General features: G+C 40.6%; 94 protein-coding genes and 10 tRNA genes (1 of these 104 running past the window's edge). 67 read left to right on the top strand and 37 right to left on the bottom strand.

Going from position 1 to position 115343, the window contains the following annotated elements; translation table 11 throughout:
- The 3 genes in view from ACED20_RS11300 to ACED20_RS11290 are tightly spaced (at most 2 nt apart) and all read right to left on the bottom strand, a layout consistent with a single transcriptional unit that may run on beyond the window.
- Window positions 1–1094, bottom strand: the 5' portion of a protein-coding gene (locus ACED20_RS11300; RefSeq protein WP_294220462.1) for a T9SS type A sorting domain-containing protein. The gene continues 1189 nt to the left of window position 1, outside the view; the window shows 1094 of its 2283 coding nt (coding positions 1–1094); it begins with the start codon at window positions 1092–1094; its stop codon lies beyond the left edge, outside the window.
- 2 nt (window positions 1095–1096) lie between these two features.
- A complete protein-coding gene (locus ACED20_RS11295) occupies window positions 1097–2047 on the bottom strand; it encodes a bifunctional UDP-sugar hydrolase/5'-nucleotidase (RefSeq protein WP_294236558.1) in 951 nt (316 codons plus the stop codon).
- Window positions 2047–2814: a 5'-nucleotidase C-terminal domain-containing protein gene (locus ACED20_RS11290; RefSeq protein ID WP_294226005.1), complete on the bottom strand. Its 768-nt coding sequence runs from the start codon at window positions 2812–2814 to the stop codon at window positions 2047–2049. The genes ACED20_RS11295 and ACED20_RS11290 overlap by 1 nt, the downstream gene beginning before the upstream one ends.
- Before the next feature lie 165 nt (window positions 2815–2979).
- Between ACED20_RS11290 and dapA the strand changes: the two genes are divergently transcribed.
- Together dapA and ACED20_RS11280 are read left to right on the top strand one after the other, a co-directional pair.
- Window positions 2980–3852, top strand: coding sequence for a 4-hydroxy-tetrahydrodipicolinate synthase (gene dapA, locus ACED20_RS11285; RefSeq protein WP_294226007.1), 873 nt, complete (start codon window positions 2980–2982; stop codon window positions 3850–3852).
- Window positions 3853–3980: 128 nt separating this feature from the next.
- Window positions 3981–4493, top strand: coding sequence for a GNAT family N-acetyltransferase (locus ACED20_RS11280; RefSeq protein WP_378104638.1), 513 nt, complete (start codon window positions 3981–3983; stop codon window positions 4491–4493).
- A 1246-nt stretch (window positions 4494–5739) separates the two neighbouring features.
- On the opposite strand, the gene recG is transcribed toward ACED20_RS11280, so the two are convergent.
- The 6 genes from recG to ACED20_RS11250 all read right to left on the bottom strand — a co-directional run bounded on the left by recG (window position 5740) and on the right by ACED20_RS11250 (window position 14116).
- Complete coding sequence (gene recG / locus ACED20_RS11275; RefSeq protein WP_378104636.1) at window positions 5740–7824, bottom strand: ATP-dependent DNA helicase RecG; 2085 nt, start codon at window positions 7822–7824, stop codon at window positions 5740–5742.
- Window positions 7825–7897: 73 nt separating this feature from the next.
- Window positions 7898–8431, bottom strand: coding sequence for a thioredoxin fold domain-containing protein (locus ACED20_RS11270; protein WP_294226013.1), 534 nt, complete (start codon window positions 8429–8431; stop codon window positions 7898–7900).
- A gap of 39 nt (window positions 8432–8470) precedes the next feature.
- Complete coding sequence (locus ACED20_RS11265; protein WP_294226015.1) at window positions 8471–9982, bottom strand: peptide MFS transporter; 1512 nt, start codon at window positions 9980–9982, stop codon at window positions 8471–8473.
- Complete coding sequence (locus tag ACED20_RS11260) at window positions 9979–10512, bottom strand: DUF1016 N-terminal domain-containing protein (RefSeq protein ID WP_294267448.1); 534 nt, start codon at window positions 10510–10512, stop codon at window positions 9979–9981. The genes ACED20_RS11265 and ACED20_RS11260 overlap by 4 nt, the downstream gene beginning before the upstream one ends.
- A 62-nt stretch (window positions 10513–10574) precedes the next feature.
- On the bottom strand, window positions 10575–12329 hold the full coding sequence (locus tag ACED20_RS11255) for a peptide MFS transporter (protein WP_294332344.1): 1755 nt from the start codon (window positions 12327–12329) through the stop codon (window positions 10575–10577).
- A 131-nt stretch (window positions 12330–12460) separates the two neighbouring features.
- Complete coding sequence (locus tag ACED20_RS11250; protein WP_294226023.1) at window positions 12461–14116, bottom strand: peptide MFS transporter; 1656 nt, start codon at window positions 14114–14116, stop codon at window positions 12461–12463.
- Window positions 14117–14198: 82 nt separating this feature from the next.
- Here ACED20_RS11250 and ACED20_RS11245 point away from each other — a divergent pair, with 82 nt between their 5' ends.
- Window positions 14199–14444, top strand: a complete 246-nt coding sequence (locus ACED20_RS11245) for a hypothetical protein (protein WP_294199742.1) — start codon at window positions 14199–14201, stop codon at window positions 14442–14444.
- The gene (locus ACED20_RS11240; protein ID WP_294199741.1) at window positions 14434–14733 is read left to right on the top strand and encodes a type II toxin-antitoxin system RelE/ParE family toxin; all 300 of its coding nucleotides are present in this window, start codon (window positions 14434–14436) and stop codon (window positions 14731–14733) included. The genes ACED20_RS11245 and ACED20_RS11240 overlap by 11 nt, the downstream gene beginning before the upstream one ends.
- Window positions 14734–14788: 55 nt before the next feature.
- Here the strand turns inward: ACED20_RS11240 and ACED20_RS11235 are convergent, their stop codons facing one another.
- Window positions 14789–16918, bottom strand: coding sequence for a S9 family peptidase (locus tag ACED20_RS11235; RefSeq protein ID WP_294236574.1), 2130 nt, complete (start codon window positions 16916–16918; stop codon window positions 14789–14791).
- A gap of 123 nt (window positions 16919–17041) precedes the next feature.
- Between ACED20_RS11235 and ACED20_RS11230 the strand changes: the two genes are divergently transcribed.
- The 8 genes from ACED20_RS11230 (at window position 17042) to ACED20_RS11195 (ending at window position 25874) form a co-directional block, all read left to right on the top strand.
- Complete coding sequence (locus ACED20_RS11230; RefSeq protein WP_294199739.1) at window positions 17042–17515, top strand: hypothetical protein; 474 nt, start codon at window positions 17042–17044, stop codon at window positions 17513–17515.
- A 12-nt stretch (window positions 17516–17527) separates the two neighbouring features.
- Window positions 17528–17719 carry a DUF6496 domain-containing protein gene (locus tag ACED20_RS11225; protein ID WP_294199738.1) on the top strand — a complete coding sequence of 64 codons (192 nt, stop codon included), beginning with the start codon at window positions 17528–17530 and terminating at the stop codon, window positions 17717–17719.
- Between the two features lie 243 nt (window positions 17720–17962).
- Window positions 17963–18451, top strand: coding sequence for an RNA polymerase sigma factor (locus ACED20_RS11220; RefSeq protein WP_378104628.1), 489 nt, complete (start codon window positions 17963–17965; stop codon window positions 18449–18451).
- 94 nt (window positions 18452–18545) lie between these two features.
- Window positions 18546–19364, top strand: a complete 819-nt coding sequence (locus ACED20_RS11215) for a FecR family protein (protein WP_378104626.1) — start codon at window positions 18546–18548, stop codon at window positions 19362–19364.
- A gap of 73 nt (window positions 19365–19437) precedes the next feature.
- Window positions 19438–22656, top strand: coding sequence for a SusC/RagA family TonB-linked outer membrane protein (locus ACED20_RS11210; protein ID WP_294234193.1), 3219 nt, complete (start codon window positions 19438–19440; stop codon window positions 22654–22656).
- A 13-nt stretch (window positions 22657–22669) separates the two neighbouring features.
- Window positions 22670–24073, top strand: coding sequence for a RagB/SusD family nutrient uptake outer membrane protein (locus ACED20_RS11205; protein ID WP_378104623.1), 1404 nt, complete (start codon window positions 22670–22672; stop codon window positions 24071–24073).
- A gap of 12 nt (window positions 24074–24085) precedes the next feature.
- Window positions 24086–25015: a glycerophosphodiester phosphodiesterase family protein gene (locus ACED20_RS11200; protein WP_378104621.1), complete on the top strand. Its 930-nt coding sequence runs from the start codon at window positions 24086–24088 to the stop codon at window positions 25013–25015.
- A complete protein-coding gene (locus ACED20_RS11195; protein ID WP_378104618.1) occupies window positions 25005–25874 on the top strand; it encodes a glycerophosphodiester phosphodiesterase family protein in 870 nt (289 codons plus the stop codon). The genes ACED20_RS11200 and ACED20_RS11195 overlap by 11 nt, the downstream gene beginning before the upstream one ends.
- Window positions 25875–25962: 88 nt before the next feature.
- Here ACED20_RS11195 and glgP read toward each other — a convergent pair whose 3' ends face one another.
- Entirely contained in the window at window positions 25963–27624 is a 1662-nt protein-coding gene (glgP, locus tag ACED20_RS11190) for an alpha-glucan family phosphorylase (protein ID WP_294197721.1), read from the bottom strand.
- Between the two features lie 198 nt (window positions 27625–27822).
- Between glgP and ACED20_RS11185 the strand changes: the two genes are divergently transcribed.
- The 5 genes from ACED20_RS11185 to ACED20_RS11165 all read left to right on the top strand — a co-directional run bounded on the left by ACED20_RS11185 (window position 27823) and on the right by ACED20_RS11165 (window position 34652).
- Complete coding sequence (locus ACED20_RS11185; RefSeq protein ID WP_294197723.1) at window positions 27823–28620, top strand: hypothetical protein; 798 nt, start codon at window positions 27823–27825, stop codon at window positions 28618–28620.
- A gap of 134 nt (window positions 28621–28754) precedes the next feature.
- Window positions 28755–30848, top strand: a complete 2094-nt coding sequence (locus ACED20_RS11180; RefSeq protein WP_294236588.1) for a T9SS type B sorting domain-containing protein — start codon at window positions 28755–28757, stop codon at window positions 30846–30848.
- 82 nt (window positions 30849–30930) lie between these two features.
- Window positions 30931–31497, top strand: coding sequence for a DUF1572 domain-containing protein (locus ACED20_RS11175; RefSeq protein WP_378104614.1), 567 nt, complete (start codon window positions 30931–30933; stop codon window positions 31495–31497).
- A gap of 91 nt (window positions 31498–31588) precedes the next feature.
- Window positions 31589–32935: a tRNA (N(6)-L-threonylcarbamoyladenosine(37)-C(2))-methylthiotransferase MtaB gene (gene mtaB, locus ACED20_RS11170; RefSeq protein WP_294197729.1), complete on the top strand. Its 1347-nt coding sequence runs from the start codon at window positions 31589–31591 to the stop codon at window positions 32933–32935.
- A 199-nt stretch (window positions 32936–33134) separates the two neighbouring features.
- Complete coding sequence (locus ACED20_RS11165) at window positions 33135–34652, top strand: FMN-binding glutamate synthase family protein (protein WP_294236592.1); 1518 nt, start codon at window positions 33135–33137, stop codon at window positions 34650–34652.
- Between the two features lie 44 nt (window positions 34653–34696).
- Here the strand turns inward: ACED20_RS11165 and ACED20_RS11160 are convergent, their stop codons facing one another.
- Complete coding sequence (locus ACED20_RS11160; RefSeq protein WP_294232392.1) at window positions 34697–35446, bottom strand: hypothetical protein; 750 nt, start codon at window positions 35444–35446, stop codon at window positions 34697–34699.
- A gap of 57 nt (window positions 35447–35503) precedes the next feature.
- On the opposite strand from ACED20_RS11160, the gene ACED20_RS11155 reads away from it, so the two are divergent.
- The gene (locus ACED20_RS11155; protein ID WP_294197737.1) at window positions 35504–35941 is read left to right on the top strand and encodes an RNA-binding S4 domain-containing protein; all 438 of its coding nucleotides are present in this window, start codon (window positions 35504–35506) and stop codon (window positions 35939–35941) included.
- Between the two features lie 13 nt (window positions 35942–35954).
- Here the strand turns inward: ACED20_RS11155 and ACED20_RS11150 are convergent, their stop codons facing one another.
- Window positions 35955–36470, bottom strand: a complete 516-nt coding sequence (locus ACED20_RS11150; RefSeq protein WP_294197739.1) for a shikimate kinase — start codon at window positions 36468–36470, stop codon at window positions 35955–35957.
- A 114-nt stretch (window positions 36471–36584) separates the two neighbouring features.
- Here ACED20_RS11150 and ACED20_RS11145 point away from each other — a divergent pair.
- From ACED20_RS11145 to ACED20_RS11105, 9 genes are all read left to right on the top strand, one after another.
- Window positions 36585–36657 (top strand) — tRNA-Lys (locus ACED20_RS11145).
- Window positions 36658–36692: 35 nt separating this feature from the next.
- A tRNA-Leu gene (locus ACED20_RS11140) sits at window positions 36693–36775 on the top strand.
- A 77-nt stretch (window positions 36776–36852) separates the two neighbouring features.
- Window positions 36853–36925, top strand: a tRNA-Lys gene (locus tag ACED20_RS11135).
- 35 nt (window positions 36926–36960) lie between these two features.
- Window positions 36961–37043: transfer RNA gene (locus ACED20_RS11130), tRNA-Leu, on the top strand.
- Window positions 37044–37120: 77 nt separating this feature from the next.
- A tRNA-Lys gene (locus ACED20_RS11125) sits at window positions 37121–37193 on the top strand.
- Between the two features lie 35 nt (window positions 37194–37228).
- Window positions 37229–37311: transfer RNA gene (locus ACED20_RS11120), tRNA-Leu, on the top strand.
- A 77-nt stretch (window positions 37312–37388) separates the two neighbouring features.
- Window positions 37389–37461 (top strand) — tRNA-Lys (locus tag ACED20_RS11115).
- Window positions 37462–37642: 181 nt separating this feature from the next.
- Window positions 37643–37715: transfer RNA gene (locus ACED20_RS11110), tRNA-Lys, on the top strand.
- A 181-nt stretch (window positions 37716–37896) separates the two neighbouring features.
- A tRNA-Lys gene (locus ACED20_RS11105) sits at window positions 37897–37969 on the top strand.
- A gap of 286 nt (window positions 37970–38255) precedes the next feature.
- On the opposite strand, the gene panC is transcribed toward ACED20_RS11105, so the two are convergent.
- Window positions 38256–39104, bottom strand: coding sequence for a pantoate--beta-alanine ligase (gene panC, locus ACED20_RS11100; protein ID WP_288445300.1), 849 nt, complete (start codon window positions 39102–39104; stop codon window positions 38256–38258).
- A gap of 181 nt (window positions 39105–39285) precedes the next feature.
- Here panC and ACED20_RS11095 point away from each other — a divergent pair, with 181 nt between their 5' ends.
- From ACED20_RS11095 to ACED20_RS11055, 9 genes are all read left to right on the top strand, one after another.
- Window positions 39286–40056 (top strand): glycogen/starch synthase, encoded by a 771-nt coding sequence (locus ACED20_RS11095; protein ID WP_294220417.1) that lies wholly within the window; start codon window positions 39286–39288, stop codon window positions 40054–40056.
- Between the two features lie 13 nt (window positions 40057–40069).
- Window positions 40070–41635 carry a DUF4270 family protein gene (locus ACED20_RS11090; RefSeq protein WP_288445305.1) on the top strand — a complete coding sequence of 522 codons (1566 nt, stop codon included), beginning with the start codon at window positions 40070–40072 and terminating at the stop codon, window positions 41633–41635.
- 23 nt (window positions 41636–41658) lie between these two features.
- Complete coding sequence (glmS, locus tag ACED20_RS11085) at window positions 41659–43512, top strand: glutamine--fructose-6-phosphate transaminase (isomerizing) (RefSeq protein ID WP_288445307.1); 1854 nt, start codon at window positions 41659–41661, stop codon at window positions 43510–43512.
- Window positions 43513–43620: 108 nt separating this feature from the next.
- Window positions 43621–45039, top strand: a complete 1419-nt coding sequence (gldK, locus tag ACED20_RS11080; protein WP_294240749.1) for a gliding motility lipoprotein GldK — start codon at window positions 43621–43623, stop codon at window positions 45037–45039.
- A gap of 63 nt (window positions 45040–45102) precedes the next feature.
- Complete coding sequence (gene gldL / locus ACED20_RS11075; protein WP_288445311.1) at window positions 45103–45792, top strand: gliding motility protein GldL; 690 nt, start codon at window positions 45103–45105, stop codon at window positions 45790–45792.
- Window positions 45793–45847: 55 nt separating this feature from the next.
- Window positions 45848–47437, top strand: coding sequence for a GldM family protein (locus ACED20_RS11070; RefSeq protein ID WP_294231897.1), 1590 nt, complete (start codon window positions 45848–45850; stop codon window positions 47435–47437).
- Between the two features lie 21 nt (window positions 47438–47458).
- Window positions 47459–48397 (top strand): gliding motility protein GldN, encoded by a 939-nt coding sequence (gldN, locus tag ACED20_RS11065; protein WP_294231899.1) that lies wholly within the window; start codon window positions 47459–47461, stop codon window positions 48395–48397.
- Between the two features lie 55 nt (window positions 48398–48452).
- A complete protein-coding gene (locus ACED20_RS11060; protein ID WP_378104606.1) occupies window positions 48453–49487 on the top strand; it encodes an NAD(P)/FAD-dependent oxidoreductase in 1035 nt (344 codons plus the stop codon).
- A gap of 76 nt (window positions 49488–49563) precedes the next feature.
- On the top strand, window positions 49564–49827 hold the full coding sequence (locus ACED20_RS11055) for a SemiSWEET transporter (protein WP_294307794.1): 264 nt from the start codon (window positions 49564–49566) through the stop codon (window positions 49825–49827).
- A 62-nt stretch (window positions 49828–49889) separates the two neighbouring features.
- Here ACED20_RS11055 and ACED20_RS11050 read toward each other — a convergent pair whose 3' ends face one another.
- Both ACED20_RS11050 and ACED20_RS11045 read right to left on the bottom strand, forming a co-directional pair.
- The gene (locus tag ACED20_RS11050; RefSeq protein ID WP_294220405.1) at window positions 49890–50342 is read right to left on the bottom strand and encodes an META domain-containing protein; all 453 of its coding nucleotides are present in this window, start codon (window positions 50340–50342) and stop codon (window positions 49890–49892) included.
- A 29-nt stretch (window positions 50343–50371) separates the two neighbouring features.
- Window positions 50372–50776 carry a hypothetical protein gene (locus ACED20_RS11045; RefSeq protein WP_288445323.1) on the bottom strand — a complete coding sequence of 135 codons (405 nt, stop codon included), beginning with the start codon at window positions 50774–50776 and terminating at the stop codon, window positions 50372–50374.
- A 715-nt stretch (window positions 50777–51491) separates the two neighbouring features.
- On the opposite strand from ACED20_RS11045, the gene ACED20_RS11040 reads away from it, so the two are divergent.
- The 9 genes from ACED20_RS11040 (at window position 51492) to ACED20_RS11000 (ending at window position 63866) form a co-directional block, all read left to right on the top strand.
- Window positions 51492–51884 carry a hypothetical protein gene (locus tag ACED20_RS11040; RefSeq protein ID WP_294199792.1) on the top strand — a complete coding sequence of 131 codons (393 nt, stop codon included), beginning with the start codon at window positions 51492–51494 and terminating at the stop codon, window positions 51882–51884.
- A gap of 147 nt (window positions 51885–52031) precedes the next feature.
- The gene (locus ACED20_RS11035) at window positions 52032–53114 is read left to right on the top strand and encodes an efflux RND transporter periplasmic adaptor subunit (RefSeq protein ID WP_378104684.1); all 1083 of its coding nucleotides are present in this window, start codon (window positions 52032–52034) and stop codon (window positions 53112–53114) included.
- A gap of 24 nt (window positions 53115–53138) precedes the next feature.
- Window positions 53139–56333 carry an efflux RND transporter permease subunit gene (locus ACED20_RS11030; protein ID WP_294199786.1) on the top strand — a complete coding sequence of 1065 codons (3195 nt, stop codon included), beginning with the start codon at window positions 53139–53141 and terminating at the stop codon, window positions 56331–56333.
- Window positions 56320–57762 (top strand): TolC family protein, encoded by a 1443-nt coding sequence (locus tag ACED20_RS11025; RefSeq protein WP_345767323.1) that lies wholly within the window; start codon window positions 56320–56322, stop codon window positions 57760–57762. The genes ACED20_RS11030 and ACED20_RS11025 overlap by 14 nt, the downstream gene beginning before the upstream one ends.
- A gap of 632 nt (window positions 57763–58394) precedes the next feature.
- The gene (locus tag ACED20_RS11020) at window positions 58395–60116 is read left to right on the top strand and encodes an AraC family transcriptional regulator (RefSeq protein ID WP_294238075.1); all 1722 of its coding nucleotides are present in this window, start codon (window positions 58395–58397) and stop codon (window positions 60114–60116) included.
- 226 nt (window positions 60117–60342) lie between these two features.
- Entirely contained in the window at window positions 60343–60495 is a 153-nt protein-coding gene (locus ACED20_RS11015) for a hypothetical protein (RefSeq protein WP_378104601.1), read from the top strand.
- A gap of 50 nt (window positions 60496–60545) precedes the next feature.
- On the top strand, window positions 60546–62081 hold the full coding sequence (locus ACED20_RS11010; RefSeq protein ID WP_378104599.1) for a M20/M25/M40 family metallo-hydrolase: 1536 nt from the start codon (window positions 60546–60548) through the stop codon (window positions 62079–62081).
- A 634-nt stretch (window positions 62082–62715) separates the two neighbouring features.
- The gene (locus ACED20_RS11005; RefSeq protein WP_294267821.1) at window positions 62716–63414 is read left to right on the top strand and encodes a hypothetical protein; all 699 of its coding nucleotides are present in this window, start codon (window positions 62716–62718) and stop codon (window positions 63412–63414) included.
- Window positions 63415–63608: 194 nt separating this feature from the next.
- Entirely contained in the window at window positions 63609–63866 is a 258-nt protein-coding gene (locus ACED20_RS11000; RefSeq protein WP_378104597.1) for a hypothetical protein, read from the top strand.
- Between the two features lie 120 nt (window positions 63867–63986).
- On the opposite strand, the gene ACED20_RS10995 is transcribed toward ACED20_RS11000, so the two are convergent.
- Window positions 63987–64073: transfer RNA gene (locus ACED20_RS10995), tRNA-Ser, on the bottom strand.
- A 56-nt stretch (window positions 64074–64129) separates the two neighbouring features.
- The gene (locus ACED20_RS10990; RefSeq protein WP_294238087.1) at window positions 64130–65146 is read right to left on the bottom strand and encodes an asparaginase; all 1017 of its coding nucleotides are present in this window, start codon (window positions 65144–65146) and stop codon (window positions 64130–64132) included.
- An 82-nt stretch (window positions 65147–65228) separates the two neighbouring features.
- On the opposite strand from ACED20_RS10990, the gene ACED20_RS10985 reads away from it, so the two are divergent.
- Genes ACED20_RS10985 through ACED20_RS10975 form a run of 3 tightly spaced genes read left to right on the top strand, consistent with a single transcriptional unit; the run spans window position 65229 to window position 67182 of the window.
- Window positions 65229–65894 (top strand): RNA methyltransferase, encoded by a 666-nt coding sequence (locus ACED20_RS10985; RefSeq protein ID WP_294199769.1) that lies wholly within the window; start codon window positions 65229–65231, stop codon window positions 65892–65894.
- Complete coding sequence (locus ACED20_RS10980) at window positions 65894–66325, top strand: hypothetical protein (protein ID WP_294224117.1); 432 nt, start codon at window positions 65894–65896, stop codon at window positions 66323–66325. Before ACED20_RS10985 ends, ACED20_RS10980 begins: the two co-directional genes overlap by 1 nt.
- Window positions 66322–67182 carry a hypothetical protein gene (locus ACED20_RS10975; protein WP_294238090.1) on the top strand — a complete coding sequence of 287 codons (861 nt, stop codon included), beginning with the start codon at window positions 66322–66324 and terminating at the stop codon, window positions 67180–67182. The genes ACED20_RS10980 and ACED20_RS10975 overlap by 4 nt, the downstream gene beginning before the upstream one ends.
- Here ACED20_RS10975 and ACED20_RS10970 read toward each other — a convergent pair.
- From ACED20_RS10970 to tsaD, 3 genes are read right to left on the bottom strand one after another with little or no spacing between them, the layout of a single operon-like run.
- On the bottom strand, window positions 67171–67881 hold the full coding sequence (locus ACED20_RS10970) for a 16S rRNA (uracil(1498)-N(3))-methyltransferase (RefSeq protein WP_294267830.1): 711 nt from the start codon (window positions 67879–67881) through the stop codon (window positions 67171–67173). The two genes, ACED20_RS10975 and ACED20_RS10970, sit on opposite strands and share 12 nt — an antisense overlap.
- A 17-nt stretch (window positions 67882–67898) precedes the next feature.
- Window positions 67899–68309, bottom strand: a complete 411-nt coding sequence (locus ACED20_RS10965; protein WP_294238093.1) for a hypothetical protein — start codon at window positions 68307–68309, stop codon at window positions 67899–67901.
- Window positions 68306–69322, bottom strand: coding sequence for a tRNA (adenosine(37)-N6)-threonylcarbamoyltransferase complex transferase subunit TsaD (tsaD, locus tag ACED20_RS10960; RefSeq protein ID WP_294231680.1), 1017 nt, complete (start codon window positions 69320–69322; stop codon window positions 68306–68308). Before tsaD ends, ACED20_RS10965 begins: the two co-directional genes overlap by 4 nt.
- Window positions 69323–69326: 4 nt before the next feature.
- Here tsaD and ACED20_RS10955 point away from each other — a divergent pair, with 4 nt between their 5' ends.
- The 3 genes from ACED20_RS10955 (at window position 69327) to ACED20_RS10945 (ending at window position 75172) form a co-directional block, all read left to right on the top strand.
- The gene (locus ACED20_RS10955; RefSeq protein ID WP_378104593.1) at window positions 69327–74123 is read left to right on the top strand and encodes a translocation/assembly module TamB domain-containing protein; all 4797 of its coding nucleotides are present in this window, start codon (window positions 69327–69329) and stop codon (window positions 74121–74123) included.
- A gap of 134 nt (window positions 74124–74257) precedes the next feature.
- On the top strand, window positions 74258–74728 hold the full coding sequence (locus ACED20_RS10950; RefSeq protein ID WP_042723244.1) for an Lrp/AsnC family transcriptional regulator: 471 nt from the start codon (window positions 74258–74260) through the stop codon (window positions 74726–74728).
- Between the two features lie 66 nt (window positions 74729–74794).
- Window positions 74795–75172 carry a hypothetical protein gene (locus ACED20_RS10945; RefSeq protein ID WP_294199751.1) on the top strand — a complete coding sequence of 126 codons (378 nt, stop codon included), beginning with the start codon at window positions 74795–74797 and terminating at the stop codon, window positions 75170–75172.
- Window positions 75173–75214: 42 nt separating this feature from the next.
- Here the strand turns inward: ACED20_RS10945 and ACED20_RS10940 are convergent, their stop codons facing one another.
- From ACED20_RS10940 to ACED20_RS10880, 13 genes are all read right to left on the bottom strand, one after another.
- Window positions 75215–75955, bottom strand: coding sequence for a hypothetical protein (locus ACED20_RS10940; protein ID WP_294199750.1), 741 nt, complete (start codon window positions 75953–75955; stop codon window positions 75215–75217).
- 116 nt (window positions 75956–76071) lie between these two features.
- Complete coding sequence (locus tag ACED20_RS10935; RefSeq protein ID WP_378104589.1) at window positions 76072–77016, bottom strand: transketolase family protein; 945 nt, start codon at window positions 77014–77016, stop codon at window positions 76072–76074.
- Window positions 77017–77070: 54 nt separating this feature from the next.
- The gene (locus ACED20_RS10930) at window positions 77071–77922 is read right to left on the bottom strand and encodes a transketolase (protein WP_345767334.1); all 852 of its coding nucleotides are present in this window, start codon (window positions 77920–77922) and stop codon (window positions 77071–77073) included.
- A 152-nt stretch (window positions 77923–78074) separates the two neighbouring features.
- A complete protein-coding gene (locus ACED20_RS10925) occupies window positions 78075–79634 on the bottom strand; it encodes a sodium:solute symporter (protein WP_378104585.1) in 1560 nt (519 codons plus the stop codon).
- 224 nt (window positions 79635–79858) lie between these two features.
- Complete coding sequence (locus ACED20_RS10920) at window positions 79859–80152, bottom strand: GNAT family N-acetyltransferase (protein ID WP_294317234.1); 294 nt, start codon at window positions 80150–80152, stop codon at window positions 79859–79861.
- Between the two features lies 1 nt (window position 80153).
- Window positions 80154–80552: an OsmC family protein gene (locus ACED20_RS10915; RefSeq protein WP_294238124.1), complete on the bottom strand. Its 399-nt coding sequence runs from the start codon at window positions 80550–80552 to the stop codon at window positions 80154–80156.
- Between the two features lie 39 nt (window positions 80553–80591).
- Window positions 80592–81131, bottom strand: coding sequence for an NADPH-dependent FMN reductase (locus ACED20_RS10910; protein ID WP_294202087.1), 540 nt, complete (start codon window positions 81129–81131; stop codon window positions 80592–80594).
- A 12-nt stretch (window positions 81132–81143) separates the two neighbouring features.
- Window positions 81144–82043, bottom strand: a complete 900-nt coding sequence (locus ACED20_RS10905) for a pirin family protein (RefSeq protein ID WP_294202089.1) — start codon at window positions 82041–82043, stop codon at window positions 81144–81146.
- Window positions 82044–82458: 415 nt separating this feature from the next.
- Complete coding sequence (locus ACED20_RS10900; RefSeq protein WP_294202091.1) at window positions 82459–83865, bottom strand: MFS transporter; 1407 nt, start codon at window positions 83863–83865, stop codon at window positions 82459–82461.
- A gap of 217 nt (window positions 83866–84082) precedes the next feature.
- Entirely contained in the window at window positions 84083–84895 is an 813-nt protein-coding gene (locus ACED20_RS10895) for a hypothetical protein (RefSeq protein WP_294202092.1), read from the bottom strand.
- Window positions 84896–85347: 452 nt separating this feature from the next.
- A complete protein-coding gene (asnB, locus tag ACED20_RS10890; RefSeq protein ID WP_378104579.1) occupies window positions 85348–87024 on the bottom strand; it encodes an asparagine synthase B in 1677 nt (558 codons plus the stop codon).
- A gap of 319 nt (window positions 87025–87343) precedes the next feature.
- Window positions 87344–89008 carry a GLPGLI family protein gene (locus ACED20_RS10885; protein ID WP_378104577.1) on the bottom strand — a complete coding sequence of 555 codons (1665 nt, stop codon included), beginning with the start codon at window positions 89006–89008 and terminating at the stop codon, window positions 87344–87346.
- A 158-nt stretch (window positions 89009–89166) separates the two neighbouring features.
- Window positions 89167–90372 (bottom strand): RsmB/NOP family class I SAM-dependent RNA methyltransferase, encoded by a 1206-nt coding sequence (locus tag ACED20_RS10880; RefSeq protein WP_294202096.1) that lies wholly within the window; start codon window positions 90370–90372, stop codon window positions 89167–89169.
- A 219-nt stretch (window positions 90373–90591) separates the two neighbouring features.
- On the opposite strand from ACED20_RS10880, the gene ACED20_RS10875 reads away from it, so the two are divergent.
- The 5 genes from ACED20_RS10875 to ACED20_RS10855 all read left to right on the top strand — a co-directional run bounded on the left by ACED20_RS10875 (window position 90592) and on the right by ACED20_RS10855 (window position 95821).
- On the top strand, window positions 90592–90936 hold the full coding sequence (locus ACED20_RS10875; RefSeq protein WP_294224655.1) for a zinc ribbon domain-containing protein YjdM: 345 nt from the start codon (window positions 90592–90594) through the stop codon (window positions 90934–90936).
- Between the two features lie 89 nt (window positions 90937–91025).
- Window positions 91026–91703, top strand: coding sequence for a response regulator transcription factor (locus ACED20_RS10870; RefSeq protein WP_378104573.1), 678 nt, complete (start codon window positions 91026–91028; stop codon window positions 91701–91703).
- Window positions 91700–92968 (top strand): sensor histidine kinase, encoded by a 1269-nt coding sequence (locus ACED20_RS10865; RefSeq protein WP_378104570.1) that lies wholly within the window; start codon window positions 91700–91702, stop codon window positions 92966–92968. The genes ACED20_RS10870 and ACED20_RS10865 overlap by 4 nt, the downstream gene beginning before the upstream one ends.
- Before the next feature lie 99 nt (window positions 92969–93067).
- A complete protein-coding gene (locus tag ACED20_RS10860) occupies window positions 93068–94480 on the top strand; it encodes a porin (RefSeq protein WP_345767347.1) in 1413 nt (470 codons plus the stop codon).
- Between the two features lie 18 nt (window positions 94481–94498).
- Window positions 94499–95821: an MFS transporter gene (locus ACED20_RS10855; protein ID WP_294200844.1), complete on the top strand. Its 1323-nt coding sequence runs from the start codon at window positions 94499–94501 to the stop codon at window positions 95819–95821.
- Window positions 95822–96180: 359 nt separating this feature from the next.
- Here the strand turns inward: ACED20_RS10855 and ACED20_RS10850 are convergent, their stop codons facing one another.
- Window positions 96181–97116: a sulfate/molybdate ABC transporter ATP-binding protein gene (locus ACED20_RS10850; RefSeq protein WP_378104567.1), complete on the bottom strand. Its 936-nt coding sequence runs from the start codon at window positions 97114–97116 to the stop codon at window positions 96181–96183.
- Window positions 97117–97201: 85 nt separating this feature from the next.
- Here ACED20_RS10850 and ACED20_RS10845 point away from each other — a divergent pair, with 85 nt between their 5' ends.
- The 4 genes from ACED20_RS10845 to ACED20_RS10830 all read left to right on the top strand — a co-directional run bounded on the left by ACED20_RS10845 (window position 97202) and on the right by ACED20_RS10830 (window position 101448).
- Window positions 97202–97861: a YceI family protein gene (locus ACED20_RS10845; protein WP_294231654.1), complete on the top strand. Its 660-nt coding sequence runs from the start codon at window positions 97202–97204 to the stop codon at window positions 97859–97861.
- Window positions 97862–97991: 130 nt separating this feature from the next.
- Window positions 97992–99002: a phenylalanine--tRNA ligase subunit alpha gene (pheS, locus tag ACED20_RS10840; protein WP_378104563.1), complete on the top strand. Its 1011-nt coding sequence runs from the start codon at window positions 97992–97994 to the stop codon at window positions 99000–99002.
- An 86-nt stretch (window positions 99003–99088) separates the two neighbouring features.
- Window positions 99089–100807, top strand: coding sequence for an ATP-binding protein (locus tag ACED20_RS10835; protein WP_378104560.1), 1719 nt, complete (start codon window positions 99089–99091; stop codon window positions 100805–100807).
- On the top strand, window positions 100804–101448 hold the full coding sequence (locus tag ACED20_RS10830) for a response regulator transcription factor (protein WP_294200837.1): 645 nt from the start codon (window positions 100804–100806) through the stop codon (window positions 101446–101448). Before ACED20_RS10835 ends, ACED20_RS10830 begins: the two co-directional genes overlap by 4 nt.
- Before the next feature lie 641 nt (window positions 101449–102089).
- Here ACED20_RS10830 and ACED20_RS10825 read toward each other — a convergent pair.
- The gene (locus tag ACED20_RS10825; protein ID WP_294200835.1) at window positions 102090–102860 is read right to left on the bottom strand and encodes a DUF3108 domain-containing protein; all 771 of its coding nucleotides are present in this window, start codon (window positions 102858–102860) and stop codon (window positions 102090–102092) included.
- A 153-nt stretch (window positions 102861–103013) separates the two neighbouring features.
- Here ACED20_RS10825 and ACED20_RS10820 point away from each other — a divergent pair, with 153 nt between their 5' ends.
- Window positions 103014–104069, top strand: a complete 1056-nt coding sequence (locus tag ACED20_RS10820; protein ID WP_294237279.1) for an NAD(P)/FAD-dependent oxidoreductase — start codon at window positions 103014–103016, stop codon at window positions 104067–104069.
- A gap of 54 nt (window positions 104070–104123) precedes the next feature.
- Entirely contained in the window at window positions 104124–104453 is a 330-nt protein-coding gene (locus ACED20_RS10815) for a ferredoxin (protein ID WP_294200832.1), read from the top strand.
- 61 nt (window positions 104454–104514) lie between these two features.
- On the opposite strand, the gene ACED20_RS10810 is transcribed toward ACED20_RS10815, so the two are convergent.
- The gene (locus ACED20_RS10810) at window positions 104515–105516 is read right to left on the bottom strand and encodes a GTP pyrophosphokinase family protein (RefSeq protein WP_294200830.1); all 1002 of its coding nucleotides are present in this window, start codon (window positions 105514–105516) and stop codon (window positions 104515–104517) included.
- A 483-nt stretch (window positions 105517–105999) separates the two neighbouring features.
- Here ACED20_RS10810 and ACED20_RS10805 point away from each other — a divergent pair, with 483 nt between their 5' ends.
- The 5 genes from ACED20_RS10805 to ACED20_RS10785 all read left to right on the top strand — a co-directional run.
- A complete protein-coding gene (locus ACED20_RS10805) occupies window positions 106000–107646 on the top strand; it encodes a T9SS type A sorting domain-containing protein (protein WP_378104555.1) in 1647 nt (548 codons plus the stop codon).
- 8 nt (window positions 107647–107654) lie between these two features.
- A complete protein-coding gene (locus ACED20_RS10800; RefSeq protein ID WP_294237285.1) occupies window positions 107655–111059 on the top strand; it encodes a hypothetical protein in 3405 nt (1134 codons plus the stop codon).
- Window positions 111060–111066: 7 nt separating this feature from the next.
- Entirely contained in the window at window positions 111067–114597 is a 3531-nt protein-coding gene (locus ACED20_RS10795; protein WP_378104551.1) for a DUF6443 domain-containing protein, read from the top strand.
- Window positions 114594–115031 carry a hypothetical protein gene (locus tag ACED20_RS10790; RefSeq protein ID WP_378104549.1) on the top strand — a complete coding sequence of 146 codons (438 nt, stop codon included), beginning with the start codon at window positions 114594–114596 and terminating at the stop codon, window positions 115029–115031. The genes ACED20_RS10795 and ACED20_RS10790 overlap by 4 nt, the downstream gene beginning before the upstream one ends.
- A 124-nt stretch (window positions 115032–115155) precedes the next feature.
- A partial coding sequence (locus ACED20_RS10785; protein ID WP_378104548.1) for a hypothetical protein occupies window positions 115156–115343 on the top strand: 188 nt, incomplete at its 3' end.

The following is a 115343-nucleotide window of genomic DNA, read 5'->3' as shown; positions in this document are numbered from 1 at the left end:
GAAGGATGCACCCATTCGTTTCCGGTGAAATAGTAGAACCCCGGATTTTTATAATTGATAACGGCTGTATTAAACCTGCTTTCCCTGGCTCCTGTCGAAACCAGAATCTGGTTGTCTCCGTAAATGCTCAGTTTGTAGGCAAAGTTTAAATACGGCCCGTCCGGTCTGAAAGAAGTTCCGCCTTCATTTTTTATACCCGACATAATGGTTCCTCCATATACGCTGCTTCCGATCCTTGTAGCCGTATTGCATTCCTCCCCAAAAGTAACATTGCTGTTGAATGTTCCGTTGGTATTAAAAGTATAGATCCTGCTGAGATCGGTAACAATAATATTGCCGGAAGTTACCACCACATCATGCACATTGGTAAACGACTGTGCAATCGGAGTCGGTGTTCCGCCATTATAGACATAAGCTGTATTGGCCGATGAAAAGCTTAAAACACCTTCCGAATCGATATGTTTGAAAGCACCGGAAAGCTCTGTCGTCCATGTAGTGAAAACAGGAAATGTCGTATTCATTTCATGGCTTTTTAAGCCCGTATTGGTAACCGAATATACTTTATTTCCGAAAATAGTAGCCTCGTTGCTTGCTTCATATAAGCCACCGGATAGGAAAAACGCAGAATCTTTAAATTCCTTTTTCTTTAAATCGAAAATAGATACTCCGTATCCTACCGAAATTACTGCCAGATCTCCCGTAATGGAAATATGATTTATTTTTTTACTCCCATTATAACCTGTTGCAATCGGGATATCTACAATATAAGTAATACCTTCCGGAGTAATAACATCCAGAGAACCATTCTGATAACCCACCAACCCTATCTTGGTCTGCGGGTTATAGTCGAAGGCTGAAACTTTAACTTCATGCAGTCCGTTCGCTTTGGACAGCTTGGTAATTTCACCTGTGGAAATGGTATAATAAAAAATACCGTTTTCGGCGGCTGCAACTATTTTCCCGTTATCTTCCTTCATGGCCAGGACGTTATTGTAGGAAAATAAGTCGGCCCATTTTTTTGAAGAAATAGTCTGTGCATGTGCAACGTGCAGGGATGCCAGGATACCAAGAGAAATTAAAGAGAGTTTTTTCATGCTTATGCTATTATGCTGCTGTCTATTACCTGATTGTTCCAGGAAATATGTTTTACGTTTTTATCTGAATCGAAAAAGAAATCGAGCCTGCCTAATAAAAGTCCTGCCCATCCTACCTGATTTACCAGCACGTTTTTCCCTGCTCTGTTAGTAAACGTCTGTGGTTCCGGTAAAAAGGTATGGGTGTGCCCTCCCAGAATAAGATCTATATTTTCTGTCTTGGCAGCCAGAATCTTATCATTGAGTTTATCGGGTTCGTCTTCATACTCATAGCCGATGTGCGAAAGGCAGATCACAAGATCACATTTCTGATCATTTTTAAGGAAACCGGAATAATGCTGTGCCACCTCTACAGGATCCGAGTATACGGTTTCACCGTATTGCTTTTTGCCTACCAGCCCGTCCAATTTGATGCCGACACCGAAAATTCCTACTTTGATTCCGTTTTTATTGAAAATTTTATATGGTATCGTTTTGCCATCCAGCACCGTATTTTTAAAATCGTAGTTGGAGCAGATAAAAGGGAACTGTGCATTAGGCAATACCTTTAAAAATCCGTTCAGGCCATTGTCGAAATCATGATTTCCCATGGTGGAAGCATCGTACTTCATCATGGACATCAGTTTAAATTCCAGTTCGCCTCCGAAAAAATTGAAATAGGGGGTTCCTTGGAAAATATCTCCTGAGTCGAGAAGTAAAAGATTCGGTTCCTGACTTCTGATCTGCTGGATCAGGCTTGCTCTTCTGGCAAAACCTCCCTGGTTGGGGTTCCTGGTATAGCTGGCATCGAAAGGTTCGATCCTGCTGTGTTGGTCGTTGGTATGAAGGATAGTCAGTTTATTTGCAGATTTCAGATCAAGGATCTTCAATTCTTCCGCCATCATCATATTCGGAGCCAGAGCCATGGCCAGGGTTCCGCCGCTTATTGCTTTTAAAAAACTTTTTCTGTCCATTATTTCTTACCGGTAAAATTTAAACGTACGTCTGTCGGAGGTACGACTTCAGGATTTTTTTTGAAATAATCAATAAAAAGATCCCTTAATTTAAGTCCTGTCGGAATCATTTCCCCTTTGGAGAAAAATTTCATGTTGTCACCGCCAAGTGCCAGGTAATCGGAGGTTGCAATGTAATAATCCTGATCAGGATTCACTGTTTTTCCGTTGATTAGCGTCCTGGTGAGTTGTCCGTTGGTGGTTTCGATGTATAAATGAGATACCGGATTGTTTACTTGGCGTTCTGCATAATAATTAAACAACCCTTGCAGATCCGTTCCTTTCATTTTTACAATGATAATCTCATTTTCAAAGGGCATTACTTCAAAGACGCTTTTCAGTAAAATATCACCTTTGCCGATCGTCGTGCGGATTCCGCCGATATTGATGAGCGCCGCATCTATATTTCTCTGCAGGTTTTTTTTTGCCCATTCATTCGCTCCGTCGAAGGTGTAGTCTGCCAAAAGATTACCGAGATTGCTGTTGTTGCCCTGTTTGGTAAGATCCACATGGGTGTGCGAGATCTTCTGGCCCATCTCCTTATCCAGCTTCTGCTTATAGGGTGCGATGGTTTTTACAAACTCCTCATCATTTTTCAGCTCATTATTAATAGAAATATTTTTCCGGATCTCCACTTTTCCGAGGTGCATGGAAGAGGCCGGTGGAGCCGTCTTACAACCTGAAAGTGCAGCCAGGGCAATTCCTAATAACAAGAATTTATTTTTCATATACAGCAAATTATCGTTACAGGTTCCGCCGCTGGTATTTTTCGGAGCGGGGTTTATCCTGTCTCTTAGTATATGCAAATATAATTATATGTATAATAAAACATTAGTAATTATTAGAAATTCTTATCGTAAATTATTAAATTTGGCAAAAATATATTCTAACAGATGAGCATTTTAAAAGGAGTAGGTGTTGCATTGGTAACACCCTTTAATGAAGATTTATCCGTTGATTTTGAGAGTCTGACGAAATTGGTGGACTACAACATCGAGAACGGAACCAATTATTTAGTGGTGCTGGGAACTACAGCCGAGGCGGCAACGCTTTCTGCAGAGGAGAAGAAACAGGTAATTGAGCACATCATTAAGGTTAATAATAAACGCGTTCCCCTGGTGTTGGGAATCGGCGGGAATAATACTCTGGAAGTAAAGAAACAGATCGAAGAGGCAGACTTATCTGAGTTCGAAGCGGTATTATCCGTATCTCCGTATTACAATAAACCTAATCAGGAAGGCCTTTATCAGCATTATAAGGCATTGGCTTCCACCGGTAAGAATATCATTATATACAATGTTCCGTCAAGAACGGGGCAGAATATTGAGGCAGAAACGACTTTGCGTCTGGCCAAAGAATTTCCGAATTTATTCCTGATTAAAGAAGCCGCTCCGAATATTCTTCAGTATTTCGATATTTTAAGAAAAAAACCGGAAGGTTTCAATCTCGTTTCTGGTGATGATGAATATACGCTTCCGGTTACACTGGCAGGAGGAAACGGTGTGATTTCCGTAATCGGCCAGGCTTATCCGAAAGAGTTCTCAACTATGGTGCAGCTGGCTTTTGACGGGAAGATGAAGGAAGCTTACGAAATCCACAATAAGCTGGTAGAAATTACAAGACTGATCTTCGCAGAAGGAAACCCGTGTGGAGTCAAGGCAGTTTTAACGGAGAAAGGAATCGTTAAGAATTACCTGAGACTGCCGTTGGTTCCTGCATCAGAAAAACTTTATGCTAAAATAAAAGCCGAGATGGCAAACATTTAAAGTGAATACGCAATTTGCTTTGCCATGAATTGTGAATTTTCAAGTACCTTTTTATAAGGTTACAATAAATAGATTAAGGTGAAAGGTTCAATGCTTTTCACCTTTTTAATTAAACTCATTTGGAAATTATGAAACTGATTAAAGCCACAGAAAAAGACATTCCCTTAATCCAGGACCTTGCGAGAAGATCCTGGGAAAATGCATATGCCGAAATACTTTCCGGCGAACAGATGGAATATATGCTCTCCACCATGTATTCTGCAGAAGAAATTGCAGCACACCTACAACAACCCCACTACCATTATTACTTAATTAAAAATGAAAGCAGTGATTCTTATGACGGCTTTATCGGATACGAGAACGGATATGAAGAAAAAACAACAAAACTTCACCGGATTTACCTGGTTCCGGAAAGTAAAGGAAAAGGAGTAGGGAAGTACGCCATTACATTCTTAAAAGAAAAAGTATCAGCATATGGGGACCGTAGGATTATTCTGAATGTCAATAAATACAATCCGGCCGGAAGCTTCTATAAATCACAGGGCTTCAGTATTTATGATGAGGGGGTTTTTGATATTGGTAACGGTTTTGTAATGGACGATTATCTGATGGAATTTCATATTGAAAAACAGGCAGAATAAAAATTTTTTAAAAATAATTTATAATTCTATTAAAAGTGATTTATAAATTTTATATCTTTGCTAAACCAAATCACGTACAATAATACATTCATATGCTTGGTGCTAAGCTATTTCAGCTTTTTATCAGTATATTTTTTTCATCCTTAGTGTTTAAATTCCTGTATTTTCCAATGCAGGAATTTTTTTAGTAGCTTAAATGGATCAAGCACAAATTTCATACATACCTTTAAAGATCCGAGCGTTTTTTTTAATAAGCACTTAGAGCATGTTTAAATTTTAATTCAGCAAACTTTCCGTCATTTCTCTTAATTTTCTGAATTAAATAAACTTTGTTTATTCTTCACTTTAGTACGATGATTTCAATTGATTTAATTGAATATTACAGGGTAACCGACATATTGATTTTTTAAGCTAAAATGCCTTAAATTCTTAATGTTAAAATATAAAGGTAAATTTAAACAGGCTCTTCAATTCAGTTTTCTGTATTTTCTTTCAATAGCAGACTGTATTTGAAAAGTACGGCTGAATAAGTAGTAGGAACTGAATAATTTAAAGTATCTATTACATAGGATTCAGAAATATCGAAAAGGAATTTTAAAAATCAATTCTGATGTTTGTATTGTAAATAATTGATAACTATTTATATATGATGAAATGAACTCATAGGGTTAACTACTGATAACTGAAAACTCTGATTCGGAAAATGAATATCAATGATTTTATCATTATAGTGTGAAAAAAATAGAATGAATTATTTTGCAGTTAAAATTATTATATTATCTTTGTGCTATACTATTCACTTAATGGTGATAATTGGTCTGAGGACGCCAGGACTATTTATATATTTTGGGGTCCGAAGATCATAAACCGTAAGAAATTTGTTTCGCATGCGAAACTGCTTATAGAAATCACAATGTTAGTTTAAACAAAATGAATTATAAAATTTCCAATTAAAAAGCGCAGAAGATCTTTAAACAAAACGGTACAATCATGAAAACTTAAATGGAGTCGGAAGGCAGATTCGTTTCATTATTACCTTTCGACGAAATATCAGTTAGTTTTTATAATAAAAGTTGGAACGTAATTCATTTTGTTTTTTTTAAAGCTGAAACCATTCGCATAAAAATAAATATTTTCACAGCAAATCACAGAATGTTAAAGTAATTATCATCAAAGTAAAGTAATTTCTTCAAATAACAGTTTTATAAGGGGAACCGCATAGAGATCAGATCTTTGTGCGGTTTTTTTATGAAATTTTACTCCACTTGTTTTTGCCTTTATAGTTTCTCAGGTAATAATTTTTAATGATTTGGTTATCAGGTCTTGCGAGCAGAGGATCGGCTTCCAGGATTTTTTCTACGGTATTTTTAGTTGCCCTGATAATAGCCGAATCGTTGACCAGATCCAGTTTTTTGAAATCAACGATACCGCTCTGCTGGGTTCCCAGGATATCTCCCGGGCCGCGGAGCTGCATATCGACCTCAGAAATTTTAAAGCCGTCGGTGCTTTCCACCATGGTCTTGATGCGGGTTCTGCTGTCTTTGGATAATTTATCGGAAGTCATCAGGATGCAGTAGCTCTGCTCTGCGCCTCGGCCTACGCGCCCCCGCAGCTGATGAAGCTGTGAGAGACCAAATCTTTCCGAACTTTCAATCACCATTACTGAAGCATTCGGGACATTTACCCCGACTTCGATTACGGTAGTTGCCACCATGATCTGGGCGTTGCCGGAAGCGAAATATGTCATCGCCGCATCCTTTTCATCCGGTTTCATTTTCCCGTGAAGCATCGTCACATTGTACTTTGAAAAATTATCCATGATGTTTTCCATTCCCTCCATCAGGTTTCTGTAATCCAGGGTTTCGGATTCCTCAATCAGAGGATATACAAAATAGATCTGCCGACCCTTCTGAATCTCCTCACGGCAGAAATTGTATACACAAGCCCGGTCTTTCTCCCTTCGGTGCGCAGTAATGATCGGCTTTCTCCCTACAGGCAGCTCGTCAATAACGGAAACATCGAGATCGGAGTAAAAGCTCATGGCCAGCGTCCGTGGAATAGGAGTGGCAGTCATCACGAGGATATGGGGCGGAATTTTATTTTTAGCCCAGAGCTTTGCCCGTTGTGCCACTCCGAAACGGTGTTGCTCATCGATAATGGCAAGTCCTAAATTTTTAAATTTGACTTTATCCTCCAAAATGGCATGGGTTCCCACCAGAATCGAAAGTTCCCCGTTTTCCAGTTCTTCATGGATGATATTGCGTTCAGATTTTTTGCTGGAACCTGTTAAAAGCCGGACACTGACTTCCGTATTTTCTAAAAGTTCTTTAATCCCGTTATAATGCTGCTGGGCAAGGATTTCCGTCGGTGCCATAATGCAACTCTGGAAACCGTTGTCTTTGGCGATAAGCATGGTTAGAAGGGCAACCATAGTCTTTCCCGAGCCTACGTCTCCCTGTAACAGCCGGTTCATCTGGATCGGTCGTTTCATATCCATGCGGATTTCCTTCAACACTCTTTTCTGGGCACCGGTCAGTTCAAACGGAAGATGATGTTCATAAAAATCATTGAAATAATCCCCGATCACCGGGAATGGATTTCCTGCGGTGTGCGTTTTATGGTGCAGCTTCTTCAGACCGAATCCCAGCTGGAAAAAGAAAGATTCTTCAAACTTTAACCGGTAATTGGCTTTCTCAAAATGCTCCATGTCCTTCGGAAAATGGATGTTGAGATAGGTGTGCTGCCTCGATAAGAATTTGAATGCCTTCATGAGGTAATCCGGAAAATTCTCATAGATCAGATTCGGAATTTCCCTGCATACATTTTTTATAACCACCTGAAAGAATCTTTGGTTCAGTCCTCTCTTGGTTAATTTTTCAGAGCTTGGATAAATGGGCCTCAATCTTTTTTCAGTATCTTTTTTCTCCTCTATTTCAATCTCCGGATGCGGCATGGAAAACTGATGGTTGAAAACATTGATCTTCCCGAAAATAAAAACTTCTTTATTCACCGGAAGCTGCTCTTTCAGCCATTTTGAGTACTGAAACCACACGAGATCCATAGAACCGGTATCATCATTGAATTTGGCGGAAAGTCTTTTAATTTTTCCGGTCTGTATTTCCTGAATATTGGTAATTCTTCCTTTCAGCTGCACATCGGTTGCCAGGTCTGTGAGTTCGCCGATCTTATGCACCTTGCTTTTATCCAGATACCGGATGGGGAAAAAGTTCAGAAGATCTTCCACGGTGGAAATCCCCAAGACACTTTTGATGAGCTTGGCTTTTTCGGGGCCGATCCCTTTTACGTATTCTATGGAAGTTTCTAACGTCATTTTAAAGAACCACGAATTTCGGGAAAAATTAGAAATTAGAAAAGACTTTCGGGCCTGAAAGTCTTTGTGTGGATTAATCTTTTATTTTCGATTTAAATTTTTTCTGGTAATCTTCCCATTGCTCTCTCGAACGGATTTTCTTGAAAAGATCCTTTGAGATAAATTCCAGGTAAGGTTCTAATTCCTTGGCGGATAATTCTCCCTGCAAAATGGTGATCGGACCTCCTTTCTCATCCAGAAAAACCGTACTCGGAACGGCTCCGACATTCATATACTGGGTAAATTCGTGCATAGAATTCCTCCCTTTTTTGTGTTCCTTATTTTCATTGGAAAACTTTCTGCCGAAGATCTCAACGGTCTTCTTTTCTTCCGCATTGAATTTTACCGCATAATAGTTTTCATTTAAAATATCGGCAATCACCTGATGACCGTAGGTTTTTTTATCCATGATCTTGCATGGGCCGCACCAGTCTGCATAAAAATCGATCAGTATCTTTTTGGGATTTTCTTTCTGTGCTTTAAGAGCCTCTTCTATGGTCATCCACTTTACCTGCGCAAAGCTGAGCGTCATCAAAAACAGGCAGAGTATGCTTATTACCTTTTTCATGATTTGGTATTTTAAGTAAAAGTAAGCATTTACTAAGATCTATTTCACATCCTGCATCAATTTTTTTACAAGAGGGGAAATGATAATTAAAACAACTCCGGCTATCACGGCATATAATCCCAGTTGTTTATATCCATCGGTATAGGTAATCAGAGCATCATAGTTTGTGGAACCTTCTTTTGCTGTGGCAAGTCCTGCACCGATAATTCCCGCTACGTACTGCCCATATGCTGACGCCAGGAACCACATTCCCATCATCATTCCCTGAAGATTTTTGGTGGAAAGCTTCGTCATGATCGATAAGCCGATAGGAGAGAGGCAGAGTTCACCCAAAGTAATTACGAGCAATGCGATTGTGAAGAAGTTCAGCGAAGTAATTCCCTGCAGGTTGGCAAAGAATTTTGTCGCAAATAAAATATAATATCCCAACCCAAGGAAGATAAATCCTAATCCGAATTTGATGATCGTATTCGGTTCGATTTTCTTTTTATTCATCCAGATCCATAACAATCCGATCAGCGGTGCAAGGAAAATAATGAAAAATGCTCCTCCGGAATTATTTACCCCGTTTGGATCTAATCCCAGTAAATCTTTATTTAAATTTTTAGCGGCAAAAATGCTTAACGAACCTCCGCTCTGCTCATAAATTCCCCAAAACAGAATCGAGAACAGGATGAAAACCAATGCTGCCCAAAGCTTTTTGCGTTCTGAAGGCGTCACTTTGGTCATTTCATAAAATAAATAGATCAGCGTCAAAGGCCCAACGGTCCACATGAAATAATCGGTGTACTCCGTTTTTGCTACCATGACCATGATGATGGGTACAAAAATTAATGATAATGCATAAACACCGTATTCAATCCATTTCGGAATTGGAGCCGATTTTGTTTCGTTTTCAGGATGTCCGGGCTGAAGGCCGATCGGTCCCATTCTTTTTTGGGTAAAAACAAAATTGATTAAACTTATTACCATTACAATGGCAGCCAGACCAAAGGCAACATTCCACCGCAAAGATTCAGGAATCAGATGGTCTAAAATTTCACCTTTTCCGATGGCAATACATAAATAGCCTCCCAGTAACGCTCCGAGATTGATTCCGGCATAAAAAAGTGAAAAACCCGCATCTGCCCTTGAGTCATTCGGCTTATAAAGCTGGCCGACCATTGAGGAGATATTCGGCTTGAAGAAACCTGTACCCACGACAGTAAAAGCAATGCCTAAGAAGAAAAATTGGTGGGGATCTGTTGCTAAAATCGCACTTCCTACAATCATGAGAAGCCCGCCCCAGAACAGGGATTTCCTGAATCCTAAAATCTTATCGGCAAACAAGCCGCCGATAAAGGTAAAGGCATACACAAAAGCCTGGGTAGCCCCGTATTGCAGATTGGCTTCGCTTTCGTGGAAATTAAGCTGGGAGATCATAAAGAAAACCAGCATTCCCCTCATGCCGTAGAAACAGAAGCGCTCCCACATTTCAGAAAAGAAAAGGCTCCAGATCTGCTTTGGGTATTTCCCTTTAAAATCCTGTATTTCGTCTAAAGTTAAATTCATAATGGTATGATGGAGTTTTTAATTAAAAGTTGGATGGTCATCCTGATCCGGTTCGAAGCGGATGCGGTCCTGATTGATAAGCGCTTTAAAATTTTATATAGGTTCAATGATTTGCTTACTGAATTAAATTTTCCGAGCTTCAGTGGTTCTGGATGGATTCGTTGATGTAATAATTGACTTTTATCCTGACTGCCTAGTCTAATCAGGAGTCTGTAGTGTGTCCAGCTCAATTCGTGACGCAATGCGTCACCTATCGGAAATACCTGATAAAAGGCCCTCATGTTTCTCAGGTTACTTTCATCAAACCCTTTTCCGAATTCCAGCGTCAGCTTTCTTGATAGGTTTCTCAGGGTATATTTTCCGTATTCCGCACGTTCTTTTACTTTCTGTTCATCCTCAACAATCAGTTTCCCGATCTGCCAATAAGTAAGCAGCAGAGTAGAATTGGCCACACGGAATATCTTTTCGCGCGACTGTATAATAATCTCTTTTACCGACTGAAATAAAAGGTCTTCAGAAATTTCCATCATACGAAAATAAAAAAAACCTCTGACTTGGCAGAGGTTTACAGTATATTTTATTTTAATGCAAATTAGTTGACACCGTGCATCATCTTCTTCAGAATCGGTGAAATTAAAGCCAGAATTACCGCAGCAATACCGCAAAGAACAACGAATACCATAAAGAATTCAAATAAGTTGTGGATTTCAAATCCTACGAAAGTCGGATTTTCCAAAGGCAATTGCGCTTTTTCAAAAGCTGCTACCTGTTCAGGATTCAAGGTTACTTTTTTATCTAGAACATCCTGAAGGTTTACGCCGATTTCCTGTGCTTTAGAGAATTTGTCTCCTGTAGCAGGAATTAATGCTCCTAACGAACCCGCCAAAGCATATCCTGCCGCATTGGAAATAAAGAATACCCCGTATAATAATGAAGCGAATCTTTTCGGAGCCAGTTTACCTACGAGCGATAAACCGATCGGCGAAAGACAAAGTTCACCACAAGTCTGGATGAAGTATAATAACATTAACCATTTGATGGCCAATAAGCCTGAGTTGCCAAGATCTTTTACGTTATGGGCAATGATGAAGTAGCTTAAAGCGATCAGGGCAAGACCCATAGCCTGTTTCATCGGCGAAACCGGTTCTTTTCCTTTGGCTCTCAATTTATCCCAAAGCAAGCTGAAAGGAACAGCCAAAGCAACAACAAAGATCCCGTTGAAGATCTGTACCATGGAAGGCGGCATATTCCAGCCAAGGATATTTCTGTCGGTTTGGTTATCTGCAATAAAGGTTAATGAAGAACCTGCCTGCTCAAAAGCCGCCCAGAAGAAAATAATAAAAAAGGATACGATGTAGATTACCCAGATTCTCTGTCTTTCCACTTTATTTTCAGCAGAACTCATGATCAGGAATGCCAAAGAAATACCGGCTGCATAAATAAAAGGATAGATAATTCCTTTGATCAGCTGTCCCATTTCTACCGCTTTAAATCCGAATTCTCCAACAAGAAGGTATCGGAAAACAAAGAATAAAATCACAAACAGTACTCCGGTGATTCCCAAAGCTGCTCCTGAGAACTTAGCCGTCTGGGTTTCTCCTTCTTCAAAATCTGCGCTGGTATTATTTTTCGGTAATCCTCCGATCGGTCTTCCTTCGGGAGTAACTACATATTTGTTTTTAAGAATAAAGAAGGTAATGGTACCGATAACCATGGCGATCGAAGCGGCCAGGAATCCCCATTTGAAAGCAAAAATATCACGTACTCCGGTAGTCGCATCTTTTACGTCACCTACGTAAGGACAGATGAACTGACCCAGGAACGCCCCGATATTGATTCCCATGTAGAAGATGGTAAATGCAGAATCCAGCTTGGATTTTTCCTGCTTCGGATATAGGCTTCCCACCATCGAAGAAATATTCGGCTTAAAGAATCCGTTACCGAAAATGATGATGAATAAAGCCAGCCACATGAATGTTTTTGCGCTGTCCAGGCTTCCTGAAAATGTTGAAGCACTGATGAAAAGCAGAAACTGACCGATGGCCATTAAAGATCCTCCGATCAGGATAGCATTTCTGTTACCGATATATTTGTCGGCAATGAAACCTCCCAAAAGCGGTGTAAGATAACATAAAGCCAAGAATCCGCCGTAGATGATTGCAGCATCCGCTTCTTTGATTAATAGGGAATTTACCATGAAGAGCGTCAGAAGGGCTCTCATCCCGTAAAAATTGAAACGCTCCCACATTTCGGTTCCGAAAAGCACCCATAATCCTTTTGGATGTTTGGAACCTTTATTCTCTACAAATTCATCCTGTTTCGGACTTAATGCATCAATATTATCCATTTCTATTGTTAATTTTTGTTAAGACTGACAAATATAGTTTTTTTTGTGTTTTCGGCAAGGTTTTAATTTTATAATTCAATAAAAAAGCTGCAGAGGGTTTCTGCAGCTTGATTTGTTATATAGAATTGCGATTAATGCCCTTTTTCTTTCATAATTCGATTCAGCCTTTTCAGCATGGAAAGTCCCAGAAGAGTAGCAAAGATCAATAGAGCGAAATTCACCAGGAAGTAGTTCATTTTATTGTCATAATTATACCAGGTGCTCGCCAGGATTCCGGAAAGCTTGTTTCCAACGGAATTGGCCAGAAAGAATCCGCCCATCATTAGAGCTGTAATTCTCGCAGGAGAAAGCTTAGAAACAAAAGACAGTCCCATCGGCGAAAGGCATAGTTCTCCGACGGTAATCACTCCGTAGCCTGCTACCAGCCACCACGGCGAAACCTTTACGGCGCCGTTGTCACCGGTCCAGACAGCCAATACCATGACCATACATGATAATGCTGAAATAAATAATCCCAACACGATTTTCGTCGGTGTCAGAGGTTCTTTTCCTTTTCTTCTCAACAATGCCCAGAAACCGACAATCATCGGGGTTAAGGCGATTACCCAAAACGGATTGATCGACTGAAACAATTCGGTGTTGTACAGGTATACTTTTTTAGCAGGATTGCTTTCCAGCTCAGCACGCTGCTCAGGTGATATATTTTTGAAATAAACATCCTTGCCTTGTACCTTAACTGCTTTTCCGTCTTTATCTTTTTTGGATTGAAACTGATCGTCATAAACCGGGACTTCCTTGTCTTCATAGCTTTTCCCGTCCACCATATAAATGCTTTCCAACGGTTTTTCCATAGAAGCGGGAACACTGCGGTCGGTGTAATAATTCGCCCATCGCGTTAAAGCGGTTCCGTTCTGCTTAAATACCGCCCAGAAAAACATACTGATCATAAAAACCGATAAGAGTGCTCCAATGGATGATTTTTCCTCCTGCTTTGCTTTGAAATACAATGAAGCGTAAAAGTAGATCACCGGAATACACGCAAAGATAAAAGCATCGGTACTGTCGCTGCCAAAAATGTTCCCCGGAATTAACCAACCGATAACCCCTGCAACAATGGCAGGTACGAAAACTTTAAGCATAATTTCGGAAAGTTTGGTATCGCCTTCCTGTACAGGCTTCATTGTTGCCGCGTGGATATAATGTTTTCTGCCGATGGTAAAAATAACAAGGCCTACCAGCATCCCGACTCCGGCGGTGATAAACGCTTCGCCCCAGCCGAATTTATTCCGCATAAAGGCCGCGATAATATTACAGATAAAGGCTCCGATATTGATTCCCATGTAGAAAATATTATATCCGGAATCTTTATTGGCTTTGTAAGGTTCCTCCGAATACAGATTTCCCAACAGCGTAGAAATGGTAGGCTTGAAGAAACCGTTACCAATGATAATCAGCGCCAGGGAAGAATAAAATAGCGTCAGATCTTTAAATACCCCCATTCCGATATATCCGGCAGCCATCAGGATACCTCCGATGTAAATGGATTTGATATATCCCAGCACCCGGTCCGCAAGAAAACCTCCGATGAAAGGCGTTAAATAAGTAAGGGCAATATAAGTTCCGAAAATATCGTCTGCGGTCTTATCCGGAAGCCCGAGACCGCCTTTTGCGCCGGTAGGTTCAATGACGTACAACACAAAAATTCCGAGAATCAGATAATACCCGAAACGTTCCCACATTTCCGTAAAGAAGAGGAAAGGCAATCCCTTAGGATGTTTAGTCTTCATAGGTTCAAATTTCAAATTTCACAAATATAGAATTTTAAAAAGAATAATTGAATTTTATTAACTTTGGGTAAAAAGATGAAAAATGGAAGTTACAATTAATGAAATAAAAGCAAATCTTGAATCACTGCCTGAAAGTTTTTACAGTGAGGTAAATGATTTTATAGATTTTCTGAAAGACAAACACCGAAGAGCAAATTCAAATGAAATTCCCGAATGGCAAAAAGAAGAGGTGAGAAAAAGAGCAGAATATGCCCGTAATAATCCTCTGAGTTTTGTTTCCGAATCTGAAATGAATGATTATTTAAAAGATTTGGAAAATGAAGGCTAAATTAATTTATAGCCATTTTGTAAAAAGTGATTTAAAAGAAATACACGACTGGTATAAGAATATTGATAAAAAGCTATGGAATAAGTTTAAGCAGGAATTTCAATCAAAAATTAATTTTATTAAAGAAAATCCCCTGATTTTCGAAATTAGATATGACCGTCAAAGAATACTTTTCCTAAAAAAATTTCCTTATGGGATTCATTTCATTTATGATGAAAAACAAAACTGCATTGAAATATATTCAGTCTTTCATACTTCCAGAAATCCTGAACAATGGAGCAGAAAATAAAAACCAGAATTTCTCTGAAATCCTGGTTTTTATTTATGATTAAATTTATCTGAAATTACAGATTCTCCAGAATGAAATCCGTCATTTTCTGATAAAGTTGAGGTCTGGTTTGTCCACCATAGATGCCATGGTTCTTATCCGGGTAGGCCATGAAATCAAACTGCTTTTTATTCTGGATCAAAGCTTCGGAAAACTCCATGGAATTCTGGAAATGGACGTTGTCGTCAGCGGTTCCGTGGATCAGCAGGAATTTCCCTTTCAGTAATTTTGCGTATTCGGTAGGGGAATTTTTATCGTAACCGTCCGGGTTTTCCTGCGGCGTTCTCATGAATCTTTCCGTGTATACCGAGTCGTAATATCTCCAGTTGGTCACCGGTGCTACGGCGATTCCCATTTTAAAGACATCGGCACCTTTTGTCATCGCAAGACTGGTCATATACCCTCCGAAGCTCCATCCGAACATCCCGATCCTGGTTTTATCGATATACGGCTGATTTCCGAACCATTTGGCAGCGGTAATCTGATCTTCAATTTCATACTTCCCTAAATCCATATAAGTCACTTTTTTGAATTTAGCGCCTTTATACCCTGTTCCGCGGCCGTCCACACAGGCTACCACATAGCCTTTTTGGGCCAGCATTTCAAACCAGATCCCGTTTCCGTTGTCCCACGAATTGGAAACCTGCTGGGAACCCGGTCCTGAATACTGGAACATGAACAGCGGATATTTTTTGTTTTTATCAAAATTTTTAGGTTTGATGATCCATGCGTTCATCTGGTCTCCGACAGCGTTTGGAATGGTAATGAATTCTTTTTCCACAAAGCTGTCAGCTTTAAGTTTCTGAAGCTGCGCCTCGTTGTTCTGAAGCTCTTTTACTACTTTTCCGTTTCCGTCTTTCAATACGAAAGTATACGGTTTTGCAGCGGTGGAAGAGGTTTCAATGAAGTAATTATAATTTTTGCTGAAATTGGCGGAGTTGTTTCCTTCTGCATTGGAAATCAGCTGGGATTTTCCGTTTTCAATATTTACTTTGGAAACCACTTTGTTGATGCTTCCTTTTTCAGTGGTCTGAACGTAAATTTCTTTTGATTTCGGATTGAACCCATAGTAATCGGTTACTTCCCAATTACCTTTGGTTACCTGCTTTTTCAGCTTACCATCTTTATCATACCAGTACAAATGGCGGTTCCCGTCTCTTTCGGAAGCCCAAAGGAAAGAATCATCTTCCAGGAATTCCAGTGTAGGACTATCGGTGTCGATCCATTTCTCATCGGTTTCAGTAAATAATTTCTGTACCGCTCCGGTTTTGGTATTTACTTTTAACACGTCCGAAGCATTTTGAATCCTTTCCGAAGTAATCAGGACGATTTCATCAGGCTTGGCAGTCTGAAAAACATTGGCTATGTAATAGTTTTTAAATGACTGGAGACTCAGAGCCGTGGTTTTTCCATTGTCAAGACGGTATAATTGTGCGGAAACCACAGAGTTGTTTTCTCCGGCTTTAGGGTATTTATAACGCATTTCCGTAGGATACAGCGTTTTACCGTAGATCGGAATGTAAATTTCCGGAACCTGGCTTTCATCGGATTTCACGAAAACCAGCGCATCCGAATTTTTGGTCCATTCATATTGTCTGGCGTGTCCGAATTCTTCTTCATATACCCAATCTGCCAGACCGTTCAGAATGGAATTTTTCTTCCCGTCTGTGGTGATCTGCGTAATTTTTCCGGTGTTCAGATCCTGGTAGAATAAATTATTGTCCGAAATAAAAGCAACCTTTGTCGCATCAGGGGAAAATCTCGGCTCCTGTACGGTATTCCCGTTATTCAGGCTCGTTACCTTTCCGGATTTAAGGTCTTTTACTTCAAACTTACCTAAAAAAGAATGTCTGTAAATAGGCTGACTTTCTTTCAGTAGAAGGATTTTGGATTCATCATCTGAAAATTCATAGCTTTCAAACTGCCCATCTACGATATTTCCTTCTTTCTGTGAAGTCTTGTAGGAATATTTGGCGATGCCGCCCTGTTCGATCACCAGGTAGTTTTCTCCATTTTTCATTGAAGTGATCCCGGCGATACCTTTTCCGCGGTAATATCCTGAATATATTTTGTCTAAAGTGATTTCCTGAGCGGACATGCTTTGGAATGCAGCCGCAATGGTAAATGTTATTAAGAATTTTTTCATTTCTAATTTTAAAGAATTCAAATATAATAATTTTATAAGTGTCTTAAAAAAGCATTTTGTGACAAGTTCTTTGGCAGAAAAATTGAATATATTTAAAAACATTAAAATAATCAAATAATAATTATGGAAAAGAATGCATACGATCAGGAACTGAACCGATACGAATTAGAAGATCAGATTATATACACCGGATTTTCCAGCTGTGAGGATGCTGAAGGGTTTGCCGAAAAGAAAGGCGGGAAATTGGTAGAAGTCGGATTCAGAGACGGAAACGATAATCCTGCCATTACCACAGAAGGAGGATTATTAGAAAAAAAGCTACATTATTTTGTAGATGCAGGAGACGAATATAAGTTTATCCATTCGTCGGACCCTGCTTTCAGAGAATATGCTGATGAGCTTCAGAAAATAAAAGCCAAGCAGCTGCAGTCACCGCCGGATGAGCGTTACCTGGCCAATTTTGAGATCGAAAATACGGAAGATCCGATCGTTGTGATTAAAAACGGTCATTTTGAATCGGTAACTTCCAGGGAACGTTCAAAATACCTGAAGCAGGCACACGTTTATGAAATCGGTGTTTCTATGCCCAAATCTTAAAATAATAATATCATGAGCAAGACCAAATATTCAGAAAAAGCTCAGGACAAAGTAGGAAAAGTTATGAAGGAGTTCAAGGAGGGAAAGTTGAAATCTTCTTCCGGAGAAAAAGTAACAAGCAGAAAGCAGGCCGTAGCCATAGGTATTTCTGAGGCGAGAGAAGAGGGCTTAAAAGTGCCTAAAGAAAAAAAGAAGAAAAATTAACAATGATGATCAGGCTGTTTTATTCGTAAAGCAGCTTTTTTATTTAGTACAAGAATTAATTTCCGGCTGGCCATATATTTACAAAAGAAACTTCCAGCATCCGGTTTCCCTCTTTCAGTCTTTTACGTGTCTTCTCCCTTCGGGTTCAATTTAAATTTAATATACATTTAATAGGAAACGCTGCAGTTTTGAATATATTTGCGGAAAAATAGCAAGACTGATTGTTACTTATTTCAGGATTGTATGGGGCATTTTAAAAAGATATATTCAGAATATAAGCACCAGGTGTACTTCTTCGTCAGAAAATATATTTCCGGGCAGGAAGATATTGAAGATGTGGTTCAGGAAATCTTTGTCCACCTTTGGAAGCACAACCGGCAGCTTCAAAACGCTGAATTTCCCGAATCTATTATTTTCCGTACTGCCAAACAGGAAATCGCCAATTTTTACCGGAAGAACAAAATGATTTTTGCTTCGGATCCCGAAATTATTGCCGGACTGGAAGAAAACGGAGAAGAGCCGGACACCATCTGGAAAGACGAAAATCTTACTAAAATCGAACGTCTGCTGGAGGAACTCCCTCCCCAAAATAAAGAATTCCTCCTTCGCAACAAAGTGGAAAACATCAGCTACCTGAAGATCGCGGAAGAAAACAACCTCTCTAAAACTGCCGTTGAAAAACGCATCAATAAAGCCCTGGCATACCTCCGTACCAACCTTCATCTGTTTTAAATATCTGTTAACTTGTATGAACAAATCGTTAAATCCACTTTTCTCAGGTGGACATTTTTTTATTCCTGCGTAATTACTTTCAGAGAGACCGCTTATGAATCAATTTGAGAAAGATTGGAACGAGGTAAAAAAAGCAGACCGCAGGATAGACAATGAAACCGACCGCAGGCTGTGGCACAACATAGAACGGGCAACCCAAGGCCGGGCGAGACGCGGGCAAAATATATACTGGGCCGCAGCTGTTCTTATTCCATTGCTGGGGTTAGCCTTTTTTTATCAAACCACTTTAAGCTATCGTAAAAACAAAGCAGATATGCTGGTGCTGAAAACCGGAAATGAAACAAAAACCTACCGGCTTGCCGACGGAAGTACCGTTACCATGCAGCCGTACAGTAAGCTTGTGATGGACCCGAATCGCTTCGGGAAAAACGAAAGGCCGGTTGAATTTGAAGGAAAAGCTTTTTTCAGCATTGGCAAAGATAAAGCGAGACCTTTCCGCATAGATGCGCATGGATTTAAAGTTCAGGTGTTGGGAACTCAGTTTTTACTGGATCAGCAATCGGCCGATAAAAGCGTAGCCCTGAAAGAAGGGAAGGTAAAGATCGAACAAAAAGGGAAAATCACATATCTGCTTCCGGGCGAAACCTGGGTAAACGATATTTCCGGAATGGAACATCATTATTACAGCCCGTCCAAAGTAAAAACCTTTGCGTTTGACGGTCAGGATTATGAAGAAGTCATCCGCCTTCTTGAAGAGACCTATCATGTACAGATACAATATCCGGATCAATACCGGAAACAGAAGATACAGGGTTCATTTACAGGAAACCTGAAGGAAGTTATTGCCATTGTAAGCTATCCTTTTAATCTGAAAGCAGTGAACAGTAACGATCAACACATTATTTTAAAATAAAAAGGCACCGATAATTGGCGTTATCGATGCAGCAAACTAGTAAGACTCTAACAAACTAATTTTCTACAAATCTATGAAAAAAACGGCAATCAGCATTGCGGTACTGGGCTTTTTATGCCTGTCGGAAACGGCATACGCATCCGCCCCGGCACACCTTCAGCAATCTGTTTATTCCGCGAAAGTACCGCTGACGAAGGTATTTGAAAAACTGGGAAGAACCACCAACATGCATTTCTTTTATTCGGCTTCGGACCTTGGGGATATCCTGGTGGATGATCGTAAACTGAACTACGGTTCTCTGCAGGAAGCGCTCGGCTACCTCAAAAGAAACTATTCCATCGATTTTATGATCCGGAATAATACCGTAACGGTAAAAAAGGTGGCGATGGCTTCTGCTGAAAAAAAAGCTTTAACCAACCCAATTGCCATGAAACGCGATACCATTTCTCCCAAAGAAAAAAATATTGATGAGGTCGTGATGGTGGGCTACGGAAAGCAGAACCGTAAAGATATTTCAGGCTCTATTTCGTCCATCGATGAAAAACAGATGAAAGGTATTGCATCTAGTAATTTCGGGGACATCATCGCAGGTAAAGCGACGGGAATCCAGATTACACAGGCCAATGCCAGTCCGGGATCTTCGCCTTCGATCCGGGTCAGGGGAATCGGTACGCTTACCTCAGGGTCCGACCCTTTAATTGTGGTGGACGGATTTCCACTTTCCGAAGGAAGCAACATCAATTCTATCGATCCTAATGCCATTGCCAAAATAGACATCCTTAAAGATGCCGCTTCGGCAGCCATCTATGGATCCAGAGGGGCAAACGGCGTTATTCTGATCGAAACAAAACAGGGAAGAAACGGGAAAATGGAAGTATCCCTGGATTCTTATTACGGGATACAGACCAGAAGCGATGATCAATTCAAATTTGTAGATGCTTACGATATGGCGACTTACCTGAAAGAAGCCAGGGATAACAATTATATGTCCAAAGGAGCCGGCAGAAGCATATCGGACGATAATGCCACCAGAAAAAGCAAAGGCGCGTCTCTGCGGGAGCTGATCCCGGATTATTTAAAGCCTTATCTGGAAAAACAGCCCGGCCTTACCAATACGGACTGGCTGAATACGGTTCTGAAGCCGGCTCCCATCAGCCAGACTTCCTTAAATGTTTTCGGAGGGACGGACAAAACGAAATATGCCTTTACGGGAACCTACTTCAACCAGCAGGGTCTTGTGATAGGAACCGATTACGAAAAATATTCAAGCAATATCAATCTCAATACCCAGCTTAATAGCAGGCTGAAACTCGGCGTATCCCTTTCACCTTCGTTTTCCCAGGGAAATACACTGGATATGTCGGGAGGAGGATTCAATTATAACCTGATTCAGGCGGCTACCGGGATGTATCCTTTCTTTGCGCCTTATGATGAAAACGGAAACCTCAATATTTCCCAGCAGATCAGGGCAAATACCCCGACGGACGGAGCCTTGGTGGAAAATCCCGTAGCGACAGCCGAAATGACAAAAAGGAAATATACCCTTTTCAGAACTTTCGGTACCGCATATTCGGAAGTTGATATCCTGAAAAGCCTGAAATATAAATTTACAGTAGGAGGAGATTACACCAACTATGAATATAATTTCTTCGACCCTTCCACATTAGGCGCCTACCGTACGGCAGCTCCGGATGTTACCAAAGCCAGCCGTAAAGATTATATCAAGAAAAATTATCTGATCGAGAACCTGTTTACATTCGATAAAAAAATCGGCAGTCACAGCATCAGTGCAATAGCCGGACAGTCTTACCAGCAGGAAGAAAGCAATGGGGTGGTAACAGAAGCTACCGGATTTCCGGATAACAGCATTACCAATATTGCCGGGGGAACTTCATTTAAAAATACGGTCTCACAGTATAAATGGACCCAGATTTCATATTTTACGAGGCTGAATTACACTTATGACAGTCGTTACAACCTGATGGCTTCCTATCGTAAAGACGGTTCTTCACGTTTCGGTATCGGAGGCGGTAAATGGGGCGGATTTTACGCATTGTCTGCAGGATGGACCATCAGCAAAGAAAAATTCTTCCCGGAAAACAGCCTGATTGATCCTGTGAAACTGCGTTACAGTTTAGGGGTTACCGGAAATAACCAGATTCCTAATTTCGGGGCATTGTCTCTGATGTCACCTAATAACTATGTTTTCGGAGGAGAACTGGCACCGGGATACCGTTCTTCCACGGCTCCCAACCCCAATATTTCCTGGGAAAAATCAAAATCCAGCAATTTCGGGATTGATTTCTCACTGTTCAGGCATTTGCTCAATGTTTCCGCAGACTATTACATCCTGGACCGGGACGGCCTTTTGCTTGATGTTCCCGTACCTCAGCAGTCGGGTTACAGCACTTCCCTGCAGAATATCGGGAGGGTAAGAAACAATGGGCTGGAAATTCAGCTTTCTACAAGATCTCTGGCATTAGGAGATGATTTTGATTATTCCGGAAGCCTGAGCTTATCCTCGAATAAAAATAAAGTCCTGGCGCTGGCTAACGGACAGGATCAGATCGTGACAGGCTCTAATAATTATGCAGTAACGAAGGTAGGAGGTTCCATCAGTGAAATGTACGGTTACAACATCATCGGCGTTTACAAGTCGCAGGATCAGATCAATAATACACCTCATATTACAGGAACACTGGTAGGCGATTATATTATGGAGGATCTCAACGGAGACGGAAAGATCGATTCCAATGATAAAAAAAGTTTCGGTTCCGGAATGCCGAAGTATATTTTAGGATTCAACAATCATTTCCGGTATGGTAATTTTGAGTTGGATTTCACGCTGTACAGCGAACTTGGGAAGAAAATTTATAATGGAAATGCCGTAACCTTTACAGAATCCGGAGAAGGATTTGCCATGGCCAGCCAGTATTATTTTGATCACCGGTATAATCCCGATACCAATCCTGACGGTATTTATGCCATGCCGAACATGAACTTTTCTAATAACCGGAAAGAAGCCCGGACTTCAAACATTTTCTATGCAAACGGAGATTATATGAGGCTGAGATCTTTAAAGCTTACCTATAATTTTCCACAAAGCCTTGTTTCGGCATTAAAAATCAAAGCTGCCCAGGTATATTTTATGGGAAATAATCTTCTTACGATAAGCTCATACAGGGGCCAGAACCTTGATGCCACTACGGAAAACCAGCTTACGCAAGGCTATGACTTTGCGTATTATCCTGTAGCGCGCATCTATTCATTCGGAATGAATTTAAAATTTTAATTTAATGATTATCATGAAAAAAATTATTTGTACTCTAAGTATATTATCTTTATTGGGATCATGTTCTTCAGATCTTCTTAATACTTTGCCTGAAGCAGATAAGGTAACGTCAAACTTTTACAAGGATGCTTCACAGATCGAACAGGGCGTTAACGGCGTGTACGGATCGCTTCAGTATACCGGGCAATACAAACAGGGATTGCTTACCATTGGTGAAATTCCTTCCGATAATACATTTGACGAAGTACCGGCCAATGATAACTTCACCTATGGAGAGTTCGATTTCTTTACCATACAGCCCACCAATAGCCTTATAGAAAATGCATGGAAAGATAATTACGTCGGTATTCAGCAGGCGAATATTATTCTCAACCGGATCGGAAGCATTACCGATATGTCCGAAGGTACCAAGAAAACCCGTATCGGGGAAATGAAGCTCCTCAGAGCTTTGATGTACTTTAATCTGGTCAGGATCTTTGGGGATGTCCCGCTGGTCACTCAGGAAACGACGGATGTGAATTCGTATTTCGGGCAAAGCCGTACCCCTGCGAATGAAGTATATAATTTCGTGGAGGGAGAACTTAAAGAAGCCATTACCCTGTTGCCGGCAACGGCTGCCCAGAAAGGAAGGGCAACCAAAGGCGCTGCCTTGGGCATATTGGGAAGGGTACTGATGACCAGGAATAAATTCAGTGAGGCATTACCATACCTTTCGCAAATCGACGGTTTAGGATACAGCCTTCTGTCTGATGTCACCAAGATCTTTGACGTTACCAACAAAAACAACGCTGAAATTATTTTTGATGTTCAGTTCGCTTCCGGTCTCAACGGAAATTCGGAGGGCAGCAATGCCTTCCAGCTATTCAGTCCTTCCGGAACTGTGTCGGGTGCCAAGGGACATAACCTTCCGACAAAAGAGGTCTATAATTTATACAGCTCTGCGGATAAAAGAAGAAATGCCTATATCGGGCTTACCAATAACGGAGTTCCTTATACCAAAAAACTTGTCAAAACTTCTTCAGCGGTGGATGACGGAGGAAGCAACGTTGTCGTGATCCGCCTGGCAGACGTCTACCTGATGATGGCAGAATGTTACGCACAGACCAATGATTTAACGAATGCAAACCTCTATTTAAATAAGATTAAAACGAGGGCAGGCATTACCAATGTGAATCTTACGTCCCAGCAGGCCTTACTTGCCGAGATCGATAAAGAAAGAAGGCTGGAGCTGATAGGAGAGGGCCATCGTTGGTTTGACCTGGTAAGAACCGGAAAAGCCGTTCAGGTAATGACCCAGTATTTTGCCGTAACACCCGGATACAGCACGGCTACGATCGATCAGCACAATCTTCTGATGCCGGTGCCGCAGAACCAGATCAATACCGATCCGGCCATTAAACAGAATCCCGGATATTAATAAAGAAGAAGTATGAAAAATATATTTTCGGCTCAAAAGGCAGTCCTGTTGTTCCTGCTGTTCGCTTCTTCATGGGCATTTTCTCAGATTAATTATTTTAAAAAAAGAATTCCGGAAGGTAAAATCCTGGTTGCCGCACACCGTGGAGACTGGAGGAATTACCCTGAAAATTCGATCAAAGCGATTGAAGGGGCTATTAAAATGGGAGTAGATATCGTGGAAATAGATCTCCATAAAACCAAAGATGGCCAGCTGATTGTAATGCATGATTCCAGACTCGACCGAACGACCAACGGAAAAGGGGAAATCGCTGAAACCAGTCTGGAAGATATCAGGAAGCTCTTCCTTAAAAACGGAGCCAATATGCTGACAAGGGAAAAAGTACCGACGCTGGAAGAAGTACTGCACTTTATCAAAGGAAAAAGAATCATGCTGAACCTCGACAAGTCCTGGAATTTCCTGGATGAGGTGAAAGAAATGACCGATAAAACCGGGACCACCGAACAGATCATTCTGAAAGGAAATAAAAGCGCTCAGGAACTGAAAAAAGAAGTGGGGAATAAACTTGATCAGATGGTCTATATGCCGATGGTCTGGCCGGAAGATTACAGCATTTACAAGCGTGATAAAGTGCTGGATCCGGAGCAGTATGTAAAAGATTTCCATCAGCTTTTTGCACCTGTTGCTTACGAAGTCATTATTAAAGATGATACTGCTAAGGCCGGTCAGCTATTGGCCCTGATCAAAAAAACGAATGCCCTGATCTGGATCAACGCGCTGTGGCCTGAATTATGCGCCGGACACGATGATGATCTTGCCATCGATAAACCGGAAGAAAACTGGGGATGGATTCTTAAAAAAGGAGCCGCCATTATTCAGACTGACCGTCCGGAAGCTCTGATCCGCTATCTTAAATCTAAAAACAGGAAATATGAAGACTAAATTTTTAAGCCTGCTGATTTTCATCTCAGGAATCGTTACAGCACAGAAGACCGTATCGCTTTCCCGTTTCCCGGATGATAAAGTAATGGTGGTCGCCCACAGAGCCGACTGGCGGGAGGCCCCTGAAAATTCTGCCTGGGCGGTAAGAAAAGCCATTGAAAAAGGAATCGATATGGTGGAAGTGGACCTGGCGCTCACAAAAGACAGCGTTCTGGTACTGATGCACGATAAAACCATCGACCGTACCACCACCGGAACAGGAAAACCGGGTGACTATACCCTGGCCGAACTCCGGAAATTCTTTTTGAAAGATGGTCTCGGCAGCACCACACAAATGAAAGTGCCTACCCTGGAAGAAATCCTGGACATTACACAGAACAAAATCCTTATCAATCTGGATAAAGGATTCGATTACATCAGTATTGTTTATCCTTTGCTTAAAAAACGGAAGATGCTGGACCAGGTTTTATTCAAAGGTATTGAAACCTACAAGGAATTCGACCGGAAATACGGAACGATCAAAAATGACATCCACTTCATGCCGATCATCAGGCTGAATGTGAAAGAAGGATGGCAGAAGATCAATGAATACACTGATCATTACAAAGTCTACGGTTTTGAATTTACCGTTGGAAATACTGAGGAAAATATGATCGATTTCAGTAAAGTGCGGGCAAAAGGCTGCAAAGTCTGGGTCAATGCGCTTTGGCCTCATCATAATGCGGGCCATAATGATGACCTCGTCCTTGAAAATCCCGATGCGTATGAATGGTTCCTCAAAAACCATATCAACATCATCCAGACCGACCGTCCCAAAGAATTGATCGGATTCCTGAAAAAAAGGAATCTTTATTACTGATTTTATTATTTTTTCTATACTTTCAAAACTGAATCGGCGGAGCCAAAGGCTCCGCCGATTCTTATATTGCTTATAAATAGGACTTTGTTTACTGTTGGTTGTATAGCAGCTTGTAATACTCATCTGCCATCCGGTCGCTGTTGAACTGATCCTTTACATCGTTCATCGAATGGTACTGGATTTTTCTCCATTCGTCCGGTCGGTCATAATAAATAGGAAGAATTTCGTTTTCCAGGATTTCATAGAGTTTGTTCAGATCATAATTATCCTGTTCATAGACGCTCATATTTTCGTAATCGCATTTGGGAACCACAAAGGAATTTTCCCCGTGCCTGGCGAATTCCGGGATCCAGCCGTCATCCGTTGATAAATTAATCGAACCGTTCATGGCAGCCGTCATTCCCGATGTTCCTGAAGCTTCTCTCGGTACACGTGGGTTGTTAAGCCACAGGTCGGAGCCCTGCTTTAAAGATTTGCTCAGAGAAAGTTCATAACCTGTAAGTACTGCCAGGTGTTTGTTGTTTTTGCTTTCTTCCACCAAGGAATTAAAGGTGGAAATTGCCGAATAATCCATCGGATACGGTTTTCCGGCCCAAATCATCTGGATTGGATATTTCGGGTGGTTCAGCAATTTATAAAACCGTTCTTTGTCATGCAGTAAGAGATCGGCGCGTTTGTACCCGGCAAATCTTCTGGCCCAGACAATGGTAAAAATATTCGGATCGAATAAATTTCCGGTTTGATCCGCTACAATCTTGAACAGTTTCTTTTTCAAATGCTTTTTGCGGTCGTCAAAAGCCGTTTCATCATTTTCGTCTTTGGCCTTATAGAGCGGTTTATCTGCCCAATATTTAAATTCCTGTGCATTCGTAACTGAAGTGATTTCACAAATTCCCGGATATTTGCTCCACATTTTCCTGGAGACGTCGCCGTGAAGCTGGGAAACCCCGTTGGCTTCCCTTGCCATTTTCAGAGCACAAAGAGAATGGTTGAACCGGTCGTCATCCGAGCCTTCAATATGTTTTACATCTTCCATGCTGAGACCTGAAAAATAAGACATATCGTGGCAAAGCCTTAAATTATGCTTTTCGTTTCCGGCTTCTTCCGGAGTATGGGTAGTAAAAACAAGTTTTTCTTTAACCTTATTCAGATTGCCGTTGTACTTTTTCAATAAATGAAATGCAGCAGGAAGCCCATGAGCTTCATTCAGGTGATATACATCCCTTTCGATGTTCAGTTCGTCCAGCAGTTGGGCACCTCCTTTACCCAACAGAATGTATTGTGCCAGTTTCGTAGCTTCATTGGCATCGTATAGTTTATGGCAGATCGTTTTGGAAACGTGATCATTTTCAGGGACGTCCGTAGAAAGGAAAAACATGGGTGCCGTGTGGAAAATTTCAGGATCGAGATACCATACTTTTACCCAAACCGGCGCACTGTGGATTTCGATCTGGAATTTGATGCCGGTGTCTTCCAGAAAGCTATACATTTTTTTTGTCCAGGTCGGCTGTAAGGTCTGGTCATGGTTCCTGGCTTGGTCATAATACCCGAACTTCCAGAGAATCCCGATTCCGATAAGGTCCTGTTTCAGGTTATAAGCACTTCTCATGTGCGAACCTGCCAGAAATCCAAGGCCACCGGAATATATTTTCAATACCTGCTCAATGGCAAATTCCATTGAGAAATAGGCTACTTTCTTAGAATATTTCGGGCTTACCCCAAACGGCATTTTAAAATTTTTAAAATCCATGCATAACAGTTTATAAGTGAGGAAACAAAGGTATTAATTATGAAAATAAACTTTATATTAATTATTTTATAAATTAATCCTGAACGCTGTTTCGAATAATTTTTTTCTCTACCTTTAATAAGTAATTTTTTGATAATCAAAACTTCATACTCTGAAACGGGAGTTTTATGTGTTCCATAACAATAATATTTCAAGCACATGAAAAAGACATTTTCTGATGAAGATTTAATTAAAAATCTGAGCTTATATTATCTGAACCGGCATCTGAAAAAAAAGCCGATCGAGAAATATCACCGTACCATAGATGCTTCCCCGCTTCACGACCGGGAAAAGTACAAAAAGAAAGCCGAAATTTTGCTGCTCAATTCCTTCATGCACCATTTTCCTGAAGTAAAGTTCGAGGATTTAACCTGCGAAAGCCCCGACTTCATCGCGAAATTCAACAATAAAAAAATCGGAATCGAGCTGACCGAGGTAATCAACCATCTTGAAATGAAAAAAGTGGAAAGCAATCTGAACAAGATTTTCCGTCAGGCAGAAATTTTATTGGAACAGGAAGACACTACGAAATATCGTGGTGTTTATTTTTTGGAATTCCACTCCAGCATCCGGCTGGATACACTGGAGAATCACCAGGAAATTATTCATAATATCTATAAAAGCATCAAAAGAGGAAAGCCTGCCGGAAATGTAAAAAGCATCCGGAAATCTTCTCACCGCAGGAATGTTTTTATTACCTATGAATATAATATGGGCCTTTTTGATGAGCTGTGTTCGGAAAAAATCGTTGAGCTTATCGAAAAGAAGAACGAAAAATTCCCTTACTACGATACCTCTGTGGATGAATGCTGGCTGGTGATCGTCTCGGATATGAACTCCATTGCTTCCAGATATACCTTTATCCGGGACAAAGAACATTTGCAACAGGTGAAAAGCCCTTTTCATAAGATTTTTCATATTGAGAATCTTTGCGGAAATATTACAAGCATTAAATAGTTGTTATAATAATCATATCTTTTATTTGTTTTTATTGAATTATCTGTATTAAATTAATATTTTTTAATTTGAAATGTTTATATTTGATCCACAGTAAATTACAGGACATAATAACAATAAAAACTCCGAATGATATGAAGAAATCTATATTCCTTTTCTTTTTTGTCGTTTCCCATATGATCTTCGCACAAGCAGACTGTGCTACGGCACTTTCCGTATGCGGAAATTCAAACATTACCTATTCTCCGAACGGTATCGGTGCCGTTAACGAAAATCTGGGTGGCTGCCTTTCTACCGGCGAACACAACTCAATATGGTATAAATTTACGATAGCAACCGGCGGAACACTCACCTTTGACCTGATTCCTACGGATCCCAATGCAGATTACGACTGGGCGATCTACGGACCCAATGTAAACTGTGGAAATCTCGGTACGCCGATCCGGTGTAATGCGGCAACCGTTATTGGAGTAGGCGCTTCCACAGGAATGAACATGACCAGTACCATTACCAGTGCGGCAGGAGGTTCCCTTACGCCATACTGCCAGTTTCTCAACGTACTGCCAGGACAAACCTATTACCTGTATATTGACAACTGGGTGGATATCACCAATCCTACAATGGCCCCGTTTTCTTTAACTTGGGGCGGAACGGCGACACTGGCTTCTCCGTTTACGGACCCTACGATACAGACGCAGCCCTTTATTCCGCCGGGTACGCCCGCGGCCAATCCTGCGAATCCCAGAGAGATTATTATCTGCCAGAACCCGACGGTTTTCAATTTCAGTACTTTGTCTGCCGGAATTTTAAACGGAAATACAAACTTCCAGATCAGCTATCATAGTTCACAGAACGATGCGCTGTCCGGAGCCAATCCTATTCTGACGCCAATCACGGTGAATACGGCCACAACCTATTATTACAGTGTGCATTATCAGGATCCTTCCAATCCGAACAATCCGATTAATTCATGCCGGCAGGTAGGGGCTTTTAAATTCAAATACGGGAATATTTCAGTGAATAATGTTACTTTATTCAGCTGTAATAATAATAACGCCGGAACGGCAACGTTCGATCTTACTACAGCTGCGGTGTTCAGCGATCCTACGGCGACGAAGCAATATTACCAGTCGATGGCAGATCTTAACGCGGGAACCAACCCTATTGTTCCGGCCAACGCTTTTGTATCCGCTGAAGGAACAGTGTATGTAAAAGTAACTTCCCAGTACGGCTGTACGGCTGTTGCCCAGATCACGCTGAAGTTTTATCCTGCAATTGTGGTTACAGAAGCTACTTTGAGATCCTGCGCTATCGAAGTTACGCCTTCTTTGGCTTTGTTTAACTTATCAACTGCTGCCGTAACCACACAGACGCTGCCGAAAAAATATTATAAGTCGCTGGCCGATGCACAGTCCGGAAGCAATGAAATCGTAGGCTTTCTGAATTATATCGCTCCAAACAGCGTGGTATATGTGAAAGTAACCAATACAAACGGCTGTTATGCCATTGCAAAAGTTAACCTGATCGTTATTCCGTCGGTATATTCTACTGTATTGAAAGATAAAATTATCTGTATTGAAGACAAGACGACCCTGGATGCCGGGCCCGGATTTGCAGCTTATGAATGGAGTACGGGTGCTGCTACGCAGACCATCAGTAACGTAGGAGTAGGTACATACTGGGTTAGGTTGAAAACCGGTGAGTGTACTGCCACACAGACTGTAAAAGTATATGCTTCAGAGGAGCCGGTAATTTCCGATGTGGATATTAAAAACAATACGGTTACCGTAAATGTGAAAGGCGGAACCCCACCATACCGTTATTCTATGGATGGCGTGAAGTGGCAGGATTCCAATATATTTACCAATGTGTTCCGCGGTGATAATCATATCTATGTAAAAGATGCGTATGACTGCGATCCTATTGATATTTCTATCGTTGTTCCGAATCTGGTGAATGTGATCACCCCGAACGGAGACGGCGTGAATGATGTGATCGACTATTCTGCGCTGGGAAATAAACAGAATCTGGTATTCAGTATTTTTGACCGTTACGGAAATAAAATGTTTGAAGCCAACCGGTTTAATGCCTACAAATGGGACGGCACCGCCGGCGGGAAAAAAATTCCGACGGGTACCTACTGGTATTCCGTTTCCTGGAATGAGAACGATAAAAAGAATACCTTATTTAAATATTCCGGCTGGGTTATGGTAAAGAACAGAGAATAATTGATCAATTAAAACGAAACCGTCACACCCTTGGCGGTTTTTGTTTTGTAATTTTCCTACCTTACATCATTAAATCTGAATTATGAAAGAGCTGTTTGTAAAACGTTTTGAATATTATAAAATGCTTGGCGATAAGGCATTTTCACAGCTTTCGGAAGAAGAAGTATTCTGGCAGTTTAATGAAGAAAGCAATTCCATAGCGGTGATCGTTAAGCATGTTGCGGGAAACATGCTGTCGAGGTGGACCGATTTTTTAACGGAAGATGGTGAAAAACCCTGGAGAAACCGCGATGAAGAGTTTGTGAATACTTTTAAAACAAAATCGGAAGCCTTGGAGTATTGGGAGAAGGGCTGGAAATGTCTTTTTGAAGCATTGGATCAGATTAACGATGAAAATTTATACTCGACGGTATACATCAGAAACGAAGCTCATTTAGTTATTGATGCAGTCTTCAGGCAGCTGGCACATTATCCTTATCACGTAGGGCAAATGGTTTACATTGCTAAAATGCTTAAAAACGATGATTGGAAAACTTTGTCCATTGCCAGAAATAAATCCGGGGAATTTAATGAGGAAATGAAAAATCGCTTTTCCGCAAGTGGTTCCGGGGACAAATTCTTCTCCTGTTTGTTACCAGAACAGTCCTGAAGTCCGTGACGAATATAAGCAATAGATTGAATCGATTCGTACTTCATATTAAAAATGATTATCTTTGCACCCACAAAATTCAAAACAATAAATGTCTCAATTTCATAGAACTGCCGCATTTCATACCCTTGGCTGCAAATTAAATTTTGCGGAAACATCTACTATTGCCCGTCAATTGACAGAGGCAGGTTATGAGAAGGTTGGTTTCGATGATAAAGCGAACGTTTATGTAATCAATACCTGTTCGGTTACCGAAAATGCGGATCGCGAATGCAAGCTTCATGTAAAAAGAGCGATGAAAGCCAATCCGGAAGGCCTGGTTGTTATTGTTGGTTGCTATGCCCAGCTGAAACCCGAAGAAATTTCGCAGATCGAAGGAGTGGATCTGGTATTGGGAGCAAAAGAAAAATTCAACATCCTGAGCTATCTCGATGATCTTGAAAAATCCGAAAGCGAAGGAATCGTTCATTCCTGTGAAATTGAAGAAACCGATTTCTTTATCGGCAGTTATTCCATCGGCGACAGAACGAGGGCTTTTTTGAAAGTTCAGGACGGCTGTGACTACAAATGCACCTATTGCACGATTCCTTTGGCAAGAGGAATTTCCCGTTCCGATACCATCGCGAATGTCCTGAAAAATGCGACAGAAATTGCAGCCCGGGACATTAAAGAAATTGTCTTAACAGGAGTAAATATAGGAGATTACGGAAAAGGCGAGTTCGGGAATAAAAGACACGAGCATACATTCCTTGATCTGATTTCGGAGCTTGATAAAGTGGAAGGCATCGAAAGAATCCGTATTTCCTCCATCGAGCCGAATCTCCTGAAAGATGAAAGCATCGATCTGGTTTCCAGAAGCAAAAGCTTTGTCCCGCATTTCCATATTCCGTTGCAATCCGGAAGTGATGACCTGCTTAAAAAAATGAAACGCCGTTATTTAACGAAATTATATACCGACAGGGTGCATAAAATCCGTGAAGTTATGCCGCATGCTGCCATCGGTGTGGATGTCATTGTCGGTTTCCCGGGAGAAACGGAAGAGCTGTTCATGGAGACATATAATTTCCTGAACGAACTGCCGATCACCTATCTTCACGTATTTACTTACTCTGAAAGAGAAAATACGGAAGCGGCCGGAATGGAAGGCATTGTTCCGATGCCGGAAAGAAAAAGGCGTAACAAGATGCTTAGGATTTTGTCGGAAAAGAAAAAAATGGCTTTCTACCAGACCCAGCTCGGAAAAACACTTCCTGTACTTTGGGAACATGAAAACAAGGACGGCAAAATGTTCGGCTTTACCGAAAATTATGTCCGCGTACAAAAGGATTTCGATCAACCTTCCGTTAATCGGATCGAATGGTTAAAGCTCGAAAAAATCGAGGCCGACGGTACGGTTTCGGTGATGAATTCTTTTGAAAGTTTCCTGGAAAAGATTTAATCTCTCATCTTTTTCTGTTTATTTAAATGCAAATATAACCGTTATTCAACAGTGGCTGAATTTCTTTGGAGTTACTTCATATCAAAAGTGATTTAAAAGCATTTACGTTAAATATAAAAGAGTATTGCTGTATTTTTAGTGTTTTCCGTTTCGTTTATTCAAATTAATTTTATTTAACTTTGAGTAAATTCAACTTGATATGAGAAATAAATTTTTGCTGTGGGGAGCCATTATTCTGGCGGTTTCCTGGGCAGTTGCTTTTCTGATTAAAGCCGATTGGTGGATTCCTTTTTTCCTGACTATCATTTATGCCATAGGCGTCTATAATGTTACCCAAAGCAAACACGCTATTTTGCGGAATTTTCCGGTACTTGGCTATTTCAGGTATTTTTTTGAAAGTATTTCCCCGGAGATGCAGCAGTATTTTATTGAAAGGGAAACCGACGGAAAACCTTTTCCGAGAAACCAGCGTTCTGCTGTTTACAGGCGTGCTAAGAATTTGAGCGACACTGTACCTTTCGGAACCCAGCTGGAGGTGAATCATAGAAAATATGAAGGAATTAAGCATTCCATTTATGCCAAATCTCCTATGGAAGAACTTCCAAGAGTCTGGGTAGGCGGAGAGCAGTGTTCGCAGCCGTATCATGCTTCTTTATTTAATATTTCCGCTATGAGTTTCGGAGCTTTGAGCGACCGGGCGCAGATTTCCCTAAACCGCGGAGCCAAAAAAGGAAACTTTTATCACAATACGGGCGAAGGTGGAATCTCTCCCCATCATCTGGAAGGCGGAGACCTCTGTTGGCAGATCGGAACAGGATATTTCGGATGCCGAGATGAGGAAGGAAAATTTAACCCTGAATTATTCAGGAAATATTCAACTCTGCCGACTGTAAAAATGGTAGAGATTAAATTGTCACAGGGTGCCAAACCCGGGCATGGAGGCGTTTTACCGGCTGTTAAGAATACCCCTGAAATTGCAAAGATCCGTCACGTCACTCCGGGAATGACGATTATTTCACCGCCATCGCATACGGCTTTTTCAGATGCGTCAGGTTTGTTAAGATTTGTACAGCATTTACGTGAGCTTTCCGGAGGGAAGCCGGTCGGTTTCAAATTATGCATCGGTGATACCAAAGAATTCGAAGATATTTGCGTACAGATGAACGTGCTGAAAATTTATCCTGATTTTATTACCATCGATGGTGCAGAAGGAGGAACCGGGGCAGCACCGCCAGAATTTTCGGATGGGGTAGGAATGCCGCTGGAACCCGCCCTGATTTTTGTAAACCGCACGCTTAAAAATTATAATCTACGGCATAAGCTGAGGGTAATTGCCAGCGGAAAAGTGCTGACGAGCCTCGATATTCTAAGAGCTATTGCGATGGGTGCCGATATGTGCAACAATGCGAGAGGATTTATGTTTTCTTTAGGCTGTATCCAGGCATTAAGGTGCAACAACAATAAATGCCCTACGGGTGTTGCCACACAAGACAAAATGCTTATCAAAGGACTGGATGTTACCGACAAGGCGGAAAGAGTATACCATTTCCATAAAAATACACTTCATACCTGTAACGAGCTGATTGCGGCAGCGGGGAGAAGTTCTTATGAAGAAGTGGATGCTTCTATGTTTATGAGAGGGGATGAGTTCGATCATCTTTCCGATCTGTATTTCCCGGATATTTTGGGAAATGTGAGACATAAAGCAAGATCTTAGAAAAGAACATAAAAAAAGCACTTCATCAAGAAGTGCTTTTTATTTTATTGATCGCTTGTGGGCCTTACATTGGCTTTATAAATCTGAAAATTGAACACAAAAGAAGTATTTTTCAGCGAATACCCTACATAATTGTAGTGGTCATTTCTGGCGAAGGCCGCTCTCGATGGTACGATAATAACGCCTTGCAAGTTGTAAGCATTCCCGTCTGGCATATTCTGGAAACCCTGGAAGTATTTCAGACCCTCCTGAAGCCCGGGGATTTCATAGTAACTTCTTGACTTCGATGTATCGTTGTTTAATATATATTTCTTAACATAGTAAAACATCGGATCTGTTACTGGGGAAGTGCTACCGTCAATGGTATTCATCAGAACGCCTGAAGTACTAAATGCTACATTCCCATCCGTATTGGTAGCCAGGTAATAATTGGCTCTCATCATCGTTCTGATCTGCGTTGCAGTAGAAGATGTAGGATTGGTGTCCAAAGTAACTCCCGCTGAAGGTTGTGCCCCGTTTCTTACGATATAAATAACACCCGAAGGAAGGGTTACAGGACTAAGCTCCGACAGTTTTTTATAGTTGTCATCGGAAGCATCCGTAGCACTGAAAGCTTTTATATTCCCCTGGGTATCCAGATAATTATCGTTCATGAACTTCTGAATCGCCTGATCATCGTATGAATTTCTTACCGCAACATCACTGGGCTCCACAAACGTTTCCACCTGATCATCCTTCTTACATGCCGTGAAACAAAGACCGCCAGCAAGGATATATAAAAATATTTTTTTCATTTTCAAAAAAAGTTTAATTACTTTACAAAGAATATAACGACAAAAGTATAAAAAATTATGAGAATAGATAAATTTTTATGGAGCATTCGTTTTTATAAAACCAGAACCATTGCTACTGAGGAGATTAAAAAGAACAGGGTTTCCATCGGAGCCTCTGTGGTAAAGTCTTCCAAGGAGGTAAAGGAAGGGGATGTTATCAAGATCCGTAAAAATCAGATCGATTATAAAATTAAAGTGATCCAGATTCCCAAGAGCAGGATTGGCGCCAAGCTGGTGCCGCTTCACATTCAGGACGTCACCGATAAAGAACAGTACGAATTGCTGAAAATGCGGAAAATATCACAGGATTATTACCGGAACAAAGGAGAGGGAAGACCAACCAAGAAAGACCGGAGGGATATGGACGGTTATGTGGAAAACGATATTGCCTCAGATTTTACAGACTGGGATGATTTCTTTGGCGAAACCGGGGATGATCCGGAAGATAAAGATTAATTAACTAAAAGCTCTAGAGATAGAGCTTTTCTGTTATTTCATTTACGATATCTTCAGGATCACGGTGATCGGTATTTACATGATACTGGGCTTTACTGTAAAACGGATTGCGCTCAAATAAATGCTTGGCAATAAATTCGGCCAGGTTTTCATCATCGATATTGGCAATGAGCGGGCGCTTTTCCTTCTGTTTGGAAAGTCTTTCGGCCAGGGTGCTTACGGAAGCTCTCAGGAATACGCTTTTAGAATTATGGTTGACGATCTCCATATTATTATAGTATACGGGAGTACCTCCGCCAAGGCTCAGAACGACCTCTTTTTCTGATGCCAGAATTTCTTCGAGTGTCTCCCTTTCTAGCTTGCGGAAATATATTTCTCCCTTTTTATCGAAGATTTCAGAGATGGTAAGTTTGCTTCTTTTTGAAATCTCTTTATCAAGATCAATCAGTTTAAAACCGAGTTTGTCGCTTAATATTTTGGAAATGTGAGATTTGCCACTTCCCATGTATCCGACGAGTGAAATTATCATGAATTTTTTTTAAACAAATTTGCAAAAAAGTTTTGAGATAAAGAAAAAACTCATATCTTTGCACCACTAAAAACGAAGGACATTATTACAGTGTTAATCGTTGATACAGTGGCCGACTCGGTAGCTCAGCTGGTAGAGCAATACACTTTTAATGTATGGGTCCTGGGTTCGAATCCCAGCCGGGTCACAAGCAGAAAATTACTGTAATTTTGTAGTTTTTACGCCTGCGTGGTGAAATTGGTAGACACGCCATCTTGAGGGGGTGGTTTCCTAAGGATGTGCTGGTTCGAGTCCAGTCGCAGGCACAATGCAGAAAATTAGAAATAATTAATACTGAATATTTTAAAATTTTGTTTTATTTTTATCATTATTAATAGTGGCCGACTCGGTAGCTCAGCTGGTAGAGCAATACACTTTTAATGTATGGGTCCTGGGTTCGAATCCCAGCCGGGTCACAAGCAGAAAATTACTGTAATTTTGTAGTTTTTACGCCTGCGTGGTGAAATTGGTAGACACGCCATCTTGAGGGGGTGGTTTCCTAAGGATGTGCTGGTTCGAGTCCAGTCGCAGGCACAATGCAGAAAATTAGAAATAATTAATACTGAATATTTTAAAATTTTGTTTTATTTTTATCATTATTAATAGTGGCCGACTCGGTAGCTCAGCTGGTAGAGCAATACACTTTTAATGTATGGGTCCTGGGTTCGAATCCCAGCCGGGTCACAAGCAGAAAATTACTGTAATTTTGTAGTTTTTACGCCTGCGTGGTGAAATTGGTAGACACGCCATCTTGAGGGGGTGGTTTCCTAAGGATGTGCTGGTTCGAGTCCAGTCGCAGGCACAATGCAGAAAATTAGAAATAATTAATACTGAATATTTTAAAATTTTGTTTTATTTTTATCATTATTAATTGTGGCCGACTCGGTAGCTCAGCTGGTAGAGCAATACACTTTTAATGTATGGGTCCTGGGTTCGAATCCCAGCCGGGTCACAAGTTTACTGAAAAGTAAATTTTTTTCATATTAATATTTTGTGATTTGGTGTTTCAAAGGCTTCCGCAAGAAGCCTTTGATTTTGAAAAATAAATTGTGCGGAAACAAAATATTTTGTATCTTTGCAGCTCTTAAAAATAAATGCTGTTTTTTATAAATAGAATTTTGAATTAAGTGACCGACTCGGTAGCTCAGCTGGTAGAGCAATACACTTTTAATGTATGGGTCCTGGGTTCGAATCCCAGCCGGGTCACAAGTTTACTGAAAAGTAAATTTTTTTCATATTAATATTTTGTGATTTGGTGTTTCAAAGGCTTCCGCAAGAAGCCTTTGATTTTGAAAAATAAATTGTGCGGAAACAAAATATTTTGTATCTTTGCAGCTCTTAAAAATAAATGCTGTTTTTTATAAATAGAATTTTGAATTAAGTGACCGACTCGGTAGCTCAGCTGGTAGAGCAATACACTTTTAATGTATGGGTCCTGGGTTCGAATCCCAGCCGGGTCACAAGTTTACTGAAAAGTAAATTTTTTTCATATTAATATTTTGTGATTTGGTGTTTCAAAGGCTTCCTTCAGGAGGCCTTTGATTTTTTATATAACTTCAACGTTATCTGCAGTAACAAAAAATGCGCCACTGGTAAGTAGCGCATTTTTTATTTTAAAGTTGATAAGTAGCTGATAGCAATTGGCTTTTTGCTACTGGCTTTACATTCAGAATTCTAAAATTCAAAAAAGTATTATTAAATTATTTCAAGTATTTATAATTCAATTTAAAATTTAATTTTTAGAACTTAATCGAGATGCATATTATCAATCAATCTCACGCCGTCCACTACGACGACGATAAATGCCCTGAAATTCCGGTCTTTATAAAAGAAGTCTGTTTCTCTTAGTGTTTCTTCATCGGCAATTAAAAAATATTCCAGCTGCATTCCCCTTTGATGGTCGAAAATATCCTGTACTCTGGCCTTGATCTCAGGCACGGTGATTACTCTGAACCATTCATTTACTTTTTTCAGGGTTTCGAAGATTACTTTTGATGCTTCCCGGCGGTCTTCCTGCAGCCTTTGGTTTCTGGAGCTCAGTGCCAGTCCGTTCTCTGCCCGGTAGATGGGAACACCTTTTATATTGATCAGAAGTTTCTTATTTTCTGTCATTTTTTTTATAATGGCCAGTTGCTGGAAGTCTTTTTCGCCAAAATAAGCATTGTCCGGTTTCACCTGGTTAAAAAGTTCCTCTACAACGGTTCCTACGCCGTCAAAATGTCCCGGTCTTGATTTTCCTTCCATTTCATTTTCCAGTCCTCCAAAATCATAATGCCTGCTTTCTGCTTTTTCCGGATATATATCGGCAACTTCGGGGATATAAACCGCATCCACCAGGCCTGATTTTTTTAGGATCAAAACATCACGGTTGATGTCACGCGGATACTTTTCAAGGTCTTCCGGATTATTGAATTGGGTTGGATTCACGAAAATTGATGATATCACGAGATCATTCTCCTGTCTTGCTTTTTCATACAAAGACAAGTGTCCATCGTGAAGAGCCCCCATTGTCGGTGCGAAACCTATCTTCTTCCCCATTTCTTTCTGTCTTTCAATGAAATCCTGAAGAACTTTTTTACTTTTTAGAACTTCCATAGCTTTTTTTAATAGTAATTCAAAAATACTAAAAATATCATATAATTATTACAGGACAAGCATGGGTTTTAATAATTTCAGCAAGGGAATTTTCGTAAAAAAACGTTAATTAAAATAATGTTGAATGTTTTTTCGTAATTTTGCGCATTAAAGCATTTTTACAAAAATTAGATAGAAGTTTATGCCGAATCAAAAAATACTGTACATTACTACAGAGATGTATCCATATCAGGAAGATACGAATATGGCTGCAGTGGTAAACAAAATGGCACTTAAGATGCACCAAGAAGGCAATGATGTAAGAGTTTTTATGCCAAGATTTGGACAGATAAGTGAAAGGAAATTCCAGCTTCATGAAGTAATCCGCCTGTCGGGGATGAATATTATTATTAATGATCTGGATCAGCCTCTTATCATTAAGGTAGCGTCTCTTCCGGGGGAAAGACTTCAGGTTTACTTTATCGATAATGAAGAATATTTCAAAAGAAAACAATATTATTTTGATGATGAGGGACAGCCTTTCGAGGATAATGATGAGAGAGCGATATTCTTTGCAAGAGGGGTTATTGAAACCATTAAAAAATTAAATTGGGTACCGGATGTAATCCACCTTAACGGATGGATGTCTTCATTCGTTCCGATTTATCTGAAAACGTACTACGAATCCGATACCTATTTCAAAGACGCTAAAATCGTTCTTTCCTTATACAATGAAAAAGATGCGCCGCTGGCTTCGAATATCGGTGAAAAGCTGAGCTTTGACAATATTTCAGGACTAAAGGCGTTAGAGACTCCTAGTGTAAAAAGTTTTGTGATAGAAAGCATGAAATACGTTGATGCCGTGGTAAAGGGAGATGAGTTTCTGGATGAAGATCTTGATAAGGCTTTCAATGAAACAGCTACTTCAAAATCGGAATACCTGGATGTAGATTCTATAAACCAACTTTATTAAAAAACACATTTTAATGATTCATACTATTAAGAAAGCAATCACTTTATTTTCTTTGGTGATTTTTGGAAGTGCAATCCTTTATAATTGTGAACCGGATCCGGATAATTTGGGAGAACAGCTATTTTTAGACGGAGCAGCACAGGGAAATGAAAAATCTTTTGATATTACAGCTTTTAATATTAATAATAACGATACGATAAGAACCGATGCTTCCAAATTAACTTACGGAGTCCTTGGTGCTTTTAACGAAGGGCAGTTCGGGATGCAAAAGGCTTCTTACTTAACACAGCTGAGATTATCTTCCTACAATCCTGATTTCGGAACCAATGCACAGGTGGACTCTGTGGTATTAGTAATAAAGCCGAGATTTGCCTCCGATTCTGTTACAACGAATACGGTAGATGATAACTATACGTATACTACATTCGCTGACGGTACGGTAAATGCTAAAAAAGTAGTCAATACATATCCAGTTTTAAAATTCGGTAAAGCGAAAAGAACGTTTAATATAAGGGTAAATGAAGTTGATGAATTCCTGAAGGGCGTTTCAGATTCTGCAAAGTCAAACGCTGCATATCCGGCAACCACTCTTTTAGGAACGAAAGAATTTAAAGGAAGTGTCAGCTCGGTAGCCATTACGAAAGACGACGGGGGAGCGGCATTGTTTACAGCTGCAACACCGGGAATCAGAATTCCACTGGATAAAACATTTTTCCAGAATAAGATTATTGCAAAAAAAGGGCAGCCTGAATTACAGGATGCTTCCAATTTTACCCGGTATTTTAAAGGAATAAGAATTTCTGTTGATGAGCAGGACGGATATTTATTCCAGTTTTCTCCAAACGATATGGAGCTGATCATGTATTATAAAAATGATAATACTTCAACCAGTCCTGCAACCAAAACACAGACTACCTATTCTTTTGCCTTAGGCACAGGAAATACGCATATCGGACAGTATGAATATAACAGGTCTGGTTCTGCATGGTCATCTGCAGCTATCGGTGATGAGAATACTGGGGTTTCTAAGCTTTTTGCTCAAGGAATGGGAGGTCCCTCTATCGGTATAAAATTTCCAAAAAATACGATAGATACCTTAAAGAAGCGCTACAATGATAATAAAGCGGCTATTATTAGCGCTAAAGTTAGACTTTATATTGATAAGTCTTCATGGAATAATGTATATGCAAGACCTACTGCTTTTACTTTTTTACAAAAAAGTCTATCTGTAAACCCTAAGCCTAATCATACCATAAGTTTGGCGTTTACGAAAGATTTAACAAGTTTTGCTAACTTACCCGGATTTAGATTCTATAATTATAATTTAACAAATGATCCGCCTTATTATGACTTTATAGTGACCCAGTCTGTAAAAGATCTTGTAGAGACGAATCAGAGTGATGATAATAGATCTCTTAGAATAGACCTAGGAACTTTCCTGACTAATAGTCAAACCAATGCTCTGATAGGACCTTCCAGTACCTCAAGGGCTTACGATACTCAAAGGGCAGTCTTCGTGGGGTCAAACACATCAGATGCTAATAAGGCTCAATTACTCGTTATTTACGGTACGAAATAAATTTTAAAACACTTTTAAAGAATATGTGTGGAATTGTAGGATATACAGGTTTTCAGGACGCTTACGATATCGTAATCAATGGTCTTAGGAGACTGGAATATAGAGGATATGACAGTGCAGGGATTGTACTGGAAAATAAAGATAATAAACTTGAAGTTGAAAAAACGAAAGGTAAGGTAGATGACCTTGTCAATATCTCAGAGCAACTAAAAGGAACGGCAAAAATAGGAATGGGCCACACAAGATGGGCAACCCATGGGGTTCCTAGTGATCGTAATTCTCACCCTCATTTATCTAATAACGGTAAAATTGCCATTATTCATAACGGGATCATCGAGAATTACGATACCATTAAAACCATGCTAACGGAAAAGGGGTTCAGCTTTAAATCTGAAACGGATACTGAGGTATTGGTAAACCTGATTCAGTATTTTATGGATCTTAATGTTGAAATGGATTTTCCTACGGCAGTAAGATACGCGCTGAATGAAGTGTACGGAGCGTATGCCATTACGGTAATGCATGAAGAATATCCTGGCGTTTTGGTCGTTGGAAGATTGGGATCTCCTTTGGCTATCGGAATCGGCGATAAAGAATATTTTATAGCTTCCGATGCATCTCCTTTTGTAGAATTTACAAAAGAAGCCATTTATCTTGAGGAGGGTCACATGGCCACCATTTCTCTGGAAAACGGAGTGGATATCAGAACTATTACTGAGAACTCTAAAATACAGCCTGAAATCCAGGAGTTAAAATTAAGCCTGGAGCAGATTGAAAAAGGAGGATACGAACATTTCATGCTTAAGGAAATTTTCGAACAGCCTAAATCTGTACATGATACCATGAGGGGAAGGCTTCTTGTGGATGAAGGAATAATCAAGATGGCCGGGATCTGGGATCATATGGAAAAATTCAGGAATGCCAACAGGATTATTATTATTGCCTGCGGGACTTCATGGCACGCAGGGCTTATCGGCGAATACCTGATTGAAGAATATGCAAGAATACCTGTTGAAGTGGAATATGCTTCCGAATTCAGGTATAGAAACCCGATTATTACCGATAAAGATGTGGTTATCGCCATCTCCCAGTCGGGAGAAACAGCTGATACCATGGCTGCACTAAAGCTGGCCAAAGAAAGAGGGGCATTCATCTATGGGATTTGTAACGTAGTGGATTCTTCCATCGCCAGAATTACGGATGCCGGATCCTATACGCACGCCGGTCCGGAAATCGGGGTGGCTTCCACAAAAGCATTTACGGCGCAGCTTACGATTCTTTCCATGATTGCGCTAAAATTAGGAAAACACAACGGAAATCTGGGAAATGCTGATTTCATGAGCTTAATTGCAGAACTGGATGCAATTCCTAAAAAAATAGAAGATGTATTAAGTTCTACCCACGAACTGGTACAGGATATCGCCAAGGATTTTATACAGGCTACCAACTTCCTGTATCTGGGAAGAGGCTATAATTATCCTGCAGCACTGGAAGGTGCGTTAAAATTAAAAGAAATCTCTTATATTCATGCTGAAGGGTACCCAGCTGCAGAAATGAAGCACGGCCCGATTGCGTTAATCGATGAAAATATGCCGATCGTTATTATTGCTCCTAAAAAAGGGCATTATGACAAGATCGTAAGCAACGTTCAGGAAATTAAGGCAAGAAAAGGGAAAGTTATTGCTGTGGTAAATAAGGGAGACGTTCAGGTAAGCGCAATGGCAGACTATGTTATTGAGATCCCTGAAACCTCAGAATGTTTCTCACCAATTGTTGCATCCGTACCTCTACAGCTGCTGGCATACTACATTGCTGTGTACAGGGGCGCGAATGTAGACCAGCCGAGAAACCTTGCAAAATCGGTCACAGTGGAATAAAAATTATTCATAAATAAAATAAATTTAGATTTCTTCCGTTATTTCAAAAAAAATCTTAAAAGTTTCTTAAAAAAATTATATATTTACGGCTTAATTATAAAAATTAACATGAAAAGGATATTTCTTTTATTAGTGTCTGCGTCGGTAGCATCGGTATCTTGTTCAGGTGGGGGAGCCTCTTCAGTAGGTAAACCGGGAACAAAAGGAGAATTGATACCTAGAGAAAAAACAAAATCATTTGTTGCAGAAAGACCTTATGGTATGGTTGCCATCCCTGCAGGATCTTTTGTAGCTGGGTTAACGGATCAGGATTTCACAGATAGTCCGGAGAAAGCCCAGGCAAAAACTGTTACGGTTTCTTCTTTCTTCATGGATGAAGCAGAAACTACAAATGCAGAATACAGGGTATTTATCAATTATGTAAGAGATTCTATTGCGAGAACTTTACTTGCTGAAGCTGCCGGAGAAGGTGGTGAAGGTAAAGGAAGAGGAACAAACATCGGAGATTACGCATACCTTGCTCAAAAAGAAGAAAATTTAACACCATATCAGGAATATTTAGAAGGACAGGGCGGTGGAAACGAAGGAAACTTCGACCCGACCAAAAAATTGGACTGGAAAGTTCCATTGCACTGGAGTACTTCCAAATATCCTGATGTAGAATACGCAGAAGTGTTAGAATCGATGTACTTACCGGCTTCTTCAAGAGTAGGTAACGAAAGAATCCTTGACGTGAGCAAACTTAAATATACTTACAGATGGGGTGACATGGATGCTGCTTTAGCTGAAAAAGAAAGAGGGGTAAATTACCTGAGAAGCGAAAGCATCGCCGTATATCCTGATACAACGGTTTGGGTAAAAGATTTCCATTTTGCTTATAACGAACCATTGTTCGAACAGTATTTCTGGCACAAAGCTTACAAAGACTATCCTGTAGTGGGGGTAACCTGGGATCAGGCAAGAGCTTACTGTAACTTCAGGACGAAACTGAAATCTGATTATAACGAAAGTTTAAAAAGAAGAAAACAAAAGCCGTTGATCTTCAGACTTCCTACGGAAATCGAATGGGAATATGCTGCAAGAGGCGGAATGCAAAATGCTACTTACCCTTGGGGTGGTCCTTACTTAATGGACGACAGAGGTTGCTACCTGGCTAACTTCAAACCGAAGAGAGGTAATTATATGGAAGACGACAAAAAAGGTACTTATACATATACTGCTCCAGTAAAGAAATTTAAGAAGAATGGATACGGGTTATTTGATATGGCTGGAAACGTTTCTGAATGGACAGAATCTGCTTACAACAATTCTTCATACGGGTTCGCATCTACATTAAACCCTTCCACTAAAGACAAGGTTGATACTAAAAAGTCTGTAAGAGGTGGTTCTTGGAAAGATGTAGGATATATGCTGATGAACGGTTCAAGAGATTGGGAAAGAAAAGATTCGGCGAGAAGCTATATCGGATTCAGAACCGTACAGGACATTCCTGAAGCTGCTGTTAAACCAAGAAAAGTTAACAGATAACATATTCCATTAAACACTATTTTCAATAACAATTTTATTTAACATTAAAAAAAACTAACTTATATGTTTAAGACTAAAGATGCTTGGATGAATTTCTTCTATTCATTCGGTGCTGCAATTGTAATTCTTGGAGCTTGGCTTAAAATTACCCACATTACTTTAGGGCCTATCAATGGTAACATGGCGCTTACTGTGGGACTAATCACTGAAGCGATCATCTTCATCATCTTCGCTTTCGACCCTCCGAAATCTGAAGAGTCTTACGCTTGGGAAAATGTATATCCTGAATTATTGGATAAACATGCAAATCCTAATCCATTACATTCAAATGTATCTAAAAGCAATGCTGCTCAATTAGCTGAACTGGAGAATTCCCTTTCTACAAAATTGGACAAAATGCTTCAGGACGCTAAACTTGATGTTCAGTTATTCGAAAGATTAAGAACAGGAATCGATAAATTCTCCAGCTCTGTAGACCAGATCAATCAGACGGTAGATGTATCGGCTTCTACTCACAAATACAATGAGCAGTTAAACAAAGCGGCTCAACACATGGAAAGCATGAACGCTTTATATGCCATGCAGATGGAAAGCACGAAAAGACAATCTGAATTTGCTAACAAATATGTAGCAGATATGCAGAAATCTGCTGAACAATCTGAAAAATTCAATCAGGAACTACAAGGTTTAACTTCAAACTTAAACAGCTTAAACAGAGTTTACGGTGGTATGTTAACTGCCATGAAATCTTAATTTTCCAAAACCATTTTTTAATTTAACTACTTAATCAAAAAACAAAGAAAAGAGAATGGCAGCAGGAAAACAGACACCTCGTCAGAAGATGATCAACCTGATGTATTTGGTGTTCATCGCTATGATGGCCCTAAATATTGATGCGGAAATCATCAGGTCATATTTTGACTCTACCAAAGCGCTTAACGAGACAAGAATGTTGACGGAGAGAAAGAACGAAAGAATATTCGAGAAAACTCTTCAGGCAAAAGCTGAGCAGGTACCCGATACCTATGCAAAGCCTTGGGCTCAGTATCAGGTTCTTAGAGATAAGATCAACAGCCTGGTAAAATCTGCGCAGGGAATAAAGGACGAACTTAAAAAGAAATCCGAATTCCACGATAAAGATGCTCAGGGAAAAGATGTTGATGTAAGTGAAAACTTCGCAGCGCTTAACAACAACGAAGCTACAACGGAATATTTCTTCAAGGAAGGTGATGAAAATACCCCTTCACAGGGAGCTTTGGAGTTGAAAAAGAAAATTGACGATGTAAGAAATTATATTAACGCAACTTTCGGAAACGACCCGATGTTGAAAGATTTGGTAGACAGAGCCAACAAATCTTTGATCGCCGAATATCCTAAAGGAAAATCCCCGAATGATAAAACTTGGTTCCAGAACAAATTCTACCACCAGCCGTTAATTGCAGCGATTTCAAACCTGGAAATTATCCAGAATGATGCGAGAAACGTACAATCTGATGCCTTGGCGTTAATGCTTCAGGAAAAAGTGGATGCGACCATCAAATTTACCAGCTATGAAGCTATCGTTTCTGCGCCGGTTGATGTAGTTGCAGGAAAACCTGCTGAAGCTGTTGTGATGTTAGGAAACTATTCAAACAGCAACAAGATCAGCATCTCTGGGGTAAGCAGACAGGAAAACGGAAAAGGATATGCTTCATTGAATACAAGCGGAATCGGACAGAAAACGTTCAGTGGAAATATCACATTGACGGACGCTTCCGGTAAAGCACAGAACTTCCCGTTCACGCATACGTATAACGTTATCGCTGGGCCGCAGCAAGTAAAACTTGAGCAAGGATTATTGCTTTCTGCTGATAAGATGAATGTGATGTATAGAGGTCTAGAAAACCCAGTAACTGGATCCATTTTAGGTGCTGATAATTCTAAATTATCATTATCTGCTACAGGTGCAGTTATTAAAAGTACTGGTAAAGGTAAATGGGATGTAATTCCGTCTACTGGAAACATTGTAAGATTAACATTGTCTGGAACTGACCCGACTGGAAAAACAGTTTCTCAGGTATTTGAATATAGAATAAAAGGTATTCCAAGACCACAAGGACAAGTTAGAGGTAAATCAGTTAATTATATGCCAGCTGCTTCTATTCCTAATCAGATTGTTGCTGCAGCATTACCTGACTTCGATTTCCCTGTATCTTTCACTGTAAATAGTTTTATCCTTAAACTACCTGGTAGAGCAGGTTCAATGGTTCAAGGAAATTCATTATCATCAGCAGAAGGTATGCTAAGAACCTTAAGACCAGGTGATGTAGTTCAGATTTATGACATTCAAGCTACTGCAACAGGTTTAGGAAATCAAAGATTAAAAGAGATTTCACCTGTAATTATTAATGTTCAATAAGTTAATTTGTAAATTCATAGTATGAAAAAATATATTTGCAGCCTTTTGGTATTAGTTTCTGGATTTGCACTTTCTCAGACTATTCTAAATGCTTCTTCTCCTGAAGAATTTAGAAAAATGAGAGCTGAAGGCACTAGAAAAGTAGGCGATTCTGTAGTAAGTAATAAAGTTACTCCGCTTGAATATGGTTACGTGGACGAAAAGGATATTTTAAAGGGAATGTTTGTTTGGGAAATTATTGACCTTAATGATAAGCTTAATCAGCCTTTTTATTATGATAATCCGGATGGTCTTCAATCTAAAACGACTAGATCGTTATATCAAATTTTATTAGACGCTGCATTAGATGGTAAAATTGAAGAAGTTTATGAAGATGAGAACTTCTCCGTTAAATCAACTCCTGAAGGTATCAGAAAAAAATTGGAAAGTGTCAGAGTTGATGATGAATTAATAGAGCTTATTAACTCCGGGGTTACGCCAACTGAAGAGCAGAAAAAACAATATACCGATTTAATTAGAACTACAACTGATAAAGTAAAGGTTCTTAAAATAATGGGTATGTGGTTTATTGATAAAAGAGATGGACAGCTGAAGTACAGACCTCTTGGGATTGCTGCAATGGGGCCAGACCCTTCTTCACAAGGAAGATTAGATGCAGAAGGAAAACCTTTGACTGGCTCTGATGAACTGGTTGATCTGTTTTGGGTATATTATCCAAAGGCAAGAGATATCTTAGCAAACAATTATGTTTATAACAGAAAAAATTCGTCTGCAGACTTATCTTTTGATGATCTTATCAATGCAAGAAGATTCTCTTCTGTAATTTATAAATCTTCTTCAGGCATGGGTGACGGTGTTATTGACGACTATATTCCGAAAGATGCCGATGCACAGATCGAAGAAAGCGACAGAATCAAGGCGCAGATCCTGAAAATGGAAAATGAAATGTGGAATTATTAAGATTTCACTTGACAATGATAGAAAACCTGAGTATTTTTACTCAGGTTTTTTTATTATGAACAACGTAGACTATATAATTGTTGGTGACGGATATGCCGCACTTTTTTTTGCCCATCAGCTGATCCGGAACAACAAATCCTTTGTTTTGTTTTCGGAAGGGAAAAGAAGTGCTTCGCAAGTTTCTGCAGGAATCATCAATCCTGTCGTCCTGAAGAAATTTACCACCTTCTGGAAAGCGCAGGAGCAGATCGACTTCCTGAAAAATTCATTGCAGGAGATTGAAGAATATACAGGCCGGAATTATTTAATTGACGCCCCGATACACCGGATTTTTCACGATGAAAACGAACAGAAGCTCTGGCTTAAAAAATCTGAAAATGATGAGCTCATCAGTTTTTTAGATAAAAAATTTGATCATTTAAAAGGGGTAAAAAACGATTTTCTCAGCGGAAAGGTAAATCAGTCTGCCAGGCTTGATGTTAATGGATTTTTTGCAGGGTTATTTTATTTTTTAGAAAATAAAGGATTTTTAGTTAAAGAAAAATTTGTTTATTCGGAGCTGGATACTAAAAACGCAGTGTATAAGAATTTCCATTTTCAAAACATGCTGTTCTGTGAAGGGATGGGAGTGGTAAACAATCCTTTTTTCTCAGATATTCCCGTAAACCCCAATAAGGGACATCATATTAAAGTAAAACTTTCTCACAGCATTCCTGAAAATATAACGATTAAGAAAAAGCATTTTCTATTTCCTTTAAGTGAAGAGCTGTATTTTTACGGCGGTACCTATGACAGGGAACAACTGGATGCTCAGATTGATCACTCAGCAGTGGAACAGTTGAGAAGGGGGCTCTCTGAGATTTATCCGGCAGAACTTGAGATCGTTGACGCCAATATTGGTTTCAGGCCTACTGTAAAAGACAGAAGACCGATCCTTGGCAGGCATTCTGAGTATTGTAATTTATATGTTTTTAACGGGTTGGGCGCAAGAGGAATTCTCAACGGTTGTTATTTTGCCAAGAGTCTCTATGATTTTATAGAAGAAGATGTCCCTTTACCCGCTGAAGTTTCTCTCGATCGCTTTAAATAATGTGATATGGAAAGCTGATTGTAATCATAAGATATTTCCACAATTATTCATATATTCATAACTAAACAATTGAAATATGGATGAAAACCTTTTAGGTATTATCGCAGGAGTCCTTACTTCGGTGGCTATGCTTCCGCAGCTGATTAAAGTAATCAGACAGAAAAATGCAGATGACCTCTCATGGGGAATGTTGATGGTCCTTATTTCGGGGCTTTCTTTATGGGTCTGGTATGGTTTTCTGAAAGACGAGCTTCCGATTATTATTTCCAATGCTTTTGCAGTAATTGTTAACGTTACGCTTCTGATATGCTGTATGATCTACAAAAAGAAATCATCATAAAAAGGCGAACACTCCTGCCATAGCAGAAGTGTTCTTATTTATAGGGATGTGTTTATTAAGTCCTATTGCTGAAGTATAAATTTTGCCAGAGGAGCCATTTTCGCTTTGTTAAGCGTTAATGTATTTCCGCTTATAGAGTAATTATCGGCAGCAAGCAATGCCTGGGTAAAAGCACGTTCCGTCGCAAGATCGTCACAGGCAATCATGGTCGACATTCCCTGGTTGAATTTGATGCGCATCACGTCTGGTTTTATTTCAAAAGTTCCGCCCACGCCGTTGCATCCTCCGTGTCCGGTATATCTCATATCAGCCCTATTTAGCTTGAAAAAAGGATTGGCCTTAGGATTTACAAGCATAATCGGTTGACCGTTGATTTCGATAAGCCTCCAGGTTTTCCCTGTAATATCTGTATCTGTTGTTGTATCGGATGAAGCTTTAGTTCCCGGTTTGTTGGCACACGAAACTGTGAATGCGATAATAAGCAGTGTATAAAAGAAAGTGATTATATTTTTCATATTTCGGATTTGTGATAGTTGCTGATGAATTAATAAGAAGCCATTTTCGTATCTGCAGAAGAAGGCTTATTTTTCTTGTGGTGGAACAGCACCATGTTATAATCTTTCTTTAGGAAAGTAACCTCCCCGCGCACATCGGAAAATTGGTAAACCGCATCACCGGCAGTGAATTCCGGGAGTTCTTCGCTTTTTTTGAGCTCATAGGTTTTGCCATTCAGCCTTACCACGACCGTATTTTGAGTTTCATTAATGGCTACTTCAAGCTGATCGCCAAAATCATCGGTATATATCTCTTTTTTAATGTGGTCGGTGTCCTTTTTCGCATCAGTCACATTCTCGGAGACTACTTCTTCCTCTTTTGCCTGATGTTTACAAGCTGCCAGAGAAAGCAATGGTAAAAGGATAGTTGTAATGATTTTTAATGTCTTTTTCATAATAATAGGCAACTTGATCGGGTGATTTTTGAAGTATTGGTGTTGGTCTGTAAAATTACGAATTTATTGATGATAATATGTTAATTTTTTATAAATTAATTAATTTTTTATATATTTTAATAAGGCAAAGAAGATTTTTAATCTTTAAAAGAATCAACTTGCTTTTACAAAAACCGTGCTGCTACTGATAAACGAGGTAAAAAAGTAAAATTAATTTAGTAGAAATTCCCTCTGTTTTTGATGGAAATTATTTTTATATAGGAATCAGTCAGATATATTGATAGATCAAATAAATCATAACCAAAACTTTCAATAGATGCTTAAATGTTTATGCAATCTGATATAATGAATAGGATTATTATTGGTTTTTTTAAATTAAAATCAAATATTAACATTTAAAAATAATTATAATGTACTTATTTAGATTATTTTTTGTTAATTATTTAATTTGTACTTGATTTTATTATTTGTTAACATTTCATAGATACTTGCGCTTTTTTTTCAACCATTTTAAGAGATTGTTAAAATATTTTATTGAAACATTGTTGTATTATATGTTGTTATAAATCAATTTTTTATATTTTTTTATCTATTGCTTTGTAATAAAATTCAGTTAATTTAAAGTAATGTTAAATATTGTTAATATGAATGTTTTATAATTAAAACCTGTTGAAAGATAAGGAAACTAAAAACTACCTTTGTCGCGAGAAAGATTATGAAAAACTATATTGTTTATTTTTTAACGGCCCTGTTTGTGCTTTTCATAGTAGAAAGCAAGATTAATGTCCGTACTTTAAAAAATGACTATACACATCATACGTCTCAGAATTTACCTAAAAAAGCGAACCGCTTAAACCAGACTTACGAAAAACTTACCGTTCAGCAGTCGCCGGATAATCTTGGAAACGCTTTTTCTCTGGAACTCACGGAGAATGATTTTCAGTTTTCAGACAGTTTTCAGGCTGTTATTGCATTTGCCGCTGTTTTTACATTGGTTTATATTTTCGGGTTAAAAAGTTTCAAAAAATTAAAGCCTGTTCTTCATGGCTTCTTATCAGAATTTTCTACCGTTAAAAGATTTATTCTGATCCGTTCTATCAGAATTTAGACAATTATTTTCCGAAATATTTTCTGCTGATTTGTTCAGCAGGGAATATACTGTGTTGTGTTTGCCGGTAATCATCACAACAGCCTTATCTCTATTGCCATTTTCCTATTTAAAACATTAACGATTTACATAAACTCTAACATTATGATTAAAAGAGTTGTCGCAGGCATTGCGCTAAGCAGTATTTTTTTGTTCACAGGTTGTAACAAGAAAACAGAAGAAAAAGAAGAAGCCACGGTTTATCCCGTAACTTCACCGGTGGTGATGGATACGGTAATCGACAAAGAATTTGTGGCTCAGATCCGGTCTGTAAAGAATATCGAGGTCCGTGCCCAGGAAAAAGGCTTCCTCGAAAAGATCTTTGTAGACGAAGGCCAGTTTGTCCGTCAGGGTCAGACTCTATTCCGGATTATGCCGAAACTGTATCAGGCAGAACTCCTGAAGGCTCAGGCAGAAGTTGCTCAGGCCACGATTGAATTGAAAAATGCCAGTACACTGGCAAGTAACAACATCGTTTCCAAAAATGAGAGAGCTATGGCAAAAGCCAAGCTGGATGCTGCCAACGCAGAAGCCAAGCTGGCCCAGATCCACCTTTCATTTACGGATATCAAAGCGCCGTTTTCAGGAATTATCGACAGACTTCCTTTGAAGTTGGGAAGTTTAGTGGATGAAGGAGATTTACTCACCTCCCTCTCCGATAACAACGATATTTATACTTACTTCAACGTGTCAGAACCCGAATACCTCAATTACCAGAGAAATGTAGCTTCCAGAGGAAGCAATCAGGTTGCTTTGGTAATGGCCAATGGGGATATATTTCCGCAGAAAGGGCAAGTGCAGACCATCGAAGGACAGTTCGACAGCGAAACCGGAAACATTGCTTTCAGAGCGAAATTCCCGAATCCTGATAAATTGCTGCGAAACGGGGAAACCGGGAAAGTAAGAATGACACTGCCTCTGAAAAATGCCATGCTTATTCCTCAGAAGGCAACTTATGAAATCCAGGATCAGAAATACGTTTTCATTGTGGATAAAAACGGAGTGGTAAAATCCAGAAACATCAAAATAGCTTACGAGCTTCCTGATCTTTACGTAGTTTCCTCAGGGTTATCCACAGGCGATAAAATCTTATTGGAAGGCGTTCAGAAAGTAAAAGACGATCAGAAAGTTCAGGTAAAAGCGCAGGATCCTAAAAAAGTTCTTCAGTCATTGAAACTAAAAGCAGAGTAGGACTCATTAATGAAGTAAGTAATTATGTTTAAAAAATTCATTCGCAGACCTGTTCTGTCTATCGTAATCTCTCTGATTATCGTATTTATGGGGATTCTGTCACTGGTAAAACTTCCGGTAACCCAATTCCCGTCCATTTCGCCGCCCAAAGTAAACATCACCGCAGAATACCCGGGAGCCAACAACGAATTGTTGATCAAATCCGTGGTTATTCCATTGGAAAGAGGTTTGAACGGGGTGCCGGGAATGAAATACATGACTTCCGACGCCGGAAACGACGGGGAAGCATCCATCCAGGTGGTTTTCGACCTGGGAACCGATCCTAACGTAGCGGCGGTAAACGTTCAGAACCGTGTATCTTCGGTGGTAAATAAACTTCCGCCGCTGGTAGTTCGTGAAGGGGTAAAAATCACCCGTGAAGAGCCGAACATGCTGATGTACATCAACCTGTACAGTGATGATCCGAAAGCCGACCAGAAATTCCTTTTCAACTACGCCGATATCAACGTGATGTCCGAATTGAAAAGGGTAAGCGGGGTAGGTTTTGCCGACATCCTGGGAACCCGGGAATATGCTATGCGGATCTGGCTGAAACCAGACCGTCTTACGGCATACAGCATTTCCGCAGATGAAGTGATGGACGCCCTAAACCAGCAAAGTCTTGAAGCTTCGCCTGGTAAAACGGGGGAAAGCTCCGGAAAAAGATCTCAGTCTTTTGAATATATTTTAAAATATCCGGGCCGTTTCAATAACGAAAAGGATTATGGGAACATCATCCTGAAAGCAAACCCTAACGGAGAATTTATCAGATTGAAAGATGTGGCCGATATCGAATTCGGTTCTTCCATGTATGATATTTATTCTACTTTAAATGGTAAACCTTCTGCGGCAATCACCGTGAAGCAGTCTTACGGTTCCAATGCAAGCGACGTTATCAAAAATGTAAAATCTTTGATGGCAGAATTGCAGAAAACAACTTTCCCGAAAGGAATGCACTACGACATCAGCTATGATGTTTCCAGGTTCCTGGATGCCTCTATTGAAAAAGTAGTCCATACTTTATTTGAAGCTTTCATATTGGTGGCGATTGTGGTGTTCCTTTTCCTGGGAGACTGGCGTTCCACACTGATTCCGGCTATTGCGGTTCCGGTTTCACTGATCGGTACTTTTGCCGTCATGTCCGCTTTCGGAATTACGCTGAACATGATCTCGCTCTTTGCCTTGGTAATGGCGATCGGGGTCGTGGTCGACGACGCGATTGTGGTTATTGAAGCCGTCCACGCAAAGATGGAGGAGAAACATCTATCTCCTTTAAAGGCAACGGAAGAGGCGATGCACGAGATCAGCGGGGCAATTATTGCGATTACTCTGGTAATGGCATCCGTATTCATTCCGATTGCATTCATGTCAGGTCCGGTTGGGGTTTTCTACCGTCAGTTCTCTATTACGATGGCTTCGGCGATCATTCTTTCAGGGGTAGTGGCTCTAACATTGACGCCTGCTTTGTGTGCTCTGATCTTAAAGAATAATCACGGGAAACCGAAGAAAAGGACGCCGATTACCATCTTCCTTGATAAATTCAACGGATTATTCAACAAAGGAGCTGGTAAGTATGAAAGACTACTGACCAAAACTGTTAAGAAGAAAACGTTTACCCTTCCTTTGCTGCTGGCATTCTGTGCATGCACGTTCTTCCTGAGCAATTCTCTTCCTTCAGGATTTATTCCGGCGGAAGACCAGGGAATGATCTATGCCATCATTCAGACTCCTCCGGGATCTACATTGGAAAGAACCAACCAGATTGCCCGGGAATTATTGAAAGAGTCCGAAGATATCGACGGGGTACAGTCGGTTTCCTCATTAGCTGGATATGAAATTCTTTCAGAAGGTACGGGGTCAAACTCAGGTACCTGTCTGATCAACCTTAAAAGCTGGGAAGACCGTAAAGAATCCGCAGCCGAGATTATTGAAAAGCTCGAAGAAAAAGCGAAGAATATTCCGGGAGCCAACATTGAGTTCTTTCAGCCGCCATCCGTTCCGGGATATGGTGCGGCAGGTGGTTTCGAGCTTCGTTTGCTGGATAAGGCGGGAAGCGGCGATTACCATAAAATGGAACAGGTAAGTAATGATTTTGTAAAGGAACTGAAAAAACGTCCGGAGCTGGGGTCTGCATTTACCTTCTATTCTGCGAGTTTTCCTCAGTACATGCTGAAGATCGATAATGATCTGGCTGAGCAGAAAGGAGTAACCATTGAAAATGCGATGGATAATCTATCAACATTGATCGGTTCCAATTATGAAACCAGCTTTATCCGTTTCGACAGGCCTTATAAAGTTATTGTTCAGGCCGGTCCGCAATATCGTGCTTTACCAACAGATCTGTTGAAGTTATATGTGAAAAATGACAAAGGTGAAATGGTTCCGTATTCGGATTTCATGCATCTTGAGAAAGTGTATGGTCTATCAGAAATGACGAGACATAATATGTACAATTCGGCACAGGTGAGTGGAACTCCGGCACCGGGATACAGCTCCGGGCAGGCTATTGCCGCCATTAAGGAAGTTGCGGACAAAACCCTTCCGAGAGGTTTCGGGATCGACTGGGCCGGTATTTCCAAAGATGAAGTAAGCCGGGGTAACGAAGCGGTATATATCTTCCTCGTGTGTTTAGGTTTTGTCTATCTGATCCTTGCCGCACAGTATGAAAGTTTTATTCTTCCGTTGCCGGTAATCCTGTCATTACCGACGGGTATTTTCGGGGCTTTCTTATGCCTGAAATTATTAGGGCTGGAAAACAACATTTACGCTCAGGTTGCAATGGTCATGCTCATCGGTCTTCTGGGTAAGAATGCCGTGCTGATCGTGGAATTTGCCGTACAGAAGAAGGCTGAAGAGGGAATTCCCGTGGCGCAGGCCGCTATTGAAGGAGCCGCTATCCGTTTCCGTCCGATCCTGATGACATCATTTGCCTTTATTGCAGGTTTGATTCCATTAGTTTTGGCTACTGGTCCGGGAGCGATCGGTAACCGTACCATCGGTACTGCTGCGGCAGGGGGAATGCTGATCGGAACCGTCTTCGGCCTGATGATTATCCCGGGATTATATTACATCTTCGGTACCATAGCCGATAAATCGAAACTGGCGAGGTATGAAGAAGAAAATCCTTTAACAGAACAAACAGAACCGTATCAACACGATGATAAATATGAAGATTTATAATAAATATATAGCAGCCATCGCCTTATCGCTTGTTTTAGCAAGCTGTAAGGCGCCGATGGCGACCGTCATAAAAGATGAGGTGAAAGAAAATGTACCTCAGAGCTTTAATCAGGAAGACCAGGGAGATGCCAATAACAACAGCGGAACAACACCCTGGAAGCAATTTTTTACAGATCCTAATTTAGTAGCTTTGATTGAGACCTCACTGAAGAACAATCAGGAGCTGATGATCACCCTGCAGGAAATTGAAATTGCCAAAAGTAATGTTCTTGCTAAAAAAGGAAGACTGACGCCTACGGTGACTGCAGGTGGCGGTGCCGGAGTAAGAAAAGTAGGACGCTACACCAGCGAAGGTGCCGGTGATGCCAGCACAGATATTGAGCCAGGAAAAGCCGTTCCGGATCCTATCATGAATTTTGAAGGCGGCCTGATGGCCAACTGGGAAGTCGACATCTGGAAAAAACTAAGAACTGAAAAAGAATCTGCTGTTGCCCACTATCTTTCTACGGTAGAAGGTAAAAATTTCGTCCTGTCAAATCTTATTGAGGAAGTAGCCGATAATTATTATGATCTACTGGCTTTGGATAACCAGCTGGATATTATTCAGCAATACATCAAGCTTCAGCAGAAGGCATTGGAAATTTCAAAAATCCAGAAAGAAGCGGCAGCAGCTACCGAACTTGCCGTAAAGAAATTTGAAGCGGAACTGGCAAAATCCAAAGCTACGGAATACACCATCCGCCAGGAAATCACCGAAAAGGAAAATGAGATCAATGCCCTTTGCGGACGTTATCCTCAGCCGATCATCAGAACAAAGGAGAATTTCATGACAACGATACCGCAGACGGTTTATACGGGGATTCCGTCCCAATTGCTGGCGAATCGTCCGGATATTAAACAGGCGGAATTGGAGCTTAAATCTTCAAAACTTGATGTGGAAGCTGCCAGAAAAGAATTTTATCCTACGCTGGAAATTTCCGCTACCCTCGGATTAGAGGCTTTTAAGCCTTCTTATCTGGTAAAGCTTCCGGAATCTATGGCCGCAAGCCTTGCCGGAGAAATGGCCGGTCCGCTGATTAACAAAAGTGCGATCAAAGCCAATTTCCAGTCTGCCGATGCAAGACAGATCCAGGCTTTATACGAATATGATAAAACGATCTTGAATGCCTATCTGGATGTGGCGAATCTGATGTCGAAAGTTAAAAACCTCGACCAGTATTATCAGCTGAAATCCCAGGAAACAAAATCGCTTGAACAATCAATAGATATTGCAAATCAGTTGTTCCGAAACTCCAGAGCAGATTATCTTGAGGTTCTCCTGAACCAGCGGGATGCACTGGATGCCAAAATGGAACTGGTGGAAGCAAAACAAAAACAGCTGAGTACAGTTGTCGATATTTACAAAAGCTTAGGCGGAGGCTGGAAGTGATTGTAAATCCTTAATGTTTTAAAAGAAAAGAGGCTGCCCGCAAGGAACAGTCTCTTTTCGATTAAAACTGAAAACGTTAATAAAAAAGGTTCCGATTCAGGAATCTTTTTCCCCCTTTTTACCTGTAAATGCAGGCAACTACATTAAATTTAAATTATCGATGGTTATTAATTTCTTTAAAAATGGTTATTAGTTTTATAAAAAAAATTAAATTTTAAAAAACCAGCCCTCCCTAAAAGTAATTATTCCGATTAAGGAAGGTGGTGAGATTTATGAATAGAATCATCATGTTTTTTTATTAGTTTTTACCCTGAAATTTATCGTGTCGTGTTTTTTTAGTTATTCTATTCATATAAATCTTAAAGATGGTCTCAGTTAGTTTTGGTTTCCGTTAGTTTTCTGAATTCGAAATTATAATCTTGCAGTGATAAAAAAAAATGATTGTTGTCTCGATTTATAAATTATGACGTCTCAATTCGTGAATTAGGAATGTTTAATCTGCTGATAATTAATTTTTTATTTTGTAAAATAGAAATAGTTCGATAATTGCTATTAATTCATGCATCATTGATAAAAACTAAGGTATTTTATGTACTTTTGACGCCAGATTGTAGAGAAGATAATTTACTAAGGTGGTTCGAAAACTATTATTTCTCATTTTTTTTGGAATTTTTACAGCCCTTCTGTCCCAGGATGGCTATAATGATTTCTACAAGATGCGTGAGAAATATGAAAATTTTCGGGAAAACGATCACAAGGCATTTCCTTTCCTTCAGTCATATATCAATAAGGCGAAGAAGGAAAAAAATTATGAAAAACTGGTTCAGGGATACAAAGACGGCGTATTTTATTCTTTCTCAGGTGAGGATAAGCTAAAATATGCCGACAGTATGATCTGGGCTGCCAACCGCTCCGGAAACGAAGACCTGCGGATTACCTCGCATATCGATAAGGGCGTTATTTATTATTACCATTACAAAAAGTACCAGCTTGCCCTTAATGAATATCTGGAAGCATATAAATATTCCAAGAATACCAAAAATGAATATTTAAAATACCAGAACCTTTATCATATCGGGGTAATAAAAAGCTATCTCGGCTATTACGAGGAAGCGTCCGACCTGTTTATGAAATGCCTGGAGCATTACCGGGAGAAAACAAGACAGTTTACCAAATTACATCCCAACGAGATTTATATCAATAAAAAAGGATACCTGAACAGCCTTTACCAGATGATCATCTGCTACCGGCACCTTGGAAAGTACAAAGAGGCGGATGAAGCGATACAGGCCGGTTTTTCCGAAATTGGCGAAGATTCGGAATTTGATCTTGAAAAAGGCTACTTTCTCCTTTCCAAAGGAATTTCCGAATACCGGAACAGCAGGTTTCAGCCCGCTTTGAAAAATTTAAGCGAAGCATTGCCGTCCATAAAAACCAGCCGCGATTTTGCGAGGCTTTCGGTAGGATATTTTTATATCGGGAAAAGCTATTCCGGTCTCAAAAAGATGAAAGAATCCATTGTCTATTTTAAAAAGATAGATTCAATTTTCCGGCAACACCAGTTTATGCTGCCCGAATTGAGGGAGAATTATGAAATCCTGATCGATTATTCAAAAAAGGAAAAGAATCAGCAACTGCAGCTGTATTATACCAACCAGCTCCTGAGGGCAGACAGCATTATGTCGAAGGATTTTATCTATCTTTCTCCTAAAATGCATAAAGATTACGATACCAACAATTTACTTGAAGAAAAAGATAAACTGCAGAAAATAAACTATCTCGGAACCATCATCATTATCGTGCTGATCGTATGGGCAGTCGGGCTTGTCGCGCTCCTGACCAGAAGACATAAAAACGCAAAGGAAATTCAGCAGAAATATGTGCTGGTAGAAGAGAGGTTTACGGCTGGTCATAATACGGAAGAACAGGAAGAAGTGGAAATTATGCCGCTGATTGAGGAAAAGAAATTCAGCCTGAACGAAAATAAAGTAGAAGAATTATTGCAGAAACTGAAGGCGTTTGAAGAAAAAAAAGAATTCACGCAAAAAGGCCTCACCATCAGTAAACTGGCTGCCCAACTTGGAACCAATTCCAACTATCTTTCCCAAGTTATCAATGAATATAAAAAGGTAAATTTTAACAAATACCTGAGTGAACTCCGGATCAATTACATCACCAACCTTCTGTTTGAAGACAAAAAATATTTAAAGTACAATATTGAAACCCTGGCCAGGGAATGCGGTATTGCATCCCGGCAGAACTTCTCCGATCTGTTCTATGAGATCAACGGAATCCGTCCGACGGATTTTGTTAAAAAAAGGAGGGAGGAGATTGAAAATAACGGGAATATATAAGTCGGTTGTAACTTACATGGAAGATCTATGTCGGCATTTAAATAAAATAATACTGATCTTTTTCGGTATTGTATTTTGTTATGGAATTCTGAAGCAAATCTTTGATCCGAATTTTTCCAAATACACATATTTTGACATTCATTGTAATGGGACTGTAGTGTCACAATCATACGATCAGATGAGCCATTGTAATTTAATCAAATTATCAGATAACAAAAAGATTGATTTGGCAGATTTAGACATTATCCCATTGATTGGTGTAGGAGATTCCATCGTAAAGAATAAAAATGTGACTTATTTTACCATCTACAAAAAGAACGGGCAGAAAATTGTTTATGATATGCATGATGAAAAGCTGGTTATTTTTAAATCGAAATAATCCACTGTCTTTCTTATATTTGATGTAAAATAAACCATCCAACCGGAACCATGAAAAAACTCCTGTTCATCCTTATCGGCATCATTGTCATTTTAATCATCATTGTTTTAATTAAAACCTTCACTTATCCCTTTAAAAAGGTCAATTCAAAAAATATGGAAGGCTGGAAAATGATTAAAGATGATTCTGCGGTTCAAAGGCTTTCGGGCGGATTGCAAATCCCGACGGTCTCCACCGGAGAATTGGGAAAGTTTGATTATTCCACTTTCGATACCATCAAAGAATATCTGAAAACTTCCTATCCGCTGGTGTATGAACAGGCAGAATTTACGGAAGTCAATAAATACGGACTGGTCTTTAGATTAAAAGGCAGTGATCCTTTCCTTGATCCTGTTTTATTTCTTTCCCACACAGACGTCGTTCCTCCGGGAGATGCAGAAGTAAAAGATCACAAAGGGAATGTTTTTCAACCAGATGATAAGCCTTTGCCTCCGGTTTCCAAAGTGGCTGAAGAGTGGGATTTCGGGCCGTTTTCGGGAGCGGTAGCCAACGGAAGGATTTACGGCAGGGGAGCGATCGATATGAAAGGAATGCTGTTTTCCCTGATGGAATCCATGAATAATTTAATTAAAAGCAAACATATTCCCCAGCGTGATATTTACCTGGCTTTCGGATTTGATGAAGAAGTCGGCGGACAAAAAGGCGCTGCGAAAATTGCAGAATATTTTAACGGGAAAAACCTGAAATTCGACGCTGTGTATGATGAAGGAGGATTGATTCTGGAAAAGGGAAGCGTAGCGGGAATCAACTCTGAAGTAGCTGTGATCGGCTGTGCGGAAAAGGGATTTTTGTCGGTGAAAATTAAAGTCAAAGGATTGGGCGGTCATGCCTCGATGCCTCCGACGGAAAGTGCCATAGGAAAAGCCGCGGTTATCATGCAAAGGCTGGAGCATAACCAGATGAAACCCATGATTACTCCTTTGATCAACCAGTTTTTCACCAATATCGGCGGTTCGATGTCTTTTGTAAACCGGATGGGAATTGCCAACCAATGGCTGCTGAAACCTGTCCTTTTATCGCAGCTTACCAAAAATAATTCTACCAATGCTTTGGTTCGTACGACTACGGCTTTAACCATGATGAAGGGAAGCGATGCACCCAACGTACTGTCGCCGGAAGTGGAATTCATCGTAAATTTCCGTCTTCTGCCCGGAAATACCGTTAAAGAGGTGAAAGCGCATATATCGGAAGCCACCAAAGGTTTCGATGTGGAAATCGAAGAAATCGACAGTGTGAAAGAAGCCTCTGCTGTTTCACCAACGAATACCAAAGCTTTTAAAATAATCGAAGCTGCCATCAAAGAAATTCATCCGACGGCGATTGCGACACCATATCTTACCGTGGGAGCGACCGATGCGTACAAATACCAGATCGTCAGTAAAAATATTTACCGCTTTATGCCGATCAAGATCAACGATGCCGAAAAACAATCCATCCACAGCACCAATGAATACCTCAGCATTGAGAACTACATGAAAATGATTCACTATTTTGAATACATCATGAAAAATTATGATCAGGAATAGGCTGGAGGAAGGATGTTGCATGCTGGAAGTTTTTCTCTGTCATCATACAACCATCCGTCCTAACTATTAAAAAGTTATTTTTAGTTCAAAGGTAGGCTCTGTTTAAAATTTATATTCATTTGGCTTTGAATTAAATGATTATATTTAGAATCTGTTTACATTTTAATTCAGCAAACTTTCCGTCATTTCTCTTAATTTCTGAATTAAATAAACTTTGTTTATTCTTCACTTTAATATGATGATTTCAATTGATTTAATTGAATATCGCCGGGCAACCGACATATTATTTTTTAAGCTAAAATACCTTAAATTCTTAATGTTAAAATATAAAAGGTAAATTTAAACAGGCTCTTAATTCATATAAGATTAATTGCTCCGTTTTTAATTTTGCTCCATAGGATCAGCATCTGTGTAGAAGATCATCATAATTCCGTAAAACACGAAATCTGTAGGGGATCTGTAATTTCACAAATCCTGACTATTATCCAATATTGTCATCCTGAGCGCAAAGCAGTCGAAGGATCAGCCTTTAGATCTTTATCTAGAAAAAAATAAAAATATTTTCAAAATAAAAAATAATACGTCGAGTTTTGACGCTTTAGCGGTATAGCTTTGTTTCATCAAAAACAGAGTTATGGAACTGCCCCTATATTTAAGCTTTAATGAATTTGAAAATTTTTATTACGACAACCTTGAAAAATGGTTTGAAGAACATCACAATACCAGCGAAACAGATTACCTGAAAGCCCTGTCGGAATTGTACAGCCCCTATCTGTATTACAATTTCACGAACGACAGGCTGCAGGCGGATGCTTCCATTCAGATCAGAGACTGCTTTTTTCCGTATTACGACAAAATCGGGATTTCTTTCTGCACGACGAGCTGCGACAAAGGCAAATCCGCCAAGAATACCAAAACGGTTAACCATCAGTTTGAGTGGAAAACCGTTACCATGATGGAATACGCCCAGCATATCCTGGACAAAATCAACCGTTACCTCGTTAAAAATAACATAAAAGAAACCGGAAACATCCTTGATTTTATCAACCGGTGCGACGTCATCACTTCCCGCGAAGGTGCCGGCTACTGTGTAGATTATCATAAGCATCAGTCAACCCTTCCGTTTCTGAAAGCTTATCTTCCGACTCATGGGCAAACCGTAAATATTGTCGTTTACAGGGATTTTCTGTTCTCTGTAGTTCAGATCGCCGAATTTATCGACCATAAATTGAAAGAGGTTCGTGACTTTGAAAGCATGCTGTATTTTAAACTAAAATCGGAAGCTAAATTCAAGGTTCAGATGAGCCATCAGTTCCTGACAATGTGCAACTGATTCTAAACACCACCACCACATTCATTATATAGCTCAACGGTTTGAAAATTAGTTAGTACTCTTTTCAAGCTTAATCCCGGTTTTTTAAGCCGGGGTTTTTAGTAATAAAAAAGATAATTCTGTTGTGGATAACCATAAATATTTTCAGAAAGGCAGAAATATATTTGTAACTGATAAATCAAAAATATTTATTTATGTCAAAAAAAACAATTTTAGAAGATGACTGGTCTGATTATGATAATCTTAAAAAGAAAAGAGTAGATGCTCGTTTTTTCTCCTGTAGTGAAAGTTGGGAGGTTGATTATTTGGTCAGAAAGATTAAAAAACACCATCCTGAGATTTTAGAACAAGGAATAAGAATGGCTATTTCGGATTGCTGTGAGAAAGACATGGGAAATAATCCAAGGGAAAAATTTGTAGGTTGTGTAATGGACCGTTTAGGTGTTGATTAAAATTCGATTTAATTAATACCCTTGCGTTAACTAAACCTCACAGGTTTTCAAAACCTGTGAGGTTTTTATCATCTCCAAAAACAAAAAAGTCTCAGGTTAAAAACCTAAGACTTTGATTTGCAGAGAGGAAGGGATTCGAACCCTCGATACAGTTACCCGTATACTACCTTTCCAGGGTAGCTCCTTCAACCACTCGGACACCTCTCTATGTTTGAGATTGCAAAAGTACGATAATTTTTTTAATCTCCAAACCGAAAACGAAATTATTCTGAAATTTCTCCGCAAAGGCTTCGGGAAAAGTTCTCTGCAAAGCTTCCTGGATAATTGAGATTGTCGATGAGGTGCATCGCTTTGGTAATAGCGCTTTCCGCAGTCATGTCCTTTCCGCTGATGGCACCGATCCTGGAGAAGATATTGCTGTTCTCATACTTACCGAACGAGATCCCTCCTGAAATACATTGACTTACCACCACGATTTCCGTCCCGTTGTTGCGAATCTGCTGTAAGGTTTCCACCGTTTTCTCACTGCTGAAAATCGTACCCGAACCGAAAACCTGCAGGATCAGCACTTTCATTTTCGGGATTTCTTTGAAATGATTCAGGTTCATGCCCGGAAAGATTCTCCAGAAAATAATGTCTTCCGAAATATGGTCATCCACGTGGAATTTAATTTCGGGATCACGGCGGTAAAGATTATCTTTAATAATATTTAAATGAACGCCCGATTGCCCGAGAATAGGGTAGTTTGGGCTTGCGTACGCGTCAAAATACTCCGCAGAATATTTGAGGGTACGGTTTCCTCTTAACAATTTATATTCAAAATAAATGGCCACTTCCCGGATTACGGCTTTATCATCTTCATACAGGCTGGCATAATACAGGCTGGTGAGCAGGTTTTCTTTAGCATCGGTCCGAAGATCCCCGATCGGCAGCTGGGAACCGGTTAAAATAACGGGTTTGGTCAGGCCTTTGAGCATAAAGCTTAATGCTGAAGCCGTGTAAGACATGGTATCCGTTCCGTGAAGGATCAGGAACCCGTCGAAATCATCGTAATTTTTACGGATGTAGTGGGCGATGATTTTCCATTCTTCCGGTCCCATATCCGAAGAATCCAGCGGCTTTTCAAAAGGATGTACAAAAACCTCGCATTCCATCAGTTTCATTTCGGGCATTTTCTCAAAAATATTTCCGAAATCAAAGGCGCGGAGGCTGCCGGTTTCATAATCTTTCTCCATACCGATGGTTCCGCCGGTATATATCAACAGGACTTTTCTTTTCATACAGGAACTTTGTTAGAATTTTATCCCCTCCGTTCGGAAGGATTCCTCAAAATTACGTTAATTTGCAAAGATTTGAAAACGCATGAAAGATTTAGTACAAACTTTTGAGTATTTAAAGCAGTTTTTAACGGAAGAACGATTGATGAAAATTGAACATTTCTCCCGGGAAAGCTCGGACTTTGTGCTGCCTGTGGTGGAAGACATTTACCAGTTCCGGAATGCGGCGGCCATTGTACGTTCCGTGGAAGCCTGCGGTTTCCATAAAGTGGTGGCCCTGCAGGAAGAATACAGCTTTGAACCTAACCTGCGGGTGACCAAAGGAGCCGATACCTGGGTGGACGTGGAAAAGATGCCGAGAAGTATGGAATCTTTTCAGAAAATTAAAGACCGGGGCTATAAGATACTCGCCGTTTCGCTGGAAAATAATGCGACCATGCTGCCGGATTACGAAATTACTGAGCCCGTGGCTTTGGTTTTCGGGACTGAAATGGAAGGCGTTTCACCGGAAATCCTGGATTTTGCCGATGAAACACTGGCGATTCCCATGTACGGTTTTACCAGGAGCTTTAATGTTTCTGTGGCCGCTTCGATCTGTATGTATGAGCTAAAGCAGAAGCTGATAAAGTCGGATATCGATTACAAATTAGATGAAAGAAAACTTCTTGAGATGAAAATCCGGTGGGCCGTAAATTCCATCCGGAGCGGAGAGGAAATTTTACAGCATTATTTATCTAAAAAAACGGTCTGATGCAGCAATACACCCGATACCTTTACTGGACCTCCCTGTTTTTGGCCTTGACGTCTTTGTATTTAATAGAAAAAGGAGGGAAAGAAATTTATCCTTTTTTCAGCTGGAAACTTTTTACCAGCCCCAGCGGCAGTGAGAATACCGAAGAATATTACAGGATTTACAGGGTAGCGGGACGTGATACTTTGAGGGTAACCTATCAGCCTACAAAAATTTACGATGAAAACAACCTGGCACTGATCGTGAGCTTTTATGGAAAAAAGATAGAGCATCATGAGTACAAGGCAGACAACATCAGGAAAATGAGAATCTTTATGAGAAGCTACCGCCCGGAATACAGTCATCTGCTGCTGTACAAAGAAAGTTTTCATCCGCAGGATCTGGGAAAGCCTTCCTTTAAGATTAAAAAAACACTGATCAGCGCTTTATGATGAATGAAAAGCAACTTACGGTTTTCAACTACAAGATCGCCTATTATGCCATGCGCATTTTTGGAGTATATTGGCTTTTGAGGCAATATCTGGAGTACAGAAGAATCAGCCTATGGCCAAAAGAAATTTATGAGCCTTTTCTGAATATTCAGAGGTTCATCTTTTCGGAATATCCCAGTTCTTTTTTATATAATACCCTGCTATTGTTATGTGCTATTCTGCTCATCATTACCTGGTTCAGGCAGAGCGTACTGCTTAATTTAGGGATCTTTCTGCTGATGGCGGTCATTAATTTTCCCATTTCCCTGAATTTCAGTGTCGGACACAATAACCATCTGGTGCTTATCGGCTACTTTATGGCCATCTTTCTTTTGCCTGAAAAAATGAAGCAGGAAAAAGATTATCGGTGGGTGCAGTATTTTTACCTGGGAATTCTAACGACTTACAGCCTTGCCGGACTTTCCAAATTTTTAGGAATTGCCAAAAATGTCATTAAGCATTCCGGTAAGCTCACCTGGCTGGATAAGAATGCCGCAAAAATAAATACCCTGGATAATTATTGGATGGCAGATGTAAAAGTCCCGGAATGGATCATCCATATCTACCAATATGAAAATGTATGGGTGGTAATGACTATAGTTGCCATTATCATTCAGGCATCGAGCTTTCTGGGTGCTTTCAGCAGGAAATATTTAACCTTCGTCATGGTATTCTTGTATATTTTTCATGTATACACCGACTTTTTTGTGCTGGCTGATTTCAGGGACGCTAAAAATTTCGTTCTGATAGCCCTTTTTCCTTACCACATTTTTTATCCGTGGATCAGCCGGTTGGCAAAAAAGCCTTTACGGGTTTAGGGTTTCGCTGATTTTAACGTAATTCCAGGCGGCAACAAAAATTCCGGCTGTTTCCGTTCTTAACCGCTGGCTGCCTAAAGATACGGCTTTGATATTATTTTGAGCAAGATGTAGAATTTCTTTTTCTGAAAAATCACCTTCGGGTCCGATCAGGAATGTTACGTACTCCGGTGAAGAAATATGATTCAGGTTCATCCGCTCCAGGTTTTCATGGCAGTGGGCTACAAAAGTATGGGAAGAATCAATATTCTTTAAAAAATCAGTCAGTTTTATATTGTCATTGATTATCGGAAAGTGGAATCTCAGGCTTTGCTTGGAAGCGGATATTGCCTGTTTTCTGAGCTTATCGATATTCACATTCTTACGCTCCGTTTTTTCCGTCTGCAATAATGTGATTTCCGAAATGCCCATTTCAACGGCCTTTTCAATAAAAAATTCGATCCGGTCTATATTTTTGGTCGGTGCAATGGCAATATGAAGTTTCGGGCTGAAATCTGGAAGGTTGCTTTTAATTTCTTCAACGTTAATATTTGCTTTTTTTCCTTCAATCATCAGGGTACCGGAAGCAAGATTCCCTTGGCCGTCGGTTACATGGATTTCCTCACCGTCTTTCATCCGGAGAACCTTTACAATGTGCTGCTGTTCTTCGTCATTGATGAATGCCTGATTCCCCTCGATTTCGCCGTAAAAAAGTTTCATAGAAAAAAATATTGGTTTTAAAACATAATTTCATTCTCGCTCAGAAATGCAACGCCGGTTTTAATGGTCGTGTAAACATCACCCTCACAGTCTCTGTACGAACACGCGTAAATTTCTTCAACCCATTTATTATTCATAAAGATTAAATTCAGGTATTCGTTTTTCCTTAAATTATTTTTAATGGATAAATAATCCCCTTCTTTGGGTTCGTAGGGAAAACTGAATACATTTTCTGAATTGATTTTTTCTACGATTTCTTCCTTTATATTCTGAACATATCCGGTTTCTGAACTTATCATTAAATAATCCCCATCTTCAGATGCTTCCGTTACTTCATTTTTACCTGTGATTGTTTCCAGTACCCAATAGTATTTCGAGTTTTTCTTAGAATGCGTTCCCAGAACCTTTTCTTCTAATAATATTTTCATAAATCGTATTTCGCTGTTGCTGTTGTTCTCAAATCGGTAAATTCGCCTCTCTCGAATTTTAGTTGGGCCACCATGGCGATCATGGCCGCATTATCGGTGGTATATTCAAATTTCGGGATGTAGATATTCCAGCCCAGTCTTTCATGGTTGTCCTGCATGGCTTTTCTCAAAGCGGAATTCGCAGAAACGCCGCCGGCAATGGCAACCTCTTTTACGTTGAGTTCTTTGGCCGCTTTTTCCAGCTTGTTCATCAGGATTTCAATGATGGTTTTCTGGACGGAAGCACACAGGTCGTTGATGTTATTCTTGATAAAATCAGGATCTTTCTTTACTTCTTTCTGAATGAAATACAGCACGGAGGTTTTAATACCGCTGAAAGAATAGTCATACTGTTCCATTCTTGGCTTATTAAACTGGAAGGCATCAGGATTTCCTTCTTTGGCCAGCCTGTCGATAATAGGGCCGGCCGGATAATCCAGATCGAAAATTTTTCCGATTTTATCGAAAGCTTCCCCTGCAGCATCGTCGATGGTTTTGCCTATAATTTCCATATCGAAATAGTTCTTCACCAGCACGATCATCGTATGGCCTCCGCTTACCGTAAGACACAGAAAAGGGAATTTTGGCGGCATAGGATTTGCATCTTCGATGAAATGCGCTAAAATATGGGCCTGGAGATGGTTAACTTCAATAAGAGGAACGTCCAGGCTCATTGCCAGTGACTTAGCGAAAGAAGTTCCGACTAGAAGAGATCCTAAAAGTCCGGGCCCGCGCGTAAATCCTATCGCAGAAATGGCATTTTGTTGTATATTTGCTTGGGATAAAGATTTTTCAACTACGGGAATGATATTTTGCTGATGCGCGCGCGAAGCGAGTTCGGGTACCACACCGCCATATTCCTTATGGATAGACTGGTTTGCCGCAATATTGGACAGGATAGAATTTCCCTTGATGATAGCTGCTGATGTGTCGTCACAGGACGATTCAATACCTAAAATTATAGAGTCGCTCATAATAATGGCAAAGTTAGAGAATAATAACGAGAATGAGAACAAAAAATCGGTAGCTGGAAACTTAGGGGATCAGGTACAGAAAGCTGTTGAAAATGCAGGAGGCGCCGTAAAGGAAACGGTGAAGGAGGCATCGGAACTGGCTTCGGATGCCATTAATCACCCTGTGCAGACGGCCGAAGAATTCGGGAAACAGGCGGTTAAGGATGTTACCAGCTATACCTGGTGGGCCAAACTGCTTCTCATCCTGTTCTGGCTCGGGCTTGGGCTTGTTGCGGCTATTTTTATCGCCATTAATCTCCCGGTAACCAAACAGTGGGCTGCAGACCAGGCATTGAAAGTCGTAAATCGGGACTTTAAGGCACAGATGTCCACAGAAAGCGTTGAGGTCAACTTTTTTGGAAACGTGAAAATCAAAGGCCTTAAAATAAAGGATTATAAAGGATACGATTTCATTCAGTCCAAAGAATTCATTGCCAATTCCAACTGGCTTTCCCTTGCCTCAAACATTACGGAAAATAATTCTTTAAGCTTTAATTCCCTTACCTTAAAAAATGCAGACGTAAAAGTCATTACCTATAAAGGAGACAGTATTTCCAATTTCATCCGTTTTACCCAGCTGTTCGACAGCGGCAAGAAAAGAGACCCGAACAAACCGCCTTTCCAACTGGATTCCAGGTTACAGATCGTGGATTCCAAAGTTTCCATCGTCAATCTGAATTCTCCCGGAGAAAAGGGAAAGTGGCTAACGGCTACGAATTTTAATCTTATCGCCCCGAATGTAAAAGTCAATGGAAGGAATATTTCAGGATTGATCAACAATATGACCTTCACTACGACACGCTGGGGGAAGTCTCACTTTGTAGATACTTTTTCCACAGAGCTTTCGATGACGCCGGATTATCTATTTTTAAAAGACCTTACTCTAAATACCGATCACTCACTGTTGCAGGGTGATATTAAATTCAATCTTCATGACGACGGTTCATGGTCTGATTTTGCCGACAAGGTAAAATGGGACATGAATCTTACGCTGGGAAGCCAGCTAAGCGGTTACGACATCAGCTATTTTGTGACGAATTGGGACAACTTCAAGCCGTTCAACATTTCCGGGAAAATGACCGGCCCACTGAACAGTTTTAAGCTGGATCATTTCCTGATCCGCAATCCTGATGTAAATATTGCTACCCGGACAATGAATGTGAACAGGCTGCTGAAAGGTAATTTTCTGATCGAAACCAACGATCTTTCCGCAGATTTTACCTATAAAGACCTTAAAGCGATGATGCCTTCATTCATCTCCAAAAAAATGAAGAATTTCGCAGATGATTTTGGAAAGCTGAAATATAACGGAACGGCAAGCGTAAACCCAGACCGCGTGTACGTCTCAAGCGGAAACCTGATGACCGGGATCGGACAGGCTAAAATCACGGATTTTTCTCTAACCGATTACAGTTCTTCCCTTCCGAAATATGCGGGAATTGCAGAGGTGAAGGATCTGAATACATCAGTGATTACTAAAAATAAATCAGTCGGGTTAATTTCCGGAAGATTTAATATTAACGGGCAGAGCTTCGATGTGAATACGATGAGGCTGACTACAAAGTCTCAGATCTCCAGCATCGAGATTATGAATAAAGAGATCAACAATCTGTATCTGGACGGTTTACTCGATCATAAAAAATACAACGGACTAATTACAGTCAACGACGAACAGGCAAAAGCAACCATTAAGGGACTTATTGATTTCAGCACTTCACGGATTTCCATGAACGTTAATGCGGATGTCAATTATTTAAACATGAATTATTTTACCGATAAGCCCGGAAAACAGATCGTAAGCGGAAAGGTGAACGGTAAAATGGCAATGTCTTCGATCAATGACCTTACCATGGATGTAGAAGCAAACGGCATTAATTTCGCTACGGCAACACAGAACTATTCCATTCCGAACGCGAAGGTAAAGACGTTCCTGGAAAACGGTGCGCGGGTAATTGATGTAGATGCACCAGGAGCAGTAGACGGAAAAATTTCCGGAAGATATAACCTGGGCGATCTCGCCGGAATGGTGGAAAACGGACTGAATAAGATCCTGGTAGGCCCTGAACCGAGAAAGATGTACAGAGGACAGAATTTCACCATGAATTTTGATGTACAGCAGGGGCTGGTAAGTTATTTTTTACCTGACCTGAAAATTCCACAGGGAGCAAAAGTAGAAGGGCAGTATGACGGAAATTCAAACAACCTGATCCTGAATCTTGATGCCGCTTCCCTGAAATACATCATGACCAAGACCGAGGATATTACCGAAGCTGACAAAGCCCTCGCCGCTGCAAATCCGGACTATCAGATCAATGACCGGAATAATATAACCCGGGACAGTGCGATGGTCGACAGTGTCATGGTTCGGATCAACACGGCCAATCTGGATGAACAGATCTATGCAAAAATCAGCAGAGTGCTGTATAACAAGAATGTCCTTAAAAATATTACCCTGAGCGGAAGAAATGACAACAATACCGTTTTGCACCTGGCTGCAAAATTCAGTCATGGAAGTCCCGAGGATGAGGAGGATGACAATCTGAAGCAATATGCCATTAATGTGAATCAGTCTACCAATGCGGGCGGTGATTTCGTATTCAGGTTTGAACCGACAGAGGTGAAATTCAACGATGTAACATGGGCGATCGATACCAGCCCTGAACTTAACCATTCAATCACCTACCGTAAAAAAGAGAAGGATTTTGATATTCAGAACCTCAGAATCTATTCTGAAAACAGTGCTTTATTTATAAAAGATGCCCAATTTAAATCGGTTAAAGATTTTTATGTAGATGCCGAGGTCGATAATTTCGCTATTGAAAAACTGCTGGAGATGAAAGCCGGCGGGAACACACTGAATATTAAAGGTCTTGCGAACGGAAGTGTAAAAATCCGGATGGATAAAAATACACTTCAGCCTATTGTAGATCTTACGATCGATGATATTATGATGAACGGAAAGGATATGGGCGATATCACAGTTTCCGCTACCAACAGCTATTCCTTAAACGTATATGATGTCGATATAAAAGTAAACTCAGCGGGGATCATAGGAAATAACAGCCTTCATGTAACCGGAACTGTCAACAACAATACTTCGTCCCCTACCATTGATCTTACTGCGGAAATGAGGGATTTCGATGTAGCATTCGCCCAGCAGTTTGTAACGACGGTTTTCGGGAATTTAAGAGGAAAAGCAACCGGAGATCTTAAAATCGCCGGTAAATTCAGCGATCTGGATTACAGCGGTGATATCGGATTAAAAGGCTTCGGACTGAAACTGCTGTTTACGGGAGTGGACTATTCTTTTGATGATACGGTAATCCCGTTAACAAAGGGATTGGCAATTTTAAACAATATAGAGGTACATGACGGAAGAACCAATTCCAAAGGAAATATTTCGGGGGCGATTCAGTTTGAAACCCTATCTTCGATGGGGGTCAACCTAGTGATGCGTGCCGATAATTTATTGGTGCTGAATACCACTCAGAAAGATTACGACCTGTTCTGGGGCAGGGTATACGGACAGGGAGATCTGTATGTGGACGGACCGGTTTCCGGACTAAGCATTACCACTCCTAACATGAAAGCTCTGAACGGAAGTACTTTTACCTTCAATTCCGGATCAACGTCCAACGTGGAAGAGTTTAAGATGCTGCGGTTCCTAAAGGAAGGTAAAAACGGACTCGTAACCTTAGATGATAAGAAGAAGACCGGAGCGAATATGAACATCGATTTTGCGCTGGATGTTGATAAAGGCACTACGGTAAATGTACTGATCGGGGATGATGTCGGAAATATTATGGTAAAAGGAGCGGCAGAAAAGCTTCATTTCCAGATGAGCCGTCAGGGAAATATTGCCATGAACGGTACCTACAAGGTGGATAACGGAACATTTGTCTCCAAAGCCATTCTTAACAAAACGTTCCAGATCGAAAAAGGAAGCAGCATCCGTTGGGACGGAGATGCCATGAAGCCTGCCTTAGATATTACGGCAAATTATATAAGGATGGTCTCCAACGCCGGGGAATATCTGAATATGGGAAGCCTCCAGCCGATCAGTATCCTGCTTCAGGCCAATATTACACAATCATTAATTGATCCGAAAATCGATCTGAATGTAACGGCGCTGGATGTTTCCAGCCAGGTAAAAGAAACGTTAGCTGCCAAAATGAGCCAGGAAGGGGAAAAAGTCCTTCAGTTCGGTTCGGTTCTGCTTTTGAACAGTTTTAATGTGTCCAATACCGGTGGAGTAGACCTGAATGTAGCCGATGTAGCACAGAACCAGGGATACAACATTCTTTTAAAGCAGCTGGGATCAGTGCTTAATGCCATGAGTAATGAATTTCAGATCGACCTTAATTATGTAAAAGGAGATCAGTATTCCAATGTTGGCGACCGGGCTACCGCAGGGGTAAGCTTTGCTTTTTCACCGAGAGTCAAAGTAAAGACAGGATTGGGTATTCCTCTTACGAAGACTGAAAATACGGAGACGAATTATCTTTCCGGAGAAGGTACCATTGAATATGATATTTCAAAGAAGAATGACGGAAGCCTCGTACTTCGGGGATATTCAAAACCGTCCAATATCGGCCTGGTAAACGGTGCGGGTTCAAACGGTACTGCCAATCAGGCATACGGCGGAGGTATCGTGTGGACAAAGAGCTTTAATTCTATCTTTAAAAAGAAGAAAAAAGATAAAAAAACTCAGGATTTTCCAAAAGCAATAAAAACAGATTCTGTAAAATCGGACGGCAAATAATTCTTATTTTTTAATGATTTTTATCATCTGTGTTAATTATTGTTAATGTTTAAGATAATTTTTTTAGTTAAATTATTTTTTATAAATTTGCAAAAAATACATTGTTTTTTTAAGAAAATTGTAATTTAACTAATATGAACTATCAACTGGACGAAATAGACAAGAAAATTCTTGATTTCTTAGTAGAAAACACAAGAATGCCTTTTACAGAAATTGCAAAGCAGATGGATGTCTCTGCAGGTACAATTCACGTAAGAGTGAAAAAGATGGAAGATGCAGGTATTATTTTGGGATCATCTCTAAACATCGATTATGGAAAGCTGGACTACCATTTTACTGCTTTCATCGGAATTTTATTAACGAAATCCAACAGAACACAGGAAGTTCTGAAAGAGCTTACGAGTATTCCGAACGTAATCGAAGCCAGCGTAATTTCAGGGAAATATAACATATTCTGTAAAGTAAGAGCAAAGAACACGGAAGATGCCAAAAGAATCATCTATCAGATTGATGATATTCAGGATGTGATGAGGACGGAAAGTATGATCTCTATGGAAGAATACCTGAGCGACAAGAATAGACTGATCAACGCGATCTCCATATAAGCGGATTTTAAACGAATTATACTAAAGAACTTATGAAATCTCTCATAAGTTCTTTATTTTTGTACTATGGAAGAATACAGTTATTTTGACGAAGATCCGAAAAAAGGATGGGGCTTTATCCTGGCATTTGCCGCATTGATGCTGTTTACAATAATGGGCTTCGGGATCGACCTGGATGAATATTTGCAGCACGAATACCTGAACATTCCCGGATGGTATTTTTTTGTCATCTTTACTGTGGATGCACTGATGGCTGTAAGCCTTATCCTGATGTTTTTTTACAGGAAAATCGGAATCTTTTCTTTTCCGGCTCTCCTGATCATGCATTTCTTTATGCACAGTTATTATTTATCAACTTTCCTTTATACCGATGTCACCAATCTTTTCCTGTTTACAGGATTTGGGATGCTGGCGATTATTCCGAAATGGAAGTTTTTCAGGTAAAAAAATAACGGAAAGATCTGCTGTATCTGATTTACAGCTAGTCTAGAAAACATAATATGTTATCCTTAACGAAGGATAGTAGATCTCTCCGAGATAAGAAGACTTGTGCACATAATCCTTATTGTTGTAATTCCAGGTGTAGCTAAGCTGAGAGGCTTTAGACTGTATTTTATGAAAGGGAATATTTATAAAAGCACCCAGTTCATATTGGTTTCTCGTTCCAAACATGACTCCGAAGCCTGCGTTGGTACTTAAAGTATAAGTCTTCTCTCCGAGATTCGTATTTATAAATTCTTCAAAACTGATAGGCTGATTTATTTCTTCCGTGGCCTGGCCTTCGTTTCTGTTGAATACAACCACATTATTGTTGTAATCGGCTCCTAAAGAAGCCTCAAAAAAAAGAGCATGGGTATATTTTTCAATCACCTTACGGTATCCAAAATAAAAGGAGATACAGTCGTATTTCTGCCCGATCACATCTTTATTATCAAAAGGAATATCAGCCTCATTCAGATTGTATCGGAATTCTATCGTTTTACGCGTATACATCAGCTCGGCAAAGAAATTATCCTGCTCGCCCAGCTGGCGTAATAATTTAATACCTAAATGCGCACTTATGGGTTTGTTAAAGCTAATATGGCTGGCATCCGCCGGCTGATGGTTCCGGAAAATACTGATTCCCGCACCCGTGGAAATTCCTAATTTATAGTCCGATTGCGCGGACAGGGAGTTTATTAAGCCTAAAGTCAGTATAAAGTTGATCGAAATAAAAAATATTCTCATTGCTGTTATTTGTTTTTTATGGTATCTGTTTTATGCTTGAACGAAAAAATCTTCAGATTAGTATAATAAAAAAGCACCCTTTCATAAGGATGCTTTCATTATATTTTTTCAAAAAATTAAGCTAAAATTCGCTTCACCGCTTCTTTTACCGCAGTAGAATCGATCTTGTATTTTTTCATCAGTTCGGCAGGTGTTGCAGATTCCCCGAAGGTGTCATTTACCGCTACAAATTCCTGTCGGGTCGGTCTCTTTCTGGCCAGCATTCCGGCAATGGATTCACCCAAACCTCCAAGGTAGTTGTGTTCCTCAGCAGTTACGATCTTACCTGTTTTTTCAACCGATTTTAGGATGATTTCTTCGTCTAGCGGCTTGATCGTATGGATGTTGATCACTTCACATGAAATACCTTCTTTTTCAAGTTCGTCCGCAGCAATCAGAGATTCCCAAACCAAGTGGCCAGTAGCAACAATCGTTACATCGGTTCCTTCCTGCAGGAGAATTCCTTTTCCGATCTCGAAAGGCAGATCTTCAGGAATAAAAACAGGAACTACCGGTCTTCCGAACCTTAGGTATACCGGACCTTCATGGTCGGCAATAGCTAATGTCGCTGCTTTCGTCTGGTTATAATCGCACGGGTTGATCACCGTCATTCCCGGAAGCATCTTCATCATCCCGATATCTTCCAGGACCTGGTGTGTAGCACCGTCTTCCCCTAACGTAAGGCCGGCGTGGGATGCACAGATCTTAACGTTTTTGTTGGAGTAAGCAATCGACTGACGGATCTGGTCGTATACCCTGGAAGTAGAGAAGTTTGCAAATGTTCCCGTAAAAGGAATTTTTCCCGTGATGCTCATCCCTGCAGCAAGTCCCATCATGTTGGCTTCAGCGATACCTACCTGAAAGAATCTTTCCGGAGCCTTTTCGATGAATTTCTCCATCTTCAAAGAACCGATAAGGTCTGCACAAAGTGCCACAACATTAGGGTTTTTATCGGCAAGTTCTGCCAGTCCGGCACCGAATCCTGAACGGGTATCCTTTTTTTCTGTATATGTAAATTTCATTATGTTCTAAATTATTAATTAAAAAGATTACGGATTATCAATGACTCGTTGCTGTTAATAATCAGCAGGCGCTTCCAGATACAATTGCTTCATGGCTGTTTCCAGCTGCTCATCGCTAGGTGCTTTTCCGTGCCATGCGTGTGATCCCATCATAAAATCAACACCGTTACCCATCTGCGTATGAAGAATAATCGCTACCGGCTTTTCCTTTCCGGTTTCTGTTTTCGCCTTTTCAAGAATAGCAATCACTGCTTCCAGGTCGTTGCCGTTTTTCTCCTCCAGCACCGTCCATCCGAAAGCTTCCAGCTTGGCATGAAGGTTACCTAACGTAAGTACATTGTCTGTGCTTCCGTCGATCTGCTGTCCGTTGTAATCGATGGTGGAAATAATGTTATCCACTTTCTTGCCGGCAGCATACATAAAAGCTTCCCAGTTCTGGCCTTCCTGCAATTCGCCGTCTCCCTGTAAAGTATACACCAACGAGTTTTCTCCGTCTAATTTCTTTGCCTGAGCAACACCCAGCGCTACAGAAAGCCCCTGTCCCAAAGATCCGGAAGCCACTCTGATGCCTGGCAGCCCTTCATGTGTGGTCGGGTGACCCTGCAGCCTGGAATCCAGCTTTCTGAAGGTCTTCAGTTCTTCTACCGGGAAAAAACCGGATCTGGCCAAACTAGAATAGAATACCGGGGAAATATGTCCGTTCGAAAGATAAAAGTGGTCTTCGTTTTTGCCTTCCATTGTGAAAGGAAGCTTGTAGTTCATTACTTTTCCGTAAAGGGCCGTGAAAAATTCAGTACAGCCTAAACTTCCTCCCGGGTGGCCGGAATTTACAGCATGAACCATTCTTAAAATGTCTCTTCTGATTTGCGTAGTAAGAGATTTTAACTCTTCGATGCTTTTACTCATTGTGTAGGATTTATATGCAAGCGAATTTACGATATTTTACCGGCTTAAAGAAATGTAAAAGCCCGGATTTCAGGTTCGGGCTTTAGTTTTTATAATAATTTATTTAAAGTTTTATCAGGTTAAAATGATATGTAATCATGAATTTTATGATATTAAACGATTCTTAGATACGATTTCTGTCGTACCAGCCAGAGCCCGATAAAGGTGAGCAGCCCGTTTAAGACAATTAATTCCACTCCGATTCTGTAATCGGTGTACGTTGTGATGACGTAATTAATAAGATAAGTGGCTACCGGAGCCAGGATCGTCACCGCCAGGATGGAATATTTTTTTGAAATCCGGAATTTTGTAAAAATCCCGAAAGCGAAAAGTCCCAGAAGCGGTCCGTAGGTGTATCCTGCAATTTCCATGATAAGGTAAACGATGGATTTGTCATTCAGTGCCTTGAAGATCATGATTAAAATAAAGAAAACGATGGTAAACGTCAAATGGACTTTCATCCGGAGCTGTTTTTTTTCTTTTTCAGTTTTATTGCGGTCTTCGTTGAGGTTCAGAAGATCCACGCAATACGAACTGGTCACTGCGGTCAGTGCACCGTCAGCGGAAGGAAATAAGGCTGAAATCAGCCCGATGATGAAGATCACCGAGATAATCATCGGAAAATGACCCTGAAGCGATAAAGCCGGGAACAGGTCGTCACCCATGATATTTTTAATTTCACCGCCGGAATCTTTAAACCCAAAAATGTTGGTTACCGTTTCTCCATTGATCTGTCCGTATTCCGCACCGTGCTGCAAAGCAAAAAGATAGAGCAGCCCGCCGAGGAACAGGAATGCAAGGTTCACAAAAAGAAGCGTTCCCGCAAAAGTCAGCATGTTTTTCTTGGAATTTTTCAGGTTATCCACCGAGATATTCTTTTGCATCATTTCCTGGTCCAGGCCGGTCATGGCAATGGTAATGAAAATTCCGCCGATGATTGTTTTCAGGAAAAAGGTTTTGGAATTCGGATCAAAATTGATAAAATGCGTATAATTTTTCTGTTCTAAAATCGAGTAGGCTTCCCCTGCAGATAAATTTAAATTTGATAAGATATACATAATGCAGGCAATTAAGCTGATGATCATGAAAGAAGTCTGCAGCGTATCGGTAATAACGATCGTCTTTACACCACCTTCAAACGTATACAAAAGAACCATCAGCAGAAGAACCAATGCGGTTACCCAGAAGGGCACCCCTAAGCCTTCCAGTAAAAAGATCTGCAAAACATTCACTACGAGGTAGAGCCTGGCTGTAGCCCCGATTGCTCTGGAGATAATAAAGAAGATGGAGCCGATCTTATGAGCTTCCACGTTGAACCTTTTCCCCAGATAGGTATAAATGGAAGTCAGGTTCATTTTGTAATAGAGCGGTAAAAGGATTGCCGCGACGATAAAATAGCCGATAAAGAACCCGATTACCATCATGTAATATTCAAAGCCGCCGTAAATATATTCGCTTCCCGTCATTTTCCCGACGGTTCCGGGCACGGATATAAAGGTTACCCCGCTCAGGCTGGTTCCGATCATTCCGAAAGCCACCAGCCACCATTTACTTTTTTTGTTACCGATAAAAAACGACTGATTATCGGAGTTTCGGCTCGTAAAATAAGAAATAACCAATAAGCCGATGAAATAGACAAAAACAAACAGCAGGAGAATAGTTCCGGAATTCATGCTTTAATTTAAATTTTAGCAAATATAGTTTTTTTCTCCTCTGCCCAAAAAAGAAAAACCTTTCGGTACTGAAAGGTAAAGGTAAAGGTAAAGGTAAAGGTAAAGGTAAAGGTAAAGGTAAAGGTAAAGGTAAAGGTAAAGGTAAAGGTAAAGGTTGCATGGCTGTTGATCTTTATAACCCTCGCACACTCAAACTTTACCTCAGTCTCAGACTTAGCTTCAGCCTAAACCTTATTCACCAGAACATCCTGGATGTCCTCCTCTTTCTGGAAAGTAGCCTTGGCAAAAGGGCAGAGCGGGATAATCGATTTGCCGTTTTTTCTGGCAAAATCTACTGCTGCATACAACATTTCTTTTCCTACGCCTTTCCCGTTGTAGGCTTCGTCCACTTCCGTGTGGTCGATAATAAAGCGGTCTTCCCCGGCCCAGGTATACGTCATTAAACCGGCGTGGGTTCCGTTCATAAAGGCTTCAAAACTTCCGCGTTTCTCGTCGTTGGTATGTTTTACTTTAATCATTTTATGAAAATTGGGTTAATATTTCGATATCGTGGGTTAAAATTTTATGAATCGGGCAGGCATCGGCAATCGCGTGCAGCCTTTTTCTCTGTTCTTCATCAATATACGTGCCTTCAAAGCTGATGTTTCTTTTAAAAATGGCTCTTTTCGTCAGCGGAAAGTTTTCAAGCTCTACTTCCACATTAATTTTTTCCACATCCCATTCTTTCCGGTCAATATACATCCGCAGAGTAGCTGCCGTACAGCTTGCCAGTGACGTTGCCAGAATTTCGAACGGGTTAAAGCCTTTATTGCCGCCGCCTTTATCTACGGGTTCATCGGTAATTAATGTATTTTCCCCTGCAATAACTTCAGTGTAGTATTTTTCTTTTCCTAAACTTGCTTTTACTGTTACGGACATGATTTCTCTTGATTTTTTAAATTACGGTTTCTGAGAAATTTAGTGGTCAGGTTGTACCTGATGTTTAAAATTCTCTATTTTATCTTTCAGTTCTTTCAGCATTTCCGGGTTGATGATGCCGCTTTCAAGATCGAAATTCTCATAAAATTTAGGAAGAGAAAAAGTGTCTTTGATATCCGCTCCGAAATTCGGGAAGAATGTTTTTGCCGTATTCATCACATTGCCGCCGCCATATCCTCCGGGCGAAGTAGACATCAGGAACATCGGTTTGTTCTGGAATACCTTGACGTTGATCCTTGAAGCCCAGTCGAAAACATTTTTAAATGCAGCACTGTACGATCGGTTGTGTTCGGCCAGTGAGCAGATGATGACGTCGCATTCTTCGATGGCGTTTAAAAAACGATGTGCTTCATCCGGAAAACCTTTCTTTTCCCGGTCAACGGAAAACACGTGCATGTCAAAATCATTTAAATCAATTAAATTGATTTCATCATCCTGAAAATCTTTCAGGACAAACTTGACAAGTTCTTTATTGATGGAAGTGGAAGAGGTACTTCCGGCAAACGCTAATATTTTCATGACCTGAGTTTATTATTTTCTGTTTAAAATCGCTTTTGGAAGCGGTACGTAATCTTCATCATCACCCGGAACGAGTGGAAATGCTTCATGGTTCTGGTCATTCCAGTTCACTTTGGCCTGTTCGATAAGTTCTTTATCGGAATTTACGAAATTCCAGAAGATGAAACGTTCTTCTTCAAATGGTTCACCGCCGAACAGGTAAACCGTTCCGTTTTCGCTCATCTCGAATTCGCAGAGTTGGGTATTTTTAGCAATCAGAAGTTGCTTGGAGCCGTAAGAATTTCCGTCGGTGGAGACCGTTCCGTCCAATACGTACATGGCGGCTTCACCGTAAAGGTCTTTTCCGATGCTGATCTTCTTCGCATCTTTTGTTTTAATTTCAATAAAAAACAATTTGCTGTGAACGGGAACCGGGGATTTTCTTCCGAAAGCTTCTCCGGCAATCAGTTTATACTGGATACCGTCTTCTTCCCAAACCGGGAGATCGCCTGCTTCCGTATGGTGAAAGCTTGGTTCCGACTGTTCCAAATGCTTCGGAAGTCCGACCCAGATCTGGAATCCGTGCAATCTTTTGTCCGAATGCCTCAAATATTCCGGTGTTCTTTCGGAATGCACGACGCCTTTTCCGGCAGTCATCCAGTTAACCGCTCCCGGCTGTATTTCAATGGCACTTCCGATGCTGTCCCGGTGGAAGATGGAACCTTCCAGAAGATAAGTGAGGGTAGAAAGCCCGATGTGCGGATGCGGCGGGACGTCCAGGTTCTGATAGTCCTTCAGATCAGCAGGACCCATGTGATCGATAAATACGAAAGGCCCGACCGCTCTTTTCTCACGGAAAGGCAACAATCTTCCCACTAAAAAATTTCCGATATCTGCTGATTTTTCTTCAATAATGAGTCCGATGTTTGACATATAATGCGATGTTAATTTTACAAAAAGTTCCGGTTCGTTATAAGCTGTTTTGCTTTACGGCCCGATGATAAAAATAAGCAAAAAGAATAATCCGAGAGCCCTGTTAATCCGTAAAAAATATGTCCGGTTATTATTTCCTTATTCTGTGAGCAAAATTAAAGCATCTCTCGAAAGCATCCATTGATCTGTGGTAATAAGTTTCAAACCTCATAGGTTTCCAAAAACCTATGAGGTTTACTGCATAGGTCTGAAGTTGTAAATCTATGACTGTCAATAGTAAATTCCTGCAGATGAATGTGCTTCGCTTGTCAATTTTAATTGATGCTTCTGGTGGTTGGGATACGCAAGGATTTCTCAACATTAAAAGCAGTGTAAATTGACCATTCACGTGCAAAGCAAAATTCACCATTAACCTTTAGTCCTCTTTCGACTGCATATTTTTCCCATCCGAAATGTGCAGCCTGCGAAAAATAAATCCGGAAATGATGGTCAGGATCCCTACGGTGAGGAATGTCCAGCGGAATGCGTTGTGGATTTCGCCGTGGATGAGGTCGGTGTTTTCAAAAATTTTCAGGACAATCAGCCCGAAGGCGATTCCGAAACCGATGGCCAGCTGCTGATTGACGGACAGCAGGGAATTCCCGCTGCTGGTCTGGAAATTCCGGAGGTCGGCGATGGAAATGGTATTCATCGAAGTAAACTGGATCGAGTTGAAGAATCCCAGGATGGCAATAATAGGAATAAACCAGTACAGTGAAGTATTGATGTCCGGAATAGCAAGTAGGCAGATCAGGGTTCCGATGATGAACGTATTGGTCATAAGGGTCTGCCGGTATCCGAACTTATCTAAAATTTTAATGACGTAGGATTTTCCGAAGATCGCAGTTAAGGCCATTGGAGCAATAATCCATCCGGAAGTTACCGCCGATTGTTTGTACGCGATCTGGATCATCAGAGGCAGTAAAAGCGGAACGGAGCTGATTCCTAATCTGGTTGCCAGATTTCCTACAATGCCCACCCTGAATGTTCTGACCTGAAATAAATTAAGAGGGAAAATAGGACTGTTGTCTTTTTTTGCATGCCTGTAATAATAGTACATACAAAGGAAGCCCAGAATAAAAATAACGAGAACCGGTGTAATGTTCTGTATATTTCCGAAAAGCTCAAGTGCGATCGAAAGCAGGAGGGAGGCTGCTGCAAAGATCAGGAAGCCTTTCAGATCAAAATCGACAGCTTTGGATTTATAATCAGGCATAAATTTTAATCCTAACGTAATTCCCAGGATCCCGATTGGAATATTGATTAAAAAAATCCAGTGCCAGGAAAGGTAATCCACCATGTAACCTCCTACCAGAGGCCCCAATACCGGACCGATCAGTGCAGGGATAATGGCAAAGTTCATGGCTTTCAGAAGTTCATTTTTATCGAAAGTTTTAATCAGAGCCAGTTTTCCGACCGGCGTCATAAGGCTTCCTCCGACTCCCTGAAGTACCCTGGAAATTACCAGCTGGGTAAGATTCTGTGACAGGGCGCAGAAAAGGGAACCCATACTGAACAGAACAAGTGAAAAGATGAAAATCTTTTTTGTGCCGAAACGGTCTGCGAGAAAGCCGCTGGCCGGCATGAAAACGGCCAGGGTAAGCACATAACTGATAATGGCGTTCTGCATATTCAGCGGAGACTCTTTCAGGTCTTTCGCAATTGATGGAAGGGAAGTATTGAGGATCGTTGAATCCAGCATCTGCATAAAGATTGCCGTGGCGAGGATTAACGGGAGGATTTTTTTGATCGAAACGGTCGGCTGCGGTAGTTCTTCTGACATAAGTATGTACCGGAAACGGTTTCCGGATTTATTTGGTTCAAAAAAATAATAGAATATTTAGGAAGAGCAATATTTGTTCCTTAAATGATCAAGATGGCATAATTCAGTAGGCAGATCTGCATGTAAGCGCCGGTATATCGAATTTTAAACATTCGAAAATAAACCGCCTTGTCAACACCAATAAAAAGTCCCGCGAGATTTCGCAGGACCTTAAGTTTTATTTTCTTGGTTTTTCAACCCCTTTCCATTCTTCGCCGGCTTTTCTGTACTGGCTTAATTCGAAGGTTTTGAAATCCTTGGTTTTGTATTCGATGTTATCCGTATTTTGTTCAAACGGCATGATGTAGTAGTAGTCAGCATCGGTTCTGTCCGTTTTCGTACCTTTTTTTACAGACGGAACATATTTAGAGAATTTATAGCTCGGAAGATACTGTTTTACTCTGGCGTAGAACGCTTTGTTCTCTTTCTCTTCCGGGATAATATCTACAATGTTGAAATCGTCTTTTTCTTTGTTGATCCAGAGATAATAGGTTTTATCCTCGCCCGTGTTTCTGTTGTTGGAATTGAAAGCATACAGTTCTTTCGGTACCAGTTCTTTGATCTTTTCGGCATCAACCTTTGTATAATATTGTCCTTTTGAAGGGTCAACATAGGTTTCAAGGTTATACATCAGGACGGCATTGTTGTCAAGATTTTTGTTCTTGAAATACTGGTTCAGGGATAATTCTGCATTCGCACGCAGTTCTTTACCTCTCGCATCCAGTTTTTTCGTAGGATTCTGGGGATTTACTTTTTTTACGAATTCATATAAAACTTTCGGCTTTATATCTTTCAGGTGAGGAAAGGTTTTCAGCTGTTCTGCTTTTACAAGCCAGTAATATTGTTGGTAAAAGTCGTCTTTATCGCCATCTTTTACGCTTTTGTACGTCATGGCCAGCTTTTTGGAGCTAAGATATTTACCGTATTTTCCCTGTCCGAAAGCGAAAGTCATGGATAATAAAGCAAATAAGATAGTAATGTTTCTTCTCATTTTTTATAATTGATATTTTCGTTTTCCAAATATAATTATTTATTAGATAATATTTTTGATTAACGGTTAAATTCTGACAATATTGTTATCGTAAATTCAAAAAAAAATCCTGTATCGCTACAGGATTAATAAATTTTAAAGATCTCGTCCTCCATAGAAGTGGAATTGCGGTTAAGGTTTCACCTGTTTTGCTTTGATAATCTTTAGCCATGAAATTCATCATTCACCATTGTCAAAGGTCAATTCCTTCGGGGTCAATTCGCTACGCTTGTCAATTTTTCTGCAATTTCAAATTCACTTGCGAAGCAAAATTGACTCGCAAAGCGAAATTCACCATTCACCTTTTACTGTCAATAGTCAATTCCTTCGGGTCAATGGTCAATCTTAATTACTTTTATAATTCACCATTCACTTGCGAAGCAAAATTCACCATTGACGATAATCATTCACTTTTACGCTTCCCCGTATGACGTCTCATGTACTTTGACGGCTCTTCCGCTTGGATCGTTCATGTTCTTAAAAGCTTCGTCCCATTCCAGCGCAATAGGAGTGGAGCAGGCAACGGAAGGTACGGAAGGTACGGTAGCTGCTGCGGTTTCGCTTGGAAAATGTTCCTCGAAAATGGTTCGGTAACGGTATTCTTCTTTGTTTTGAGGGGTGTTCAGCGGGAATCTGAATTTAGCGTTGGCCATCATTTCATCGGTAACCTCTTTTTCGGCAACTTCTTTCAGCGTATCGATCCATGAATAACCGACTCCATCGGAAAACTGCTCTTTCTGTCTCCATGCGATCGATTCAGGAAGAAGGTCTTCAAAAGCTTTTCGCAGCACCCATTTTTCAATTTTTCCTTCGGATACGTTTATCATCTTATCTTTAGGATTAAGCGTCATGGCTACATCCATAAATTCTTTGTCAAGGAATGGCACACGTCCTTCGATTCCCCAGCTCATCAGGGCTTTGTTGGCTCTTAAACAGTCATAAAGGTGAAGTTTTCCCAGTTTTCTTACGGTTTCATCGTGAAATTCTTTGGCATTCGGTGCTTTGTGGAAATAAAGATATCCGCCGAAAAGTTCATCGGAACCTTCTCCTGACAGTACCATTTTAATTCCCATCGATTTAATGACACGGGCCAAAAGATACATTGGCGTAGAAGCCCTCACGGTTGTCACGTCATATGTTTCCAGGTGATAAATTACGTCTCTTACGGCATCCAAACCTTCCTGAACGGTAAAATTAACTTCATGATGTACCGATCCGATATGCTCTGCCGCTTTTTGCGCCGCCGCCAGATCAGGCGAACCTACCAATCCTACGGCGAAACTGTGAAGTCTCGGATACCAGGCTTCCTGGGTGTCGCCGCTTTCGATTCTCTGACGGGCAAATTTTGCAGTAATGGCGGAAATCACCGAAGAATCCAGTCCGCCGGAAAGCAGCACACCGTACGGAACATCACTCATCAGCTGTCTGTGGACCGCATCTTCAAGCCCTTTTCTTAAAACCTCAATATCGGTTTCGTTGTCTTTTACCGCATCGAAGCTTTCCCAATCTCTTTTATACCACTGCTGAAGCGCGCTGCCGTCTTTACTGTATACGAAATGTCCTGGTAGGAAAGTTTCTATGGTTTTGCAAACCCCTTCTAGAGCTTTCAGCTCGGAAGCTACATAATAGTTACCGTTTTTATCCCAACCGTGGTACAGCGGGCAGACTCCCATATGATCGCGGGCAATCAGGTAAACGTCGTTTTCCGTATCATATAAAGAGAACGCAAAAATTCCGTTCAGTTTTTCAATAAAATCTTTCCCGTATTTTCTGTAAAGGGCTAGAATAACCTCACAATCCGACTGGGTCTGGAATTCATAATCTGGGAATTCCTCTTTCAATTCCCTGTGGTTATAAATTTCGCCGTTTACGGCCAGGACTACTTTTCCGTCTTTGGTAAACAAAGGCTGCTTTCCGGAAGTAGGATCTACGATGGCCAGCCTTTCATGGGAGAAAACCACTTTGTCGTTCTGGAAAACGCCGCTCCAGTCAGGACCGCGGTGGCGTATTTTTTTAGACATTTCCAGAACCTGGGGTCTCAATATTTCGGTTTTTTGTTTGGCATCAAACAAACATACAATTCCACACATATTTTATCATTTAATTTAAAACAAAAGTAAAAGGGAGGTTTAAAAAAAACAACAAAAAATTTCGTTTAGTTTAAATTTTTAATCAATTAAATTATTTTTAAGAAAAAAATAAGGTATTTTATATTTTATATAGGATTAAAGTTAAATTTTTTCGTTTGTGGAAAGTGGTTTAATTGTATACGGAATTATTCTGGTATATTTCTTAATCTATGGTAATTTATTTGATTAATTTTCATGCGTACTTTGTGGCTCGAAATAATTTTTTTTCATCATTTGTGTTTTTACCTTCTTGTAATTCAGTTTGCGAGAAGGTTTTTTTTTATTCGGTACCCAGCAATACACCCGACACATTCCACGCACTGAAGCTCGATCCTTCTCTCGGACCCTGGGGAATTTTCACCTGGATTTTATGTTTTCCCGCTTTCAGATCACCAAGGGGAATGAAATCAGGATTGGTTACCGTTCCCGGGCACCAGTTGGACCTGCTGAGGTCGGAGGAAGAGAGTCCGTCCGGGAAATTTCCTGAAGCTGGATTGTACAGACGGTAGGATCCGCAGTCGGTTCTCCATGGAACAAATGAGAAAGCCATTTTTCCGTCTAAGAAAATCGAGTTAAGTTTTGGAAGAAACTCATCGCCGTTTTCCCAGCCGCCGTGGCCTGTGGTTGTATATTTCAGCTGTGCATTTTTTAAATCTTTTTTCAGGGTGAATTCTACCAGAAGTCCCTGGTCTTTATCAAACATCGTCGAATATTCCTGTCCGGCCATTTCCATCATATTCAGGGTATTGAATAAAGGGATCACTGCATTGTGTTTGTAAATGGCCTGATCGCTCTTGTGGATGGTGATCTCCAGGCTCACTTTATGCCCGCCTTTGTCATAATTCCCGATGAAAGCTCCAATCCATAATTCTTTTTCGCTCAGTGCGGGTTTCAGGTCGGTGATATCTTCCCGGTACGGACTGACAGTCTGCCAGGTTTTGTCTTTCAATTGAAGATTGTTGAATTTATTGATTCCGAAAGCCGTGAAAAAACGCATCATTTCAACAGGCGGATTGTAATTTTCAGTGGTCATGATCCCGTAATACTGCTTTCCGTTTCCGTTTTCATAGAGAGGAAGAGTTTTTACGCCGTTCTCAAGGCCGTTAAAAAATGACTGGGATTTGTCCTGCGGAATAAAGAAGACCGTTCCTGTTCTGTCATAAGCATCACCGTTCGACTGTTGTTTCAGCTCTACGAAAATATTTTCACCTTCCGTAATCTTCGGAAATTTTATTTTCTTAAGGATAACGGTTCCGTTGGCGAATCTTTTAATGTTTTCATCTGATTTAGACTGGTCGGAAAAATTGATAAGCTCATTATCGAAGACCTTCAACGTCGTAAACCTGCTTTTCCACAGAAGATCCCGGTAACCCAGCTGATCCGTCGACGTTATGGAGCCTTTGAAAAGATTATCGGTGCCGGTCTGTTTTATTTTTTTTACCGAAGTTGCCGTAATGGCAGATGTTTTATTTCTTTCGATTTCCAGTACGAAGCCCAGGCTTTGTCCGATAGTGGAAGGTCCGCCCTGGATTTTAAGCTCGTTTGTATACCAGACTTCAATCGTATTGGAGTTGATTTTCATCACGGCTTTTTTACAGTTGTAGCCCAAAATTTTCCTGGTTTCACTTGTAAGCTCAAAGGTCTGCTTCCCGATTGATTCTTTGTCGGAGGCCGATACGATTTCACCGGGTTTCAGGAAAGCGTAAGAAAAAACGGTATTGGAAGGCTTTTCTATTTTCGTGATCTCAAAAGGGAAATCCGCTTTCTGTTCTCGGATTTTCTGATTCAGGATAAAATTTTCCTTTTCATTGGCCAGGACAATAGTAGGAGACTGATCGGCAGAAACTTTCCCGTTAGAAGAACTCATATACTGCACTTCATAAATCTGTGCGAAAGAAAAAAAACATAAAAAGGTAAAAATACCCAGTAAAATTCTTTGATGCATGTGAAAAATTGATTTCCACAAAGATAGATTTTAAAGAAATAAAACCTTAACAATCAAAATCAAATATTTTCTGAATTTGTTAGATGTTTATTATCATTCATAAATAAAAAACTACTCCAAAAAATAGAGTAGTCTTATATATTATATGGTCATTCTTTTTAGGAAACTCTTTCAATCAAAGCCATGTAAAAGCCGTCGTAGCCTTCGCTCGGCATTACTTTTTCATCTTTAATCATTTTGAAATTCGGGTTGTTTTTCAGGAATTCCTTTACTTGGCCATTGTTTTCCGAAGGAAGGATCGAGCATGTGGCATACACCATTTTTCCTCCTATTTTAAGCATTTTGGAGTAGTCCTGAAGAATCTGCTGCTGTTCTCCCTTGATTCTGTCGATGAAATCCTGGTCGATTTTCCATTTGCTGTCCGGGTTTCTTTTTAAAACACCCAATCCTGAACATGGTGCGTCGATCAGAAGACGGTCTGCCTTTTCATGAAGTCTTTTAATCACTTTGTTATCGGTGATGAGGCGGGTCTCAATATTGTGGGCTCCGGCTCTTTTGGCGCGGCGCTTCAGTTCTGCAAGTTTCCAGTCGAAAATATCAAGGGCGATGATCTGGCCTTTATTCTGCATCAACGCAGCTAAATGGAGTGTTTTTCCACCAGCACCGGCACAGGCATCTACCACCCTTTGCCCTTCTTTCACATCCAGGAAATACCCGATTTTCTGGGAGGAAGCGTCCTGAACTTCAAATAATCCTTCTTTAAATGCAGTGGTCAGGAATACATTCTTTTTCTCTTCCAGCTGAACGGCATCCGGGTAATTCCTGATCGGATAGGAAACAACATTCTCATCCGAAAGGTCGGAAATAAGTTCTTTGGTGGTTGTTCTCAGGGAGTTTGCTCTCAGAACGGTTGGTGCCTGCTCATTCAGGGCGTGCATTTCCCTTTCCCATTTCGGGCCCAGTTCTTTTTCCAGGGTTTCCGCAAGCCATTCCGGGATGGAATATTCGATGGCTTTCGTCGGAACGGTTCCTTTTTTAAGCTTCGTCAGGATATCGGCGATCTTGATGCCGTCGAATTCCTCAAATTTTTTATAATTGGTTTTGCTCCAGAGAAGGTAAGCGATGATCAGTTTATAGATGTTGTTGGGTTTTACACCTTCCCCCATGTAATATTCCAGGCGTTTTTTCCAGCGGATGATATTGTAGAAAATCTCTGAAACAACGGCCCTGTCCTGGCTTCCCCATTTTTTATTCGCCTTCAGAAGTCTTTCGATTACTTTATCGGCGTATTTATTTTTCTCGAAAAACGTTTCCTGCAAAGCATCGTGGATTCCGATGGCCAGGTTTCTGTGTATCAATTCCATAAAATTGGGTTCTGCTATTTTGAATCTGCAAAAATACGAATTTATGTTGACATTCCGTAAACGGGATTTTGTATCTTGTTTAATTCAGATAAAACCTAATTTCAGAATTTCCTTTGTCATAAAATCACATACAAAACAACACTGAAAAGAAGAAATATCTCATATCATAAAATTTTAATTGAAAACCTTAAAACTCTACCTTTGCAAAAAAATAAAAATATGAGTGATATTGTACTTTGTCCTAAATGCAGCTCCGAGTTTACCTATCCGAGCGATAATATGATGGTATGTTCCCAATGTTTCTATGAATGGAATCCGGAAGAAACGGCTGCCGACGCGTCCGCTTCAGGGAAAATCCTGGATTCAAACGGAAACGAACTTCAGGACGGGGATTCTGTAGTGGTGGTGAAAGACCTTCCGGTAAAAGGAGCACCAAAGCCGGTGAAAGCAGGAACAAAAGTAAAAAATATCCGCCTGCGTCCGGACAGCGACCATAATATCGACTGTAAAATTGACGGTTTCGGAGCAATGGCCCTGAAGTCGGAATTTGTGAAAAAGGCATAATCTTAAAATACGCTATTTAAAAAAATCGGTCCGGATATCGCTACCGCACATATTATTTAGTAATTTACGCTTCTGAAATTACTGTACGGATGAAAATACTGATTGTAGAAGACCACAAGGAGCTGGCTTCTAACATTACGGATTATCTCAGGAAGGAAGATTACGTCTGTGAAGTCGCTTCCACCAAAGAAGAAGCCGATGAAAAGATCGATTTTTTTGAATATGACTGCATCCTTCTGGATCTCATGCTTCCCGACGGGAGCGGCCTGGAAGTGCTCCGGGAGATCAAGCATAAAAAGCTTGCGGCCGGCATCATCATTATTTCAGCCAAAGATTCCCTGGATCATAAACTGGAAGGCCTCGAAGAAGGTGCCGACGATTATATGACGAAACCTTTTGCCCTTCCCGAGCTGCATGCCCGGATAAAAGCCGTTTCCCGGAGAAAAACACAGGAAGTGGATCATGCCCTGGTTTTTAATGAAATAAAAATCGACCTTGAATCCAAGGAATGCCTGATTGCCGGCAAACCCTTAAATCTTACGCGCAAAGAACTCAACCTCCTGATCTTTTTTATCAGTAACGAAAACAGAATGCTTTCCAAGCAGGCCATTGCGGGTCACCTCTGGGGAGATTATACTTACAGCATAGACAATATCGATTTTGTCTACCAGCATCTGAAAAATCTCCGTAAAAAAATTACCGATGCGGGCGGAAAAGATTATCTGCATACCGTATACGGGCTGGGCTATAAATGGCAGGACTCATGAACCTCAGTTACCGTTTTGCCAAAGCTTTTACCATCCTGGTATTTACCGTGCTTCTTCTCGGGTTTGCGATTCTTTATTATGCGTTTGAAAGAACAACCATGCGTTCGGCCATTGTAAAAATGGAAGATCTGAATGCGTATGTCGCCGGAAGACTTTCCAAAGATCCGGAATACGATTATTTTAATTTTCATCACAGGCAGACTCGTGTAGCTTTGCTGAAAGAAGTCCCTTCGGATAAGGAAGAAAAGATTATTGAAGAAAAATACATCTGGAACAGGAGCATACAATCCTATATAAACAGGATTTCCGTTAGCTCTTTTTTTATGATTAAAGGAAAGCCATACAGAATTACCAGCGTACGATATATTACCGTTATTGAAAAACGCTTCCTCCTGAGTTTGGTAATGGTAGTCGCCTGGATCATGGTATTCCTGGTGATTCTTTCCATTATTATCAGCGTTCTGATATCCCGTAAAATCCTCGATCCGTTTTACCACGCACTTGAGGAGATTAAAAGATTCAGTATAAAAGACCGGAAGCCGATGCAGCTGATGGAAACCGGCACCTATGAATTCCGTCTGCTGAACGGTTTTCTGACAAAGATGTCCGAGAATTCCAAAAAAGACTATTATTTGCTGGAAGAGCTCACCGAAAATACCTCCCACGAGCTGCAGACCCCGCTGGCTTCCGTAAAAGGGAAGATCGAACTCATGATGGAAACCGGGCTTACGGAACAGCAGTTTGCGACCCTTTCTTCGATGAATGATGAGCTGGACCGTCTTTCGTCCATCAACAAATCCCTGATCCTCCTGGCCAAGCTAGAGCATCTGGAGCTGAAAAATACAGGGCGGATCAACCTGTCGCAGATCCTTGCCGAACGCATGGCTTATTTTGAGGACATCTTCTCATTTCAGCAGCTGCACGTAGAAGCTTCCGTAGAACCAGATGTCATGGTCTCTATGGATGAAAACCTGGCCGTCATTGTGCTGGACAATCTGCTGAGCAATTCCAAAAGGCATAATTACGCAAACGGAGCAATTGAGATTTCCCTTACCGCATCCCGTCTTACCATTTCAAATACCGGAAACCCGCCTTCGATTCCGGAAGAGGAAGTTTTCGGAAGATTCAGCCGTGGAAATCCGGATCAGAATTCGATCGGGATAGGATTGGCACTTGTGAAAAGAATTCTGGAGATTTTCGGGTATGAAATCAGTTACCGATTTTACAACGAAAGACATGTAGTTATTGTGGAATTTAAAATTTAATAGACTGTTAATCATTTATTTAATATAAATTTTTAAATTCTGGTGCCATCTTCAGAATTTCTTCAGAATTTCTTTTTTCATTAGCTGGAAACAAAACCTATGAAAAAAATAACATTGGTATGTATGTTTCTTGGCTTTCATCTTTTTTATGGCCAGGATAGTACCGGAGCCGTTAAAAAACAGGAAGTTGTACTTCCCGCAAAAAATCCGATGGATATCGGCGAGCTGAAGATCAATCTGGATCCGAAAGGGGAAAGATGGCTGAAGTTTGGGATCAACAGCCAGATCTGGCTTCGGAGTATCGAAAACAATCCCGGCACAAAGGTAAATGGTGTTCCTCAGGATCAGACCTACGATGCAGGCATCAGAAGGATGCGTCTTACGGTACAGAGCCAGCTTACCCCGTTTTATTCCGTTTACCTTCAGGTGGGGATCAACAACCAGACGTTTATTTCCGGCGGCGGCAGCGGGACGGGCGCCAACGGAGCCGGGAAGAAACCAGGTCTGTTTTTCCATGATGCTTACAATGAGTTCACCATTATTCCACGCACAGATTTTAATACGGGAAAGCCTAACAAAAATAACCTTTACATCGGCGCCGGTCTTCACTCCTGGAACGGCGTAAGCCGGATGACAAATGCGAGTACGACAAAACTCCTGGCCGCAGACCTTCCGATCTTCAATTTCCCAACCATCGAAGTTGCGGATCAGTTTGCACGGCAGTTCGGCGTTTTCGTTCACGGGGATCTCGACAGGATTAATTACCGGTTCAGTGTCAATAAGCCTTTCGCGACTTCCAATACTCCGGCGGTAGGAAGCGCGGCGGTGGATAATAACCAAAGCGGAAAGCTTTCATACGCAGGGTACGCTTTTTATCAGTTTTTTGAAAAAGAAGCTACCGTAACCTCTTTTTTACCCGGCAATAATCTGGCAAAAAAGAAAGTCCTGAATATAGGTTCCGGTTTTTATCTCAACAAAGAAGGAACCCAGAGCCAGCCGGCGGCCAACGTTTTCGAATCCCACGATGTGTCGATTTTCGGAGCTGATGTGTACAGTGAAATCCCAATGGGAAATAAAAAGAAAGAAATGGGGCTTACCTTGTATTCCGTATTCTACAGATACAATTACGGGCCGGATTATATCCGGATGAGCGGACTGATGAACCCCGGAACGGCAGACACCTCCTTCACCGGACAGAAAGCACTGGAGGGCCCGGGAAACAACAGGGTGCTGATGGGAACCGGAAATATCTTTTTCCTGCAGGCAGGGTTTGTACTACCTAAGTTCAGCAATACCGTGAAAGTACAGCCCTTTGTTAACTATACGCTGAAAGATATGGATGCCCTTCATCAGAAAGGAAATTATTATGACGTGGGAACAAGCTTCTATTTTTACGGGCAGAATGCCCGGCTCGCCGTTCAGTACAGCAGCAGACCGCTGTATGACACGGCTTCCCGAACGGTTTTCGACAGAAAAGGAGAATTAATCATTTTATTCCATATTGTTTTATAAATTTAAACCATTATATATATGAAAACGCAACAAACATCAACGATTACTACTGCAGAAAGAATCAAAGCCATTATCGGCGGATCGGTAGGGAACCTCGTAGAATGGTACGATTGGTATGCTTACGCTGCTTTTGCCATTTACTTTTCACATGCCTTTTTCCCGGATTCGGATATGACGGCGCAGCTGCTGAACACGGCAGGGATTTTTGCCGTGGGATTCCTCATGCGTCCCGTAGGCGGATGGATGTTCGGAAGTATTGCCGATAAGATCGGAAGAAAAAGAGCCATGACCCTGTCTGTACTGCTGATGTCCTTCGGCTCGCTGCTGATCGCCCTTACCCCGACTTACGACACCATCGGCGTACTGGCACCGATCCTTCTGCTGGCCGCCCGTCTTTTGCAGGGGCTGAGCGTGGGCGGAGAATATGGCGTATCGGCAACTTATCTTAGCGAAATGGCTACGGAAGACCGCCGTGGATTCTATTCAAGCTTCCAGTATGTTACGCTTATCGGCGGACAGCTGATTGCACTGGGAATTCAGCTTATCTTACAGAAGCTGCTTCTTACGGAAACCCAGCTGGAACAATGGGGTTGGAGAATCCCGTTTGTCATTGGTGCTATTCTGTCGGTTATCGCTTTATACCTGAGATCGAGCCTTCATGAAACGGAGGCTTTTGAAAACAAAAAAGAGCTGGTAAAGGATAAAAAAGGAACCGTAAAAGAGCTGCTGAAACACCCGCAGGCCCTGCTTACCGTAATCGGACTTACATTGGGCGGAACCCTGGCTTTTTATACCTATACCACCTATATGCAGAAATTCCTGGTCAATACCGTGCATCTGAGTAAAGAACAGTCTACATTGATCTCATTTATTTCCCTTTTTGTATTTGCCTGCCTGCAGCCGGTTTTCGGAGGACTTTCGGACAAGATCGGCAGAAGGCCACTGCTGTTGGGGTTTGGGATTTTGGGAACTTTATGCACCGTTCCGCTTCTTACGGCGTTGAGTCATACCACTTCCATGTGGATGTCGTTTGTCTGGATCATGATCGCCCTGATTATTGTGAGCGGCTACACTTCCATTAATGCGGTGGTAAAGGCTGAACTTTTCCCTTCAGAGGTAAGAGCTTTGGGAGTAGGGCTTCCGTATGCGTTAACGGTAGCAATCTTCGGAGGAACGGCAGAATATATTGCTTTGTGGTTCAAGCAGGCCAACATGGAACATTATTTTTACTGGTATATCACCATCTGCATCTCGTTTTCCCTGATCGTATATTTCAGGATGAAAGATACCAAGGAAACGTCCAAGCTGGATGAGGATCTGGAACAGGACGCTGCTGCCTGAGATTTTGAAAGCATTGATTTTAAAAAGAACTAGGCATAAAAAAAGGAAAGAATTGGGCAGGGTAATCTTTCAAAAGACGCCATCGCAGGATTGCTGATGTTTGTCTCAGTAGGCAGAAAGAGCATTAACCAAAAATTTCCTTATGCTGTGTATGTACAAATGTAAGAAAGTTTACCTAAACATAATCTTACATTTGTATTTTTTTGGAATAAATTTTCTTGAATATACCGTTTAAATGAATTATGAGAAGCTTTTCCCGCTTTCTGTTGCAATCTTTTTTTGCAAAAAAGGATTTCCACGGCAATCGGGGCTAGGGTTTGAGCCGTCCCGTTGAGCACTATTTAAAACAGGAAATATTCTCAGTCAAATACAATATTGATGCTACCTTCGATTTTCCGATCCGTATACATCACCAGCTCTTTATCACGGGCTTTTATTTTATTCCAGTAGTGGTTTCCCGCAAACCGGCTTTCCAGGACTTCCGCTTCCATGCCGATTTCCGCAATCCTGATTTCTCTGGGATAGTAGGAAAATTCAGGCAGTCTGAAATTTTCCCGTTCCGTTCCGGTAAAAATATTTACTTCACCGAAAAGTTTCGCAACGTATGGATTGCAGGGATTCTTATAGGTTTCCTCAGGACTGCCGTCCTGGATCAGTTTTCCATCCTGCAAGACGATAATCCGGTCCAGCCACGGGATAATATCCTGGAGCTCATGCGTTGAAATCAGCAGCGAAATATGATTCTGCTTCATATAGCGGAACAGCTTTTCCCGAAGTTCGATCTTTCTCGGAAAATCCAGGTTGCTGAACGGCTCATCCAGAATGAGGAGCTTCGGCATTACGGAGAGGGCTCGGGCGATGGCAACCCGCTGCTGCTGGCCACCGCTCAGGTATTTCGGCAAAACGTTGGCAAAATCTTCCAGACCTACCACTTCAAGGAGTTCTGCTACGGTTTCCTTTTTCTTTTTTAAATTTATATTAGAAATAAACTTTCCTACATTTTCCGCAACGGTAGCGTAAGGCATCAGGTCGAAATTCTGGGCCACAAATTTCATGTCGGCTTCACCGGGAACCAGGTTTCCTTTAGGCCCGGAAAGTTTTTCGCCGCCAAAAACAATTTCCCCGCTCTCCCAGTCCAGCAGCCCGTAGATCAGGCTCAGCAGAGTCGATTTTCCGCAGCCGCTTTCCCCGGCCAGCGCCACGATTTTACCGCCTTCCAGCTTTAGGTTCAGATCCTGGAACAGCGGTTTTTCTTTGGAATAAGAGAAGTTTAAATGGTTTATTTCTAATAGCATGTTACAAAAGTAAGGAATTGAAATGTTTCTAGGAAAGAACAGTTTTTTTTATTATTTTAGCGGAAGCAATAAAAATTTATAAATCATGAAAAAAAAGCTGTTTTCCTTAGTTATTCCCGCATTTTTTGCTTTGGCTGCAGTGGTTTCCTGTAAAAAAGAGAAGCCGCTTTCCAGTGAAAGTAATGAAGTGGCAACAACTAAAGATGGGGCTCAGTATGGAGTGGATACCCTGAACAGCAGGGTAGAATGGAAGGGTTATAAAATTTTAAAATCTGAAAGCACAAGCCACTTCGGAACCATCAAATTCGAGAGCGGCGACGTTACCGTAAAAGACGGAAAGCTGGAAAGCGGAAAATTCGTTGCGGACATGGCTTCCCTTTCCTCTGAAGATCTTAAAAGCGATCCGGAAAATTTAAAGAAACTTACCGGACATCTGAAGAGCAAAGATTTCTTCGATGTGGAAAAATTCCCGACGGCTTCTTTTGAAGTTACAAAAGTGACTTCTTCGGCAGAAGGCGATTACAATACCATACTGGATGGTAATTTAACCATTAAAGGAATTACGAAGCCTGTCCGGTTCAAGGCCAATGTTTCCGTGAAAAACGGGGTGACAAGCATTGCTACCGAGCCGAAAGATATCATGAGAGAAGAATTCGGAATAACGTTTAAGGCACCTGCAGCCAACGGCGTCATAAAGGATGAAGTAACGCTGCAGATCAACGTAAAAGCTTTGGAAAAGAAATAATTTTTTTATTTAAGTGAAATAAGTGATTGAAGTCTGCCTCCCGCAAAGAGGCAGATTTTTTTAACATTTTTAAGAAATTTATTCGGGTGAAAAACCGTATTTTTGCAAAACATTTTGAAAGGGTAAAACAATGATAGAAAAGATAGAAGAATTACTGGTTGAGGTAAACAGCTTCCATGCGACATCAAAGGAGGAGATCGAAAACTTCCGGATCAAATACAATGGTAAAAAAGGGATTCTGAACGATTTTTTTGAAAAATTTAAAGAAGTTCCGAATGACCAGAAGAAAGATTTCGGACAGAAGATCAATACTTTGAAGCAGGCTGTTAACGTAAAGTTGGAGGATTTGAAAAATGCTTCAGCATCTTCTATTATCGTAGAGAAAGAAGACCTTACCAAACCTGCTTTTCCGCTGGAGCTCGGATCAATACATCCGATCAATCTCGTAAAAAACAGGATTATCGAGATCTTTAAATCTATTGGTTTTGCTGTGGCAGACGGGCCGGAAATTGAGGACGACTGGCACAACTTCACCGCCCTGAACCTTCCCGAATACCACCCTGCCAGAGATATGCAGGATACCTTCTTTATCGAGCAGAACCCTGATATCCTTCTGAGAACCCATACTTCTTCGGTACAGATCCGTTACATGGAGGAAAACCAGCCTCCGATCAGGATCTTATCCCCGGGAAGAGTATTCCGTAATGAAGCGGTTTCTTCGCGTTCGCACTGTATTTTCCACCAGATCGAAGGGCTGTATATTGATGAGAACGTAAGCTTTGCAGATTTGAAGCAGACGATCCAGTTTTTTACCACAGAACTTTTCGGAAAATCGAAAATCAGATTAAGACCTTCTTATTTCCCTTTTACGGAGCCAAGTGCGGAAATTGACGTGTATTGGGGACTGAATTCCGAAACGGATTACAGAATTACCAAAGGAACCGGATGGCTGGAAATCATGGGCTGCGGTATGGTAGACCCGGCCGTACTTAAGAATGTGAATATCGATCCGGAGAAATATTCGGGATATGCTTTCGGAATGGGAATTGAGAGAATCGTTATGCTTCTGTACCAGATGAGCGATATCAGGATGTTCTTTGAAAACGACATCAGAACACTGGAACAGTTTAAAACTTTATAGTTTAATTTAAACTTATTTATATAAAATCCTGTAAAAACATTGCTTACAGGATTTTTTTGTTAATTTTATGCTGAAAAATACACAAAATGTTTAGGAAATTAACTACTTTCAGATCGAGAAAAATTATTCATTATTCATTGCTTGTCTGCATCCTGCTCATACAGCTTCTTATTGCAGCTTTTTTTTACAATGAATTCTTGTCCAGGAAAAATCTTGCTTTCTTTGAAAAGCAGCTGAAAGAGATTAATACACTCGGAACTCTTACAGACAGCTCCCGTAAGGAACTTCTCAATGCACAGAACTGCTTCCAGAATTATATTATTTATGAAGATGAAAAGTATCTGAACGACTATTTCGTATCCCTCCACAAGCTGGGAAAAAACCTTGAAGGCATAAATAACTACGGATCGAAATATCCAAGATTGAAAAACATTTTATCTTTACAGAAAAGCGATTCATTAGAGATTAAAAAATTACAATCGCTGATCGACTCTACGTATGAATATTCATCGAAATCCAATTTAAAAACACAGAATAATTTTCCGAAACTGGAAAAATTCAATGCAGATTATAATTTTGACCGGTTTAATATCGAAACAAAAACCTTTTCCGATACAGTAAAGAAAAAAGGACTGTTCGGCCGTCTGGGAGATGCCATTTCCGGAAAGGAAAGTGTACGCAAAGACAGTACGGTGGTTACGGTAAAGCAGGGAAAGGTTCCCGTATCCAGGGAGATAAAGGCAGAGGTGGACAGCATTATGAACCAGGCGACGAACCATTATACAGGACAGATCCGGAAAATACAGGTGAAAGTCATCGAAAAGCATAATAATGAAGGTAGGTTTTACAGGATTTTCAGTAAGCTTTTAATGTATAGCAACGGGCTGATGAATATTTACGATGTCGCAATCAAGGAGTCTAAAAATGATCTTCAGAAAGAATATGACAAGCACAATTCTGAAAGCAACAGGATCAGGACCTATCTCATCTTTGGTGCCATTATTCTGATGTTCGTCGTATCGATCCTGATTATGTTCCTCACGCGGATTGCCTTTGTTTATGAAAAGCGGCTGAATTCAGCCAATCAACAGATCCGTGAAAACCTGAATTTTAAAAACAGGATTTTGGGGATGCTGAGCCATGAACTTAGATCCCCACTGAAAATTATAGGCCTTTTCATCAAGAGGATCAATAAAAAGACGGATGACGACCAGATCAAAGAATATCTGAAGTCGATCAGCTTTACCAACGACAGTCTTCTTATACAGGCCAACCAGATCCTGGAATATACCAGGAACCAGGCCGTTGAAAATAAGCTGGTTCCCGTAGCGTTTAATCTTCAGTATGAAATTACCTCCATACTTACTTCTATTGAACCGTATATAGAAACAAGAAATAACAAATTTGTGATCCACAAGAATCTGGATCCGGATCTTTCAGTCTATTCCGATAATAAAAAAATCAACCAGATTTTCATGAATATTCTGGGGAATGCCAATAAGTTTACGGAAAACGGACAGATCACCGTTGTTGTACGTACAGAACGGTTGGACGACAATACGGTTTCTATGACGACAAAAATATCCGATAACGGAGCAGGAATTTCAAAACATGATCTTGAAAGGATCTTTGAACCTTATTACCAGGGCGTATTGTCGGAAGACGTAGAAAACCTTGGGGCCGGGCTCGGATTAAGCCTCTGTAAGGAAATAGTGGAGTTGTATTCGGGGCATATCGAAGTAGAAAGCGAACAGGGGAAAGGAACAACGGTAACTTTCACGGTTAATTTAAATCTTATAAAATGATTCAGCCAGATCAAAAAATAATCCGCTTCTTATTGGCAGATGACCATAGCCTTATACGGCAGGGCCTCGTTTTTGTTTTGGAGGATATTGATATGGAATATGAAGTTTTTCAGGCCTCCAGCGTACAGCAGACTTTGGAATTCATTACCAGCCATCCTGTAGATATTGCAATTATCGATGCCCATTTCCCGGATGGGAACAGCCTCTCCATAATTCCTGAGCTGAAACGGCTCAGGCCTGAAATCAGGATTCTTATTTTTACGGGAATTGAGGAAGATGTGCATGCCTTAAAATTCATTAACGCCGGAGTGAACGGATTTCTGAGCAAACTGAATGAAGAGGATGAAATAAGGCGGGCCATTCTTAAAATAATTACACATGGTGAATATATATCGCCTAAAACCCAGGCTTTACTGATGAACTCACTGCATAACCGCAACCTGATCAGCCCTTTTTTATCCCTTACGGAGAGGGAGTTTCAGATTGCTGAAATGTATGCGGAAGGACTGGGCAACCTTGAAATTGCCAACAGGCTGGATATTAAACAAAATACGGTAAGTACCATTAAAAAAAGGATTTTTGACAAACTCAGAATAAACAATCTGGTTGAATTGATCGAGCTTTACAAGAATCACTGTTGACCGGCAATAATTTTCATGCTTGTTGGAAAATAGCTTTGTATCGTTAATGATCCGCTAAAAATTATGGTTATTAAAAGCATTTGGCAGCTTCCGAATTTTACTGCAGCGTTTTTCCAGTCCTAAAAACAGGCATCCTTCTCCCTCTAAACCTTAATTTTTTGTAGATAAATATCTACAATGCCGGCGATATATATCTAAATGATTTATAGTGGTTGTAACTTGCTGGTAAAGTATCTTTGTAAAAGAATAATAAACAATTATTAACCTATATCCAAAGGTCTTTGGTTCCGGACACAAATGATGATTCCCATACGGGACCAGAGACTGAAACACACAAATGATTATATCTTATTGCAGGTCGAAAGATCTTCCGGTAGGATAATTTAAAGGGGGAGATATAATGAAGGGGCCTAAAAAAACACAAGTAATGAAAACAAGCCTCCGGAGCGTTCCGGAGGCTTTGTTTTTAATTGCTGACCTTAGAAACAAAACGCAATTAAAAACATATATAAAAACCTGTTAATAATATAATCAATTTAATAAAGGTCTATACCCAAAAGACAATTCTGTTCTGTGATTTATTACATCCAATAAAAAATACCCGCAGAGATTGCAGGTATTTTATAATTTTACTTTTGTTTTTAATTGGTAAACTTTAAAGGATATTTCACATTTTTGAAATCATCAATGCTTGCCTTTAAAGATCCTACGGCAATCTCTGCTTTCAGCAACATCGGTACATGGTTGGCATCATTGGAAACCCACATCGTTACGCCTTCCTTCTCTTTGAAAACCCTGCCGCTCTTAACGGAAGGAATGATCTTCAGACAATTGATGGTTCCGAATTTGGTTTTGAGATTTTCCGTTCCGGCTACCTTCAGCTGAAACGGAAACAACTCGTCATCGATCCAGACATTCATATTGATTGTATTTCCTACTCTGAGTTCAGCCGGGCTTTTGCTCCTCAGATAGTAAAAACAGGAAAGCATATCCTGGACGCCTTTTACGGATTTGATCACTTTGGATCCGTTGGCAGGCGTTTTCTTATCGGTTAAAACCAGTGTATTGTTGCTGTGATTGAAAACCGTTTCAAGATGCTGTCTGTAGCTGCCTTCCTTTACATTTCTTACGTAAAAGCTCGGAAGCTCCGTCTGCATGTTGATATAGCTTTCATAAAAATCATCTACTTTAAAGAAGGCTTTTACTGCCCCCGTAGTTTGTCCCGTACCCCTTACATGAAGATGAGGTACCCCTTTATACATGGTTTTCTGTGCGGTAAGGTTGGCGCTTCCGGCATTCAGGAAACCATAATGGATTCTCAGGGTAATAGACTCGCCGTCAGCAATATTGGTAATCTGGCCGAAGCTCAGACAGAATATAAAAAGGGAAATTACATTAAAAAATTTCTTCATAAGTACAATTTTACAAAAAGGTTACCAATTTTAGATTAAAAAAAATGCCAAAGGTTTGATAAATCTCAGTTTTTTATTTAGACTGAATTAAATAGCCTTCGCATTAAATTAGTAAATTTGCATTCACAAGTATAATTAAATTATCTTATAAATATGATAACGACCGATATATTGATCATAGGAGCCGGCCCGACTGGACTTTTTGCTGTATTTGAAGCAGGTTTACTGAAAATGAAGTGCCATATCATCGATGCGCTTCCTCAACCGGGAGGACAATTGGCGGAACTGTATCCTAAAAAACCTATTTTCGATATTCCGGGTTATCCTTCCGTAAATGCGGGAGAACTGGTCGATAATCTGATGGAGCAGATCAAGCAGTTCCAGCCGGGATTTACCCTGGGTGAAACGGCTGTTTCCTATACCAAAGTAGATGAAGAATGGTTTGAAGTGGTTACCAACAAAGGTACAGTGCACAGAGCAAAAGCAATCGCTATTGCCGGTGGCCTTGGTACTTTTGAACCTAGAAAGCCAACCATTGAAAATGTTGCGGATTACGAGGAAAAAGGCCTTGAATATTTCGTAAAAGAACCTGAGCATTTCAGAAATAAAAAAGTGGTAATCGCCGGTGGTGGAGATTCAGCTCTGGACTGGAGTATCTTCCTCTCCAATGTAGCCAGCGAAGTAACGCTTATCCACAGAAGAAATGAATTCCGCGGAGCTTTAGACTCGGTAGAAAAAGTTCAGGATCTGAAAAACCAGGGAAAAATCAAACTGATTACACCCGCTGAAGTAACTGCAATAAAAGGAGAAGGCAAAGTGGAAGCCATTACCGTGGCAGTAGACGGGCAGGATCCTTACGATATGGAAACGGATTATTTTATCCCGTTATTCGGACTTACCCCGAAACTGGGCGAGATCGGAAACTGGGGACTGAATATCGAGAAAAATGCTATTGTGGTAAATAATGCTTTGGATTATCAGACCAATATTGATGGAATTTACGCGATCGGGGATATCAATACTTATCCGGGCAAATTAAAGCTGATCCTTTGCGGATTCCACGAAGCGACATTAATGTGCCAGGGTGTGTACAACCGGTTGAATCCTGGTAAAAAGTTCGTACTAAAATACACAACGGTGAGTGGAGTAGACGGTTTCGACGGAAGCCGTAAAGAAGCTGAGAAAGCGGTTGTGAAAAAAATTGACTAAATTTGTTGCCGTTGAAGGTCCTGCCATCAACAGATAACATTAGAATCAATAGAAATGAGCGATATAAACATAAAGATCACCGACCGTGAAGGCGTGACCCACGATATTGTAGCCCCAACGGATATGTCCATGAATTTAATGGAGATCATCCGTTCATACGAACTGGCGGAAGAGGGAACCATCGGGGTTTGCGGAGGAATGGCCATGTGTGCGTCTTGTCAGGTATATGTGATTAACGATCCGGGGCTGGAGCCGATGGGTGATGAAGAAGATGCGATGTTAGGAGAGGCGTTCCATGTAGAAAGCAACAGCAGATTGGGTTGCCAGTTGCACATCGTTCCTGAAATGGAAGGGCTGGAAGTAGCAATAGCTCCTTATCCTTAGTAGAATTTTAAATTTAAATATAAAAACCTCCCGGAGATTGCTTCAGGAGGTTTTTTGTTTGTCATCTTGTATTGTGCTTGCTCTGAAAGTAATGGATCAGCCATAGTATGGGTGCACCCTGCGGAATGGCGAATTTAATGCTCCGGTCGGTCAGGTTTTTATTCACCGACTTCAGATAGCTGATTTCGCTGGTGATGATCTCGTCTTTATGCTGCAAAAGCTGGTCCTCAAGCTGTATAAGGTTCAGAATTCCCAGGTCTTTAAGCTGTGCCGGGAAATGGTTTGCCGAAATATAAGCGGTATCGAATCTTGATTGGCCCGGTGTTCTGAGTGCTTTTCTCACCTTGCCTTCAATCTCGCGCAGCAGCGGATTCTTTTTTACGAAAGCAATAATCGTTGATTCATTGATGTTAATCAGTTCCCGCTTGTTCTTCAGGTTCTTGCTTACCGAATTCTCAAACTCATGAATTTCTTTTTTAAGCTTGGTAAATTCAATGTCTGCCTGTTCCAAAAGGGCTGCCACCCGATAGAAGGTGCGCTGTGCTTTTTCAGGAATGTCGGTCACCGATTTATAGCCCAGATCATGCTCTATTTCTGCCCATGAATGCTGGAGAATGCTTCTGAGCTGAATTTCAAACCTGATCTCTTTGTAATCCGCATATTCTTTCGACTTCGCTTTCTGGTCATTAACCTGCAGGATAAAATGAATGCTTTTGTATCCGAACTTATCAATCTCAATGTGTCCTTTATCAACGGAATTGCTCCAGTCGACCGTAAATTCACGATTAAGGACCTCCTCAATTTTAGAGATGTCGTCTTCAAAATAAGTGATGACCCTTAATCCTAAAATATCGGTAATCTCATTAAGACTTTTGTATTTGTCTTTTTTGATGATCTTCTGGGCAAGACTTGCTTTGGTCTTTACTCTACCCGTAATCTGATGGATGGGGATTTTCCTGCATGATCTTCTTAACAGCTGTTCCACTTTGGAGCCTAAAGCGGAATATAGGGAATAACACTCTCTATATTCTGCCAGGATTTTATTAAGGTATTCTTCAGCCATATTTATGAACCCGTATTTTAAATGAATAAATTTTAATGAATTGTATCACTTTTGGAAGCTGCAAATTTTGCGCTAAAATAGAATTTTTTTAGAATTTAGGTTTGAAAGAGAGATTGAAAGAAGAGCTTAATAAATCTTAATATAATTGATTTGTAGATTTTTTTTATATAACGGCAGTAATTTTTACGGTTATTGTTCCGTAAAATACTCCTAATGTCCGAGATTTCTTTTTGTGGTACATTCGGTACATTATAAAATACAAATCATTAATTATCTTTTTCATATTCTCAATAGCAATAGGAAAGATTTTTTACATTTTCTAATATTTAAATATAATACGTCAAGTTTTGTCGCATTGCTGATGTAGCTTTGCAGAAAAATGATCAACTTGATATTAAATTTATGTTATAAATCTTTTGGACGTGAACTAAAAATCCTTATTTTCGCAACAATTAAAAATTAATACATTCAAATACTAAGGACATGAAAACACTCTACATGAGCGCACTTACGATGTGCACGGTACTGGGCGTATCTGCCCAGGAAGTAGTCTGGCAGAAGGACATCAGCTCCTCGACACAGGATTTCTTAAGCCAAGTCACCACCACTATTGACGGACAATACCTGATCTCAGGCAGCAGTATCCACCCTCCGACAGGCTCAGGGACCGCACAACAAAATGCGGGATACAATTTTCACTTAATGAAACTCAATCAACAAGGGGAAGAAGTCTGGGAAAAATATTTCTCCGGGAAGAATCATGATTTTTTGTCGGCAACTGTTGGTACTCAGGAAGGCGGATATTTACTGGCTGGTACTTCCTACAGTGGAAAAGGCCTGGATAAGAAGGAAGAGTCCAAAGGCGGAAGCGATTTCTGGCTGATCCGCATCAACGAATTCGGCGATGAGCTGTGGCAGAAAACCATCGGCAGTGCTTCTGATGAAGAGGCACGGGCGGTGATCCAGACAACTGATTTCGGATTCTTTGTAGCGGGAAACACCACCCTTCGAGAGCCTCAGGGCACTTTCCAGGGGTACGGCTCCAAAGATGTTTTGGTACTAAGACTCGATAAGAACGGAAAAGAGCTTTCGCAGCTTGTTTTGGGTGGAAAAGGACTGGATGAAGTGGAGAAAATGATTCCGACGGTCGATGGCGGAGCCTTGTTAGGGATCTACTCAAGAAGCGGAGAAGTCGTAGGAAATGGAAAATCAGGGACTGGAAATATACCGCTGCCTGCGAATTCATCGTCCTCAACAGCCAGAAGCCAGCAGCCCAAAGCCAGCAGCAATTATGGCGAAGGGGACTACTGGATCGTTAAGCTTTCCAAAGACGGTAAAGTAGAGTGGGAAAAGAATTTCGGCGGCAAAGGCGATGATCACTTAAGAACGTTAGCAATGACTTCCACGGGTTATCTGATCGGCGGGGAATCAAGGTCGGAGAGGTCCGGGAATAAAACCGTCGGTATAGAAGAAGGAACCGACCTATGGTTAATCTCCGTAAATGCAAAGGGGGAAGAGATCTGGCAGAAATCCTACAGTTTCAAAAACCGGGACGTTTTAATGGGGATGAGCGTTGTGCATGCCTCGGATGATAAATCGACCAAAGGAATTCTGTTAGGCGGTTACACGCAGGCAGAAGGAAGAATCGAAACGGACGATGAAAAGTTCTGGATGCTGTATCTTGATCAGAACGGAAACGAGCAGTGGCGAAAGCACGTCAAGGGAGAATCGAGTAAAAGAGAAGAAAGATTATCGGATATTAAGCTGAACCGCGACGGTTCGATCATCCTGGCCGGAACCAGCGCCGAAGAACTGGGCAAAGAGAACTGGAAAATCGTCAAGCTGGGCGACAGGCAGATTGACCAGCTGATCGAGAAGCAGGATATTAAGATCTACCCGAACCCGGTGAGCGATTATGCGTATGTGGAACTTGGGTTTGAGGGTCTGAGAGAAGGAGCGTTTGGAGCGGAGATTACGGTGTATGATTTGGGTGGAAGGCAGCTTCAAAGCATTAAAACAAAAAACAAGATAACCAAGATCAACACGCAGCCACTGGTTCAGGGAGCTTACCTAGTATCGGTGAAGACGGAGGCAGGGAAAACGGCAAGTGCGAAACTGATTAAAAAATAAAAAAAACCATGAAAAAATTAAAATTAATTACAATTTTCCTGTTTATTTTTTTTCAATCAGGAAGGATCTATTCTCAGCAGCTTGGCTATATCCCGCCAAGTCCGCAGTCTTTTTCTTTTGTGAGATCTACAGATGTTGTTTCGGAAAATGAGCATGTAGGTGCTGCAAATGTAAATATTCCTCTTTTTACTTTCAGTTCCGGCAAATTGGCAACGAATGTTAATTTAAATTACAGTGGTACGGGGGTTAAGGTAGATGATTTACCCAATGATACCGGAATGACGTGGATTCTAGATACTGGCGGGGTTATCACAAGGACCGTTAATGGATTAAGGGATGAATTTGCAACCCTGCGAATGAATAAAACCGAAATACAGATTATGCAGACTACCTCATCAGATTGTGATGCCGATGAAGAAGTTAGAACTGCTTGTTACTCACCACAACAGATTGATACGGAAAGAGATATTTTTGAATTTAGAGTTGCTGAAATTTCGGGCTCATTCTATTTGGATGAGAATTTTATCCCCATATTTTTAAAAAATGATTCAAACGTCAAAATAAAGAATATCAATCTTAACAATAGTACAAATAACAGACAATTTGAAGGTTTTGAGATTACCGATGTAAATGGTATAAAATATGTTTTTGGCGGAAGTTTGGAATTCCAGGAAAAAACTGCATCCAAAGCGATGCCCGATCATCCGGCAGGTGAATACGCTACTTCTTCATATTTTATAAAAGAAGTAGAACATCCAAATGGAGAAAAAATATCTTTTACGTACAACGATACCTCTCTCGAAACCAAAAGAATGTTTGAAATACATCAACGATATTTATTTGACCAAGTAAATGTGTTTATCGGTCCGGATGGATTTACACCCAACATGGATCAAGATTTAAAAATAAGCACTCAAACTCTTTTTACTAAAAACAAAAAAAGAATACAGACAATAAGCAGTAATCGAAACGCAGAAGTAGTTAATTTTATTTACAGCAATACCATAAATTCTGAATATACAACATTCCTCTCAGCTATTGAGTACAAAACCAACAACGACGTTTTTAAAAAAATTACATTTGATTATCTCTTTGAACCTGCAATCTCTCAAAATTCATTATCTGAGCGATTTTACCTCACCGGTATAAATTTTTACAATAAGACAATTTTTGAAAAAAAATATCAATTTGCCTATAATGACCCTTTAGCTTTACCTAAGCGGCTATCATATGGACAGGATATGTTCGGATACTTTAACGGTAAATCAAGTAATTTCTCGTTAATCGCAGGCTTTTATGGTAACACAGACTCTATTTCTCCTATTTACGAGCAAACTAACATCCTGTCTACCTTTGGAGATCGTACACCGGATTTTACCTATGCTTCCAAAGGGGTATTAACAGAAATTATATATCCTACTGGAGGAAAAACTAAACTAACATATGAATGTCCTAAAAAGAAAGGTTTAATATATTCTTCAATATCTCTTCCTGATCTTGATTTAGGATCAACGTATGTTATAGAAAATCTTCCACAGAATTTATCAATACAATTTAAACTTGGCATGCATGGGAATATAAATCATCATATGGAAGAAGTCCTATTCAAAATCAAGGATCTGGACACCAATGCAAATCTTTACACAGGGGGCAGCGTTCTAAATTATGCTTATCATGAGGACATTTACAACTTTGCTTTTCAACAGGGAAAGAGATATCTTGTCGATTTTGAAAAGCGTCCTTACTCTTTTTTAACCTTCGATTATCCTCATGAAGAAGTAATGGATGGATTTGGTATCCGTTTGCAATCAATAGAAGACAGTGACAGCGGCCAGATCAAAAGCTACAGGAGATTATATTATTCTCCAGTAAATTCTTATACCGATACCAATACAAATCTTGCATCTCTCAAGACTGAGCCCACCATACAATATGTAACATTTTTCCAAAATTATAATGATGGGTTTCAATCAAGTGTAGCAACGGTCTCATATGCCCTGCATAGTTCAAGTAATTCTAATGATTTATACAACAGTAAATTACAGGAGCGCTATTCCGTGGTATCCTGTAGTATGGGTGGAGACAATTTTGAAAATGGAGGGTACGAAAAAGAGTTTAGAAAAGATTTAAATGATCCTCTTCATAAAATCCGTCCATATGCAGGAAACGGACCCGGAACAGGTACGCCTTCAAGTGGACAAGTAGACTATCTTAACGCTGAAATGAATCAAAATTATTATATTTATATGTTAAATACTACTTATTTTCCGGCTAAGGGAAACAGACTTTCTTATAGCGGAACATTAAATAACGTTAAATATTTAATTAAAAAAAACGGGCAGATCCTAAAGAACAAACAGGTTGATTATACCAGAAACTACAATATACTTGGCTATAACACCAATCTTTTTATATCACATGTAGTCAGTGATCCTAGATTAGCAGAGTGTGGTAGCACTTACGTGCCGAGAATATCGCCGTTTTTTATTTCAACATACAAGAACTACATTGTAGATACCAAACTCAAAAAACAAACGACAACCGATTTTATTGACCCAATTCCTGTCTATCAATATAATATGCCTAATTATCAGGCACTGGACAGTATTGCAAACGCAAATGCAAGAAAACTAATCACTACCATAACCTATGATTATGAAAACCCATCACATAATCAACTGACGAAAAAAACGATGAGCTTTTCGGATAATTTAATTACCCGTACCACCTACGCCTACGCCCACGAAAAAAACAACCAGCTGATGATCAGTAAAAACATGATCGGTATTCCGCTGGAGGAATCGACGGTTGAAAAGCAAAGCATTAATGATCCGGGAAAGACGGTTTCCAGAACAGAAACCCTTTACCCTACCTCCCTTCCGACGTCCCAGTCGGGCAACCTGGTATTGCCGTTATCATCGATTTCCTACAATGTCTTGAATAACACTTCTTCAACCGAAGTTACTTACGACAAATACGACGACCGGGGGAATCTGTTACAGTACACCGGCAAAGACGGCATTCCGGTGTCTATCATCTGGGGATACAACAGAACCCAGCCGATTGCCAAAGTAGAAGGAATGGCTTACGACCAGCTAACGGCCGCCGTTTCCATTGCAGGGATCATAACGGCCTCGGATAATGATGCGGCTGACCCTACGAAAGAAGGTCTTTTGCTGGATGCCCTAAACACCTTCAGAAAAGAGCCGTCTCTTTCCGGGAAGCTGATTTCCACCTATACGTATGATCCTCTGATCGGGGTAACGAGCATCACGCCTCCATCGGGGGTAAGGCAGACTTACACCTATGATGCGGCAAACAGGCTGAAAGAAGGAAAGGTGAGAGGCAAGGACACCAGTGGAAGCTACATCAACAAAAAAGTCTCTGAGAACAACTATAACTATAAACCATAACACAAACATGAGAAAATACAACAAAACAAAAATAGCCTCGGTTATTGCGCTGAGCGCCGCGGTCATGTCCTTTGCGCAGTCTTCGAATGAGAATTACATACAGTCCAAAACCTGTTTGAATGACGACTGCAGCAAAAGATCGGAGACCATCACGTATTTTGACGGACTCGGAAGAGCCAAGCAGATCGTGAGCGTTAAGTCAACACCCACGGGAAAAGACCTGGTCACGCCCGTTACCTATGACGGGTTCGGAAGACAAATCAAAGACATCCTTCCGGTTCCGGTGCAGACCCAGAACTCCTCGATCCACACGGGTATTACCGATGAATCGGCTGCCAACAGCTATTACGGGGTTACCAATGCCTATTCTGAGAAGCAGCTGGAAAACTCTCCGCTGGATAGGATACTTCAGCAGGCCGCTCCGGGAGAAGCTTGGAAAATGAGCTCGGGAAAGACCCAGAAATTTACCTATGATGCCAATCTGGGAACGGAGGTAAAGAAATTTGGAACGACGACTACCACCAGCACGGTCAACAATGTCTCTACCGCGGTCTCTTCTTTATGGGTAGCTTCTGCTAACTCCGGATTCTATCCCGCATCGACCCTGTACAAAAACACGGTGACCGATGAGGACGGCAATCCGGTGACGGAATTTAAAAACGGCCAGGGACAGACCATCCTGATCCGAAGAAACGACGGATCTCAGAATGTCGATACCTATTATGTTTACAACGAATACAACCAGCTGGCTTTTGTACTTTCCCCTAAAGCGGTAAAGCAGATCGGGCTCAGTAACAATGGGATCACCGATGAGATCTTAAACGAGCTCTGCTACCAGTACAAATACGATGGGAGAAGCCGTCTGGTGGAAAAGAAGATCCCGGGCAAGGACTGGGAATTCATGGTGTACGACAAACAGGACCGTCTGGTGCTCTCCCAAGACGGGAAGCTACGGACTGCGAACAATAGCTTTTCAGCTCAGGGCTGGCTGTTCACCAAGTACGACGAACTGGGAAGGGTGGCGTATACCGGGTTTTACCCCGGCACGGACTCCAGGACCCAGGTGCAGGACCAATTAAATACCCTGACCGCCTCTTCCCCGAACACCGAAACGCGCATCACCAACCCGATCGTTTTAAGCGGGACGAACCTGTATTACCGGAACCAGGCGTTTCCTTCTTCGGGCATTACGCTTTTAACGGTCAGCTATTACGACACCTATCCTTCGGAAGCCCCGGCGGTTCCTGCCACGGTACTGGGCCAGCCAACGATGTCCCAGACCCTGGGAAGCAGCGATGACGCTTCCACGACAGGAATGGTGACCTCTTCCTATGTCAAGAACATCGAAGACAACAACTGGACGAAAGCCTATCATTATTACGATTCGATGGGAAGACAGATCGCTGTCAAAACCACGAACCATTTAGGCGGGTACACCAATACAGAGACAGAACTTGATTTTGCAGGCGTGGCCAAGCTTTCCAAAACTTACCATAAAAGATTGAATGGTGATACGGAAAGAGTGATTACCGAAACTTTTGAGTATGATTCCCAAAATAGGCTTCTGGTGCATAAGCACAAGGTAGACAATAACCCGGAAGAGATTTTAGCTCAGAATACCTACAATGACCTTTCACAGCTTACCAATAAAAAAGTAGGCGGTACGGTGGCTTCCAGTCCGCTTCAAAGTATTGATTATCTGTACAACATCCGGGGCTGGATGACGAAAATCAATGATCCGAAAAATTTAGGAAGCAAACTCTTTGGTTATGAGATTAAATATAATACCGTAGAAGGCTTGGTAACCCCTAACCTGGATTACACCGGCTTACAGGTAAAACCGAAATACAACGGAAATATCGCAGAAGTAGACTGGAAAACAGGAACAACTGCAGGAGATAACCTGAGGAGATACGGGTATGTATACGACAGCCTGAACAGGCTGCAGGCCGGTTTTTATCAGAAAGATTCCAATCCATCGGATAAGGAATATTTTGAGAAGGTGGATTATGATCTGAACGGAAATATTACCAATTTAAAAAGATCCGCACAATCAAACCAGGGTGCTGCAGCCTTTAATATCGATGAGCTTGCTTACGCTTATGCCAATAATAACCAAAGCAACAGGCTCATTTCCGTAACGGATTCTTCCACGGATTACCGCGGGTATCCTGATGTATCGGGAATTGCCATCCCATATGATGTGAACGGGAATATGATTTCCCATAAGGATAAAGGGATTTTAAACATGGCTTATAACTTCCTGAACCTTCCGGACCGTATCACTTTTGACCGGACGTATCTGGTGCGGAATATTTTCAGCGGAACCACTGAAACGCGCAATATTACAACAAGCTATCTTTTCAGAGCAGACGGTACGAAACTGAATAAAATTTATATGTATGGGGTCGGTAAGAACCAGTCTGAGGCTTATAAAATAACGGAATATCTGGATGGCTTCCAGTACGAAGGGCAGGGTTCCTCTTTAAGGATAACCCGGACATTAAAGTTCGTTCCTACAGCAGAAGGTTACTATAATTTTGAAAATAATAAGTATATTTACAACTACAGTGACCATTTAGGAAATGTACGGCTGAGCTATTTTAACAATGGAAGCAGCGTAGAAGTTCTTGAGGAAAACAATTACTATCCGTTTGGGATGAAGCATGAAGGTTATAACGTCCTGGCCGGAAACCCGGCTTACAAATACGGCTATAATGGAAAAGAACTGCAAACTGAATCCGGGATGCATGATTATGGAGCGAGGTTTTATATGGCGGATATTGGGAGATGGGGTGTGGTGGATCCGCTGGCGGAGAAAATGACTCGACACAGTCCTTACAATTATGCTTTTAATAATCCGGTTAGATTCATAGACCCAGACGGAAGACAGGTAAAAGACATACGATTTTCTCAAACGGTCAGAGAAGACGGTACAACAGTTGTTACTATGACAGTTACAGGAAAGGTAATCAATGATTCAGGAAAGTCATTTACTAGTGAACAGATGAATGCTTATGCTGATAGAATAAGTAGTTCATTAAAAGATGTATATGGTATAAAAGACGATAAGTTTGAAGTAAACGTGGTTACGAATATTACAGCTGTATCAGAAGATAACCCCTTGACTACTACGGATCATGCTTTTAGAATTGTAGATAATGGTAAAATACCAAACGGGTTAGGGGGATATGAACCTGAAGGCACTTTAGGGAAAGCTACTTATGGTGAAAATGTTGTTTATCTTGGTACACAAACTTTAAATGGGACAGAAGCTAAAACTGGTCAGTATGCAGGAACAGGAAAGACTGAAAGTGGTTTTGCAACATTGGAACGTACTTCCGCTCATGAAATAGGGCATTCTGGTAATCTGCAAGGACATCCTGACCCCAAAACAGCACCAGGAAACATTATGCTTCAAACGCAATCATCAAGTGCAGGAAAAACTGTAACACCAGAGCAAATTGATCAAATGAAAAGTTCATATGATAATAGAAAACTCAATAATGGAAAGCAAATAATACCTGTAAGACAATGATAGATTCTAATATAATAAGAAAATTTTTTTTAATACTAAGTATGCTCATTGGATTGAAATATAATGCTCAAAAGAATGATCGTAAGCTAGAAATATCTTTTCAAGATCATTTTAAAGGGGATACTGTTTCTTTAGGAATAGGAAAATGTGAGATGTTTAAAAATAAAATTCTTACTTCTAGAGAAATTGGCTTTGCAGGAATAACGATAACACTTTATGAACTAAATAAAATTGTAATTTCAGAAAATGGAAATATAATTCTTGAGAAAAAGTGTAATATTAATTTAAATAAAAAACTCAATCTTAATTTAGAGCTAAATAATAGAAAGAAAGTTTTGAAAGTTAATATCAATACGGGAAAATATATTGGGTTGAATAAAGATAACAATAGTTTTGAACTCCGGCAGCTTAAAGTTCCTTTTGAGTATGAGTAATACACTCTCGCGGATTTGTAATCCGTGAGCAATATTAAATAACCCACCGCTTTGCGGTGGGTTACTAAACTTCGAAAACAATAAGTATTTCTACGACTATGTAGATCATTTAGGAAATGTACGTTTGAGTTATTTTGACAACGGCAGCAACGTAGAAGTTCTTGAAGAAAACAATTATTATCCGTTTGGGATGAAGCATGAAGGATATAACGGATTAGCCGGTAATTCTTCATATCAATACAAGTACAACGGAAAAGAGTTGCAGATGGAATCTGGAATGTATGATTACGGGGCAAGGATGTATATGCCGGA

Origin of the sequence: Chryseobacterium sp. sg2396 (assembly GCF_042610505.1) — a bacterium.
Classification (GTDB): domain Bacteria; phylum Bacteroidota; class Bacteroidia; order Flavobacteriales; family Weeksellaceae; genus Chryseobacterium.
This window is presented reverse-complemented; position numbering and strand designations above follow the sequence as displayed.

Bases quoted from the DNA above. Each gene is read 5' to 3' on its own strand.
- ACED20_RS10965 (WP_294238093.1), bottom strand. From the start codon at position 68,309: ATGAAAATATTATTAGAAGAAAAGGTTCTGGGAACGCATTCTAAGAAA.
- ACED20_RS10950 (WP_042723244.1), top strand. From the start codon at position 74,258: ATGAACTATCAACTGGACGAAATAGACAAGAAAATTCTTGATTTCTTA.
- ACED20_RS11025 (WP_345767323.1), top strand. From the start codon at position 56,320: ATGAAGATTTATAATAAATATATAGCAGCCATCGCCTTATCGCTTGTT.
- ACED20_RS10940 (WP_294199750.1), bottom strand. From the start codon at position 75,955: ATGAGAATATTTTTTATTTCGATCAACTTTATACTGACTTTAGGCTTA.
- asnB (WP_378104579.1), bottom strand. From the start codon at position 87,024: ATGTGTGGAATTGTATGTTTGTTTGATGCCAAACAAAAAACCGAAATA.
- ACED20_RS11070 (WP_294231897.1), top strand. From the start codon at position 45,848: ATGGCAGCAGGAAAACAGACACCTCGTCAGAAGATGATCAACCTGATG.
- ACED20_RS10880 (WP_294202096.1), bottom strand. From the start codon at position 90,372: ATGGAATTGATACACAGAAACCTGGCCATCGGAATCCACGATGCTTTG.
- ACED20_RS11050 (WP_294220405.1), bottom strand. From the start codon at position 50,342: ATGAAAAATATAATCACTTTCTTTTATACACTGCTTATTATCGCATTC.
- ACED20_RS10790 (WP_378104549.1), top strand. From the start codon at position 114,594: ATGATAGATTCTAATATAATAAGAAAATTTTTTTTAATACTAAGTATG.
- ACED20_RS11295 (WP_294236558.1), bottom strand. From the start codon at position 2,047: ATGGACAGAAAAAGTTTTTTAAAAGCAATAAGCGGCGGAACCCTGGCC.
- ACED20_RS11165 (WP_294236592.1), top strand. From the start codon at position 33,135: ATGAGAAATAAATTTTTGCTGTGGGGAGCCATTATTCTGGCGGTTTCC.
- ACED20_RS10850 (WP_378104567.1), bottom strand. From the start codon at position 97,116: ATGCTATTAGAAATAAACCATTTAAACTTCTCTTATTCCAAAGAAAAA.
- ACED20_RS11185 (WP_294197723.1), top strand. From the start codon at position 27,823: ATGAAAAAGACATTTTCTGATGAAGATTTAATTAAAAATCTGAGCTTA.
- ACED20_RS10800 (WP_294237285.1), top strand. From the start codon at position 107,655: ATGAAAAAATTAAAATTAATTACAATTTTCCTGTTTATTTTTTTTCAA.
- ACED20_RS11210 (WP_294234193.1), top strand. From the start codon at position 19,438: ATGAAAAAAACGGCAATCAGCATTGCGGTACTGGGCTTTTTATGCCTG.
- ACED20_RS11040 (WP_294199792.1), top strand. From the start codon at position 51,492: ATGAAAAACTATATTGTTTATTTTTTAACGGCCCTGTTTGTGCTTTTC.
- ACED20_RS11250 (WP_294226023.1), bottom strand. From the start codon at position 14,116: ATGAAGACTAAACATCCTAAGGGATTGCCTTTCCTCTTCTTTACGGAA.
- gldN (WP_294231899.1), top strand. From the start codon at position 47,459: ATGAAAAAATATATTTGCAGCCTTTTGGTATTAGTTTCTGGATTTGCA.
- ACED20_RS10860 (WP_345767347.1), top strand. From the start codon at position 93,068: ATGAAAAAAATAACATTGGTATGTATGTTTCTTGGCTTTCATCTTTTT.
- ACED20_RS10900 (WP_294202091.1), bottom strand. From the start codon at position 83,865: ATGTCAGAAGAACTACCGCAGCCGACCGTTTCGATCAAAAAAATCCTC.
- ACED20_RS10825 (WP_294200835.1), bottom strand. From the start codon at position 102,860: ATGAAGAAATTTTTTAATGTAATTTCCCTTTTTATATTCTGTCTGAGC.
- ACED20_RS11010 (WP_378104599.1), top strand. From the start codon at position 60,546: ATGAAAAAACTCCTGTTCATCCTTATCGGCATCATTGTCATTTTAATC.
- ACED20_RS10910 (WP_294202087.1), bottom strand. From the start codon at position 81,131: ATGAAAATATTAGCGTTTGCCGGAAGTACCTCTTCCACTTCCATCAAT.
- ACED20_RS11150 (WP_294197739.1), bottom strand. From the start codon at position 36,470: ATGATAATTTCACTCGTCGGATACATGGGAAGTGGCAAATCTCACATT.
- ACED20_RS11180 (WP_294236588.1), top strand. From the start codon at position 28,755: ATGAAGAAATCTATATTCCTTTTCTTTTTTGTCGTTTCCCATATGATC.
- ACED20_RS11000 (WP_378104597.1), top strand. From the start codon at position 63,609: ATGTCAAAAAAAACAATTTTAGAAGATGACTGGTCTGATTATGATAAT.
- gldK (WP_294240749.1), top strand. From the start codon at position 43,621: ATGAAAAGGATATTTCTTTTATTAGTGTCTGCGTCGGTAGCATCGGTA.
- ACED20_RS10915 (WP_294238124.1), bottom strand. From the start codon at position 80,552: ATGTCCGTAACAGTAAAAGCAAGTTTAGGAAAAGAAAAATACTACACT.
- ACED20_RS10870 (WP_378104573.1), top strand. From the start codon at position 91,026: ATGAAAATACTGATTGTAGAAGACCACAAGGAGCTGGCTTCTAACATT.
- ACED20_RS10865 (WP_378104570.1), top strand. From the start codon at position 91,700: ATGAACCTCAGTTACCGTTTTGCCAAAGCTTTTACCATCCTGGTATTT.
- glmS (WP_288445307.1), top strand. From the start codon at position 41,659: ATGTGTGGAATTGTAGGATATACAGGTTTTCAGGACGCTTACGATATC.
- ACED20_RS11090 (WP_288445305.1), top strand. From the start codon at position 40,070: ATGATTCATACTATTAAGAAAGCAATCACTTTATTTTCTTTGGTGATT.
- tsaD (WP_294231680.1), bottom strand. From the start codon at position 69,322: ATGAGCGACTCTATAATTTTAGGTATTGAATCGTCCTGTGACGACACA.
- ACED20_RS11030 (WP_294199786.1), top strand. From the start codon at position 53,139: ATGTTTAAAAAATTCATTCGCAGACCTGTTCTGTCTATCGTAATCTCT.
- panC (WP_288445300.1), bottom strand. From the start codon at position 39,104: ATGGAAGTTCTAAAAAGTAAAAAAGTTCTTCAGGATTTCATTGAAAGA.
- ACED20_RS10970 (WP_294267830.1), bottom strand. From the start codon at position 67,881: ATGAAACTTTTTTACGGCGAAATCGAGGGGAATCAGGCATTCATCAAT.
- ACED20_RS11200 (WP_378104621.1), top strand. From the start codon at position 24,086: ATGAAAAATATATTTTCGGCTCAAAAGGCAGTCCTGTTGTTCCTGCTG.
- ACED20_RS10795 (WP_378104551.1), top strand. From the start codon at position 111,067: ATGAGAAAATACAACAAAACAAAAATAGCCTCGGTTATTGCGCTGAGC.
- ACED20_RS10955 (WP_378104593.1), top strand. From the start codon at position 69,327: ATGGCAAAGTTAGAGAATAATAACGAGAATGAGAACAAAAAATCGGTA.
- ACED20_RS10975 (WP_294238090.1), top strand. From the start codon at position 66,322: ATGATGAATGAAAAGCAACTTACGGTTTTCAACTACAAGATCGCCTAT.
- ACED20_RS10845 (WP_294231654.1), top strand. From the start codon at position 97,202: ATGAAAAAAAAGCTGTTTTCCTTAGTTATTCCCGCATTTTTTGCTTTG.
- mtaB (WP_294197729.1), top strand. From the start codon at position 31,589: ATGTCTCAATTTCATAGAACTGCCGCATTTCATACCCTTGGCTGCAAA.
- ACED20_RS10935 (WP_378104589.1), bottom strand. From the start codon at position 77,016: ATGAAATTTACATATACAGAAAAAAAGGATACCCGTTCAGGATTCGGT.
- ACED20_RS11055 (WP_294307794.1), top strand. From the start codon at position 49,564: ATGGATGAAAACCTTTTAGGTATTATCGCAGGAGTCCTTACTTCGGTG.
- ACED20_RS11230 (WP_294199739.1), top strand. From the start codon at position 17,042: ATGGAAAAGAATGCATACGATCAGGAACTGAACCGATACGAATTAGAA.
- ACED20_RS10920 (WP_294317234.1), bottom strand. From the start codon at position 80,152: ATGATTAAAGTAAAACATACCAACGACGAGAAACGCGGAAGTTTTGAA.
- ACED20_RS10945 (WP_294199751.1), top strand. From the start codon at position 74,795: ATGGAAGAATACAGTTATTTTGACGAAGATCCGAAAAAAGGATGGGGC.
- ACED20_RS11095 (WP_294220417.1), top strand. From the start codon at position 39,286: ATGCCGAATCAAAAAATACTGTACATTACTACAGAGATGTATCCATAT.
- ACED20_RS10990 (WP_294238087.1), bottom strand. From the start codon at position 65,146: ATGAAAAGAAAAGTCCTGTTGATATATACCGGCGGAACCATCGGTATG.
- ACED20_RS10810 (WP_294200830.1), bottom strand. From the start codon at position 105,516: ATGGCTGAAGAATACCTTAATAAAATCCTGGCAGAATATAGAGAGTGT.
- ACED20_RS10815 (WP_294200832.1), top strand. From the start codon at position 104,124: ATGAGCGATATAAACATAAAGATCACCGACCGTGAAGGCGTGACCCAC.
- ACED20_RS11060 (WP_378104606.1), top strand. From the start codon at position 48,453: ATGAACAACGTAGACTATATAATTGTTGGTGACGGATATGCCGCACTT.
- ACED20_RS11280 (WP_378104638.1), top strand. From the start codon at position 3,981: ATGAAACTGATTAAAGCCACAGAAAAAGACATTCCCTTAATCCAGGAC.
- ACED20_RS11270 (WP_294226013.1), bottom strand. From the start codon at position 8,431: ATGAAAAAGGTAATAAGCATACTCTGCCTGTTTTTGATGACGCTCAGC.
- gldL (WP_288445311.1), top strand. From the start codon at position 45,103: ATGTTTAAGACTAAAGATGCTTGGATGAATTTCTTCTATTCATTCGGT.
- ACED20_RS11220 (WP_378104628.1), top strand. From the start codon at position 17,963: ATGGGGCATTTTAAAAAGATATATTCAGAATATAAGCACCAGGTGTAC.
- ACED20_RS10805 (WP_378104555.1), top strand. From the start codon at position 106,000: ATGAAAACACTCTACATGAGCGCACTTACGATGTGCACGGTACTGGGC.
- ACED20_RS11240 (WP_294199741.1), top strand. From the start codon at position 14,434: ATGAAGGCTAAATTAATTTATAGCCATTTTGTAAAAAGTGATTTAAAA.
- ACED20_RS11225 (WP_294199738.1), top strand. From the start codon at position 17,528: ATGAGCAAGACCAAATATTCAGAAAAAGCTCAGGACAAAGTAGGAAAA.
- ACED20_RS11195 (WP_378104618.1), top strand. From the start codon at position 25,005: ATGAAGACTAAATTTTTAAGCCTGCTGATTTTCATCTCAGGAATCGTT.
- ACED20_RS11235 (WP_294236574.1), bottom strand. From the start codon at position 16,918: ATGAAAAAATTCTTAATAACATTTACCATTGCGGCTGCATTCCAAAGC.
- ACED20_RS10835 (WP_378104560.1), top strand. From the start codon at position 99,089: ATGTTTAGGAAATTAACTACTTTCAGATCGAGAAAAATTATTCATTAT.
- ACED20_RS11215 (WP_378104626.1), top strand. From the start codon at position 18,546: ATGAATCAATTTGAGAAAGATTGGAACGAGGTAAAAAAAGCAGACCGC.
- ACED20_RS10885 (WP_378104577.1), bottom strand. From the start codon at position 89,008: ATGCATCAAAGAATTTTACTGGGTATTTTTACCTTTTTATGTTTTTTT.
- ACED20_RS11265 (WP_294226015.1), bottom strand. From the start codon at position 9,982: ATGAATTTAACTTTAGACGAAATACAGGATTTTAAAGGGAAATACCCA.
- ACED20_RS10925 (WP_378104585.1), bottom strand. From the start codon at position 79,634: ATGAATTCCGGAACTATTCTCCTGCTGTTTGTTTTTGTCTATTTCATC.
- ACED20_RS11205 (WP_378104623.1), top strand. From the start codon at position 22,670: ATGAAAAAAATTATTTGTACTCTAAGTATATTATCTTTATTGGGATCA.
- ACED20_RS10930 (WP_345767334.1), bottom strand. From the start codon at position 77,922: ATGAGTAAAAGCATCGAAGAGTTAAAATCTCTTACTACGCAAATCAGA.
- recG (WP_378104636.1), bottom strand. From the start codon at position 7,824: ATGACGTTAGAAACTTCCATAGAATACGTAAAAGGGATCGGCCCCGAA.
- ACED20_RS10985 (WP_294199769.1), top strand. From the start codon at position 65,229: ATGAAAGATTTAGTACAAACTTTTGAGTATTTAAAGCAGTTTTTAACG.
- ACED20_RS11160 (WP_294232392.1), bottom strand. From the start codon at position 35,446: ATGAAAAAAATATTTTTATATATCCTTGCTGGCGGTCTTTGTTTCACG.
- ACED20_RS10905 (WP_294202089.1), bottom strand. From the start codon at position 82,043: ATGTCAAACATCGGACTCATTATTGAAGAAAAATCAGCAGATATCGGA.
- ACED20_RS10895 (WP_294202092.1), bottom strand. From the start codon at position 84,895: ATGAGAAGAAACATTACTATCTTATTTGCTTTATTATCCATGACTTTC.
- dapA (WP_294226007.1), top strand. From the start codon at position 2,980: ATGAGCATTTTAAAAGGAGTAGGTGTTGCATTGGTAACACCCTTTAAT.
- ACED20_RS11045 (WP_288445323.1), bottom strand. From the start codon at position 50,776: ATGAAAAAGACATTAAAAATCATTACAACTATCCTTTTACCATTGCTT.
- ACED20_RS11290 (WP_294226005.1), bottom strand. From the start codon at position 2,814: ATGAAAAATAAATTCTTGTTATTAGGAATTGCCCTGGCTGCACTTTCA.
- ACED20_RS11245 (WP_294199742.1), top strand. From the start codon at position 14,199: ATGGAAGTTACAATTAATGAAATAAAAGCAAATCTTGAATCACTGCCT.
- glgP (WP_294197721.1), bottom strand. From the start codon at position 27,624: ATGGATTTTAAAAATTTTAAAATGCCGTTTGGGGTAAGCCCGAAATAT.
- ACED20_RS10855 (WP_294200844.1), top strand. From the start codon at position 94,499: ATGAAAACGCAACAAACATCAACGATTACTACTGCAGAAAGAATCAAA.
- pheS (WP_378104563.1), top strand. From the start codon at position 97,992: ATGATAGAAAAGATAGAAGAATTACTGGTTGAGGTAAACAGCTTCCAT.
- ACED20_RS10875 (WP_294224655.1), top strand. From the start codon at position 90,592: ATGAGTGATATTGTACTTTGTCCTAAATGCAGCTCCGAGTTTACCTAT.
- ACED20_RS10830 (WP_294200837.1), top strand. From the start codon at position 100,804: ATGATTCAGCCAGATCAAAAAATAATCCGCTTCTTATTGGCAGATGAC.
- ACED20_RS11175 (WP_378104614.1), top strand. From the start codon at position 30,931: ATGAAAGAGCTGTTTGTAAAACGTTTTGAATATTATAAAATGCTTGGC.
- ACED20_RS11260 (WP_294267448.1), bottom strand. From the start codon at position 10,512: ATGATGGAAATTTCTGAAGACCTTTTATTTCAGTCGGTAAAAGAGATT.
- ACED20_RS10980 (WP_294224117.1), top strand. From the start codon at position 65,894: ATGCAGCAATACACCCGATACCTTTACTGGACCTCCCTGTTTTTGGCC.
- ACED20_RS10820 (WP_294237279.1), top strand. From the start codon at position 103,014: ATGATAACGACCGATATATTGATCATAGGAGCCGGCCCGACTGGACTT.
- ACED20_RS11155 (WP_294197737.1), top strand. From the start codon at position 35,504: ATGAGAATAGATAAATTTTTATGGAGCATTCGTTTTTATAAAACCAGA.
- ACED20_RS11255 (WP_294332344.1), bottom strand. From the start codon at position 12,329: ATGGATAATATTGATGCATTAAGTCCGAAACAGGATGAATTTGTAGAG.
- ACED20_RS11005 (WP_294267821.1), top strand. From the start codon at position 62,716: ATGGAACTGCCCCTATATTTAAGCTTTAATGAATTTGAAAATTTTTAT.